General features: G+C 69.2%; 98 protein-coding genes, 1 tRNA gene and 1 other RNA gene (2 of these 100 running past the window's edge). 63 read left to right on the forward strand and 37 right to left on the reverse strand.

The window, feature by feature from the left end:
- From ACWD26_RS14400 to ACWD26_RS14420, 5 genes are all read left to right on the forward strand, one after another.
- Positions 1-1,329, forward strand: the 3' portion of a protein-coding gene (locus tag ACWD26_RS14400) for a protein kinase domain-containing protein (protein ID WP_451269735.1). 417 nt of this gene lie to the left of the window's left edge; 1,329 of the gene's 1,746 nt are visible here — the last part of the coding sequence; its start codon lies off the left edge, out of view; it ends in the stop codon at positions 1,327-1,329.
- A gap of 342 nt (positions 1,330-1,671) precedes the next feature.
- Complete coding sequence (locus tag ACWD26_RS14405) at positions 1,672-2,904, forward strand: serine/threonine-protein kinase (protein WP_451269737.1); 1,233 nt, start codon at positions 1,672-1,674, stop codon at positions 2,902-2,904.
- Positions 2,905-3,102: 198 nt separating this feature from the next.
- Positions 3,103-3,735, forward strand: coding sequence for a hypothetical protein (locus tag ACWD26_RS14410; protein ID WP_451269739.1), 633 nt, complete (start codon positions 3,103-3,105; stop codon positions 3,733-3,735).
- A 105-nt stretch (positions 3,736-3,840) separates the two neighbouring features.
- Positions 3,841-4,944, forward strand: coding sequence for a peptide chain release factor 2 (gene prfB, locus ACWD26_RS14415; protein WP_451269741.1), 1,104 nt, complete (start codon positions 3,841-3,843; stop codon positions 4,942-4,944).
- Between the two features lie 311 nt (positions 4,945-5,255).
- Positions 5,256-6,131, forward strand: coding sequence for a hypothetical protein (locus tag ACWD26_RS14420; protein WP_451269743.1), 876 nt, complete (start codon positions 5,256-5,258; stop codon positions 6,129-6,131).
- 75 nt (positions 6,132-6,206) lie between these two features.
- Here the strand turns inward: ACWD26_RS14420 and ACWD26_RS14425 are convergent, their stop codons facing one another.
- Positions 6,207-6,401, reverse strand: coding sequence for a hypothetical protein (locus ACWD26_RS14425; protein ID WP_451269745.1), 195 nt, complete (start codon positions 6,399-6,401; stop codon positions 6,207-6,209).
- A gap of 252 nt (positions 6,402-6,653) precedes the next feature.
- Between ACWD26_RS14425 and ftsE the strand changes: the two genes are divergently transcribed.
- The 5 genes from ftsE to ssrA all read left to right on the forward strand — a co-directional run bounded on the left by ftsE (position 6,654) and on the right by ssrA (position 10,696).
- Positions 6,654-7,343: a cell division ATP-binding protein FtsE gene (gene ftsE / locus ACWD26_RS14430; RefSeq protein ID WP_009320785.1), complete on the forward strand. Its 690-nt coding sequence runs from the start codon at positions 6,654-6,656 to the stop codon at positions 7,341-7,343.
- Positions 7,344-7,388: 45 nt separating this feature from the next.
- Positions 7,389-8,306 (forward strand): permease-like cell division protein FtsX, encoded by a 918-nt coding sequence (gene ftsX, locus ACWD26_RS14435; protein ID WP_451269747.1) that lies wholly within the window; start codon positions 7,389-7,391, stop codon positions 8,304-8,306.
- Positions 8,307-8,373: 67 nt separating this feature from the next.
- Positions 8,374-9,570, forward strand: a complete 1,197-nt coding sequence (locus ACWD26_RS14440) for a S41 family peptidase (RefSeq protein ID WP_451269749.1) — start codon at positions 8,374-8,376, stop codon at positions 9,568-9,570.
- Positions 9,571-9,667: 97 nt separating this feature from the next.
- On the forward strand, positions 9,668-10,210 hold the full coding sequence (smpB, locus tag ACWD26_RS14445) for an SsrA-binding protein SmpB (protein ID WP_451270097.1): 543 nt from the start codon (positions 9,668-9,670) through the stop codon (positions 10,208-10,210).
- Positions 10,211-10,309: 99 nt separating this feature from the next.
- Positions 10,310-10,696: a transfer-messenger RNA gene (ssrA, locus tag ACWD26_RS14450) on the forward strand.
- Positions 10,697-10,757: 61 nt separating this feature from the next.
- Here the strand turns inward: ssrA and ACWD26_RS14455 are convergent.
- The 6 genes from ACWD26_RS14455 to ACWD26_RS14480 form a co-directional block, all read right to left on the reverse strand.
- Entirely contained in the window at positions 10,758-11,771 is a 1,014-nt protein-coding gene (locus tag ACWD26_RS14455) for a LacI family DNA-binding transcriptional regulator (protein WP_451269751.1), read from the reverse strand.
- Positions 11,768-14,065 (reverse strand): alpha-xylosidase, encoded by a 2,298-nt coding sequence (gene yicI / locus ACWD26_RS14460; protein ID WP_451269753.1) that lies wholly within the window; start codon positions 14,063-14,065, stop codon positions 11,768-11,770. The genes ACWD26_RS14455 and yicI overlap by 4 nt, the downstream gene beginning before the upstream one ends.
- Before the next feature lie 27 nt (positions 14,066-14,092).
- On the reverse strand, positions 14,093-14,914 hold the full coding sequence (locus ACWD26_RS14465; RefSeq protein WP_451269755.1) for a carbohydrate ABC transporter permease: 822 nt from the start codon (positions 14,912-14,914) through the stop codon (positions 14,093-14,095).
- Positions 14,911-15,840: a carbohydrate ABC transporter permease gene (locus ACWD26_RS14470; protein WP_451269757.1), complete on the reverse strand. Its 930-nt coding sequence runs from the start codon at positions 15,838-15,840 to the stop codon at positions 14,911-14,913. Before ACWD26_RS14470 ends, ACWD26_RS14465 begins: the two co-directional genes overlap by 4 nt.
- On the reverse strand, positions 15,837-17,135 hold the full coding sequence (locus ACWD26_RS14475; protein WP_451269759.1) for an ABC transporter substrate-binding protein: 1,299 nt from the start codon (positions 17,133-17,135) through the stop codon (positions 15,837-15,839). The genes ACWD26_RS14470 and ACWD26_RS14475 overlap by 4 nt, the downstream gene beginning before the upstream one ends.
- A 108-nt stretch (positions 17,136-17,243) precedes the next feature.
- Positions 17,244-18,656: an MFS transporter gene (locus ACWD26_RS14480; protein WP_451269761.1), complete on the reverse strand. Its 1,413-nt coding sequence runs from the start codon at positions 18,654-18,656 to the stop codon at positions 17,244-17,246.
- Between the two features lie 84 nt (positions 18,657-18,740).
- On the opposite strand from ACWD26_RS14480, the gene ACWD26_RS14485 reads away from it, so the two are divergent.
- The 5 genes from ACWD26_RS14485 to ACWD26_RS14505 all read left to right on the forward strand — a co-directional run bounded on the left by ACWD26_RS14485 (position 18,741) and on the right by ACWD26_RS14505 (position 25,494).
- Positions 18,741-19,715, forward strand: coding sequence for a LysR family transcriptional regulator (locus ACWD26_RS14485; protein ID WP_451269763.1), 975 nt, complete (start codon positions 18,741-18,743; stop codon positions 19,713-19,715).
- A 160-nt stretch (positions 19,716-19,875) separates the two neighbouring features.
- Complete coding sequence (locus tag ACWD26_RS14490) at positions 19,876-20,940, forward strand: hypothetical protein (protein WP_451269765.1); 1,065 nt, start codon at positions 19,876-19,878, stop codon at positions 20,938-20,940.
- Between the two features lie 269 nt (positions 20,941-21,209).
- A complete protein-coding gene (locus ACWD26_RS14495; protein ID WP_451270099.1) occupies positions 21,210-23,312 on the forward strand; it encodes a glycosyltransferase in 2,103 nt (700 codons plus the stop codon).
- A complete protein-coding gene (locus tag ACWD26_RS14500; RefSeq protein ID WP_451269767.1) occupies positions 23,309-24,514 on the forward strand; it encodes an acyltransferase family protein in 1,206 nt (401 codons plus the stop codon). Before ACWD26_RS14495 ends, ACWD26_RS14500 begins: the two co-directional genes overlap by 4 nt.
- A gap of 164 nt (positions 24,515-24,678) precedes the next feature.
- Positions 24,679-25,494, forward strand: a complete 816-nt coding sequence (locus ACWD26_RS14505) for a hypothetical protein (RefSeq protein WP_451269769.1) — start codon at positions 24,679-24,681, stop codon at positions 25,492-25,494.
- Here ACWD26_RS14505 and ACWD26_RS14510 read toward each other — a convergent pair.
- Together ACWD26_RS14510 and ACWD26_RS14515 are read right to left on the reverse strand one after the other, a co-directional pair.
- Positions 25,470-25,685 carry a DUF397 domain-containing protein gene (locus ACWD26_RS14510; RefSeq protein ID WP_451269771.1) on the reverse strand — a complete coding sequence of 72 codons (216 nt, stop codon included), beginning with the start codon at positions 25,683-25,685 and terminating at the stop codon, positions 25,470-25,472. The two genes, ACWD26_RS14505 and ACWD26_RS14510, sit on opposite strands and share 25 nt — an antisense overlap.
- A 12-nt stretch (positions 25,686-25,697) precedes the next feature.
- The gene (locus tag ACWD26_RS14515) at positions 25,698-26,549 is read right to left on the reverse strand and encodes a helix-turn-helix domain-containing protein (RefSeq protein WP_451269773.1); all 852 of its coding nucleotides are present in this window, start codon (positions 26,547-26,549) and stop codon (positions 25,698-25,700) included.
- A 225-nt stretch (positions 26,550-26,774) separates the two neighbouring features.
- Here ACWD26_RS14515 and ACWD26_RS14520 point away from each other — a divergent pair, with 225 nt between their 5' ends.
- The 10 genes from ACWD26_RS14520 to ACWD26_RS14565 all read left to right on the forward strand — a co-directional run bounded on the left by ACWD26_RS14520 (position 26,775) and on the right by ACWD26_RS14565 (position 39,263).
- Entirely contained in the window at positions 26,775-27,266 is a 492-nt protein-coding gene (locus ACWD26_RS14520; RefSeq protein ID WP_451269775.1) for an ATP-binding protein, read from the forward strand.
- A gap of 147 nt (positions 27,267-27,413) precedes the next feature.
- Positions 27,414-28,808, forward strand: a complete 1,395-nt coding sequence (locus tag ACWD26_RS14525) for a serine hydrolase domain-containing protein (protein ID WP_451269777.1) — start codon at positions 27,414-27,416, stop codon at positions 28,806-28,808.
- A gap of 192 nt (positions 28,809-29,000) precedes the next feature.
- Positions 29,001-30,383 (forward strand): nitrate/nitrite transporter, encoded by a 1,383-nt coding sequence (locus tag ACWD26_RS14530; RefSeq protein ID WP_451269779.1) that lies wholly within the window; start codon positions 29,001-29,003, stop codon positions 30,381-30,383.
- Positions 30,384-30,621: 238 nt separating this feature from the next.
- Positions 30,622-31,779, forward strand: a complete 1,158-nt coding sequence (locus ACWD26_RS14535; protein ID WP_451269781.1) for a uroporphyrinogen-III synthase — start codon at positions 30,622-30,624, stop codon at positions 31,777-31,779.
- Positions 31,780-32,094: 315 nt separating this feature from the next.
- Positions 32,095-32,676 carry a CGNR zinc finger domain-containing protein gene (locus ACWD26_RS14540; RefSeq protein WP_451269783.1) on the forward strand — a complete coding sequence of 194 codons (582 nt, stop codon included), beginning with the start codon at positions 32,095-32,097 and terminating at the stop codon, positions 32,674-32,676.
- 341 nt (positions 32,677-33,017) lie between these two features.
- Complete coding sequence (locus tag ACWD26_RS14545) at positions 33,018-33,593, forward strand: sigma-70 family RNA polymerase sigma factor (protein ID WP_013003188.1); 576 nt, start codon at positions 33,018-33,020, stop codon at positions 33,591-33,593.
- Positions 33,594-33,622: 29 nt separating this feature from the next.
- Positions 33,623-34,411, forward strand: coding sequence for an anti-sigma factor family protein (locus tag ACWD26_RS14550; RefSeq protein ID WP_451269785.1), 789 nt, complete (start codon positions 33,623-33,625; stop codon positions 34,409-34,411).
- Between the two features lie 127 nt (positions 34,412-34,538).
- The gene (locus ACWD26_RS14555) at positions 34,539-36,836 is read left to right on the forward strand and encodes a HelD family protein (RefSeq protein WP_451269787.1); all 2,298 of its coding nucleotides are present in this window, start codon (positions 34,539-34,541) and stop codon (positions 36,834-36,836) included.
- Between the two features lie 411 nt (positions 36,837-37,247).
- The gene (locus ACWD26_RS14560) at positions 37,248-38,660 is read left to right on the forward strand and encodes a malic enzyme-like NAD(P)-binding protein (RefSeq protein ID WP_451269789.1); all 1,413 of its coding nucleotides are present in this window, start codon (positions 37,248-37,250) and stop codon (positions 38,658-38,660) included.
- Between the two features lie 321 nt (positions 38,661-38,981).
- Positions 38,982-39,263: an HU family DNA-binding protein gene (locus ACWD26_RS14565; protein ID WP_055512725.1), complete on the forward strand. Its 282-nt coding sequence runs from the start codon at positions 38,982-38,984 to the stop codon at positions 39,261-39,263.
- A 109-nt stretch (positions 39,264-39,372) separates the two neighbouring features.
- On the opposite strand, the gene murA is transcribed toward ACWD26_RS14565, so the two are convergent.
- Positions 39,373-40,719 carry a UDP-N-acetylglucosamine 1-carboxyvinyltransferase gene (murA, locus tag ACWD26_RS14570; RefSeq protein ID WP_451269792.1) on the reverse strand — a complete coding sequence of 449 codons (1,347 nt, stop codon included), beginning with the start codon at positions 40,717-40,719 and terminating at the stop codon, positions 39,373-39,375.
- Between the two features lie 310 nt (positions 40,720-41,029).
- Between murA and ACWD26_RS14575 the strand changes: the two genes are divergently transcribed.
- From ACWD26_RS14575 to ACWD26_RS14620, 10 genes are all read left to right on the forward strand, one after another.
- Positions 41,030-41,602: a YqgE/AlgH family protein gene (locus tag ACWD26_RS14575; protein WP_451269794.1), complete on the forward strand. Its 573-nt coding sequence runs from the start codon at positions 41,030-41,032 to the stop codon at positions 41,600-41,602.
- A gap of 29 nt (positions 41,603-41,631) precedes the next feature.
- Complete coding sequence (locus tag ACWD26_RS14580; RefSeq protein WP_451269796.1) at positions 41,632-41,919, forward strand: DUF3039 domain-containing protein; 288 nt, start codon at positions 41,632-41,634, stop codon at positions 41,917-41,919.
- A 344-nt stretch (positions 41,920-42,263) separates the two neighbouring features.
- Positions 42,264-43,565 (forward strand): extracellular solute-binding protein, encoded by a 1,302-nt coding sequence (locus ACWD26_RS14585; protein WP_451269798.1) that lies wholly within the window; start codon positions 42,264-42,266, stop codon positions 43,563-43,565.
- A complete protein-coding gene (locus ACWD26_RS14590; protein ID WP_451269800.1) occupies positions 43,543-44,523 on the forward strand; it encodes a carbohydrate ABC transporter permease in 981 nt (326 codons plus the stop codon). Before ACWD26_RS14585 ends, ACWD26_RS14590 begins: the two co-directional genes overlap by 23 nt.
- On the forward strand, positions 44,520-45,362 hold the full coding sequence (locus ACWD26_RS14595) for a carbohydrate ABC transporter permease (protein ID WP_451269802.1): 843 nt from the start codon (positions 44,520-44,522) through the stop codon (positions 45,360-45,362). The genes ACWD26_RS14590 and ACWD26_RS14595 overlap by 4 nt, the downstream gene beginning before the upstream one ends.
- Positions 45,363-45,377: 15 nt before the next feature.
- Positions 45,378-46,988 (forward strand): beta-N-acetylhexosaminidase, encoded by a 1,611-nt coding sequence (locus tag ACWD26_RS14600; protein ID WP_451269804.1) that lies wholly within the window; start codon positions 45,378-45,380, stop codon positions 46,986-46,988.
- A 288-nt stretch (positions 46,989-47,276) separates the two neighbouring features.
- Positions 47,277-48,170: an FAD binding domain-containing protein gene (locus ACWD26_RS14605; protein WP_257564779.1), complete on the forward strand. Its 894-nt coding sequence runs from the start codon at positions 47,277-47,279 to the stop codon at positions 48,168-48,170.
- Entirely contained in the window at positions 48,167-50,035 is a 1,869-nt protein-coding gene (locus tag ACWD26_RS14610; protein WP_451269806.1) for a 2Fe-2S iron-sulfur cluster-binding protein, read from the forward strand. Before ACWD26_RS14605 ends, ACWD26_RS14610 begins: the two co-directional genes overlap by 4 nt.
- Positions 50,032-52,347 (forward strand): xanthine dehydrogenase family protein molybdopterin-binding subunit, encoded by a 2,316-nt coding sequence (locus tag ACWD26_RS14615; RefSeq protein WP_451269808.1) that lies wholly within the window; start codon positions 50,032-50,034, stop codon positions 52,345-52,347. The genes ACWD26_RS14610 and ACWD26_RS14615 overlap by 4 nt, the downstream gene beginning before the upstream one ends.
- A 159-nt stretch (positions 52,348-52,506) precedes the next feature.
- A complete protein-coding gene (locus ACWD26_RS14620) occupies positions 52,507-53,142 on the forward strand; it encodes an SUKH-4 family immunity protein (RefSeq protein ID WP_451269810.1) in 636 nt (211 codons plus the stop codon).
- Here ACWD26_RS14620 and ACWD26_RS14625 read toward each other — a convergent pair.
- A tRNA-OTHER gene (locus tag ACWD26_RS14625) sits at positions 53,114-53,211 on the reverse strand. The two genes, ACWD26_RS14620 and ACWD26_RS14625, sit on opposite strands and share 29 nt — an antisense overlap.
- Before the next feature lie 212 nt (positions 53,212-53,423).
- Between ACWD26_RS14625 and ACWD26_RS14630 the strand changes: the two genes are divergently transcribed.
- The 5 genes from ACWD26_RS14630 to ACWD26_RS14650 all read left to right on the forward strand — a co-directional run bounded on the left by ACWD26_RS14630 (position 53,424) and on the right by ACWD26_RS14650 (position 58,521).
- Positions 53,424-54,959, forward strand: a complete 1,536-nt coding sequence (locus ACWD26_RS14630; protein ID WP_451269812.1) for an MFS transporter — start codon at positions 53,424-53,426, stop codon at positions 54,957-54,959.
- A 46-nt stretch (positions 54,960-55,005) separates the two neighbouring features.
- Positions 55,006-55,206 (forward strand): ribbon-helix-helix protein, CopG family, encoded by a 201-nt coding sequence (locus tag ACWD26_RS14635; protein WP_048821776.1) that lies wholly within the window; start codon positions 55,006-55,008, stop codon positions 55,204-55,206.
- A complete protein-coding gene (locus tag ACWD26_RS14640) occupies positions 55,203-55,583 on the forward strand; it encodes a type II toxin-antitoxin system death-on-curing family toxin (RefSeq protein ID WP_451269814.1) in 381 nt (126 codons plus the stop codon). The genes ACWD26_RS14635 and ACWD26_RS14640 overlap by 4 nt, the downstream gene beginning before the upstream one ends.
- A gap of 165 nt (positions 55,584-55,748) precedes the next feature.
- Positions 55,749-57,545, forward strand: a complete 1,797-nt coding sequence (locus tag ACWD26_RS14645; protein ID WP_451269815.1) for a DEAD/DEAH box helicase — start codon at positions 55,749-55,751, stop codon at positions 57,543-57,545.
- A gap of 334 nt (positions 57,546-57,879) precedes the next feature.
- A complete protein-coding gene (locus tag ACWD26_RS14650; protein ID WP_451269817.1) occupies positions 57,880-58,521 on the forward strand; it encodes an IclR family transcriptional regulator in 642 nt (213 codons plus the stop codon).
- Between the two features lie 69 nt (positions 58,522-58,590).
- Here the strand turns inward: ACWD26_RS14650 and ACWD26_RS14655 are convergent, their stop codons facing one another.
- The gene (locus ACWD26_RS14655; protein ID WP_451269819.1) at positions 58,591-59,421 is read right to left on the reverse strand and encodes an alpha/beta fold hydrolase; all 831 of its coding nucleotides are present in this window, start codon (positions 59,419-59,421) and stop codon (positions 58,591-58,593) included.
- Between the two features lie 93 nt (positions 59,422-59,514).
- Between ACWD26_RS14655 and ACWD26_RS14660 the strand changes: the two genes are divergently transcribed.
- Together ACWD26_RS14660 and ACWD26_RS14665 are read left to right on the forward strand one after the other, a co-directional pair.
- Positions 59,515-59,991 (forward strand): MarR family winged helix-turn-helix transcriptional regulator, encoded by a 477-nt coding sequence (locus ACWD26_RS14660; RefSeq protein WP_451269821.1) that lies wholly within the window; start codon positions 59,515-59,517, stop codon positions 59,989-59,991.
- Positions 59,992-60,202: 211 nt separating this feature from the next.
- A complete protein-coding gene (locus ACWD26_RS14665) occupies positions 60,203-61,003 on the forward strand; it encodes a S16 family serine protease (RefSeq protein ID WP_451269823.1) in 801 nt (266 codons plus the stop codon).
- Between the two features lie 45 nt (positions 61,004-61,048).
- Here the strand turns inward: ACWD26_RS14665 and ACWD26_RS14670 are convergent, their stop codons facing one another.
- Positions 61,049-61,537, reverse strand: a complete 489-nt coding sequence (locus ACWD26_RS14670; protein WP_451269825.1) for an Lrp/AsnC family transcriptional regulator — start codon at positions 61,535-61,537, stop codon at positions 61,049-61,051.
- A gap of 122 nt (positions 61,538-61,659) precedes the next feature.
- Here ACWD26_RS14670 and hppD point away from each other — a divergent pair, with 122 nt between their 5' ends.
- Complete coding sequence (gene hppD, locus ACWD26_RS14675; protein ID WP_451269827.1) at positions 61,660-62,805, forward strand: 4-hydroxyphenylpyruvate dioxygenase; 1,146 nt, start codon at positions 61,660-61,662, stop codon at positions 62,803-62,805.
- 188 nt (positions 62,806-62,993) lie between these two features.
- Here the strand turns inward: hppD and ACWD26_RS14680 are convergent, their stop codons facing one another.
- A complete protein-coding gene (locus tag ACWD26_RS14680; RefSeq protein ID WP_451269829.1) occupies positions 62,994-64,424 on the reverse strand; it encodes a tetratricopeptide repeat protein in 1,431 nt (476 codons plus the stop codon).
- 96 nt (positions 64,425-64,520) lie between these two features.
- Here ACWD26_RS14680 and ACWD26_RS14685 point away from each other — a divergent pair, with 96 nt between their 5' ends.
- On the forward strand, positions 64,521-65,921 hold the full coding sequence (locus tag ACWD26_RS14685; RefSeq protein ID WP_451269831.1) for an FAD-binding oxidoreductase: 1,401 nt from the start codon (positions 64,521-64,523) through the stop codon (positions 65,919-65,921).
- Positions 65,922-65,931: 10 nt separating this feature from the next.
- Here the strand turns inward: ACWD26_RS14685 and ACWD26_RS14690 are convergent, their stop codons facing one another.
- Positions 65,932-66,345: an SsgA family sporulation/cell division regulator gene (locus ACWD26_RS14690; RefSeq protein ID WP_451269833.1), complete on the reverse strand. Its 414-nt coding sequence runs from the start codon at positions 66,343-66,345 to the stop codon at positions 65,932-65,934.
- A gap of 266 nt (positions 66,346-66,611) precedes the next feature.
- Here ACWD26_RS14690 and ACWD26_RS14695 point away from each other — a divergent pair, with 266 nt between their 5' ends.
- Entirely contained in the window at positions 66,612-68,351 is a 1,740-nt protein-coding gene (locus ACWD26_RS14695) for an RDD family protein (protein ID WP_451269835.1), read from the forward strand.
- Positions 68,352-68,472: 121 nt separating this feature from the next.
- On the forward strand, positions 68,473-69,153 hold the full coding sequence (locus ACWD26_RS14700) for an RDD family protein (RefSeq protein WP_451269836.1): 681 nt from the start codon (positions 68,473-68,475) through the stop codon (positions 69,151-69,153).
- Positions 69,154-69,223: 70 nt separating this feature from the next.
- On the opposite strand, the gene ACWD26_RS14705 is transcribed toward ACWD26_RS14700, so the two are convergent.
- Positions 69,224-69,484 (reverse strand): hypothetical protein, encoded by a 261-nt coding sequence (locus tag ACWD26_RS14705; protein WP_451269838.1) that lies wholly within the window; start codon positions 69,482-69,484, stop codon positions 69,224-69,226.
- A gap of 468 nt (positions 69,485-69,952) precedes the next feature.
- Between ACWD26_RS14705 and ACWD26_RS14710 the strand changes: the two genes are divergently transcribed.
- Together ACWD26_RS14710 and ACWD26_RS14715 are read left to right on the forward strand one after the other, a co-directional pair.
- Complete coding sequence (locus ACWD26_RS14710; protein WP_451269840.1) at positions 69,953-72,304, forward strand: immune inhibitor A domain-containing protein; 2,352 nt, start codon at positions 69,953-69,955, stop codon at positions 72,302-72,304.
- Positions 72,305-72,427: 123 nt separating this feature from the next.
- Positions 72,428-72,895, forward strand: coding sequence for a hypothetical protein (locus tag ACWD26_RS14715; protein ID WP_451269842.1), 468 nt, complete (start codon positions 72,428-72,430; stop codon positions 72,893-72,895).
- A gap of 23 nt (positions 72,896-72,918) precedes the next feature.
- Here the strand turns inward: ACWD26_RS14715 and ACWD26_RS14720 are convergent, their stop codons facing one another.
- On the reverse strand, positions 72,919-73,506 hold the full coding sequence (locus ACWD26_RS14720; protein ID WP_451269844.1) for an isochorismatase family protein: 588 nt from the start codon (positions 73,504-73,506) through the stop codon (positions 72,919-72,921).
- A gap of 294 nt (positions 73,507-73,800) precedes the next feature.
- On the reverse strand, positions 73,801-75,129 hold the full coding sequence (locus ACWD26_RS14725) for a nicotinate phosphoribosyltransferase (protein WP_451269846.1): 1,329 nt from the start codon (positions 75,127-75,129) through the stop codon (positions 73,801-73,803).
- 109 nt (positions 75,130-75,238) lie between these two features.
- On the opposite strand from ACWD26_RS14725, the gene clpS reads away from it, so the two are divergent.
- The 8 genes from clpS (at position 75,239) to ACWD26_RS14765 (ending at position 81,252) form a co-directional block, all read left to right on the forward strand.
- A complete protein-coding gene (gene clpS, locus ACWD26_RS14730) occupies positions 75,239-75,556 on the forward strand; it encodes an ATP-dependent Clp protease adapter ClpS (protein ID WP_220648502.1) in 318 nt (105 codons plus the stop codon).
- 11 nt (positions 75,557-75,567) lie between these two features.
- Complete coding sequence (locus ACWD26_RS14735; protein WP_451269848.1) at positions 75,568-76,170, forward strand: DUF2017 domain-containing protein; 603 nt, start codon at positions 75,568-75,570, stop codon at positions 76,168-76,170.
- 365 nt (positions 76,171-76,535) lie between these two features.
- A complete protein-coding gene (locus ACWD26_RS14740; protein WP_451269850.1) occupies positions 76,536-77,981 on the forward strand; it encodes an amino acid permease in 1,446 nt (481 codons plus the stop codon).
- A 75-nt stretch (positions 77,982-78,056) separates the two neighbouring features.
- The gene (locus ACWD26_RS14745) at positions 78,057-78,479 is read left to right on the forward strand and encodes a Mov34/MPN/PAD-1 family protein (RefSeq protein ID WP_451269852.1); all 423 of its coding nucleotides are present in this window, start codon (positions 78,057-78,059) and stop codon (positions 78,477-78,479) included.
- Positions 78,480-78,617: 138 nt separating this feature from the next.
- A complete protein-coding gene (locus tag ACWD26_RS14750; protein ID WP_451269854.1) occupies positions 78,618-79,682 on the forward strand; it encodes a LacI family DNA-binding transcriptional regulator in 1,065 nt (354 codons plus the stop codon).
- Positions 79,683-79,807: 125 nt separating this feature from the next.
- On the forward strand, positions 79,808-79,903 hold the full coding sequence (locus ACWD26_RS14755; RefSeq protein ID WP_451269856.1) for a putative leader peptide: 96 nt from the start codon (positions 79,808-79,810) through the stop codon (positions 79,901-79,903).
- Between the two features lie 113 nt (positions 79,904-80,016).
- Positions 80,017-80,295, forward strand: coding sequence for a MoaD/ThiS family protein (locus tag ACWD26_RS14760; protein ID WP_451269858.1), 279 nt, complete (start codon positions 80,017-80,019; stop codon positions 80,293-80,295).
- A gap of 6 nt (positions 80,296-80,301) precedes the next feature.
- Positions 80,302-81,252 carry a PLP-dependent cysteine synthase family protein gene (locus tag ACWD26_RS14765; RefSeq protein WP_451269860.1) on the forward strand — a complete coding sequence of 317 codons (951 nt, stop codon included), beginning with the start codon at positions 80,302-80,304 and terminating at the stop codon, positions 81,250-81,252.
- Between the two features lie 221 nt (positions 81,253-81,473).
- Here the strand turns inward: ACWD26_RS14765 and ACWD26_RS14770 are convergent, their stop codons facing one another.
- A complete protein-coding gene (locus tag ACWD26_RS14770) occupies positions 81,474-81,950 on the reverse strand; it encodes a type II toxin-antitoxin system PemK/MazF family toxin (protein WP_451269862.1) in 477 nt (158 codons plus the stop codon).
- A gap of 334 nt (positions 81,951-82,284) precedes the next feature.
- On the opposite strand from ACWD26_RS14770, the gene ACWD26_RS14775 reads away from it, so the two are divergent.
- Positions 82,285-82,476, forward strand: coding sequence for a hypothetical protein (locus tag ACWD26_RS14775; RefSeq protein WP_451269864.1), 192 nt, complete (start codon positions 82,285-82,287; stop codon positions 82,474-82,476).
- Positions 82,477-82,693: 217 nt separating this feature from the next.
- Here ACWD26_RS14775 and ACWD26_RS14780 read toward each other — a convergent pair whose 3' ends face one another.
- Positions 82,694-83,959 (reverse strand): hypothetical protein, encoded by a 1,266-nt coding sequence (locus tag ACWD26_RS14780; RefSeq protein WP_451269866.1) that lies wholly within the window; start codon positions 83,957-83,959, stop codon positions 82,694-82,696.
- Positions 83,956-86,145: a sensor histidine kinase gene (locus tag ACWD26_RS14785; protein WP_451269868.1), complete on the reverse strand. Its 2,190-nt coding sequence runs from the start codon at positions 86,143-86,145 to the stop codon at positions 83,956-83,958. The genes ACWD26_RS14780 and ACWD26_RS14785 overlap by 4 nt, the downstream gene beginning before the upstream one ends.
- Before the next feature lie 490 nt (positions 86,146-86,635).
- Here ACWD26_RS14785 and ACWD26_RS14790 point away from each other — a divergent pair, with 490 nt between their 5' ends.
- Entirely contained in the window at positions 86,636-88,546 is a 1,911-nt protein-coding gene (locus tag ACWD26_RS14790; RefSeq protein ID WP_451269870.1) for a DNA cytosine methyltransferase, read from the forward strand.
- 19 nt (positions 88,547-88,565) lie between these two features.
- Here the strand turns inward: ACWD26_RS14790 and ACWD26_RS14795 are convergent, their stop codons facing one another.
- Positions 88,566-89,012 carry a very short patch repair endonuclease gene (locus ACWD26_RS14795; RefSeq protein WP_451270101.1) on the reverse strand — a complete coding sequence of 149 codons (447 nt, stop codon included), beginning with the start codon at positions 89,010-89,012 and terminating at the stop codon, positions 88,566-88,568.
- Positions 89,013-89,068: 56 nt separating this feature from the next.
- Here ACWD26_RS14795 and ACWD26_RS14800 point away from each other — a divergent pair, with 56 nt between their 5' ends.
- Complete coding sequence (locus ACWD26_RS14800; protein WP_451269872.1) at positions 89,069-89,257, forward strand: hypothetical protein; 189 nt, start codon at positions 89,069-89,071, stop codon at positions 89,255-89,257.
- Positions 89,258-89,379: 122 nt separating this feature from the next.
- On the opposite strand, the gene ACWD26_RS14805 is transcribed toward ACWD26_RS14800, so the two are convergent.
- The 5 genes from ACWD26_RS14805 to ACWD26_RS14825 form a co-directional block, all read right to left on the reverse strand.
- Positions 89,380-90,012: a hypothetical protein gene (locus tag ACWD26_RS14805; RefSeq protein WP_451269874.1), complete on the reverse strand. Its 633-nt coding sequence runs from the start codon at positions 90,010-90,012 to the stop codon at positions 89,380-89,382.
- Between the two features lie 65 nt (positions 90,013-90,077).
- Positions 90,078-92,087 (reverse strand): AIPR family protein, encoded by a 2,010-nt coding sequence (locus ACWD26_RS14810; protein ID WP_451269876.1) that lies wholly within the window; start codon positions 92,085-92,087, stop codon positions 90,078-90,080.
- Positions 92,080-93,090 (reverse strand): PD-(D/E)XK motif protein, encoded by a 1,011-nt coding sequence (locus ACWD26_RS14815; protein ID WP_451269878.1) that lies wholly within the window; start codon positions 93,088-93,090, stop codon positions 92,080-92,082. The genes ACWD26_RS14810 and ACWD26_RS14815 overlap by 8 nt, the downstream gene beginning before the upstream one ends.
- A complete protein-coding gene (locus tag ACWD26_RS14820) occupies positions 93,087-95,864 on the reverse strand; it encodes a Z1 domain-containing protein (protein WP_451269880.1) in 2,778 nt (925 codons plus the stop codon). Before ACWD26_RS14820 ends, ACWD26_RS14815 begins: the two co-directional genes overlap by 4 nt.
- Positions 95,865-95,934: 70 nt before the next feature.
- Positions 95,935-97,413 carry an ATP-binding protein gene (locus ACWD26_RS14825; RefSeq protein WP_451269882.1) on the reverse strand — a complete coding sequence of 493 codons (1,479 nt, stop codon included), beginning with the start codon at positions 97,411-97,413 and terminating at the stop codon, positions 95,935-95,937.
- Between the two features lie 801 nt (positions 97,414-98,214).
- Between ACWD26_RS14825 and drmA the strand changes: the two genes are divergently transcribed.
- Positions 98,215-102,123, forward strand: coding sequence for a DISARM system helicase DrmA (gene drmA, locus ACWD26_RS14830; RefSeq protein ID WP_451269884.1), 3,909 nt, complete (start codon positions 98,215-98,217; stop codon positions 102,121-102,123).
- 3 nt (positions 102,124-102,126) lie between these two features.
- Positions 102,127-103,863: a DrmB family protein gene (gene drmB / locus ACWD26_RS14835; protein WP_451269886.1), complete on the forward strand. Its 1,737-nt coding sequence runs from the start codon at positions 102,127-102,129 to the stop codon at positions 103,861-103,863.
- Positions 103,864-103,947: 84 nt separating this feature from the next.
- Here the strand turns inward: drmB and ACWD26_RS14840 are convergent, their stop codons facing one another.
- The 9 genes from ACWD26_RS14840 to ACWD26_RS14880 form a co-directional block, all read right to left on the reverse strand.
- A complete protein-coding gene (locus ACWD26_RS14840) occupies positions 103,948-105,708 on the reverse strand; it encodes a DEAD/DEAH box helicase (RefSeq protein WP_451269888.1) in 1,761 nt (586 codons plus the stop codon).
- Positions 105,709-106,084: 376 nt separating this feature from the next.
- Positions 106,085-107,059, reverse strand: coding sequence for a hypothetical protein (locus ACWD26_RS14845; RefSeq protein WP_451269890.1), 975 nt, complete (start codon positions 107,057-107,059; stop codon positions 106,085-106,087).
- Positions 107,060-107,079: 20 nt separating this feature from the next.
- Positions 107,080-108,102, reverse strand: a complete 1,023-nt coding sequence (locus tag ACWD26_RS14850) for a glycosyltransferase (protein ID WP_451269892.1) — start codon at positions 108,100-108,102, stop codon at positions 107,080-107,082.
- Positions 108,102-109,394 carry a serine--tRNA ligase gene (gene serS / locus ACWD26_RS14855; protein ID WP_451269894.1) on the reverse strand — a complete coding sequence of 431 codons (1,293 nt, stop codon included), beginning with the start codon at positions 109,392-109,394 and terminating at the stop codon, positions 108,102-108,104. Before serS ends, ACWD26_RS14850 begins: the two co-directional genes overlap by 1 nt.
- The gene (locus ACWD26_RS14860) at positions 109,387-110,103 is read right to left on the reverse strand and encodes a histidine phosphatase family protein (protein WP_451269896.1); all 717 of its coding nucleotides are present in this window, start codon (positions 110,101-110,103) and stop codon (positions 109,387-109,389) included. The genes serS and ACWD26_RS14860 overlap by 8 nt, the downstream gene beginning before the upstream one ends.
- Complete coding sequence (locus tag ACWD26_RS14865; protein WP_451269898.1) at positions 110,100-111,026, reverse strand: aminoglycoside phosphotransferase family protein; 927 nt, start codon at positions 111,024-111,026, stop codon at positions 110,100-110,102. Before ACWD26_RS14865 ends, ACWD26_RS14860 begins: the two co-directional genes overlap by 4 nt.
- Entirely contained in the window at positions 111,026-112,276 is a 1,251-nt protein-coding gene (locus tag ACWD26_RS14870; RefSeq protein WP_451269900.1) for a methionine adenosyltransferase, read from the reverse strand. The genes ACWD26_RS14865 and ACWD26_RS14870 overlap by 1 nt, the downstream gene beginning before the upstream one ends.
- A 73-nt stretch (positions 112,277-112,349) precedes the next feature.
- Positions 112,350-113,243, reverse strand: coding sequence for an aminoglycoside phosphotransferase family protein (locus ACWD26_RS14875; protein ID WP_451269902.1), 894 nt, complete (start codon positions 113,241-113,243; stop codon positions 112,350-112,352).
- Between the two features lie 62 nt (positions 113,244-113,305).
- Positions 113,306-113,503 carry a hypothetical protein gene (locus ACWD26_RS14880; protein WP_451269904.1) on the reverse strand — a complete coding sequence of 66 codons (198 nt, stop codon included), beginning with the start codon at positions 113,501-113,503 and terminating at the stop codon, positions 113,306-113,308.
- 210 nt (positions 113,504-113,713) lie between these two features.
- Here ACWD26_RS14880 and ACWD26_RS14885 point away from each other — a divergent pair, with 210 nt between their 5' ends.
- Positions 113,714-114,754 (forward strand): AAA family ATPase, encoded by a 1,041-nt coding sequence (locus ACWD26_RS14885; RefSeq protein ID WP_451269906.1) that lies wholly within the window; start codon positions 113,714-113,716, stop codon positions 114,752-114,754.
- Positions 114,751-115,311, forward strand: coding sequence for a guanylate kinase (locus ACWD26_RS14890; RefSeq protein ID WP_451269908.1), 561 nt, complete (start codon positions 114,751-114,753; stop codon positions 115,309-115,311). Before ACWD26_RS14885 ends, ACWD26_RS14890 begins: the two co-directional genes overlap by 4 nt.
- Before the next feature lie 12 nt (positions 115,312-115,323).
- Here ACWD26_RS14890 and ACWD26_RS14895 read toward each other — a convergent pair whose 3' ends face one another.
- Positions 115,324-115,343 carry the 3' end of a DUF1932 domain-containing protein gene (locus ACWD26_RS14895; protein ID WP_451269910.1) on the reverse strand. Its footprint extends 838 nt past the window's final position, so 20 of the gene's 858 nt are visible here — the last part of the coding sequence; its start codon lies off the right edge, out of view — the gene reads right to left on this strand; its stop codon occupies positions 115,324-115,326.

A 115,343-nucleotide genomic window follows, 5' to 3' on the forward strand; every position in this document is an offset into this window, starting at 1 on the left:
CACCGCGACCTGAAGCCCGCCAACGTGCTGCTGAAGCAGGACGGCGGCGAGATGCACCCGATGCTGACCGACTTCGGCATCGCCCGCCTCGCCGACTCCCCGGGCCTCACCCGGACCAGCGAGTTCGTCGGCACCCCGGCGTACGTCGCCCCCGAGTCCGCCGAGGGCCGGCCGCAGACCTCCGCCGTCGACATCTACGGCGCGGGCATCCTGATGTACGAACTGGTCACCGGGCGCCCGCCGTTCGCCGGCCAGTCCGCGCTCGAAGTGCTGCACCAGCACCTGAGCGCCGAGCCGCGCCGCCCGTCCACCGTCCCCGACCCGCTGTGGACGGTCATCGAGCGCTGTCTGCGCAAGAACCCGGACGAACGGCCCAGCGCCGTCAACCTCGCCCGCGCGCTGCGCATCGTCGCCGAGGGCGTCGGCGTGCACGCGAACTCCATGCAGATCGCCGCCGCCGACGGCGTGGGCCACATCCTCGCCCCCGACCCGGCGCCCGCCCAGGTGCCGGGCGCCCCCGAGCCGTTCGGTTCGGCCGACCCCACGCAGGTGCTGCCGCAGGGCGCCGGCTCGTACGACCCGAACGCCGCGACCAGCGTGCTCCCGCACACCTCCGGTCCCGCGGGCGCGGCCGACCCCACCGCCGTGCTTCCGCACACCAGCGGCTCCGACCCGACGTCCGTCATGCCGCCGGTGCCGCCCCACGACCCCGGCGGCCAGCCGCCCGAGCAGCCCCACCCCTGGCAGAACCAGCTCCGCGCCGCGCGCGACCGCAACGAGCAGACCCAGGTCCAGTACCTCGACCCCAACGAGGACCCGCTGCGCCGCCGCCCCCAGCGGCAGGCCGGCCGCCCGCAGCAGCCGCCGCCCCAGCAGCCGCCGCGCCGGCAGCAGCGTCCGCCCCAGGGCGGCCCCGGCCCCGGCTACGGCCACCCGCAGCAGCAACAGCCGTACGCGCCCGCGCCTCCTGCCGCGCCGCAGCGTCAGCAGCCCCAGCGGTACGCCCCCGCGCCGCAGCCGCAGCAGCCGGCGCCCCGGCCCCAGCAGCCCGCGCCCCGGCCCCAGCGTGAGCCCCGGCCGCCGCGGGAGCCGCGTCAGCGCAGCGCCAACCCGATGAGGATTCCGGGTCTCGGCTGCCTCAAGGGCTGCCTCTTCATGATCGTCCTCCTCTTCGTCGGTGGCTGGCTCATCTGGGAGTTCACCCCGCTCCAGGAGTGGGTCGGCACGGGCAAGAGCTGGTGGGGCCAGCTCTCCGACTGGTTCGGCGAAGTGAGCAAGTGGATCGGCGAACTGGACAACGGGTCTGGTTCGGGGGGCTCGGGGCAGTAGAGCGCCTCATGGCTCGGGGGTGCGGGTGCGTCGGCGGGTGCGGCTCCGGTGGCGCTTCTCGCGCAGTTCCCCGCACCCCTTGGTAACCGGGCTCACCCCATGCTTGTAAGGGGCGCGGGGAACTGCGCGACCAGCCCCCACGCACCCGCACCCGCCGACGCACCCAAGCCCCCCACCCAAGCCCCCACCCCCATCCGCGTACCCCGCACCCCGGCGGAGCCTCACGCGGAGCCCTATGTTGGGGACTTGTCGACATCTGAGGGGTGATTTCCGCCTCGGCGGTGAAGGTTGGGTCTTGAGGCGCGTAGCTTTGTCGCCAACACGCGGCCTGTAGGAGCAGTCTTGGGACGGAAGATCGGAAGCCGGTACACCGCGAACCAGATTCTGGGGCGGGGCAGCGCCGGCACGGTGTGGCTGGGTGAGGGCCCGGAGGGCCCCGTCGCCATCAAGCTGCTGCGCGAGGACCTCTCCTCCGACCAGGAACTCGTCAGCCGTTTCGTCCAGGAGCGCACCGCGCTGCTGGGCCTCGACCACCCGAACGTCGTCTCCGTACGCGACCTCGTCGTCGACGGCAACGACCTCGCCCTCGTCATGGACCTCGTCCGGGGCACCGACCTGCGCACCCGTCTGGACCGGGAGCGGCGCATGGCCCCCGAGGCGGCGGTCGCCATAGTGGCCGACATCGCGGACGCCCTCGCGGCGGCACACGCGGCCGGAGTCGTCCACCGCGACGTCAAGCCGGAGAACATCCTGCTCGACATGCAGGGCCCGCTGGGCCCCGGCGGTTCGCACCCGGCCCTCCTGACCGACTTCGGCGTCGCCAAGCTGATCGATTCCCCCCGCCGCACCCGCGCGACGAAGATCATCGGTACGCCCGACTACCTCGCCCCCGAGATCGTGGAGGGCCTGCCCCCGCGCGCCGCCGTGGACATCTACGCGCTGGCGACCGTCCTGTACGAGCTGCTGGCCGGCTTCACCCCGTTCGGCGGCGGCCACCCCGGGGCCGTGCTGCGCCGCCATGTCACCGAGACCGTGGTCCCCCTCCCCGGCATCCCCGAGGAGCTGTGGCAGCTCCTCGTGCAGTGCCTGGCGAAGGCGCCGGCCTCGCGGCTGCGCGCCTCGGAGCTGGGGGCGCGGCTGCGGGAACAGTTGCCGCTGCTGGCCGGGATGCCGCCGCTGGACGTCGACGAGCCCGGCGCGGAGACGGCGGAGTCGGTCGAGGAGGAGGCCGTGCCGGTGGCGCCGAGGGAGCGGGTGCGGCGAGGCGCCGTACCGCTGGTGCCCGGCGCGAAGCCTGACTCCAACCGGGACACGCACACGTCGATGAGGGTGCCCGGGCCGGACGAGCTGGCGGGTGGGGCCCGGGGGACGGCGCGGGTGCCCCGGGCCTCGGGTGCGCCCCGGCCGGGCTCGGCGCGCCGTCGGGCCATGGCCCGACGGCGACGGATCACGCTCGGAGCCGCGGCGGTCGCGCTGGTGGTCGCGGCGGGTGTGGGTACCTGGGCGGCGACGTCCGGAGGCGAATCGGGGGGCGGGTCCAAGGACACGAACAACTCGACGCCGGCGTCGCCGTGAGGTGACCGCTGTCGTGCCTTGAACGACCCCGGCAGAAGGGGGACTTGAGAAGAAGGACGGCACCACGAAGTCCGTCACCCTCGCCCCGCTCACCGCTCCCGCCTCGGTATCGCCTCGATCACCGACAGCGAGCAGTACGGCGGACAGCCGCGCGAGGAGGTCTTCTGCAACGGCTCCACCCCCGTCACCCTCCACTCCATGGACCGCTATGACTTCAACAAGGGGATGAGCGACATCGAGACCGGAACCCCTGACGAGGTCAACGGCGGATTCGCCGTCCGGTGGAGGCCGCTGGTGGGAGCGCGGCCCGGCGCCGCGCTGAAGGGCGCACTCGTCGTCGCCGCGATCGTCTCGGTGGGCTCCTGCGGTTCCCCGGAACCGCAGGAGTCCGCCCCCGGGACGGACAGCGCCTCGGAGGGATGCGAGGTCCGTGACACCACCCAGCAGGTCGCCGACCGTTTCTCCAAGCTGGGCGAGGTCATCAGCACGCAATGGTGCGCGATGGACCTCACGGGCGGCTCGTCCCGCGCCCCCGGCCCGAGCGACATCAGAATGGTCGGCTACTTCGAGACCTCGGCCACGGATATCAAGGCCATCCTCGACGGCCCGGAACGAAAGTTCGAGCAGGCCGAGCCCGAGGACATCCCCGAGCCCCTCCGTGGTGCCATCAACGGGAAGACCGAGTGGGTGACCAGCCCCGAAGTGGACGAGGAGATCACGGGCGGCTTGTACACCGGGACGTTCTCTTTCGACCGCGATTCCCACCGGGTCCTCTTCGACACCGTCAACCCGGCTCGGGCCGAGGACGAGGGGGCAGTGGCCGGAGGCTGAGGGCCCAGGGAAGAAGCGGGGGCGCGGCTCCCCGCTTCTTCCCTCCCGGCCCGGGCCCGGGGGCACCCCACCATGGTCGCCCGGCGGAGCCGTTACGCTGGGGGCGTGGCAGTCGTCGATGTATCCGAAGAGCTGAAGTCCCTCTCCTCGACCATGGAGTCGATCGAGGCCGTTTTGGACCTCGACAAGCTGAGGGCAGACATCGCCGTGCTCGAGGAGCAGGCGGCCGCGCCGTCCCTGTGGGACAACCCGGACGAGGCGCAGAAGATCACCAGCAAGCTCTCCCACCTCCAGGCCGAGGTCAGGAAGGCGGAGACACTGCGCGGTCGTATCGACGACCTCGGTGTCCTCTTCGAGATGGCCGAGGAGGAGGACGACCCGGACACCCGCGCCGAGGCCGAGTCGGAGCTGGTCTCCGTCCGCAAGGCGCTGGACGAGATGGAGGTCCGCACCCTCCTGTCCGGCGAGTACGACTCCCGTGAGGCCCTCGTCAACATCCGCGCAGAGGCCGGTGGCGTCGACGCCGCCGACTTCGCCGAGAAGCTGCAGCGGATGTACCTGCGCTGGGCGGAGCAGAAGGGCTACAAGACCGAGGTGTACGAGACCTCGTACGCGGAAGAGGCCGGCATCAAGTCGACCACCTTCGCCGTCCAGGTCCCCTACGCCTACGGCACGCTCTCCGTGGAGCAGGGCACGCACCGGCTCGTCCGGATCTCGCCCTTCGACAACCAGGGGCGTCGCCAGACCTCCTTCGCCGGTGTCGAGGTGCTGCCCGTGGTCGAGCAGACGGACCACATCGAGATCGACGAGTCCGAGCTGCGCGTGGACGTCTACCGGTCCTCCGGCCCGGGCGGTCAGGGCGTCAACACCACCGACTCCGCGGTGCGGTTGACTCACCTCCCCACCGGCATCGTCGTCTCCTGCCAGAACGAGCGGTCGCAGATCCAGAACAAGGCCACCGCCATGAACGTTCTCCAGGCGAAGCTGCTGGAGCGGCAGCGCCAGGAGGAGCGGGCCAAGATGGACGCCCTCAAGGACGGCGGCAGTTCCTGGGGCAACCAGATGCGTTCGTACGTCCTGCACCCGTACCAGATGGTCAAGGACCTCCGCACCGACTACGAAGTCGGCAACCCCGAGGCCGTGTTCAATGGCGAGATCGAGGGCTTCCTGGAGGCCGGAATTCGCTGGCGCAAGCAGCAGGAGAAGTAGGGGCGCCGAATTCAGCGCTTTGTCGACAAGGCAACTGCCTTCCACCGGAAGGCAGTTGCCTTGTCTGTGTGGTGATGTCTGGGTCTTACATCACACTCACACGTCGTTGTCGCGGTCAAATGCGGTGAACGGGACATCGCGTACGCAACGACCTTGACGTTGTTGCGAAAACTGGGAAGGGTGGCGCGTGGCATGCGCATTACTGGGGTGCATGTGAACCGGGGGACTTCGAATCAACCGACTGCTCCCGTTGATCGCGGCCCCGGGCGCTCTGCTCCATTTACTGATGAGCTACTGGGGGTAGCAGCCATATGACGAAGAAGACGCGGATCCGCGTGGCGCGAATAGCCGCGGGTGCCGTGATCGCCGCCGGTGCCTCGCTGACCGCCGCGGGTGCCGCTTCCGCGCTGGACCTCGGCGTCGGCATCGGTGTGGGTACCGACAACGGTGGGTCCGTCGAGGCCGGTGTCTCGGTCCAGACCGGGAACGACACCGAGGGCAACACCAACGTCGGTGCGACCACCGGCGAGACCACTGGCGAGACCACCACGACCGGTACGACTGGCGAGACCGGCACGACCGGTACGACCGGCGAGACCAACACCACGGGCACGATCGGTACCACCGGCACGATCGGTACCACGGGCACGACCGGCGAGACCAACACCACCGGCACCACGGGTACCACCGGCACGACGGGTACCACTGGCACGACTGGTACGACCGGTACCACGGGCACGACGGGTACCACTGGTACGACCGGCACCACGGGTACCACCGGCACCACGGGTACCACGAGCACGACGGGTACCACGGGCACGACCGGTACCACGGGCACCACGGGTACCACCGGCACCACGGGCACGACCGGTGGCGACAGCTCCACCGGTGGTGACGACTCGACCGGCGGCGACGACTCCACCGGCGGTTCCACCGACGGCGGCTCCACCTCCGGTGGCGCCGACCCCGACGGCGGCAACGACGAGGTCGTTCAGCAGGAGGGCTCCTCGGCCCTCACGGACACCGGCTCGGAGACCGAGGCCCAGGGCGCCGGCAGCGGCGAGCTGGCCGAGACGGGTGCGGCGGAGACGACGTTCCTGCTGGTCGGCGCCGCCACGATGATCGCCGGCGGTATCGGCTTCCGTCTGCTGCCGCGCCTGATGGTCGGCCGCGGCGCCACCGCCTGACCCCTCGCGGACGGGCACAGCCACACATCACGACGAAGGCCCGGGGCAGCCAGCCCCGGGCCTTCGTCGTACGTCCTATGCCGCTGTCTGGTGAGCCAGCAGCGCCAGAGCCGTTATCAGGATCGCCAGCAGGGCGATCAGGGTCATCGGGCTCAGGCTCGCGAAGGGGTTCTCCTGCTGGAGCCGCTCGCGACTGGCCCGGCACACATGGCAGCGGCCCTCGGCGACGGGGGACGCGCAGTTCGCGCACACCAACCGGTCGTACGTCATGCGCCTCGCCCTCCTTGCAATGGCCTCACACATACCTCAACGCTTCGCGCAACCGGACCGTTCCTGTACTCCACTGTGCCAGGTTCCTCCGGAGGTTGCGCGGGGGCCTACGAAAGGGGCGGGTGCCGTTGTGGCGCGGCTACGGGTCCGACGTGGTCGCTCGCGCGGTTCCCCGCGCCCCTAATCGGGCTTGGCCCTCATACGGCGCGGTACAGTCTCGTCCATCCATTCCCGACGGCTTGTGGTGCATCCGTGATCCGATTCGACAATGTGTCCAAGGTCTACCCCAAGCAGACCCGTCCCGCACTCAGGGATGTGTCCCTGGAGGTCGAGAAGGGCGAGTTCGTGTTCCTCGTGGGGTCCTCCGGCTCCGGGAAATCGACCTTCCTGCGGCTGATCCTCCGGGAGGAGCGGTGCAGCCAGGGGCAGGTGCACGTTCTCGGCAAGGATCTCGCGCGCCTGTCCAACTGGAAGGTGCCGCAGATGCGCCGCCAGCTCGGGACGGTGTTCCAGGACTTCCGGCTGCTGCCGAACAAGACGGTCGGCGAGAACGTCGCCTTCGCCCAGGAGGTCATCGGCAAGTCGCGCGGTGAGATCCGCAAGTCCGTGCCGCAGGTGCTGGAGCTGGTCGGTCTCGGCGGCAAGGAGGAGCGGATGCCGGGCGAGCTGTCGGGTGGTGAGCAGCAGCGGGTGGCCATCGCGCGGGCCTTCGTGAACCGGCCCAAGCTGCTGATCGCGGACGAGCCCACCGGCAACCTCGACCCGCAGACCTCCGTCGGCATCATGAAGCTGCTCGACCGGATCAACCGGACGGGCACCACCGTGGTGATGGCGACCCACGACCAGAACATCGTGGACCAGATGCGCAAGCGCGTCATCGAGTTGGAGAAGGGCCGCCTCGTCCGCGACCAGGCACGCGGCGTCTACGGCTACCAGCACTGACCGCGTCTGATGACGACTGTCCACGGAAAGGTTTGACCAGACGCCATGCGCGCCCAGTTCGTTCTGTCCGAGATCGGTGTCGGTCTCCGCCGCAACCTCACGATGACCTTCGCGGTCATCGTCTCCGTCGCTCTCTCGCTCGCCCTGTTCGGCGGATCGCTGCTGATGAGCGACCAGGTCAGCCAGATGAAGGGCTACTGGTACGACAAGGTCAACGTGTCGGTCTTCCTCTGCAACAAGAGCGACGCGGAGTCCGACCCCAACTGCGCCAAGGGCGCGGTCACGACCGAGCAGAAGAACCAGATCAAGTCCGATCTGCAGAAGATGTCGGTCGTCGACAACGTCGCCTACGAGTCGCAGGACGAGGCGTACAAGCACTACAAGGAGCAGTTCGGCGACTCCCCGCTGGCCAGCAGCCTCACCCCGGACCAGATGCAGGAGTCGTACCGCATCAAGTTGAAGGACCCGGAGAAGTACCAGGTCATCGCGAGCGCCTTCAACGGCCGTGACGGGGTGCAGTCGGTGCAGGACCAGAAGGGCATCCTGGACAACCTGTTCCGGCTTCTCGGCTACCTGAACCTGGCGGCGCGCGGTGTGATGGCGGTCATGCTGGTCGTGGCGCTGCTGCTGATCGTCAACACGGTGCGGGTCTCGGCGTTCAGCCGTCGTCGTGAGATCGGGATCATGCGCCTCGTGGGCGCCTCGGGGTTCTACATCCAGGCGCCGTTCATCATGGAGGCGGCGGTCGCCGGTGTCATCGGCGGCGTGATCGCCTGCGCCTTCCTGGCGCTCGGCCAGTACTTCGTGATCGACAACGGAGTGGCGCTGTCCCAGAACCTGCCGCTCATCAACTTCGTCGGCTGGGACGCGGTCCTCATCAAGCTGCCGCTCATCCTCACGGTGAGCTTCCTGATGCCCGCTTTGGCCGCGTTCGTCGCGCTGCGCAAGTATCTGAAGGTGTGACGAACGCCCCTGGGGCCGTACCGGCAAGGGCCGGTGCGGCCCTTCGCCTTGTCCTAGACTCGCCGACATGTCAGGCCGCGACCTGTTCTCCCAGCCCCGCCGCATCGGCCGCGGGGCCGCCCTGACATTGGTCTTCGCGAGCGTGCTCGCCACGGGCGCCGCGACCGGATCCTTCGAGGGCCCCTACCGCGCGCCGGCCGCCGCCGACACCCCCCGCTCCGCCCCGGCCGGCAGGGAACAGGACGTCGCCGAGGCCGCAGCCGAGGCCATGGCCGAGGGCAAGTCCCCCGTGGAGGCCGCCGAGCGCGCGGTCAGCCGCAGCGGCGACCGGTGGGGCGCGGTCTACTCCGAGGGCGAGTACGAGCAGTTCGAGGAGGCCCTCGGCGGCGAGTACACCGGCGTCGGGCTCTGGGCCCGGCGGGGGCGCGACGGCCGTATCGAGGTGGCCCGGGTGCAGGACGGCTCGCCCGCCGCCGAGGCCGGGATCCGGGCGGGCGACCGGCTCGTCGGCGTCGACGGCGAGAAGGTCGACGGCCGCCCGGTCACCGAGGTCGTCTCCTTACTGCGCGGCGACGCGATCGACGGGGGGACGGAGGACTCCGGGACCCCCCAGAGCGCGGCCGCCGGTACGAAGGTGTCGCTGGAGCTGCGGCGCGGCACACAGACCTGGCGCGAGACCCTGCGCCGGGCCCGCCTGTCCACCGAGGACGTCACCGTCAGCCGTACGGCGGGCGGGGTGAGCGTCATCAAGGTCGACGCGTTCACCAAGGGCTCCGGCGATCTCGTACGGGCCGCCGTCGAGCAGGCCGGGGACGCCTCCGGCTTCGTCCTCGACCTGCGAGGCAACTCCGGCGGTCTCGTCGCCGAGGCCGTCACCGCCGCCTCCGCCTTCCTCGACGGCGGCCTCGTCGCCACGTACGACGTCAACGGCGAGCAGCAGGCCCTGCACGCCGAACCCGGCGGCGACACCACCAGACCCCTGGTCGCGCTCGTCGACGGCGGCACGATGAGCGCGGCCGAGCTGCTCACCGGGGCCCTCCAGGACCGCGGCCGCGCGGTGGTCGTGGGCTCCCGCACCTTCGGCAAGGGCTCGGTCCAGATGCCGAGCCGCCTCCCCGACGGCTCCGTCGCCGAACTGACCGTCGGCCACTACCGCACCCCCTCCGGCCGTGGCGTCGACGGCAGCGGCATCACCCCCGACCTCGAAGCGGACGAGGACGCCCTCCAGCGGGCCGAGACGGTACTGACCGGGCTCGGGCGGTGAGCCCCCGGCTCTTTCCCGCCTGATCGCCGCTCCCGTTAATCGGCTTCCCGCGGACCCCCTTCGTAGTGCGAAAATGGACGGCACTATGAGCAAGGGAATGTACGTACCGAAGGAGTCCCAGCCCAAGCAGGGCGGGGCGGCCGTCAAGGGCCGGGACGGCGAGAAGGGCGGCAAGCGCAAGATCGTCGCCCAGAACAAGAAGGCCCGGCACGACTACGCGATCATCGACACCTACGAGGCCGGGCTCGTCCTCACCGGCACCGAGGTCAAGTCGCTGCGCGAGGGACGGACCTCACTGACCGACGGCTTCGTCCACATCGACCGGGGTGAGGCGTGGCTGCACAACGCCCACATCCCCGAGTACCACCAGGGCAGCTGGACCAACCACTCCGCGCGCCGCAAGCGGAAGCTGCTGCTGCACCGCGAGGAGATCGACAAGCTGGAGTCCAAGGCGCAGGAGACGGGTCACACGATCGTGCCCCTCGCTCTGTACTTCAAGGACGGCCGGGCGAAGGCGGAGATCGCGCTCGCGCGAGGCAAGAAGGAGTACGACAAGCGGCAGACCCTGCGGGAGAAGCAGGACCGGCGGGAGTCGGACCGGGCGATCGCGGCGGCGAAGCGGAAGCAGCGGGGCCAGTAGGGCGAGGCCGCCGGAAATGCGGTGGCACCGGCGTGCGTCGGTCACGTACGATGGTGTCAACACCGGCCGCGGTCGGTGTGAGCGTTGAAAACAGAACATGGGGATGATCGGTTTCGACAGCGGCTGTTGAGGCAGGGGAAGCGTGTCGAGGAAGCGGCAATGATCTCGTTAACCATATGTCGCACCAAATAATCGCCAACACCAAGCGCGATTCCCAGACCTTCGCTCTCGCTGCCTGATAAGCAGTGAACGAAGGCCCTAATGGGTGTCAGCCCGGGAGTGTTCCCGGCCCGGATCCTGGCATAATCTAGGGAACTAAACCATTGAGCCCGGTCACGGGGCTCGATGGGAAACCAAACAGTGACTGGGCCCGTCGGCGACTTGTTCGCGTGATCGCCGGGGCCGAGAAAATCGCAGCGAACTGCACACGGAGAAGCCCTGGTTCCGCACCGTTGGACGCGGGTTCGATTCCCGCCATCTCCACAATTCCCATGTGATGCGAGCGAGTAGGGGCCCGGTGGTCATATCGACCACCGGGCCCCTTTCGTCATCCGGTGACCCGGCGGGCCGTGCTCGCCCGCACCGTCAGGCGGGGTGGGAGAAGGGTGGCTCGGGGTACGGCGACGCCGTCCAGCTTCTTCATCAGGAGGTCCACCGCCTGTTCGCCCACCTCCGCCGCCGGGATGGCGATCGCGGTGACGGGGACGCGCAGGGACTCGGCGAGGTCGTCGGGGCAGAGGGCGGTGACGGAGAGGTCGGCCGGGACGCGCAGGCCCAGGTGCTCGAAGGCGTCGAGCAGGGGGTCCAGGATCGCCTCGTTGTGGACGACCACGCCGGTGAGGGCGGGTTGTTCACGGAGGAGGCGTTCGGCCACCGCTCGGGCTGCCGCCGGGGTGGCCTCGCAGGGGTGGACCGTGGAGGACATGCCGTTGCGGGTGGCGGCGGCAGTGAAGCCCTGGACGACACGTTGGGCGAACGCGGTCTGGCGGACATAGACCTCCGGGGGTGAGCCGATGAGGCCCACCACGCGGTGGCCCAGACCGGCCAGGTGCTCCACGCACAGTTCGCCCGCCGCCTTGAAGTCCAGGTCTATACAGGTCAGGCCGGAGGGCTCGGCAGGGAAGCCGATCAGGACCGACGGCCGGTCCAGGGTGCGCAGCAACGGCAGCCTGGGGTCGTGGAGTTGGACGTCCATCACGATCAGCGCGTCCACCAGGGCCGAGTCCGCGACCCGGCGCAGACCCTCCTCGCCCTCCTCCTGCGTCAGCATCAGCACGTCGTGGTCGTGTGCGCGGGCCGTCGTGACCGCCGACACCGCGAACTGCATGACCACCGGCACGTTGATGCCGGCCCGTAACGGCACCACCATCGCCAGCACGTTGGACTTGCTGCTCGCCAGGGCGCGGGCGCCGGCGTGCGGGCGGTAGCCCAGCTCGCGGATGGACGCCTCGACCCGGGCCCGTGTCTCCGCCGAGATCGGCCGCTTGCCGCTCAGGGCGTACGAGACGGTGCTGGGGGAGACGCCCGCGTGCCGGGCCACATCAGTGATCTTCACCGTCACCGCGACCTCGTTCCTTCCGCGTCCGGATCCGCGTCCCGGTCCGGCTCCAGGTCCATCGTCAGAAAACCCGTGCCCGCCTCCGCCCGTACCTCCCGGTCGCCGGCCGCGAGCCCCCACGGCGCCCTCGGGTCGCCGCACGACGCCCGCAGCACGTTCCCCTCCCGTACGACGGTGAAGGTCACGTCGCCCACCGGCACCGTCACCTGGGCGCCGTGTGCGAGGCCGTACGCGCGCAGCGTGACCCCGTCGGCGTGGTCGTAGTCCGGGCGGTCCACCGCCGCGCCGACCGGGACGACCGCGCCGGGACGGACGAGCAGGGGCACGCTCAGGAAGTCGTGGCGTTCGCGGACCCAGCGGGGGCCGGTGACCGTCCCGCCGCCCGGGAAGCGGGTCCAGGTGCCCTCGGGGACGTAGTACGTGACATCGCCCTCGTCGCTGAAGACGGGCGCCACGAGGAGGTCGGGGCCGAGCATGTACTGGCGCTCCAGATGCGCGCAGCCGGGGTCGTCGGGGAACTCCAGCACCATCGCGCGCATCATGGGCACGCCCTCGGTGTGGGCGGTGCGCGCGGCCTCGTAGAGGTAGGGCATGAGGCTGAGCTTGAGCTCGGTGAACTTCCGTAGGACGTCCACCGATTCGTCGTCGAAGAGCCACGGGACGCGGTACGACGACGAGCCGTGCAGGCGGCTGTGGGAGGAGAGCAGGCCGAAGGCGATCCAGCGCTTGAACAGCGCGGGCGTCGGGGTGCCCTCGAAGCCGCCGATGTCGTGGCTCCAGAACCCGAAGCCCGACAGCCCCAGCGACAGCCCGCCCCGCAGCGACTCGGCCATCGCCTCGTACGTCGACTCGCAGTCGCCGCCCCAGTGGACGGGGAAGCGCTGGCTGCCGGTGGTCGCCGAGCGGGCGAAGAGGACCGCCTCGCCCTCGCCCCGGTGTTTGCGCAGGACGTCGAAGACGGTCCGGTTGTAGAGGTAGGTGTAGTAGTTGTGCATCCGCTCCGGGTCCGTGCCGTCGGACCAGGTCACGTCCACGGGCACGCGCTCGCCGAAGTCGGTCTTGAAGCAGTCGACGCCCTGGGAGAGCAGCGCCTCCAGCTTGGTCGCGTACCACTCGCGGGCCGCCGGGCTGGTGAAGTCGACGAGGGCCATGCCGGGCTGCCAGAGGTCCCACTGCCAGACACTGCCGTCGGGCCGGCGGAGGAGGTGACCGAGGGCCTTGCCCTCCGCGAAGAGCGGGGAGCGCTGGGCGATGTACGGGTTGATCCAGACGGAGATGCGCAGGCCACGCCGTTTGAGGCGGGCCAGCATGCCCTCCGGGTCCGGGAAGACGCGGGAGTCCCACTGGAAGTCGCACCACTGGAACTCGCGCATCCAGAAGCAGTCGAAGTGGAAGACGGACAGGGGCAGCCGGCGCTCCCGCATGCCCTCGATGAAGGAGGTGACCGTCTCCTCGTCGTAGGAGGTGGTGAAGGAGGTCGACAGCCACAGGCCGAACGACCAGGCGGGCGGCAGGGCCGGGCGGCCGGTGAGGGCCGTGTACTTGCGGAGGATGTCCTTCGGGGTCGGGCCGTAGATGACGTAGTACGTCAGCTGCTGGGTCTCCGCGCTGAACTGGACCCTCGACACGACCTCCGAGGCGACCTCGAACGACACCTTGCCGGGGTGGTCGACGAAGACGCCGTAACCCGCGTCGGTGAGGTAGAACGGCACGTTCTTGTAGGCCTGTTCGGTGGCCGTGCCGCCGTCGGCGTTCCAGATGTCGACGACCTGGCCGTTCTTGACGAGCGGGCCGAAGCGTTCGCCGAGGCCGTAGACGGAGGCGCCGACGCCGAGATTGAGCTGCTCGCGGAGATAGTGGGCGCCGGAGGCGTCGCGCATGATGCCCATCGACCTGGGGCCGCTGGTGGTGAGGGTGCGGCCGTGGGCGAGGAAGTCGACGTGCCAGGGGCCCGTGCGGGAGACGCGTACCGACAAGTCTCCGGCGGTGAGGGTGGCGTGCTCGTCGTCGTAGGAGGTGTGGGGGGTGAACTCCTGTGTGCTCAGCTCGAATCGGGGGCCGCGTGGCCGCTCGCCCTCGAAGTGGGTGAAGGTGACACCGATGACGTCGGGCATCGGGGCGTGGGCGCTGATCGTCACGACCGGTCCCTTCAGCAGGTCGCCGCGGTGGCGGATGGGCTGGGTCGGGGCGTGGACCTCCAGGGCGCCGCCGTCCGTGGCGGTGACGTCGAGGACCTCGACCGGATGGGCCGCGGTGACGCCCTCGCGGAGCAGCCAGTAGCCGTCGGTGAACTTCATGTGGGGGGAATCTCCTTACGTCACGGCCTACTTCACGGCTCCCACCGCGATGCCGCGGGTGAGCGTGCGCTGGAAGAGGAGGAAGAACACGAGGGCGGGGAGCAGGCCGAGCAGGGCCGCCGCGTTGGTCATCGTGGCGTCCATCAGACGCTGGCCCTGGAGGACGCCGAGGGCCACCGACACGGTCTGGTTGTCGTTGGAGATCAGCATGACCAGGGGCAGCAGGAACTCGTTCCAGGTCCAGATGAAGAAGAAGACCAGCAGCACGCTGAGGGTGGGGCGGCTGACGGGGACGACGATCCGCCACAGGATCTGCCACTTGTTCGCGCCGTCGATCCGGGCCGCCTCGACGATCTCGCGGGGGAACTGCCCGAGGACCGACGAGAGGAGGTAGGTGCCGAAGGCCGCCTGGATGACCGTGAAGACGATGACCACGCTCAGGCGGGTGTCGTAGAGGCCGGCCTCCTTGGAGAGGAAGTAGACCGGGTAGACCAGCGCCTCCTGCGGCAGCATGTTCGCCAGGACGAAGAAGGCCAGGATCCAGGTACGGCCGCGCAGCCGGCCGATGCCGATCGCGTACGCGTTGAGGACGGACAGGACGACGGCAAGCACCGCCACCGAGCCGCTGATCAGCACCGAGTTGAACAGCTTCCGGCCGTAGTCCACCCGCTCCCAGAAGTCCTTCAGGCCGTCCAGGTAGAGCCCCTCGGGCAGGCTCAGGGGGCCGTTCTGGGAGTACTCGGCCGGGGACTTGACCGCGTTCACGGTCACGATCAGAAACGGGACGATCATGAAGAGGGCGGCGACGCAGAGGGCCACGAGCACCGGGTAGCGGCGGACGGCGGTCATACGCGAGTCCCCTCCTCGGCGTCCTCGGCGCGCGTCTGGAGCTTGAGCCCGACCAGGGCCAGCGCGAGGATCAGCACGGTCAGGACCGTGGAGATCGCGGCGCCGTAGCCGACCTGGGTCTTCTCGAAGAACGTGGTGAAGGAGAAGTAGGACGGGACGTCGGTGGCGCCGCCCGGGCCGCCCTTCGTCAGGACGTACACCGCGCCGAACACCTTGAGCGCGGCGATCGTGCACCACAGCAGCACCACCTGGATCTCGGGCCGGATCTGCGGCAGCGTGATGTGCCGGAAGCGGCGCCACCAGCCCGCCCCGTCCAGCTCGGCCGCCTCGTACAGCGCCGGGTCGACGCGTTGCAGGCCCGCCATGAAGACCACCAGCGGGAAGCCGAGCTGCACCCACACCATCACGGCCATGACGGTGTAGAGGGCGAGGTCGGGGTCGCCGAGCCAGTCCTGCTGCCATCCGCCCAGCCCGACCGCCTTGAGCAGCTCGTTCAGGGAGCCGTTCTCGGGGGCGAGGATCCAGCTCCAGACGATGCCGGCGACCGCGACCGGCAGCACCTGGGGGAGGTAGAAGCAGGCACGCAGCACGGCGGTGACCCGGCCGCCGAAGTGCTTGCCGACGAAGTCGAACAGGGCGGCGGCCAGGACCAGTCCGAGCGCGGTCGGTACGACGGCCATCGCCACCACCATGAACAGGCTGTGCCGGAACGACGCCCAGAAGTCCGAGTCGCCCATCAGCTCCCGGTAGTTGGCGAGCCCCGACCACTCCGGGCTGCCGACCCCCTGCCAGTCGGTGAAGCTCACGCCCGTGTTCATCAGGAACGGGACGATGACGACGGCGAAGAAGGCGAGCGCGCCGGGGAGGAGGAACAGGACGTAGGAGTCGTGGCTGCGGCCCCGCACGGCTCCGGTACGGGCCGTCATCGCTTCGGTGCGTCCTTCTCGTACGCCTCCCCGATCGCGTCCAGGTACGCGTCCGGGTCCGCGCTGCCGGTGATCAGCTTCTGGGTCTCGGAGACGAGGACGTCGTAGAAGCCGGGGACGGGCCAGTCCGGGTAGAAGGCCAGGCCGTCCTTCTCGGAGAGGGTGTTGAAGTCGGCGATCAGGTCCTTGGCCCGGGGGTCCGTGATGGCGGCGGGGTCGGCGGCCACCGGGACTCCGCCCTTGTTGCCCAGCAGGTTCTGGATCTTCTCCGACATGGTGATGTCGATGAAGTCGTAGGCGAGCTCCTTGTTCTTCGCGCCCTTCGGGACGACCCAGAGATTTCCGCCGGAGCCGAGCGTGAGATTCGTGTCGGGCCACAGGAAGGTGCCCCAGTCGAAGGTGTTCTCCGCCTGGAACCGGCCGTACCACCAGCTTCCCGAGAACAGGATCGGCGCCTTGCCCTGGATGAAGGAGACGCCCGCGTCCTCGGACTTCAGCCCCGTCGACTTCTCGCTGATGTACCCCTTGTCGACCCAGTCGGCGAAGGTCCGCGCCCCGTACGTCCAGGCGGCGTCATGGAAGTCCGTCTTCCCCTCGTACAACTCGTACGAGTCCACCCAGGCGCGGTCCGCCTTGCTGAGCGCCAGTTGGTACAGGTACTGCTGCGCCATGTACTCGGCGCCCCCGTTGGCCAGCGGGGTGACACCGGCGTCGACGAACTCGTCCATGGCGGCGGTGAGTTCGGCGAGGGTGGTGGGTTCGGCGATGCCGTGCTTCTTGAAGAGGTCCTTGTTGTAGAAGACCATCGTGTACTCGGCGTAGTTCGGCACCCCGAACCACTTGCCGGAGCCCATGACCCCGTTGGCGTCGTACTGGCTGGTGGTCCGGACGCCCGCGCTGAGCTTCTTGTCCCAGCCGCGTTTCGTGACCTCGCCGGTGAGGTCCGTGAGGAGGCCCTGCCTGGACAGGAGTCCGGCGGTGGCGTTGCCCTTGTTGTACTCCATGAGGTCCGGCGCGTCGGAGGAGTTGAGGACCATCGGGGCCGTCTTCCGGATCTGTTCGAAACCCTTCTCCTCGAACTCGACCCTGACGCCGGGGTGGGTCTTCTCGAACTCCTCGATCGCCGCGCTCCAGGCGATGCCCATCGCGCTGTCGGGGCTCTCGTAGTGCCAGAGGCGGAGTGTTCCGCCGTCCTCCGCGCCGCCGCTGTCCGAGCCGCCGCAGGAGGTCAGGAGCAGGGCTCCGCAGAGAGCCGCCGCCGTGAACACCGTCATACGCCTTCGTGCCGTCAGCATCCCGCGCCTCCAGGGGAGTCGGATGGATCGTCGAACGGTGTGGTCGAATCGTTTCGATGTGTGACGTCGAAGCGCTTCGACGGAAGGTAAGGGCGGGCTGACGCTGCGTCAATGGCGCGGACGGGAATCCGTCAGCGGCTCGGTGGGTCGAACGGTGGGGTGTCGTCCGGTCGCGTGCTGGGCGGTGGCGATCAGGAGCGCCAGGGCCGCCGCGGCCACCGGTACCGCGAAGCCGGCCGTGCCGGTCCCGGCTCCGGTGCGCGGTGCGTGTTCCACCACCCAGCCGCCCAGCGCCGAGCCGCCCGCTATCCCGCCGAGCAGGCCGGTGACGGCGAGAGTCATGCCCTCGTTCAACTGGCCTTCGGGGGTGCGGTGTTGGACTAGGGACATGGCGGTGACCATGGTGGGGGCGGTGGCCATGCCCGCGAGGAGGAGGGACGGGGCGAGGAGCAGGAGGGAGCCGGTGGCGGTGGCGGTGAGCCAGGGGAGGGCCATCAGGGCCGTCATCGCCGCCAGGCACCACAGGAAGCGGCGTTCCGCCGGACCGGTCACCCGGCGGGCGCCGTAGGCGAGGCCCGCCGCGCAGGAACCGGCCGCCTGGAGGCCGAGGATCACGCCCGCCGCCGAGGGGCTGCCCTGGGCGTCCGCGTAGGCGATGGTGACGACCTCCAGGGAGCCGAAGACCGCGCCGGTGGCGAGGAAGACGGCGAGGAGGGGCGGGATGCCCGGGGCGCGGAGGGGGGACTTCGTGGTCGTACGGCCGGTCGGAGGCGGTTCCGTGGCGCGCTGGGCGGCGAAGAGCAGGACGCCGCTCATGCAGAGGAGACCGCCGACGAGGGTGCCGGCCTCGGGGAACAGGGTGGTACAGAGGAAGGCGGCGATGACCGGGCCGAGCATGAAGCAGAGTTCGTCGGCGGCCTGTTCGAAGGAGTTGGCGGTGTGGAGGGCGGCCGGGTCGTCCTTCAGGAGGTGGGCCCAGCGGGCGCGGGACATACCGCCGGTGTTGGGGGTGGTGGCGGTGGCCGCGTAGGAGGCGAAGAGGGTCCAGTCGGGGGCGTTCCAGTGGACGCAGGCGATCAGGGCGAGGCCGCCGAGGAGGGCGAGGGCGGTGGCGGGGACGGCGACCCTGGCCTGGCCGTGGCGGTCGACCAGGCGGGCGGTCCACGGGGCGACGAGGGCGGTGGCGGCGAGGCCGGTCGCCACGACGGCGCCGGCCAGGGCGTAGGAGCCTCGGGAGGCGGCGATCATGAGGATCGCGCTCACGCTGAACATGCCCATGGGGAGGCGGGCGAGGATGCCTGCGGCGGCGAAGCGGCGGGTGCCTTTGGCTTGGAAGAGGGCGCGGTAGGGGGTGGGGGTGCGTGTTCGGTGGCGGGTGCGGGTGGTTGGTGGTTGCTCGCGCCCACGCGGCGGAGCCGCATGTGTTGCAGCCTCGCGCCCCTTGGGTCGGCGGGGGTTGAAGTCGGCTGCTATCAGTTGATCGGCGGTTACGGTCAGCAGGGGTTTTGACGGTTGGGGCATGCAGGCAACCGTCGCCCCGTTCATGATCCACCGTCCAACACTTACTCTGTGGTGATTCACGCACCCCGGTTGTAAGTTCGCCGGATGTCTGTCGCCCCCTATGCCGTCGAGCCTCGGCTTCTTCGTGGGTTTCTCGCCGTCGCCGAGGAACTGCACTTCACCCGGGCCGCCGCCCGGCTCTTCGTCGCTCAGCAGGCGCTCAGCCGGGATGTCCGGCGGCTGGAGCGGGAGTTGGGGGTGGAGCTGTTCGTGCGCAGTACCCGGCAGGTGGTGTTGACGGCGGACGGGGAGCGGCTGGTGCCCTACGCGCGGCGGGTGCTGGCGGCGCAGGAGGAGTTGGTCGCCGCGTTCCGGCAGGTGCGGCCCCTGTTGGTGGATCTGAACTCGCCGGGACTGGCCACGGGCGTGCGGGTGCTGCGCCGGGCCCGTGAGCTCGCCCCGGAGCTGGAGTTGATGGCGCGGTACGAGAGCGGGCTGACGTATGCGGCGGCCGAGATCCTCGCCGGGCGGCTGGACGTGTCGTTCGGGAGGTTCGCGGGGCTCGATCCGGCGGTGCGGGGCCGGCTCGAACAGCAGCCGGTGCGGTACGAGCCGATGACGGTGATCCTGCCCGAGGGCCACCGGCTGGCCGCGCTGGAGGCCGTACCGCTGGCGGAACTCGCGGGCGAGAGCGTCTACGCGGGCGCCGGGAATCCCCGCACTCCGGAGTGGACGGAGCTGGCGGCGCGGCTGTTCGAGGGGCGGGGGATCGAGGTCGCGGCGCCCGCCCCGCTGGCCGTGGGGGAGGAGGAGTTCCAGCGGATCATGGCCAAGACGAGGAACCCGGTGCTGGCGGTGGTGGACTTCCCGCCCATGCCGGGCACGGTGTCGCGGCCGCTCGTCGATCCCGTGCCGCTGTCGCCCGTCTCGCTGGTGTGGCGCAAGGGGCTCGCGCACCCCGGACTCGACGCGTTGCGGCGGGCCGCCGCCGAGCTGGCGCGGGCGGAAGTATGGCTATCACATCCGGAGGACGGGTGGATTCCGGCCACAGATGCACTCATCATGATGACCTTCGCCTGACATCACACAACACCCATCTCTCCCACCTCTACATTTCGGGATCCGGGTGCGTGTGAGGGGCGGGGCGCCCCGGATCGGGTGGGGGCCCGGTCCGGTACAGGAAAGTGCGACCGCCCGGCATCGAACACGCACCCAAGAACGATCCCGTGGGGGGAAGTGCGTGCACGTCGACAACTGGCCCAAGGGCCCTCAGCCGCAGCGGAACGACGGCGAAGGCCTCGGCCGAGGCCGTGGTGGTATCGGCTCCGGAGACGAGGTGGTCTGGCCCGAGGCCGCCGCCAGAACGGGAGCCGTCTCTTGGGCGGAGCGGGACCACGGGGCCGGGATCTCCGGGCAGTCCGGCACGGGTGTCGGAGTGCCCCGGCAGCCGACCGCCTCCGGTGCTTCGGAAGCGTCGGGGCGTGAGGCGGGCCCGTCGGGTGGCGTACCGGCGCCCTGGGAGCAGCCCGACCAGCCCGGCCGCAACCACGACCCGCACGAGGTGACCGTCCAGCTCGACGGTCTGGGACGCGAAGTGGACGAGGGACCGGGCAGGCACGCCGGGAAGGACGGGTCGGCGGGCGCCGGTCAGGACTCCGACGGGCCGGTCTTCGTCGACGAGTCGGGGCGGCGCCGGAACCTCTACCGGCGCCTCGGTATCGCCGTCGGCACCGCCTGCGCGGCGTACGCCGTGGTCATCGTCGGCACGCTGGTCTCCGGCAACTCGGACGCGCCCTGGCTGCCGGTGCCGATGCAGAAGGACGACAAGCCGGCGGGCAAGGTGGACACACCGCCGGAGCCGGACGAGTCGGCCGACCGGTCCGACACGGCGGACGGCCTGGTCCCGGACTCGGCGCCGGGTGGAGGCCGTACGGGAGCGACGTCCTCGCCCGGCGGCAAGTCGCCGACCGGCTCGTCGGGCAAGGCCAAGAAGCCGAAGGCGCCCCCCAGCGCCAAGCCCTCGGCCGGGCCCAGCGCCAGCGTCGCGCCGCAGCCCAAGCCGAGCGTCAGCGTGAAGGACCCCGAGCCGTCCCCGTCGGTGTCCGTACCGCCGAAGGTCGACCCCAGCCCCTCGGTCACGCCCTCGCCCACGCCCTCGGCCTCCGGTTCCCCCGGCCCCGGCACCGACACCGTCGCCGACGGCCCGGCCTCCCCGGCGCCCGTCGAGCCGGCCTCGTCGACGTCGGAGAGCGGGCAGAGCCCGCAGGAGCCGCAGAGCCCGCAGAACCCGGAGAGCCCCGCCTGATGACCCGCTCCAAGCGCGGCGGCACACCTTCGCGTGCCGCCGCCTCCCGCCATACCCGCTCACCACGATCGACGGGGACCGCCGAGGACGGCACGGCCGAACACGCGCCTGACAGCTCGGCGAAGACCCCGGCGAAGGGCCCGGCCCACCGGACGGACGGCACCAAGGCGAAAGGCTCCGCCAAGCGCTCCCGCAAGAGCGCGCGGAAACGTTCGGGGCGGCGCCTGCCCCTGCGCTACCTGCTCCCCTGTGTGCTGCTCGTCGCGCTGATGGCGATGCTGATGCTGCGCGGCTACGTGCACAGCGAGATCCTCGCGGACCACCGGGTCCGGCCGCCCGTGTCGAACGACCGGGTGCCGAAGAAGATCCTGGAGGGCGGGCCGGTGATCGACACCCGCTCCGGGCGCGAGATCAGCCTCGACGTCCCCGACTACGAGCTGGTCCTGACCTTCGACGACGGGCCCGACCCCAAGTGGACGCCCAGGGTCCTGGACATGCTGAAGAAGCACGAGGCCAAGGCCGTCTTCTTCATCACCGGCACCATGGCCTCCCGCTACCCGGACCTGGTCCGGCGCATGGTCGACGAGGGCCACGAGATCGGCCTGCACACCTTCAACCACCCCGATCTCTCCCTCCAGACCAAGGACCGCATCGACTGGGAGCTGTCCCAGAACCAGCTCGCGCTCGCGGGCGCGGCGGGCATCCGCACCTCGCTGTTCCGGCCGCCGTACTCGTCGTTCTCCGAGCGCATGGACAACCGGACGTGGCCGGTGACGCAGTACATCGGCAGCCGTGGCTACATCACCGTCGTCAGCGACACCGACAGCCAGGACTGGAAGCGGCCGGGCGTCGACGAGATCATCCGCCGGTCCACGCCCGAGCGCGGCGAGGGCGCGGTCGTGCTGCTGCACGACTCCGGTGGCGACCGCTCGCAGACCGTCGCCGCCCTGGACCGGTACATCGCCGAACTCCAGGTCAGGGGCTACAAGTTCGACACCCTGACCGGCGCCCTGAAGGCGCCCAGCGCGCACACCCCGGTCGCGGGCCTCGGCCTGGTCAAGGGCAAGGTCTGGGTGACGCTGGTGCAGGCGTCGGAGAAGACGACCAGCATCCTCGTCGTCGCCCTCGCGGTCGTCGGCGTCCTCGTCCTCGCCCGCTTCGGCCTGATGCTGGTCCTGTCGATCGTCCACGCCCGCCGCGTCCGCCGCCGGAACTTCCGCTGGGGCCCGGACGGACCCGTCACCGAACCGGTGTCCGTCCTCGTGCCGGCGTACAACGAGGCCAAGTGCATCGAGAAGACGGTCCGTTCGCTGGTGGCGAGCGACCACCCCATCGAGGTGCTGGTCATCGACGACGGCTCCAGCGACGGCACGGCCGGCATCGTCGAGGAGCTGGGCAAGGACCTGCCGGGCGTCCGTGTCGTACGCCAGCTCAACGCGGGCAAGCCGGCCGCCCTCAACCGTGGCATCGCCAACGCGCGGCACGAACTGATCGTCATGATGGACGGCGACACGGTCTTCGAACCGTCCACCGTCCGCGAGCTGGTCCAGCCGTTCGCCGACCCCCGCGTCGGCGCGGTCGCGGGCAACGCCAAGGTCGGCAACCGGGACACCCTCATCGGCGCCTGGCAGCACATCGAGTACGTGATGGGGTTCAACCTCGACCGCAGGATGTACGACATCCTGCGCTGTATGCCGACGATCCCCGGCGCGGTCGGGGCGTTCCGGCGCACGGCGCTCGAACGGGTCGGCGGCATGAGCGAGGACACCCTCGCCGAGGACACCGACATCACCATGGCCATGCACCGCGACGGCTGGCACGTCGTGTACGCGGAGAAGGCGCGGGCCTGGACCGAGGCGCCGGAATCCGTCCAGCAGCTGTGGTCGCAGCGCTACCGCTGGTCGTACGGCACGATGCAGGCCATCTGGAAGCACCGGGGCTCGCTCTTCGACCGGGGCCCCTCCGGCCGCTTCGGACGCGTGGGCCTGCCGCTGGTGTCACTGTTCATGGTGGTGGCGCCCCTGCTGGCCCCGCTCATCGACGTGTTCCTGCTCTACGGGCTGGTGTTCGGGCCGACGGAGAAGACCATCGGCGCGTGGCTCGGTGTCCTGGCCGTCCAGGTGGTGTGCGCGGCGCTCGCGTTCCACCTCGACAAGGAGCGCATGACGCATCTGATCTCGCTGCCGCTCCAGCAACTCCTCTACCGCCAGCTCATGTACGTCGTCCTGCTGCAGTCCTGGATCACGGCGCTGACCGGCGGCCGGCTGCGCTGGCAGAAGCTGCGGCGGACGGGGGCCGTGGGGCTGCCGGGGGCGCCCGGTGAGGCGGCCGTGCCGCAGCAGCGGTCGGGGGAGCGGAGGCCGGTCGGATGAGCACGATCGCGCACGACTCCACCGACTCCACCTCGTACGACTCCACCGCGCAGATCCCGTCCGTTCCGCAAGTCCCCGGCCGGGACCGCTACTTCGACCTCCTGCGGGCCCTCGCCCTCTTCCGGGTGGTGCTCTACCACCTCACCGGCTGGGCCTGGCTGCCGCTCCTCTTCCCCTCCATGGGCGTGATGTTCGCGCTCGCCGGCAACCTCATGGCGCGCTCGCTGAAGCGCCCGGCGGTGGACGTCGTCCGGGGCCGGCTCCGCCGGCTGCTGCCGCCGGTGTGGCTGCTCGGGGTCGTGGGTGTGACCGGGATGGTCGCCCAGGGCTGGGGGCCGGACGCGGACGGGCACCCCGGCTGGTGGTGGTTCCACCTCACCTTCTGGGTCCTGCCGATCAGCGACCCGCCGTACGCCGAGGGCCTGCCCGGAGTGCACGGCTTCATCGGTGCCGACTGGGCCGTGGAGCTGGCCGGACCGCTCTGGTACGTGCGCGCCTACCTCTGGTTCGTGGTCCTCTCCCCGCTGCTGCTGCGCGCGGTGCGGGCCGTGCCGGTGGTGACGGTCCTCGCGCCGGTCGCGCTGGCCGGGGTGTTCCAGCTGGATCTGCTGGCCCTGCCCGGTGAGCGGTTCGCCTCGGGGCTGACGGACTTCAGCACGTTCGGCGCCTGCTGGATCCTCGGCATGGCCCACCAGGAGGGCATCCTCAAGCGACTCCCGCGCTACCTCGTCCCGTCGGTCGCCCCGGCGATCGCACTGGTCGGCCTCTGGTACGCCCTGAACAGCGACTTCCGCTCCGGCCACGACCTGGACAGCATGCCGTTCGCCCAGGCCCTGTGGTCCTTCGGCACGGTGGCGCTGCTGCTGCACATCAGCCCGTCGTGGTCCGAGTGGCCGGACCGGCTGCGCCGCTGGGACGGGGCCATCACCCTCCTCAACTCCCGTGCGGTGACGGTCTATCTCTGGCACAACACCTGCATCCTGATCGCCGTCACCCAGTGGGACCGGCTGTGGAGTGTGGTGTTCCTCGAACAGAACGTCCCCTGGCTGCTGGAGAGCGTCTGGCCCGTGCTCGTCGTGACCTGGCTGCTCATCGCCTGCTGTGTCGTCGCCTTCGGCTGGGCCGAGGATCTGGCGGCCGGGCGGAGGCCGAGGTTGTGGCCGAGGAGTGCGGATCGTGGGAAGGCCGGGGGAAGGTCCTGACGTGGCTGGCCGGTTGCGTGTGCTTGGTCATGTACTGACCCGGTAACCAACCGGGATACGCACTTGCGTACGGCTGAGCGGGTGGTGGATGTTGGGCTCGCTTGAGGCAGGTGTTCCTCGCACTTCGTGCCTCGCCGAAGCGACTCAAGGAGTGACACCCGCCGATGACCCAGCCTCCCGGCCAGCCGCCGTACGACGGTTACGGAGCCCAGCCGCCGCAGCAGCCGCAGCAGCCGCCGGCGTACCCGGGGCCGTACGGGCCTCCGCCGGGCCCCGGCGGTCAGGTCCCGGCCCAGCCGCCGAACCCGTACGCGACGGCTCCGCAGCAGCCGTACGGTGCCCCGGGGATGCCCGGGGCGCCCAACTACGGTGCCCCGTACGGGGGTTACCCGCCTCCGCCCCCGCCCTCCGGAGGCAGCGGCGGCAAGGTGGCGCTGATCATCGTGGCAGTCGTGGCGGCGCTCGCGGTCATCGGTGGCGGTGTCTTCCTCCTCACCGCCAGCGAGGGTGACGACACCACGGCCAAGCCCGAGCAGACCGTCTCGGCGACGGAGACCGACTCCGCGACGCCGACGGAGGAGCCCTCCGACGACGCCGCCGACGAGGGCACCGGGACGCCCGACGGCGGTCTGGACGACGGCGGCTCGACCACCGCGCCCGCCACGGGCGTCGAGGGTCAGTGGCAGGACGACGAGGCCAGGACCCTGACGATCGGTGCCGAGCAGACCACCGGGGAGGGCAAGGGCCAGCACCCCCTGTCCTACATCGACATGGTCGGCGGCAAGGGCATCATGACGGGCGTCGGCGCCTACCGCGACGACAACAACTTCCGCATGGCCCTCACCCCCATGGCGTCGAAGGACGTCGCCGACGAGGACATCACCTTCGGCACGGTCCGCCGCTCCGGCGACGACGTGGTCATCACGTGGGAGGGCGGCGGTACGGACACGCTCAGCTATGTGGGCGAGGCGTCGAGCTGACCGTTCTTTGCCTCCGCTCCCTTGAGGGTGTGTATGAGGGAGCGGAGGGGGGCGCGGGTGGTGGTGAGGATGGTGGCGGGGTTGTCGCTTTCGCGGAGGTGGATGGCGCCGCTGGTGGGGTTGGCGGCGACGTTGACGCAGTTGGAGCCATCAGGGCTGAAGCTGGACTTTCGCCATTGGTAGTCGGGCACGGTCGGTATCTCTCAAGTCGTCCGGATGAGGTGAAGGATGAGGTCTCGGGACTCGGCTGGTTTGAGTGCCTTGGCTTCCATTCGGTCCAGCACGGAGCGGTATTTCTCCAACTGGGCTGATGCGTCGAGGAACTCGCAGCCGTGGTGGGTGTCCAGTTGAACAGTGTCGAGCTTCCGGACTTCGCCCGCTAGATAGTCGATGGACTGCCCATTGCCGGGGAAGGAACCGCTTCCCATCGGGATGATCCGTACGGTGACGTGGTCCAGCTCGCTCATGTCCAGCAAGTGCTGGAGTTGGGCTCGGACAGTGGCAGGGCCGCCGTATCCCATGTGGAAGGCGCACTCGTGGATCACGGCTGTGTACGGGGGTGGGTTCTCCCGGTGGAGGATGCCCTGCCGCTTGATGCGATGGCTGATCCGGTACTCGATCTCGTATGGCAGCAACGGCGGTACCGCCTCGTTGAACAGGGCGCGGGCATGGTCCGTCGTCTGCAGCAGCGCGGGGATGTGGATGACCAGGGCAACGCGCAACTCGGTGGCGTAGTGCTCCAGTTCCGCGAGGTCGATCAGCCCGACGGGCAGGTGCTCCCTGTACTCGTCCCACCAGCCACGCGTGCGGCCCCCGGTCATCGCGGCCAGGGCGTCCACCAGCGCCGGATCGGCGCAGCTGTACGCACGGGCGAACGTGCGCACACGGTCGGCGCTGACGGCGTAGCGGCCCGACTCGATGCTGCTGATCTGCGCCTGCTTGAGGCCGAGCAGCGCCGCTGCGGCGCTCGACGTCAGCCCTGCGTGCTCCCTGAGCTTGCGTAGTTCGGCACCCAGGCGCTGCTGGCGCAGGGTGGGGGTTGCGCTGGGAGGCACTCGGCCCTCTTTCGTCTCTGCCGCTCCGCGTGGGTCACCCACACGAGGTAAATGCTAACTCTGATGCTTGGTTGATGTTAATTCTCACATCGCGATCCGCTACGGTGCTTCTCGTACCGCTCAACTGGCGCCGTCCGTAAGCCGGAAGCGCACCAACCCAGGCATTGCCACCGCAAGGCGCCGACGTCGAGCGAGTCCAAGTCCCCTTTCTCCCCGGCGGTGTTCATGGGCACCGTATCCCCGCCCGACTCCCGTTCGCCGGAAAGCTGGCAGTACTCCCTTCGTCTGCCGTACGACCCCAGAGCCCCCCGTATCGCGCGGGTGACCGTGCGGGCGATTCTGTCGAGCCATGGTCGTGACGACATCCTCGACGTCGTCGAACTACTGACGTCGGAGCTGGTCACCAACGCGTACCAGCACACGAAAGGGCCGGCCTCCGTACGGCTCGTCGCTCTCCTCGGCGGTCGCCTCAGGGTCTTCGTGTGGGACGGCAGCCCCCAGGTGCCGCCCCTGTTCGGCGACCCCGAGGCCGCACCGAACCCACCGCCGCCGTCGACGGACACCGACCACGGCCGCGGCCTGTTCCTCGTCCGGCAGTGCGCGGAGCGGTGGGGCTGCTGGCCGCTGGAGGGCGGGAACCTCGGGCGGGGAGGCGGGAAGCTCGTGTGGTTCGAGGTGGGTGGGGACGGGGCGGAGGGCCAATGCGTGGCCGCCTGATCGAGGCCTGCGGCGGCCGAGAGGGCTGGTTGCGAGGGGACGTCGTACGCCATTGCGCACAGCGTTCGCAGTGCGTACAGTGTTCCTTGTCGCCGCACAGCGTGCGGCAGGGAAACCCCAAGCCACCCGCCTTCCGAAGGACCCGCCATGTCTCAGCCCACCCGGACCGCCAACCCCGCCGCCACCCTCGACCTCGCTCACTGGCAGCGTCGCCTCGACGACCTCCGCGCCACCCATCACGTGCCCGGCGCGACCCTCGCCTTCCTCGTCGACGGCGAGGTCCACGAGCTGGCGAGCGGCGTTCTGAGCCGGGCGACCGGCGTCGAGACGACGACGGACTCCGTCTTCCAGCTGGGCTCGATCGCGAAGGTCTACACGGCCGCCCTCGTCATGCAGCTGGTGGAGTCCGGCGAACTCGACCTGGACGTCCCGGTGGTGAAGGTCCTGCCGGAGTTCGCGACGGTCGACCCGGCGGCCACCGAGGTCATCACACCCCGCATGCTGCTCTCCCACACCAGCGGCCTGACCTGCGACTTCCACATCGACACCGGGCGAGGCGACGACGCGATCGCCAGGTACGTCGAGGCCGCCAAGGGCGTGGCGATGGACTGCCCGCCGGGTACGGCGGTGTCGTACAGCGGGATCGGGTACGTCGTCCTCGGCCGGATCGTCGAGGTGCTGACCGGGCTCACCTGGGACCAGGCGCTCAAGGAGCGGGTGCTGGCGCCGCTCGGGCTGGCGCACACGATGACGCTGCCGGAGGAGGCGCTGCCGTTCCGCGCGGCCATGGGCCACATGGCGGGGGAGGATGGGACGCAGACGCCGGCGCCGGTCTGGGACATGATGCCGCGCGCGGCCGGCCCGGGCGCCCGGGTGCTCGCCACCGCCGGCGACGTCGTCCGGTACGCCAAGGCGCACCTCGACGGCGGCGCCGGGATCCTCCGCCCCGAGACCGTGACGGCCATGCAGGCCCGCGAGACCGACGTCCCCGACAAGTGGACGGTCAGCGCCGACGGCTGGGGCCTCGGCTGGACGCTGTACGACTGGGACGGCGTCCCGGGCTACGGCCACGACGGCGCCGCGACCGGCCAGTACGCCTTCCTCCGGGTGGTGCCGACCGAGGGCGTCGCCGTCGCGCTGCTCACCAACGGCGGCTCCTCCCGCCTCCTCTACGCCGACCTGCTGCGCGAACTGATGGCGGAGCTGGCCGGAATCACGATGCCCGCGCCGTTCGCCCCGGCCGCCCGGCCGCCCGCCGTCGACATCACGCCCTGGACCGGTACGTACAAGAGGGAGGGAGTCGTCATCACGGTCGGCGAGAGGAACGGCACACCGCACCTCACCTACGCCTTCGTGGACGGCATGATCGGCTACTCGCCGGACCTGGAGATGGAGCTCGTGCCCCTGTCGGAGACGGTCTTCGCCGGCGCGGGTGGCGGGGCCTCGTTCGCGGAGGACTGGATGCCTGTGGTCTTCGCCACGCTGAGCGACGGCACCCGGTGCGCCTACATTGGCATGCGGGCGGCGCCGAAGGTGGCGTGACCACCAGGTATCCACCGGGTATGACGCCCTGCTCACCGATTCCTCACCGGCCGGTCCGCGTATCCGTGAGAGCAAAGTTCCTTTCCGGTCACCCGGTGCCACAGGCAGGAAACGCGCTCTCCCTACCTTCGGGACTCATCACCCCTCATCACCGCACCGCACCACCCGAGCCCGGAGAACCGTGGAGGCGTCATGACAGCCCCGAGTACTGCCCCCGCATCTAGCAGGGGAGGCCGCTGGATCGAGCACTGGGATCCGGAGAACGAGACCTTCTGGAACGAGACAGGTGAGAAGGTCGCCCGCCGCAACCTCTTCTTCTCCGTGCTCTCGGAGCACATCGGCTTCTCCATCTGGACCGTCTGGTCGGTGATGGTGCTGTTCATGGGCCCCGAGTACGGGCTCACCCCGGCCGACAAGTTCTTCCTCGTCTCGATGGCCACGCTGGTCGGCGCCATCGTCCGCATCCCGTACACCTTCGCGGTGGCGATCTTCGGCGGACGCAACTGGACGGTCGTCTCCGCGAGCCTGCTGCTGATCCCGACCATCGCGGCCTTCGTCGTGATGGAGCCGGGGACCTCGTTCAACACGTTCCTGATCTGCGCGATGCTCGCCGGCATCGGCGGCGGCAACTTCGCCTCCTCCATGACGAACATCAACGCCTTCTTCCCGCTGCGGAAGAAGGGCTGGGCGCTCGGTCTCAACGCGGGCGGCGGCAACATCGGTGTCCCGGTCGTGCAGCTCATCGGTCTCGCCGTCATCGGCGCCTCCGGCGGTCCCCGCGTGCTGCTCGGGATCTACATCCCCTTCATCGTCATCGCCGCGGTCCTCGCCGCCGTCTACATGGACAACATCGCGTCCGTGAAGAACGACACCGGTGCCGCGAAGGACGCCGTGAAGGAAGCCCACACCTGGATCATGTCCTTCCTCTACATCGGCACCTTCGGCTCCTTCATCGGCTACAGCTTCGCCTTCGGCCTCGTCCTGCAGACCCAGTTCGGCCGTACCCCCCTGGAGTCCGCCTACGTCACCTTCATCGGCCCCCTGCTCGGCTCGCTGATCCGGCCCCTCGGCGGCGCGCTCGCCGACAAGTACGGCGGCGCCAAGATCACCCTGTGGAACTACGTCGCCATGGCCGCCGCCACCGGGATCATCGTCATCGCCTCCATGCAGAAGTCGCTGCCGCTCTTCACCACCGCGTTCATCGCGCTCTTCGTCCTGACCGGACTCGGTAACGGCTCCACCTTCAAGATGATCCCGGGCATCTTCCAGGCCAAGGCCCTCGCCAAGGGTCTGCAGGGCGAGGAGGCCGCGGCCTACGGACGCCGTCTCTCCGGCGCCTCCATGGGCATCATCGGCGCGGTGGGCGCCCTCGGCGGCCTCGGCATCAACCTGGCCTTCCGCCAGTCCTTCCTCTCCGTGGGCTCCGGCACCGGCGCCTTCGTCGCCTTCCTCGCCTTCTACGGACTCTGCTTCGCGGTCACCTGGGCCGTATACCTTCGCCGCTCGGCCTCGAACGCCTCTACGACGACGGCCGCGACGGAGGCGAAGCCGCAGCTCAGCTACGCCGAAGTGTGACATCGCCCATGCCGTGACACGTGCGACGTAACACCAGCGACATCAACCCGAACCGAGCCTGTCACGCACCGTTGACAGGCTCGTTCGGCATGTGGGCGCACCAATCGGTGTACCCGCACGGAGCTTCGACTGAGTGCAACGACTCGACTGCGGGACGAGAGCCATGTACGACGAACAGCAGCGACCCGAGCGATCAGATCGAGCCGATCGACCAGACAGGACGGTTCTGATGGATCGGATGGATCGGACGGATCGGACAGCGCAACCGGAACACGGGCCGCTCGCCGGGTTCACGGTGGGCGTCACCGCCGCCCGCCGGGCCGACGAACTCGGCGCGCTCCTGCAGCGCCGCGGAGCCGCGGTCCTCCACGCGCCCGCCCTGCGCATCGTGCCGCTCTCCGACGACAGCGAACTGCTCGCCGCGACCAAGGACCTGCTCGACCAGGCGCCCGACATCGTGGTGGCGACCACCGCGATCGGCTTCCGCGGCTGGGTCGAGGCGGCGGACGGCTGGGGCCTGGGCGACGCCCTGCTCGACCGGCTGCGAGGCGTCGAAGTCCTGGCCCGCGGACCGAAGGTGAAGGGCGCGATCCGCGCCGCCGGCCTCACGGAGGAGTGGTCCCCCTCCTCCGAATCCATGGCCGAGGTACTGGACCGCCTGCTGGAGCAAGGCGTCGAGGGCCGCCGTATCGCCGTCCAGCTCCACGGCGAACCCCTCCCGGGCTTCGTGGAGTCCCTGCGCGCCGGGGGAGCGGAGGTGGTGGGCGTCCCCGTCTACCGCTGGATGCCTCCCGAGGACATCACCCCCGTGGACCGCCTCCTCGACTCCACGATCGGCCGCGGCATCGACGCCCTGACCTTCACCAGCGCCCCGGCGGCGGCGTCGCTGCTGTCCCGCGCGGAAGAGCGGGACCTGCTCCCGGAGTTGCTCACCGCCCTCAGTCACGACGTGCTTCCCGCCTGCGTCGGCCCGGTCACGGCCCTCCCGCTCCAGGCCCACGGCGTGGACACGGTCCAGCCCGAGCGTTTCCGCCTCGGCCCCCTCGTCCAGCTCCTCTGCCAGGAACTCCCGGCCCGCGCCCGTACGTTCCCCATCGCCGGCCACCGCGTGGAGATCCGCGGCCACGCGGTCCTGGTCGACGGGGCCCTGCGCCCCGTGCCCCCGGCCGGCATGTCGCTGCTGCGCGCGCTGTGCCGTCGGCCGGGCTGGGTCGTCCCCCGCTCCGACCTCCTCCGCGCCCTGCCCGGCGCCGGCCGCGACGAACACGCCGTGGAAACCGCCATGGCCCGCCTCCGCACGGCCCTGGGCACGCCGAAACTGATCCAGACGGTCGTCAAACGGGGCTACCGGCTGGCGTTGGACCCGGTGGCGGACGCGAAGTACGGCGACGACTGAAGGTGCGCCGCCGGGCCGCCGGGCCGCCCGGCCGCCGGGTCGTCGTTCGGCTGCGGGTGGGTGGGGGCTGGTCGCGCAGTTCCCCGCGCCCCTGAAAGACCAGGCCCTGCGGGCCTGAAAGGCGACGGTCCTGCGGGCCGAAAAGCACGGGGCGCAGCCCCTGCTTTTCAGGGGCGCGGGGCTGTGTCGATATGCGGCTCCGCCGCGTGGGCGCGAGAAGCCCCACCCACCCGCACTCGCCAACGCACGCACCGCCCCGAGCTACAAGGCGCCCAACGCCTTCCCACGCCGGGTGCGCGCGGGCACCGTAAACACATGGCACAAGACCCCCGCTTCGACTGCGGCCACCTCTGCCTGGACTTCCTCGCCACGACCCACCCCGAGGAACAACTCGACTCGGCGGCCCGGTTGCGCACCTGGATCACCGCCGCCCGCCTGGTCCCCGACGGCACCCCGCTCGACCACATAGCCCCGCACTGGCTCATCGGCTTCCGGGAACTACGCGGACACATCGCCCAGTTGGTCCAGGCCGGCCCGGACCGCCGCACCCCCCACTCCCGCCCCTTCGACCTCTCCCTGGCGAGGATCAACGACCTGGCCCGCGCGGCGACCCCCGCTCCCCGGGCGGTCCGCACGGAAGACGGCACCCTCACCCGCGCCCTGGACGACGCCCCCGACTGCGCCGCCCTGCTCGCCGTGATCGCCCGCGACACCGTTGAGCTGCTCACCGACCCGGTCGCCTGGGCGAGCCTGCGCCAGTGCGCTGGCGACAACTGCCCCATCGTGTACGTCGACACCTCCCGAGGCCGGCGCCGCCGCTGGTGCTCCAGCGAGATCTGCGGCAACCGCGAACGCGTGGCCCGCCACCGCCGCCGAGCGGCCCTGACCCGCGCGTAGTCCGCTTCCCGGCATCCCCAACGGGGGCGGCCCGCGCCCCAGTTCCTCCCGTTGGCGCGGAAATGCCCATCTGCCGTACCCCACGCGCCAGTTGGTCAAACCCCATGCCCGCGTAAAGAAGCAGCAGTGCTGTTTTTCACATCATGGTTCGGGCGTCTTCACAATTCCCGTCCATGCGTGCCGGTTTAAGCCCGGATATGGCTGCACTTGTCCCCCACCTGCCTCATCTTTCCCGCGTTGAATCGAGAAAGTTGTGGCTCAACTCTGAACACACAACTGATTACCTACGTATCCCGATGTGAGCGACCGACTGGGGGAACCCCCGGACACCGGAGGTAGCCGTGCGCAAGGATTCCGCTGTGGCCGATGAACGCCCGCACAGGGCCCGACATCGCGCATCACAGCCCTCAGAGCCTGACGAGGAGCTGATGCGCGCGCTGTACCGCGAGCACGCTGGACCCTTGCTCGCGTACGTGCTGCGTCTGGTCGCGGGCGACCGCCAGCGTGCCGAGGACGTTGTGCAGGAAACTCTCATCAGGGCCTGGAAGAACGCCGGTCAGCTCAATCGAGCGACCGGATCGGTACGCCCCTGGCTGGTGACGGTCGCACGCCGCATCGTCATCGACGGCCACCGCAGCCGGCAGGCCCGGCCGCAGGAGGTCGACCCGTCGCCGCTGGAGGTCATCCCCGCGGAGGACGAGATCGACAAGGCGTTGTGGCTGATGACACTGTCGGACGCGCTGGACGACCTGACCCCTGCCCACAGGGAGGTCCTGGTCGAGACCTATTTCAAAGGGCGTACGGTCAATGAGGCGGCCGAGACGCTTGGCATCCCCAGTGGCACCGTCCGCTCCCGGGTGTTCTACGCCCTGCGGTCGATGAAGCTGGCTCTAGAGGAGCGCGGGGTGACGGCATGAGCAACATCTACGGGGGGTATGGACCGGGAATGCCCGGGTCTGTGCAAGGAGCCCAAGGTTCCGGCGACAACATCCACGAAACCGTCGGCGCGTACGCCCTCGGGATACTGGACGACGCCGAAGCCACACAGTTCGAAATGCATCTCGCCACGTGCGAGTGGTGCGGCCAGCAGCTCGACGAGCTGGCCGGTATGGAACCGATGCTGGCCGCGCTCGCGGACCTGCCCGCCGCCCAGGGCACGCCCGCGATCGGCGAGTCGCTGTCCGCGAAACCGACCACGGGACTCGCGGACCGGCTGGTCGGCGAGGTCGTCCAGCACCGCGCGAAGAAGAGCCGACGGAACTTCTTCATGCTGGCGGCGGGTGTCGCCATGATCGTCGGCGGCCCGACCGCGGTGTTCGCGACGGCGGGGGGCGGCGACGACCCGAACAACAAGCCGCTGATTGCCAGCCCGGCACAGGAGGCCTTCTCGCACATGAAGGCCAAGGACAAGGTCTCGGGCACCGACGCGTCCACCCAGGTCACCGCCACGGTCGGCATGGAGTCCAAGGCCTGGGGCACGCACGCCGTGCTGGAGCTGAAGAACGTCAAGGGCCCGGAGAAGTGCTCGCTCATCGCCGTCGGCAAGAACGGCGAGCGCGAGACGGTCACCTCCTGGTCCGTCCCGGAGTGGGGCTACGGCATCAAGAACGCCAAGACCGAGCAGGCCAGGAACCCGCTCTACGTCCACGGCGGCGCCGCCTTCACCCCGGACGAGATCGACCACTTCGAGATCCTGACCTTCAGCGGGAAGAAGCTCGTCTCGGTCAAGGCATAGCGCGTCGAGGCGACACCCGCACACTCGTCGCGGCAAGCAGCGGACGGACCCCGGTCGGGCGCATAGCCTGTCGGGGTCCTTTTCGCGTACGGTGGACGGCTGCCCAGCACGTCAGAAGGGGGCCCGGGTGGCCGCTCAGGTTCAGCAGGAAACGCTCGACTCCGCTCGCGACTCGGTGCGTGAGAAGGAGATCGGCGTCGAACAGGAACATCTGGACCGGGTCTACCGGCGCCTCGAGGAGAAGATCCACGAGGCCGAGTTCCTGATGAACGACGCGGCCAAGCGCGGTCAGGTCGGCACCCCCGGCGCGCTCGCCGAGCGGGACGCGCAAGTCTTCCGGGCGGGCATCCACCTGAACCGCCTGAACAACGAGTTCGAGGACTTCCTCTTCGGCCGTATCGACCTGCTGCTCGGCAAGGACGGCAAGAAGGGCCCGGACGGCGCGTACACCGCCGTCGAACCCGCCGAGGGCGCTGTCCGTCCCGACAACACCGCCGACATCGCCGAGACCCTCCACATCGGCCGCATCGGTGTCCTGGACTCCGAGTACGCGCCGCTGGTCATCGACTGGCGGGCCCCGGCGGCCGCCCCCTTCTACCGCTCGACCCCGGTCGACCCCGGCCGGGTCGTACGCCGCCGGGTCATCCGCTCCAAGGGCCGCAAGGTGCTCGGCGTCGAGGACGACCTGATGCGTCCCGAGCTGCGCGCCTTCCTCGACGGCGGCCAACTGCCCGTCATCGGCGACGGCGCCCTCATGGCCGCCCTCGGCCAGGCCCGCAGCCACACCATGCGCGACATCGTCGCCTCCATCCAGGCCGAACAGGACCTGGTCATCCGCGCCCCCGCCGCCTCCGTGACGTACGTCGAGGGCGGCCCGGGAACGGGGAAGACCGCCGTCGCCCTGCACCGCGCCGCGTACCTCCTCTACCAGGACCGGCGCCGGTACGCGGGCGGCATCCTGATCGTCTCCCCGACCCCGCTGCTGGTGGCGTACACCGAGGGCGTCCTCCCCTCCCTCGGTGAGGAGGGCCAGGTCGCCATCCGCGCGATCGGCTCCCTGGTCGACGGCGCCGAGGCCACCCTGTACGACTCCCCGGCCGTGGCCCGCGCCAAGGGTTCGTACCGCATGCTCAAGGTGCTGCGGAAGGCCGCCCGGGGCGCGCTGGAGTCGCACGACGCACCGAACCGCCTCCGCGTCGTCGCCTTCGGCCGCCGCCTCGAACTGGAGGCCGCCGATCTGGACCGCATCCGCCGCAACGCGCTCGGCGGCACGGCCCCGGTGAACCTGCTGCGTCCCCGCGCGCGCAAGCTGCTGCTGGACGCCCTCTGGGACCGGTCGGGCGCGGCCGGCCGGCACACCGACCCCGAACTGGCCGCCGAGCTGCGCTCCTCCTTCGACGAGGACATCACCACCGAGGACGCCTTCATCGCCTTCCTCGACGCCTGGTGGCCCGAGCTGACCCCGCGCGGCGTGCTCGCCGCCATGGCGGACGAGCGCCGCCTCGGCCGCTGGGCCCGCCGCATCCTCAACCCCGGTGAGGTCCGCCGCGTCGCCCGCTCGCTGAAGCGGGACGGCCTCTCGGTCCACGACGTCGCCATGCTGGACGAACTCCAGGCGATCCTCGGCCTCCCGGCCCGCCCGAGGAAGAAGCGCGACCTCGACCCCCTGGACCAGCTCACGGGCCTGGAGGAGCTCATGCCCGTACGCGAGGAGACCCAGCGGGAGCGGGCCGAGCGGCTGGCGCAGGAGCGGACCGAGTACGCGCACGTCATCGTCGACGAGGCGCAGGACCTGACGCCGATGCAGTGGCGGATGGTGGGCCGCCGGGGCCGCCACGCCACATGGACGGTCGTGGGAGACCCCGCCCAGTCGTCCTGGTCCGACCCGGACGAGGCGGCCGAGGCCCGCGACGAGGCCCTGGGCACGCGCCCGCGCCGCCGCTTCACCCTCACCGTCAACTACCGCAACCCCGCCGAGATCGCCGAACTGGCGGCGAAGGTGCTGGCGCTGGCCATGCCGGGCTCCGAGTCCCCCTCGGCGGTCCGCTCCACCGGCGTCGAGCCCCGCTTCGTCACGGCCGCCCGCGACACCCTCGCCCGCACGGTCCGCGCGGAGGCCGCGCGCCTGCTGGACCTCGTCGACGGCACGGTGGGCGTCGTCGTCGCCATGAACCGCCGGGACGAGGCGGCCCGCTGGCTGGCCGGCCTGGGCGACCGTGTCGTCGCCCTCGGCAGCCTGGAGGCGAAGGGGCTGGAGTACGACGCGACGGTGGTCGTCTCCCCGGCGGAGATCGCGGACGAGTCCCCGGCGGGGCTGAGGGTGTTGTACGTGGCGCTGACGCGGGCGACACAGCAGCTGACGGTCGTCTCGGCGGAGAGGGACGACCCGGACGCGGACGGGATCCCCGACCTGTTGCGGGACTGAGCGGGCAGTCGGTCGTCTGCGGGCGCGTGGGGCTTCAAGGGGCGCGGGGCTGTGTCGATGTGCGACTCCGCCGCGTAGGCGCGAGCAACCACGAATCACCCGCACCCGCCGACGCACCGTCAACTCCCCGAACGCCAACGCGCCTGTTAGCCTGGGTGGTGGCACCGGCTCGATCCAAGCCCCCGGGCCCAACCTTCGTCGCTCAGAGCGACCACTTGCCGCGAGGCGAGCATGGCGGGTCGGTGCCACTGAACGAGGAAGAGGTCCACGTCATCTGTGACGTGGACCTCTTCTTGTTGAGAACAAAACGTTCATAACCCCACGCGGCTAACGCCTACCCGGCGGTAGGTGCGACGATCGGACGGCAAAACGCAGCAAACGCAGTAGCAGCGAAAGCAGAGGAAGTCGGCCATGGCAACGGCGCCCAGCGTCTCCTACTCGATGACGGTCCGGCTGGAGGTGCCCGCGAGTGGAACCGCGGTCTCCCAGCTCACCGGGGCCGTCGAGTCCCACGGAGGCTCGGTGACCGGCCTCGACGTGACCGCCTCCGGCCACGAGAAGCTCCGCATCGACGTCACCATCGCCGCGACCTCCACGGCGCACGCCGACGAGATCGTCGAGCAGCTGCGCCACATCGAGGGCGTCACGCTCGGCAAGGTCTCCGACCGTACGTTCCTGATGCACCTCGGCGGCAAGATCGAGATGGCGTCGAAGCACCCCATCCGCAACCGTGACGACCTCTCGATGATCTACACGCCCGGCGTGGCCCGCGTCTGCATGGCGATCGCCGAGAACCCCGAGGACGCCCGCCGCCTCACCATCAAGCGCAACTCCGTTGCGGTCGTGACGGACGGCTCCGCCGTGCTGGGCCTCGGCAACATCGGCCCCAAGGCCGCGCTGCCCGTGATGGAGGGCAAGGCGGCGCTCTTCAAGCGGTTCGCCGGCATCGACGCCTGGCCGATCTGCCTGGACACCCAGGACACCGACGCCATCGTCGAGATCGTCAAGGCGATCGCCCCCGGCTTCGCGGGTATCAACCTGGAGGACATCTCCGCGCCCCGCTGCTTCGAGATCGAGGCCCGGCTGCGCGAGGCCCTCGACATCCCCGTCTTCCACGACGACCAGCACGGCACCGCGATCGTCGTCCTCGCCGCCCTCACCAACGCACTTCGCGTCGCCGGCAAGGCGATCGGTGACATCCGCGTCGTCATGTCGGGCGCGGGCGCGGCCGGCACGGCCATCCTCAAGCTGCTCATCGCCGCCGGTGTGAAGAACGCCGTCGTGGCCGACATCCACGGTGTCGTGCACTGCGACCGCGCCGACCTGGTGGACGCCGCCGCCGACTCGCCGCTGCGCTGGATCGCCGACAACACCAACCCCGAGGGCCTCACGGGCACGCTCAAGGAGGCCGTGCGCGGCGCCGACGTGTTCATCGGTGTCTCGGCCCCGAACGTCCTCGACGGCGACGACGTGGCCGGCATGGCCGACGACGCGATTGTGTTCGCGCTCGCGAACCCCGACCCCGAGGTCGACCCCGCGATCGCCCGGCAGACCGCGGCCGTCGTGGCCACCGGCCGCTCCGACTTCCCGAACCAGATCAACAACGTGCTGGTCTTCCCGGGTGTCTTCCGCGGTCTCCTCGACGCGCAGTCCCGGACCGTCAACACCGAGATGATGCTCGCCGCGGCGACCGCCCTCGCGGACGTCGTCACCGAGGACGAGCTGAACCCGAACTACATCATTCCGAGCGTCTTCAACGACAAGGTCGCGGGCGCGGTCGCCGGGGCCGTGCGCGAGGCCGCGAAGGCGGCGGCGTCGGCCTGAGGGCCGCCCACCGCTCCTCTGTGACGGTCGCCACGGCCCCGCGCCCCCGGCGCGTCGCGGGGCCGTGGTGCTTGTACGGCCCTTTAGTGTGGCGGCCAAGCTCAGGTCTGCCGGGCCCTGCGGTCCGCTCCGCGAGCGGACGACGCGCCACCGAAGGCGTGGTGGCGTGTTCCGTGTGACTCCCAAGGGTGTTCGTGTGACTCCCAGGGGTGCCGGATTGGCTTTCCCGCCGCAGGTGAGTGCAGGATGCGTCCCTGGGCGTTGGGTCTGACCACGGACCCGGGTCCGCCTCAACGGCAAGAAGAACACGGGAGTAACAACATGAACCGCAGTGAGCTGGTGGCCGCGCTGGCCGACCGCGCCGAGGTGACCCGCAAGGACGCCGACGCCGTGCTGGCCGCGTTCGCTGACGTCGTCGGCGACATCGTCTCCAAGGGCGACGAGAAGGTCACCATCCCCGGCTTCCTGACCTTCGAGCGCACCCACCGTGCCGCTCGCACCGCGCGCAACCCGCAGACCGGCGACCCGATCCAGATCCCGGCCGGCTACAGCGTGAAGGTCTCCGCGGGCAGCAAGCTCAAGGAAGCGGCCAAGGGCAAGTAACCTTGCCGTCCATCCCTCCGGGGATGGTGTAGCGCGCGTAGAACGCCTGATGGGGGCGGCACCCGATTTCCGGGTGCCGCCCCCGTCGTTGTTCGGGCGGGCCCTGGCCCTAGCCCAGCGCCTTGCCCGGCAGCTCCACCTTCGCGCCCAGCTCCACGAGCTTCTCCATGAAGTTCTCGTAGCCGCGGTTGATCAGTTCGATGCCGTGGACCCTGGACGTGCCCTGGGCCGCCAGCGCCGCGATGAGGTACGAGAAGCCGCCGCGCAGGTCGGGGATGACCAGGTCGGCGCCCTGGAGGCGGGTGGGGCCGGAGACGACCGCCGAGTGCAGGAAGTTGCGCTGGCCGAAGCGGCAGTGGGAGCCACCGAGGCACTCGCGGTAGAGCTGGATGTGCGCGCCCATCTGGTTCAGCGCGGAGGTGAAGCCCAGCCGGGACTCGTAGACCGTCTCGTGGACGATCGAGAGGCCCGTCGCCTGTGTCAGGGCCACCACCAGGGGCTGCTGCCAGTCGGTCTGGAAACCGGGGTGGACGTCCGTCTCCAGGGCGATCGACTTCAGCTGGCCGCCCGGGTGCCAGAAGCGGATGCCCTCGTCGTCGATCTCGAAGGCACCGCCCACCTTCCGGTAGGTGTTCAGGAACGTCATCATCGAGCGCTGCTGGGCGCCCCGGACGTAGATGTCGCCCTCGGTCGCCAGCGCCGCGGAAGCCCAGGAGGCGGCCTCCAGGCGGTCCGGGAGCGCCTTGTGGTTGTAGCCGCCGAGCGAGTCCACACCGGTGATGCGGATCGTGCGGTCGGTGTCCATCGCGATGATGGCGCCCATTTTCTGCAGGACGCAGATGAGGTCCTCGATCTCCGGCTCGATCGCCGCGTTCGAGAGCTCCGTCACACCCTCCGCGAGGACGGCGGTCAGCAGCACCTGCTCCGTCGCGCCGACGGACGGGTACGGCAGCTGGATCTTCGTACCGCGCAGCCGCCGCGGCGCCTCCAGGTACTGCCCGTCCTCCCGCTTCTCGATCTTCGCGCCGAACTGGCGCAGCACCTCGAAGTGGAAGTCGATCGGCCGGCCGCCGATGTCGCAGCCGCCGAGACCGGGGATGAAGGCGTGGCCGAGCCGGTGCAGCAGCGGACCGCAGAACAGGATCGGGATGCGCGACGAACCGGCGTGGGCGTCGATGTCGGCGACGTTCGCGCTCTCCACGTTCGTCGGGTCCATCACCAGCTCGCCCGGCTCGTCACCCGGGCGGACCGTTACGCCATGCAGCTGCAGCAGTCCGCGCACGACCCGCACGTCGCGGATGTCGGGGACGTTGCGCAGCCGGCTCGGACCGCTGCCGAGCAGCGCGGCGACCATGGCCTTGGGTACGAGGTTCTTCGCACCGCGGACACGGATCTCGCCACTGAGCGGGGTGCCGCCGTGTACAAGCAGTACGTCGTCAGAGCCGTTGACGGTCATGGATCTCGCGTTCCGTGGAGTTGGGCAGAGGTTTTCCGGCGTGGACGGACGGCCGGCGGACCCGGGGTACGGGGGCCGGCGCGGCGTGAGCCGGAGAGCTAGCGTAATCGCCGCCCACCCCCCTTCCGTAAGCCCGAGTACTTCTCAGCCACGTCATGGGTTCGCCACAACACGAACCGTTCACCACCGGCCACAGGGGGTCACCGTGACGGCCGTACGCCCCAGTCGCTTGCCTGCGCCGTGAGCTGCATTCACCTCGCTACCGGCATTGGCTCCCCGCGCGCGGGCAGGATGCGGGATCATGTCTGGCATGACCGAGGTGTCCTCGCTCACAGGGCGGCTGCTCGTGGCCACGCCCGCCCTGGCGGACCCGAACTTCGACCGCGCGGTGGTGCTGCTCCTCGACCACGACGAGGAGGGCTCGCTCGGGGTGGTCCTCAACCGCCCGACCCCGGTGGATGTCGGCGACATCCTGGAGGGCTGGGCGGAACTCGCCGGTGAACCCGGTGTCGTCTTCCAGGGCGGCCCGGTGCAGCTGGACGCGGCGCTCGGGGTCGCGGTGATACCCGGCGGCGGTTCCGTCGACCGGGCGCCGCTCGGCTGGAAGCGCGTCCACGGCGCGATCGGCCTCGTCGACCTGGAGGCCCCGCCGGAGCTGCTGGCCTCCGCGCTCGGCTCGCTGCGCATCTTCGCCGGGTACGCGGGCTGGGGTCCCGGCCAGTTGGAGGACGAACTGGTGGAGGGGGCCTGGTACGTCGTCGAGTCCGAACCCGGCGACGTCTCCTCGCCCAGCCCGGAGAGACTCTGGCGCGAGGTCCTGCGCCGCCAGCGCAGCGAACTCGCGATGGTGGCCACCTACCCGGACGACCCTTCGCTCAACTGATGTCCGTGAGCTTCAGTACCCTTGGCGTCATGAGCACTCTTGAGCCCGAGCGCGGTACTGGTACGGGGACCCTCGTCGAACCGACGCCGCAGACGTCGCACGGCGATGGTGACCACGAGCGCTTCGCCCACTACGTCCAGAAGGACAAGATCATGGCGAGCGCCCTCGACGGCACGCCCGTCGTGGCGTTGTGCGGCAAGGTGTGGGTCCCGGGCCGTGACCCGAAGAAGTACCCCGTGTGCCCCATGTGCAAGGAGATCTTCGAGTCCCTCGGCGCCGGCGGCGACCAGGGCGGCAAGGGCGACGGCAAGAAGTAACGGGGCGCCTCCGGCTCGGGGGTACGGGTACGTCGGCGAGTGCGGCGCGTGGGGGCTGGTCGCGCAGTTTCCCCGCGCCCCTTGAAAGCACGGGGCGCAGCCCCTGTCTTTTAGGGGCGTGGGGAACTGCGCGAACAACCACAGACCACCCGCACTCGCCGACGTACCTGTACCCCCGAGCTTTGTCGCGCCCCGTTGCACAGAACGCTTCCCCGGATCACAAGGTGGTTGAGACCTCTTGTGGTCATGTTCATGTACTCCATAGCCTCCGGTGTGTTGTGTAGAGCAGAACGTCCGTTGCAGAGAATGCAACGCTCCGCTCCCCCCTCCGGAGGATCCGTTCCATGAAGCTCGTCGCCCGACTCGCCGCGCCCGTAGCGGCCCTGGCCCTCGCGGGGCTGACCGCCTGCGCTCCTCAGACCTCCGAGAACTCCTCCTCCGGCGAGGACGAGCAGACCGGCACCCTCCGAGTCTGGCTCTTCCAGGAGGTGAGCAACGAGCCGAAGCAGAAGGTCGTCGACCAGGTGGTCGCGTCCTTCGAGAAGGCGCACGACGGCGCGAAGGTGAAGGTCGAGTACATCCCCGTCGAGACCCGCGCCCAGCGCATCAAGGCCGCCTTCAACGACCCGAAGAGCGCCCCGGACGTCATCGAGTACGGCAACACCGACACGGCCGGCTATGTGAAGGACGGCGGACTCGCCGACGTCACCACGGCGTTCAACGACTGGTCCGAGGCCAAGGACTCCGACCCGACCGCCAGGACCTCCGTGACGGTCGACGGCAAGATCTACGGCGCGCCCTTCTTCGTGGGCGTACGCGCCCTGTACTACCGCACCGACGTCTTCGACGAACTCGGCCTCGAAGCCCCGAAGACGATGGACGAGCTGGCCACCACCGCCAAGCAGATCCGTGCCGCCAAGCCGGACCTGTACGGCCTCGTCGTCGGCGGCGCCTACACGTACGGCGCCATGCCCTTCGTCTGGGCCAACGGCGGCGAGATAGCCGAGGGCAAGGGCGGCTCCTACGCCTCGACCATCGACAGCGCGGCCGCCCAGAAGGGCATCGAGGCGTACACCTCGCTCTTCGGCGACGACAACTGCCCCGCCGCCAAGTGCGCGAGCATGGGCGGCAACGACACGGTCACCGCGTTCGCCGCGGGCAAGGCGGGCATGGCGATCGGCGGCGACTTCAGCCACGCGGCCGTGGAGGCCGGCAAGGTCAAGGGCAAGTACGCGGTCGTACCGCTGCCGGGGGTGAAGTCCGGCTCGGTGGCGCCGGCGTTCGCGGGCGGCAACAACATCGGCGTACTGAAGAGCACCACGCACCGCACCCTCGCCGTCGACCTGATGAAGCGGCTGGCGTCCAAGGAGACCCAGGGCGAGCTCTTCGACGCGATGGGCTTCCTGCCGACGTACACGGACGTGCGGGCCGAGGCGGCCAAGGAGGAGCCGTTCATCGCCCCGTTCGTGAAGACGCTGTCGTCCGGGACGAAGTTCGTGCCCGTGTCGCCGGCGTGGGCGCAGATCGACGCGTCGCTGGTGCTGCCGACGATGTTCCAGGAGGTCGTCAGCGGCAAGAAGGACGTGGCCGAGGCGTCGAAGGACGCGGCGAAGCAGATGAACGATGCGTTCGGCTCCGCCGGTTGAGCGGGGGGTGCCTGAGGGGGTGGGGGGTGCTGAGCGTCGGCGGGTGCGGGTTCGTCGTGGCTCGTCGCGCGGTTCCCCGCGCCCCTGTCGGGGCGCCACCCCCTGGCTCTATCTCGCCCCCACGCTCGTCGTCCTCGGTGGGCTGCTCGTTTATCCGGTCTATCAGCTGGGCCTGATCTCGTTCTTCGAGTACACCCAGGCTCAGGTCAGTGGCGGGGAACCGACCACCTTCCAAGGGTTCGGGAACTACGCCGAACTGTTCGGGGACGCCGAGTTCTGGCGGGTGCTGCTCGCCACGGTCGTGTTCGCGGCGGCGTGCGTGGTGTCCACGCTCGCCGTCGGGTGCGCGCTCGCCGTGCTGCTGACACGAGTACGGGCCGTGCCCCGGCTCGCCCTGATGCTGGCCGCGCTCGGCGCGTGGGCGACCCCGGCGATCACCGGCTCCACGGTGTGGCTGCTGCTGTTCGACCCCGACTTCGGCCCGGTCAACCGGATCCTGGGCCTCGGCGATCACTCCTGGACGTACGGGCGTTACAGCGCCTTCTTCCTCGTCCTGCTCGAAGTGGTCTGGTGCTCCTTCCCGTTCGTGATGGTGACCGTCTACGCGGGCATCCGCGCCGTACCGTCGGAGGTACTGGAGGCCGCGGCCCTGGACGGTGCCTCGCAGTGGCGGATCTGGCGGTCGGTCCTCGCGCCGATCCTCCGCCCGATCCTCGTCGTCGTCACCATCCAGTCGATCATCTGGGACTTCAAGGTCTTCACCCAGATCTATGTGATGACGGGCGGCGGCGGTATCGCGGGCCAGAACCTCGTACTGAACGTGTACGCCTACCAGAAGGCCTTCGCGTCCTCCCAGTACAGCCTCGGCTCCGCGATCGGCGTGGTGATGCTGGTGATTCTGCTGGCGGTCACCCTGGTGTATTTGCGACTGCTGCGCAGACAAGGGGAGGAGCTGTGAATTCTCCGGGTTTCGTACGCCGGCCCTGGCGGCTCGCCGCGGAGGCATCCGCCCTGGTCATCGCGGCCGTGGTGGCGTTCCCCCTTTACTGGATGGCGCTGAGCGCCTTCAAGCCGGCGGGTGAGATCGAGTCGACCGAACCCCGGCCCTGGACGCTCGCGCCGACGCTGGATTCCTTCCGGCGGGTCTTCGGACAGCAGGAATTCGGCCGGTACTTCGTCAACAGCCTTGTCGTCGCCTGCACGGTGGTGGTGGCCTCCGCGCTGATCGCCTTTCTCGCGGCGACGGCGGTCACCCGATTCCGCTTCCGTTTCCGCACCACCTTGTTGATCATGTTCCTGGTGGCTCAGATGGTGCCCGTGGAGGCACTGACCATCCCCCTCTTCTTCCAGATGCGGGACTTCGGCCAACTCAACACCCTGGGTTCGCTGATCCTGCCCCATATCGCCTTCTCGCTGCCCTTCGCGATCTGGATGCTGCGGGGCTTCGTGAAGGCCGTACCGGAGGCCCTGGAGGAGGCCGCCTACCTCGACGGGGCGAGCCGTTCCCGATTCCTCTGGCAGATCCTTTTCCCGCTCGTCTTCCCGGGGCTGGTGGCCACCAGCGTCTTCTCCTTCATCTCGGCCTGGAACGACTTCCTGTTCGCCAAGTCGTTCATCATCAGCGACACGTCGCAGTCCACTCTGCCGATGGCCCTGCTCGTCTTCTACAAGCCGGACGAGCCCGACTGGGGCGGCGTGATGGCGGCCTCCACGGTGATGACGATTCCGGTGCTGATCTTCTTCGTACTCGTACAGCGGCGCCTGGTGTCCGGGCTCGGCGGCGCGGTCAAGGACTGAAAGGTCTGATCATTCATGGATCTCATTCCGGTACCTCACCAGATGGAGCGGGCCACGGGCTTCCTCGACATCGGCGACGGCTTCGGGATCGAGGCCGGGCCGGGCACCGAGGGCACCGCGCGCTGGCTGCGCTCGACGCTCGGCGCGGCGACCGGGCTCGCGCTGCCGCCCAAGAAGGGGGACGAGTACGACGTCCTCCATCTCTCCGTCCGGCCCGGACTCGACGCCGAGGCCTACCGCCTGGTCATCGCCCCCCACGGCGTCCACATCCAGGGCGGCTCGCCCGCCGGTGTCTTCTGGGGAGCCCAGACGCTGCGCCAGCTTCTCGGCCCCGACGCGTTCCGGCGGGCACCCCTTCCCGGCCGTACGTGGCGGCTGCCCCTGACGGAGATCCGGGACTCCCCCCGCTTCTCCTGGCGCGGCCTCATGCTCGACGTCGCCCGGCACTTTCTCCCCAAGGACCAGGTGCTGCGCCACCTGGACCTGATGGCCGCGCACAAACTCAACGTCCTCCACTTCCACCTGACGGACGACCAGGGCTGGCGGATCGAGATCGAGCGCTACCCGAGGCTGACGGAGGTCGGATCGTGGCGGGCCCGTACGAAATTCGGCCACCGGGCCTCGCCCCTCTGGGAGGAGAAGCCGCACGGGGGTTACTACACGCGCGACGACCTCCGCGAGATCGTCGCGTACGCCGCCGAGCGGCATATCACCGTGGTCCCCGAGATCGATATCCCCGGACACAGCCAGGCCGCCATCGCCGCGTATCCGGAACTGGGCAACACCGACGTCATCGACACGACCTCCCTCACCGTCTGGGACACCTGGGGCATCAGCGAGAACGTACTCGCCCCCACTGACAACACTTTGCGCTTCTACGAGGGGGTCCTGGAGGAAGTCCTGGACCTCTTTCCCTCGGCCTTCGTGCACATCGGCGGCGACGAGTGCCCCAAGGACCAGTGGAAGGAGTCGGCCACCGCGCAGGCGCGCATCCGGGAGCTGGGGCTCGCGGACGAGGACGAGTTGCAGTCCTGGTTCATCCGGCACTTCGACAACTGGCTGACCGCGCGCGGGCGTCGCCTGATCGGATGGGACGAGATCCTGCAGGGCGGCCTGGCGCCGGGGGCGGCCGTGTCGTCCTGGCGGGGCTACGCGGGCGGCATCACGGCGGCCCGCGCGGGACACGACGTGGTCATGTGCCCCGAGCAGCAGGTGTACCTGGACCACCGTCAGGACGGCGGCCCCAACGAGCCGGTGCCCATCGGCTACGTACGCACCCTGGAGGACGTCTTCCGGTTCGAGCCGGTTCCACCGGAGTTGACGCCCGAGGAGGCACGGCACGTGCTGGGCACCCAGGCCAACGTGTGGACCGAGGTCATGGAGGACCCCGCGCGCGTGGACTACCAGACGTTCCCGCGCCTGGCGGCCTTCGCCGAAGTGGCCTGGAGCCGGCTGCCGGCGCCCGCCGAGCGTGACTTCGCGGACTTCGAACGCCGGATGAGGGCCCATTACCGGCGACTTGACGCCCTGGGGGTCGGTTATCGGCCGCCTTCGGGCCCGCGCCCGTGGCAGCGGCGACCCGGGGTGCTCGGACGCCCGATCGAGGGAACGCCCCCGAACGTGTGAGACGACCGCGAAGCCGTAGGACGGAAAGCGCGTGCCCTGCGACGGTGGCCGCATGGTGAACGAGAGGTGCAAGAGGCGCAAGAGTCACCGGAGGGTGTCAATTCACGCCTATTGGTGAAGGCGTGGCAAAACGGACCCTCTCTCGGGTGAGGTGGGCGAATGCCTCCTGGCGGACCCCCGCGTTCGGGCCTCGCGAGAATGTGCCAGAGTTGCCACGTCCGCCCTGTCAGCACGTACGGTACGGCAACACAGGCGGACCAGGTGGGGCAGCGGGAAGGGGCAGCCGGTTTGACCACGCACGCACCGCAGGCGGCGCAGGCCGTGACCCTGCCCGGCTCGCTGGACGAGGCCGTGGCGGCCCTCGCCGCCATGCCCTGGGCGGTTCCGGTGGCGGGCGGCACGGACCTCATGGCCGCGGTCAACTCCGGGCAGCTCAGGCCGGCCGCACTCGTCGGCCTCGGCAAGATCAGCGAGATCCGCGGCTGGCAGTACCAGGACGGACACGCCCTGCTCGGCGCCGGACTGACGCACGCCCGGATGGGGCGCCCGGACTTCGCGGCGCTCATCCCGGCGCTCGCGGCGGCCGCGCGCGCCGCCGGACCACCGCAGATCCGCAACGCCGGCACCCTCGGCGGCAACATCGCGACGGCCGCCCCCACCGGGGACGCGCTGCCCGTGCTGGCCGCCCTGGAGGCGACGCTGATCATCGCGGGCCCGGGCGGGGCCCGCCGTGAGATGCCCGTCTCCCATCTGCTGGCCGGCATGGAGATGCTGCGCCCCGGTGAACTCATCGGGTTCGTGCGCGTGCCGCTGCTGCACGCGCCCCAGGTCTTCCTGAAGGCCACCGGCCGCACCGGCCCCGGCCGCGCGGTCGCCTCCGTCGCCCTCGTCCTCGATCCCGCCCGGCGCGGGGTGCGGTGCGCCGTCGGCGCCATAGCGCCGATGCCGCTGCGCCCGCTGGACGCCGAGGCGTGGGTCGGTCAGCTGATCGACTGGGACGGCGAGCGCACCCTCGTGCCCGAGGCGCTCCAGGCCTTCGGCGAGTACGTCGCCGCCGCCTGCATCCCGGACCCGGCCCCCGAAGTCGACGGCTCCGTACCACCGCTTCCGCCCGCCGTACTGCACCTGCGGCGCACCGTCGCCGCGCTGGCCCGACGAGCACTGGGGAGGGCACTGTCGTGACCGACGACCAGCACGGAGAGGGCACCCCGCAGCAGGGGGGCCAGGGCGGCTGGGAGCGGCTGCCGCAGGGCGACTACGACGACGGCGCCACCACCTTCGTCCAGCTCCCCGAAGGGGGCATCGACGCGCTCCTCGCCGCCGACAGCCCGCTCGCCGCGCCCGGCCACGGCTATGTGCCGCCGCCCATAGCGGCCAACCCGGCCACCACCGCCGGAACCGACCCGTCCGCCCCGGGCGAGTGGGGGATGCCGGCCGGGGGCGCCGAGTGGCACGACCCGAACGCCGGGCAGCCGCAGCCCCCGGCGCAGGACGGGTTCACATACAACCCGGGCTCGACCGGACAGTGGACGTTCGAGGAGCCGGCCGCCCAGGAAGGCGCCGCTCCCGGTCATGACGTGACCGGCGAGTGGTCGATTCCGGTCGCCGGGGGTGATCTTCCGGACGAATCCGGGGAGTTCAGCACCTCCGCGCTCGTCGAGCAGTGGGGCGGCACCCCGCCCGCCACCCTCCCCGGCGGCGCCCCCGCGCCCTGGGCGACCGAGCAGATCGGCACGGCGTGGACCGCGCCGCCGCCTCCGGCCCGGACCGAGGAGCACGAGGCCGGGGAGCGGCCGGCCGGGGACACCGCGCCGGGCGGGACGGCGGAGGCCCGTGAGGAGCCCTCCGCGGCCCCTGGAGAGGCGTACGGCGATCCGGGCCCCGAGACCGCCGAGGAGGCCCCCGAGGCCGCCCACGAGCCCGCTGAGGCGGTCGGTGAGGCCACCGCGGAGGCCGCGGGCCCGCCGGACTCGGACGCGGCCCCCGAAACGTCCGTCGCCGACGACGCGTCCGACACCCCCGAGGCCGCCGAGACCGAGGCCGGGACCGACGGCGAGCCCGCCCCGGCCGACGAGCCCGCCCCGACCGCGCCCCCGCAGGACGACCACCCCCTCGCCTCGTACGTCCTGCGCGTCAACGGCACCGAACGGCCCGTCACCGACGCCTGGATCGGCGAGTCCCTGCTCTACGTGCTGCGGGAGCGGCTCGGCCTCGCGGGCGCCAAGGACGGCTGCTCCCAGGGCGAGTGCGGCGCCTGCAACGTGCAGGTCGACGGCAGGCTCGTCGCCTCCTGCCTGGTCCCCTCCGTCACCGCCGCGGGCAGCGAGGTGCGCACCGTCGAGGGCCTCGCCGCCGACGGCCGGCCCTCGGACGTGCAGCGGGCCCTCGCCCGGTGCGGTGCCGTGCAGTGCGGTTTCTGCGTGCCCGGCATGGCGATGACCGTGCACGACCTGCTGGAGGGCAACCCCGCGCCCACCGACCTGGAGACCCGCCAGGCGCTCTGCGGCAACCTCTGCCGCTGCTCCGGCTACCGGGGCGTCCTGTCGGCCGTCCGCGAGGTCGTCGCCGAACGCGAGGCGCACGCCGCCGCCGAGAACGAGGCCGGCGCGGACACCGACGAGGCACGCATCCCGCACCAGGCGGGCCCCGGCGCGGGCGGCGTCAACACGGCGGCGTACGAAGCCCAGGGAGCGCCCCCGACAGCACCGCACGACCCCGACCGGTCCTACGGCGGCCAGGGCCTGTCGTTCCCGGGTCAGGACGACTCGTACGGCGGGCAGGGCCAGTCCTTCGGCAGGCAGGGTGACACCTACGGCAGTCAGGGGCAGTCCTTCGGCGCCCAGGACGACTCGTACGGCGGTCAGGGCCAGTCCTTCGGCGGTCAGGGCGACACGTACGGCGGCCAGGGCCAGTCCTTCGGCGGTCAGGGCGACACGTACGGCGGTCAGGGGCAGTCCTTCGGCGCCCAGGACGACTCGTACGGCGGTCAGGACGACTCGTACGGCGGTCAGGGCCGGTCGTTCGGCCAGGACGGAGGCCAGGCGTGAGCAACGAAACCATCATCGCGACGCCGGCGGGCCCCGGGGAGGCCGCGCCCGCGTCCGAGCAACTGCCGCACGGCCTGGGCGCGTCGCTGCCGTCCGCCGACGCGCGCGCCAAGTCGGAGGGCACCTTCCCGTACGCGGCCGACCTGTGGGCCGAGGGCCTGCTGTGGGCCGCCGTGCTCCGCTCGCCGCACCCGCACGCGCGCATCGTGTCCATCGACACGTCCCACGCGCGCGAGATGCCCGGCGTACGGGCCGTCGTCACCCACGAGGACGTGCCGGGCGCCGCCCTGCACGGCCGCGGCAAGGCCGACCGGCCGCTGTTCGCCTCCGAGGTCGTGCGCCACCACGGCGAGCCCCTCGCGGCCGTCGCCGCCGACCACCCGGACACCGCGCGGATGGCCGCCGCCGCCGTCATCGTCGAGTACGAGGTGCTCGACCCGGTGATCGACCCGGAGCAGGCCTTCGAGGCCGAGCCCCTGCACCCCGACGGCAACCTGATCCGCCACATCCCGCTGCGCCACGGCGACCCGAACGCGGCCGGCGAGATCGTCGTCGAGGGCCAGTACCGCATCGGCCGCGCCGACCCGGCCCCCATCGGCGCCGAGGCCGGCCTCGCCGTGCCCCGCCCCGACGGCGGAGTCGAGCTGTACGTCGCCTCCACCGACCCGCACACCGACCGCGCCGCCGCCGCCGCCTGCTACGGCCTGGCCCCCGACCGCGTCAAGATCGTCGTCACCGGTGTCCCCGGCGCCACCGCCGACCGCGAGGACCAGGGCTTCCAACTCCCGCTCGGCCTGCTCGCCCTGAAGACCGGCTGCCCGGTCAAGCTGACGGCCACGCGCGAGGAGTCCTTCCTGGGCCACGCCCACCGCCACCCCACCCTGCTGCGCTACCGCCACCACGCGGACGCCGAGGGCAGGCTGGTCAAGGTCGAGGCACAGATCCTGCTGGACGCGGGCGCGTACGCCGACACCTCCTCGGAGGCGCTGGCCGCCGCCGTCTCCTTCGCCTGCGGCCCGTACGTCGTCCCGAACGCCTTCATCGAGGGCTGGGCCGTACGCACCAACAACCCGCCGTCGGGCCATGTGCGCGGCGAGGGCGCGATGCAGGTGTGCGCCGCGTACGAGGCCCAGATGGACAAGCTGGCGAAGAAGCTGGGCATCGAGCCGGCGGAACTGCGCATGCGTAACGTGATGTCCACGGGCGACGTGCTGCCGACGGGCCAGTCGGTGACCTGCCCGGCGCCGGTCGCCGAACTCCTCCAGGCCGTCCGGGAGTTCCCGCTGCCGGACCTCCCCAAGGACACCCCCGAGGAGGAGTGGCTGCTGCCCGGCGGCCCCGAGGGCGCGGGCGAGCCGGGTGCCGTCCGCCGTGGTGTCGGCTACGGCCTCGGCATGGTCCACATGCTCGGCGCCGAGGGCGCGGACGAGGTCTCCACCGCCACCGTGAAGGTCCACGACGGCATCGCGACCGTCCTGTGCGCCGCCGTCGACACCGGCCAGGGTTTCTCCACCCTCGCCCGGCAGATCGTCCAGGAGACCCTCGGCATCGACGAGGTCCACATCGCCCAGGTCGACACCGACCAGCCCCCGGCGGGCCCGAGCTGCCGAGGCCGCCACACCTGGGTCTCCGGCGGCGCGGTGGAACGCGCGGCCAAGATGGTCCGCACCCAACTGCTGCAACCGCTCGCGCACAAGTTCGGCATGTCCACGGAGCTGCTGCAGATCACCGACGGCAAGATCACGTCGTACGACGGCGTCCTGTCGACCACGGTCGCGGAGGCGCTGGACGGCAAGGAGCTCTGGGCCACCGCCCAGTGCCGCCCCCACCCCACCGAGCCGCTGGACGGCGCCGGCCAGGGGGACGCGTTCGTGGGCATGGCCTTCTGCGCGATCCGGGCCGTGGTGGACGTCGACATCGAACTCGGCTCGGTACGGGTCGTGGAGCTGGCCGTCGCCCAGGACGTCGGCCGGATCCTCAACCCGGCGCAGCTCACCGCGCGGATCGAGGCGGGCGTCACCCAGGGCGTCGGCATCGCGCTCACCGAGAACCTGCGCACCCCCCGCGGTCTGATCCGCCACCCCGACCTGACGGGCTACGCCCTGCCCACCGCCCTAGACACCCCCGACATCCAGATCGTCAAACTGGTGGAGGAACGGGACGTCGTGGCCCCCTTCGGCGCGAAGGCGGCCAGCGCGGTGCCGGTCGTCACCTCTCCGGCGGCCATCGCGGCGGCGGTACGGGCGGCCACGGGCCGTCCCGTGAACCGCCTCCCGATCCGGCCGCAGGCGGCGGTGGTGACGGGGGCGTAGACCGCCCCCGCGTAGCCCCTGAGGTGCGTGTTCGTCCGTACGTCGGGCGTTGTCAGTGGGGCGGCGTATGGTTCTTGGCAGTGGGGACGACAACCGTTCGGCGGCTCTGGGGGTCCTCACTGGGGGAAGCACGCTGCGGACCATGTGCCGGGGGGAGCCATGAGCACTATGACGATGGGGACAATGGGCCTGACGGACCTGAACGACCTGAACAACCTGAACAACCTGCACCACTTGAACGACCTGGCGGTGCTGACCGGGGGCCCGGTCACCCGGTCGGGGCTGGCGCTGGACCTGCCCGCCCTCCTCCTCGACGAGGAGTTCGGCCAGAGCAAGGTGTGGCGCTTCGAGGACTTCGACTTCCCGGCCACGCTCACCCACGAGCCGACCCGCCGCTTCCTGCGGGACATGGGCCTGCCCGAGGACCACGGCTTCTTCCAGCTCGACACGGACATCCCCCTGCCGACCCTCGCCGAGTACCACGCGAACGAGCGCCCGGGTGAGTTCACCCCCGAGCGACTCCCCGCCAGGGCGGCCCACTTGATACGCCTCGGCCACTTCGTCGAGGGCAACAGCCTCGTCGTCGACGGCACCACCGGCGCGATTCTCAACTGGAGCGAGCCCGAGTCGGCCCTGACGCCGCTCGACGCGGACATCTCCACCCTCGCCTTCACCCTGTGGCTGCTGCACCGCGAGAAGCGGGAGAAGACGGCGACGGGTTGCTGGGTGGAGCGCCTGCGGAACGAGGCCTGCGCGGCCCTGCCGGAGACCGTGGCGGGAATCGAACCCGCGTAAGTCCCCGCGAGCGGAGCTCGCTGATGGATGTGGCGCAGGCGACCCCCTGAACCACTCGGGCACACGGTCGTGTCGGGAGCGTTGGGCGGGTGATGCCTTCGCGCTCCGAACTCGATGTGTCGACCGTAGGCGGGGCTCGGGCGGCGCCTCAAGGGCGGTGGGCGCGCTGCAACGGGACTGCCATACGCCGTTCATGAACGGCGGGCCTACGACGAAGGTCCCAGGCGGCGGAGACCTCAGGACAGGGGCGAACGGCGTTGACGCCCCTTACGCTGGCGGGCATGGCTGCCTTGGAACCGCGTGACACGGGCGTCGCGCAGACGCCTCCCGACCCGTCCGTCACCGCCGAGGACGAGGAGGGGGTGCTGGGCCGCTCCTACCGGGCGCTCAGTGTCGGCATCGTCTCCGTCGTGCTGTTGATCGCGTTCGAGGCGATGGCGGTCGGAACGGCGATGCCGGTCGCGGCGCGGGAGTTGGACGGCATCTCGGCGTACGGCTTCGCGTTCTCGGCGTACTTCACGACGAGTCTGTTCGGGATGGTGCTGGCGGGGCAGTGGGCGGACCGGCGGGGGCCGCTCGGAGCGGTGTCGGCGGGGATCGCCGCCTTCGGGGCCGGGTTGGTGCTGTCGGGGACCGCCGGGGCGATGTGGCTCTTCGTTCTCGGTCGGGCCGTGCAGGGGCTCGGTGGCGGGCTGGTGGTCGTCGCGCTGTACGTGGTGGTCGGGCGGGCGTACCCGGAGCGGCTGCGACCGTCGATCATGGCGGCCTTCGCGGCGAGTTGGGTCGTCCCGTCCGTCGTCGGCCCCCTTGCCGCCGGCACGGTCACGGAACACCTGGGCTGGCGCTGGGTGTTCGTGGGGATCCCCGTGCTGGTCGTACTGCCGTTGGGCCTGGCGCTGCCGCAGATACGGCGGAGGGCGTCGGGGCCGGTGGAAGGGGCGGCCACGACACAGGCTTCGCCGTCCTCGTCCTCGTCCGTCCCGGCCGACTCCGCCCCGGCCGATTCCGCTCCGGCTGAGGCTGCCGCCTTCGACGGGCGGCGTATCCGGCTCGCCCTCGCGGTCGCGCTCGGCGCCGGGCTGTTGCAGTACGCGGCTCAGGATCTGCGGTGGCTGTCGCTCGTGCCGGCGGTGGCGGGAGCGGCGCTGCTGGTGCCGGCGGTGCTGGGGCTGTTGCCGCGGGGGACGTACCGGGCGGTGCGGGGGCTGCCGTCCGTGGTGCTGCTGCGCGGGGTGGCGGCGGGATCGTTCGTCGCGGCCGAGTCGTTCGTGCCGCTGATGCTGGTGACGCAGCGGGGGCTGTCGCCGACGCTCGCCGGGTTCTCGCTCGCGGCGGGTGGCGGGGCCTGGGCGGTGGGCTCGTGGGTGCAGGCGCGGGCGGCGGTGGAGCCGTACCGGGAGCGGCTGATGACGTGGGGGATGGTGCTGGTCGCGGCGGCGATCGCCTCGCTGCCGAGTGTGCTGGTCGAGTCCGTCCCGGTGTGGATCGTGGCCGTCGCATGGGGCTTCGGCTGCTTCGGGATGGGTCTCGTCATCTCCTCCACCAGCGTCCTGTTGCTCCACCTCTCCGCCCCCGAAGAGGCCGGCGCCAACTCCGCCGCCCTCCAGATGTCCGACGGCCTCTCCAACGCGCTCCTCCTCGCGGCGGGCGGCGCCGCCTTCGCCGCGCTCGGCGGTGGCGCGGTCGGCCACACGTCCACCACGGCCACCGGCGCCGCGTCCCACCCGGCCGCCTTCGTCGTGGTGTTCCTGCCGATGGCGGGGGTGGCGCTGGTGGGGGCTTGGGTGAGTACGCGGTTGAGGGAGCCCACACCCTAGCTGCCTTTGGTACCAATCTGACCCCAGCTGGTGGTACCGTTTTGGTATGGCTATGAACCTGCGTCTCCGTGACGACCAGACGGAAGCTCTGAAGCTGCGCGCCGAGGAGGAGGGCACGAGCATGCATGCCATATTGCTGCGGGCCGTGGATGACTACCTGGCCAGGACGGCGCACGAGGCGCTGGTGCGCAAGGCCGCCAAGGAGCAGACCGCCAAGTGGGCCGAGCTGCTGGAGCGGCTGAAGTGACCCATGTCTATCTGTCGGCCGAGGACGTCCTGGCCATCGCCGAACAAGCGGTCGATGACCAGGGCGTAGTCGTGCGCGATGCCGGCCTGCTCGAATCAGCCGTGCATCGCCCCTCTGCTTCGATGCTCGGGCAGGAGGCGTACACCGACCTGTTCGACAAGGCGGCCGCACTCCTGCAGTCGCTGGCGATCAACCACCCTTTCATCGACGGGAACAAACGCACGGCCTGGGTGTCCTGCGTCGTCTTCCTGGCGATGAACGAGGTGCAGTTGCGGCCGGACATCGACGCGGCGGAGCGCCTGGTCATCGCCGTTTCGACCGGCGCTCTCGACGAGGTCAAGGCCATTTCCGAGGCGCTGCGAGACCTGGCCGAGTAGCGATGTGACCTCGGTCCCATCCCCGGACGCCCCGGCCTAGTTCGCGTATTGGCAGGGCCGGGCCGCCGGTAGGGTGGCCCGGTTGTCATACGTAGCCGAGGTGTCCGCGTCGCTGCGCGAGCCACCCCGGCTGCCCGCCGAGCCGCTCGACCCCCACCGGAGACCGTGACTACCACCGCCACCTCCTCCTCGAACCACCACCTCTCGCCCGCCTTCCCGGGCCGTGCCCCCTGGGGTACCGCCAGCAAGCTGCGTGCCTGGCAGCAGGCGGCGATGGAGAAGTACATCCAGGAGCAGCCGCGGGACTTCCTCGCGGTCGCGACCCCGGGCGCCGGGAAGACGACCTTCGCGCTGACGCTCGCGTCCTGGCTGCTGCACCACCATGTCGTGCAGCAGGTGACGGTCGTGGCACCCACCGAGCATCTGAAGAAGCAGTGGGCGGAGGCCGCGGCGCGGATAGGGATCAAGCTGGACCCGGAGTACAGCGCGGGGCCGCTCAGCAAGGAGTACGACGGGGTCGCGGTCACCTACGCGGGTGTGGGCGTGCGGCCCATGCTGCACCGCAACCGCAGTGAGCAGCGCAAGACCCTCGTCATCCTCGACGAGATCCACCACGCCGGTGACAGCAAGTCCTGGGGCGAGGCGTGCCTGGAGGCCTTCGAGCCCGCCACCCGCCGGCTCGCGCTCACCGGTACGCCCTTCCGGTCCGACACCAACCCCATCCCCTTCGTCACCTACGAGGAGGGGACGGACGGCATCCGGCGGTCCTCCGCCGACTACACCTACGGCTACGGCAACGCCCTCGCCGACAACGTCGTGCGGCCCGTCATCTTCCTCTCCTACAGCGGCAACATGCGCTGGCGGACCAAGGCGGGCGACGAGATCGCCGCGCGCCTCGGCGAGCCCATGACCAAGGACGCGATCAGCCAGGCCTGGCGTACCGCGCTCGATCCGCGCGGCGAGTGGATGCCGAGCGTGCTGCGCGCCGCCGACCAGCGGCTCACCGAGGTCAGGAAGGCCATCCCGGACGCCGGCGCCCTCGTCATCGCCACCGACCAGGACTCCGCGCGCGCCTACGCCAAGCTGATCCGGGAGATCACGGGCACGAGCGCGACGCTCGTGCTGTCGGACGACGCGGGGGCGTCGGACCGTATCGACGAGTTCAGTCACAGCACCGACCGGTGGATGGTCGCGGTGCGGATGGTGTCCGAGGGCGTCGACGTGCCCCGGCTGGCTGTGGGCGTCTACGCCACCACCATTTCGACTCCGCTGTTCTTCGCGCAGGCCGTCGGGCGTTTCGTACGGTCCCGGCGGCGCGGCGAGACCGCGTCCGTGTTCCTGCCGACCGTGCCCGACCTGCTCACCTTCGCCAACGAGATGGAGGTGGAGCGGGACCACGCCCTCGACAAGCCGAAGAAGGAGGGCGAGGAGGACCCGTACGCCGAGGAGGAGAGGCTCCTCCAGGAGGCGGAGAAGCAGCAGGACGAGGACACCGGCGAGCAGGACATGCTGCCGTTCGAGGCGCTCGAGTCCGATGCCGTGTTCGACCGGGTCATGTACAACGGCGCCGAGTTCGGCATGCAGGCCCACCCGGGGAGCGAGGAGGAGCAGGACTACCTCGGGATTCCCGGGCTGCTGGAGCCCGACCAGGTGCAGTTGCTGCTGCAGAAGCGGCAGGCGCGGCAGATCGCGCACAGCCGCAAGAAGCCGGACGCCGAGGCCGATCTGGTGGAACTTCCGGCCGACCGGCGGCCCGTCGTCACCCACAAGGAGCTGCTTGAGCTGCGTAAACAGCTCAACGGTATGGTCGGCGCGTACTCCCATCAGAGCGGCAAGCCGCACGGTGTCATCCACACCGAGGTGCGGCGGGTGTGCGGTGGACCGCCGAGTGCCGAGGCCACGGCGGGGCAACTGCGGCAGCGGATCGCCAAGGTGCAGGAGTGGGCGACCCGGATGAAGTGACTCCGGGGGAGCGCGCTCTGGGGTTGCGTGAGGGTGAGCTCGGGGGTGTGCCGCGTGTCGCGCGCCCGCATATATCGCGACAAAGCGAAGTAGTCCGTACCGGACACTGCCCGGATTCTGGACGGAGTCTTCCGCTCAGCGAACCCGCTCGTCTACTGTCCCGCTACGCACACGCCCCGTGGCAGCGCCGCCGCGGAGCGCAGCCGTGAAGCGACTCCGCCCGGATCAACCGGGTTCAGCCGATCGGCGGCCTCTGTAGCGCGTCGCCGAACGGGACCGGTGACGCATCAGCCGTGACAGAGGTCGCCGCCCTCACCAAGAAGGAGTGGGCGTCGTGACCGCGGAGACCTCTCAAACCCTCGATCGGGGACTACGCGTCCTCAAGCTCCTCGCCGACACCGATCACGGGCTGACCGTCACCGAGCTGTCCAACAAGCTCGGAGTCAACCGGACGGTGGTGTACCGCCTGCTCGCCACCCTGGAGCAGCACTGCCTCGTACGGCGTGACCTGGGTGGACGTGCCCGGGTCGGGCTCGGGGTGCTGCGGCTCGGGCGGCAGGTGCATCCGTTGGTACGGGAGGCCGCGTTGCCGGCGTTGCGGTCCTTGGCCGAGGACATCGGGGCCACGGCGCATCTCACGCTCGTCGATGGCACCGAGGCGTTGGCCGTGGCTGTCGTCGAACCGACGTGGACGGATTACCACGTCGCGTACCGGGCCGGGTTTCGGCACGCGTTGGACCGGGGGGCCGCGGGGAGGGCGATTCTGTCGGGGCGGCAGCAGCCGGGGGACTGGCCCGGGTACGCGCTGACGCACGGGGAGTTGGAGGCGGGGGCCAGCGGGGCCGCGGCGCCGCTGCTCGGCGTGACCGGGGTCGAGGGCAGTGTCGGCGTGGTGATGCTGGCGGACGCGGTGCCGGAGCGGGTGGGGCCGCGGGTGATGGACGCGGCGCGGGAGGTGGCGGACGCGCTTCGGTGACGCCGGGAGTGACTCCGGGAGTGACTCCGGGTCGCGCTCACCGGCGCCACGGCTGCCCGCGCCGTACGCCTAGTCGTCCAGCGTGTTCAGCCACTCCAGTAGGTGCTTGTTGAAGGTGTCCGGCTGTTCCATGTTCACGTAGTGGGCCGTGCCCTCGATCGATACGGCGTGGCCCGGGGCGGCGACCGTCGTGGTCAGGCGTTCGGCCATGGTGACGAGGTCGGGGGCGTCGAGGGCGCCGTTGACGGCGAGGGTGGGGGCGGTGATCGTGGCGGCGCGGGCCCAGGTGTCGGTGACCGGGACGTGCCAGTCGGTCTCGCCGACGGTGTGCTTGAGGGCGGTGGCGAGGCTCATCTCCCGCACGCGCCGCACGACGTCGGGGTCCACGTCGTCGACCGCCCGGTACGGTCCGGCGACCACCTCGCCGACGATGTCGAGCCAGCCTTCGAGGTCGCCGGACATCAGCGCGCCGTAGTACCGGGCGGTGCTGTCCTTGGTCCACGGGTCCGTGTACTCGGGCTCGCTGGTGCCGACGCCGCTGACGACGAGGGCCCGTACCAGCTCGGGGTGCTCCAGTGCCGTGTCGACGGCGATGCCCCCGCCCATCGACGTACCGATCAGGACCGCCGGGCCCGTGTCCAGGTGGCGCAGCAGCGCGGCGAGGTCGTCGGTGAAGCGGAACGGCTTGCTCGCGTTGGCGGAGGACCCGTGCCCTCGGGCGTCCGGTGCGATGACGCGGTGGCCGGCCGCCAGGGCGGGGACCAGGTCACGCCACATGCGGTGGTCCGTGAGGCCGCCGTGCAGCAGCACGAGCGGCGTGCCCGAACCGACGTCCTGATAGGCGAGCGGACCGTCGTCGGACTGAAACGTGTGCGTGAGGACCTGCGAGGTATCGGTCATGACACCTAAGGTGTCATGTTGCCCGAGATATGACAACCCAGTTGTCACTCTGTTCCGCAGTGGAGGGTGGAGGACGTGGAAGACAATGAGTGCGTGACAGAGAACGATGAGCCGCTGCCGCCCGACGTGCTCGCCGGGCGGTTGTCCGAGGTGTTCGCCGTCCTGGGGCCGCTCTATCGGCGGACGACCCGCGCGCTGGAGCTGAAGGAGTCGAAGGAGGGTTTCCCCGTCGGCGTACGCGCGGTCCTGGAGCTCCTGAACATGGCCGGGCGGCCGATGACCGTGCCGCAGATGGGGCGCACACTGGCGCTGAGCAGGCAGTTCGTGCAGCGGATGGTCAACGAGGCGGCGGGGCGGGATCTCGTCGAGGCCATCCCGAACCCCGCGCACCAGCGGTCCTCCCTGATCCGGCTGACCGACACCGGCCGTACGACCATCGACGCGCTGGTCGCCCGGGAGAGCGTGCTGCTGAAGCGGGCCGGCGGGGACCTGACGGCGGCCGACGTCGACGCCTGTGTGCGGGTGCTGACACATCTCCTCGACCTCTTCGAGGACGTGGACGTCAACTGAGGCGCCGCCGTCTCCGGCCGGGCCACGCACGCCGGCACGCTGCCTCGACCCCGAGCCCGAGCCCGACCCCGAGCCCGAGCCCGACCCTGAGCCCGAGCCCGACCCTGAGCCCGAGCCCGACCCTGAGCCCGACCCTGAGCCCGAGCCCGAGCCGGACCCGTCCCAGGTGGCCGCCCCTGGCGGGAACCACCCCTCACGTTAGATTGATCCCGTGCTCTCTCGTCTCGCCAGCCTTTCGCGTCCCGTGGCCGTAGCCGTCTGTGCCCTGCCCGTCGTGGGGCTGCTCGCCACGGCGGCCTTCGCGCCGTTGCCGTTCTCCGTGGCGCAGCCGGGAATGACGGCGAACGTGCTGGGCGAGAACAAGGGGGAGCCGGTGATCACGATCACCGGCGCGGAGGCCCGGCGGACGAGCGGCCAGTTGCGGATGACGACGATCGAGGCGACGGGCCCGGACGCCCGCGTCGGCCTGGGCGATGTGCTCGACGGCTGGTTCCGTACGGACCAGGCGGTCATGCCGCGCGACGCGGTCTACCCCAGCGGGGACACCACCGAGGAGATCCAGGAGTACAACGAGGCCGAGATGAAGCAGTCCCAGGACACGGCCACCGAGGCGGCCCTCACCTACCTCGGCGAGGACTCCGACGGCATCACGGTCACCCTGCGCCTCGCGGACGTCGGCGGCCCCAGCGCGGGCCTGCTCTTCTCGCTCGGCATCATCGACAAGCTCGACGGCGACGGCAGCGGCGGCGACCTCACGGGCGGCCGCGTCATCGCCGGTACGGGGACCATCGACCCGGCGGGCAAGGTCGGCGCGGTCGGCGGGGTCACCCTCAAGACCCAGGCCGCCCACCGCGACGGCGCCACCGTCTTCCTCGTCCCCAAGGCCGAGTGCGCGGACGCGAAGGCCGAACTGCCCAAGGGGATGCGGCTGATCCCGGTGACGACCCTGAAGGGCGCGGTCGGCTCCCTGGTGGCGCTGGAGTCGGGCAAGGGCAAGGTCCCCAGCTGCTGACCGACCCCCCTCACGCCTCGCGCGGCACGCACCCCCGGGGTCGGGCTAGGCCGTCGTCTCCCGGTCTCCTTCGATCGCCGCCTGCTCCACCAGCGGGATGATCCGCAGCGGAACGGGGTTCTCCATGACGATCGCCGTGGCGGCCCGGACGATGCCGTCGAAACCGACGACACGGTCGATCACCCGCTGGAGATCAGCGTTCGAACGGGCCACGAGCCGGCACAGCATGTCCCCGCTGCCGGTGGTCGTGTGCAGCTCCAGCACCTCCGGCACGGTCGCCAAGTGCGCCCGTACGTCCGCCCCTTGCCCCTGCCTGATCTGCAGCGTCGCGAAGGCCGTCACCGGGTAGCCGAGCGCGGCCGGGTCCACCTGGGGCCCGAACCCGCGGATGACCCCGTTCGACTGAAGCCGGTCGAGACGGGCCTGCACCGTGCCCCGCGCGACCCCCAGCCGCCGTGACATCTCCAGCACGCCGATCCGCGGCTCGCGGGCGAGCAGGACGATCAGCCGCCCGTCCAGATGATCGATCGCCATGAGGTCGCTCCCGGTGGTCACCCTGTACAGAACACCTGCGATTATCCGAGTCTGGCTATGCAAAATGTCCAGGGGAAACGCGAACTGTTGCGCACCTTGCAGCGGCGGAGCAGTCTGCGACCATGACGCAGACCACACACCAGGTTCCCGACGCCGCACGGCAGGCAGACCCCTTCCCGGTCAAGGGAATGGACGCTGTCGTCTTCGCCGTGGGCAACGCCAAGCAGGCCGCCCACTACTACTCCACCGCGTTCGGCATGCGCCTCGTCGCCTACGCCGGCCCCGAGACCGGCAGCCGCGAGACGGCGAGCTACGTCCTGGAGAACGGCTCGGCCCGCTTCGTGTTCACCTCGGTGGTCAAGGCCGCCACCACCTGGGGCCACTTCCTCGCCGAGCACGTCGCCGAGCACGGCGACGGCGTCATCGACCTCGCCATCGAGGTCCCGGACGCCCGACGCGCGTACGCCTACGCCATCGAACACGGCGCCCGTTCCGTCGCCGAGCCGTACGAGATGAAGGACGAGCACGGCACGGTCGTCCTGGCCTCCATCGCCACGTACGGCACGACCCGCCACACCCTCGTCGAGCGCACCGGCTACGACGGCCCCTACCTCCCCGGTTACGTCGCCGCCGACCCCATCGTCGAGCCGCCCGCCCAGCGCACCTTCCAGGCCATCGACCACTGCGTCGGCAACGTCGAGCTCGGGCGCATGAACGAGTGGGTCGAGTTCTACCACCGGGTCATGGGCTTCACGAACATGAAGGAGTTCGTGGGCGACGACATCGCCACCGAGTACAGCGCGCTGATGTCGAAGGTGGTGGCGGACGGGACCCTGAAGGTCAAGTTCCCCATCAACGAGCCCGCCATCGCCAAGAAGAAGTCGCAGATCGACGAGTACCTGGAGTTCTACCGCGGCGCGGGCGTCCAGCACATCGCGCTCAACACGAACGACATCGTGCGGACGGTGCGGACGATGCGGGCGGCCGGGGTCGAGTTCCTCAACACGCCGGACTCGTACTACGACACGCTGGGGGAGTGGGTCGGGGACACGCGCGTCCCCCTCGACACGCTCCGCGAACTGAAGATCCTCGCGGACCGGGACGAGGACGGGTATCTGCTGCAGATCTTCACCAAGCCGGTCCAGGACCGGCCGACGGTCTTCTTCGAGATCATCGAGCGGCACGGGTCGATGGGGTTCGGCAAGGGCAACTTCAAGGCGCTGTTCGAGGCGATCGAGAGGGAGCAGGAGATGCGCGGCAATCTCTGAGGGCGCCTGATAGTACGGGGGTGCGGGTTCGTCGGCGGGTGCGGGTGGTGTGTGGTTGCTCGCGCAGTTCCCCGCGCCCCTTGACGGCATGGGGCGCGCCCGGGGTTCTTAGGGGCGCGGGGAACCGCGCGACCAGCCCCCACTCACCCGCACCCGCCAACGCACCGCACCACCCCCCTCCCGAGCCCTCACGCGAAAATCCCCCCGCGCCCCAAGAGATACGGGTTCAGACGCCGCGCCTCCGCCAGATGCCGCCGCGCCGGGGCCGCCAGGCCCAAGGCCTGCTCGATCCGCCCCCGGTGATACGCGTAAACCGCACTGCGCACCTGCCCACCCCGCTCCCTGTCGGTCGCCCGCCGCGCGAACCCCAGCGCCTCCTCGTCCTCCCCGGCCCGGTGCAACGCCCACCCCAACGCGTCCGCCACCCGCAGACCCGGCTGTCGTCTCCACTCCGCACGGAGCACCCGCACCGCCACCTCCGGATCACCGTGGTCCGCCTCGAGCGCCCCGAGGACGAGCGAGTCGTTCACCCCGGCCGCGGCGGACCGCGCCACCAGCGCCCGCACCACGCCGTACTGCTCCCGCGCCTCCCTCACCCGCCCCAGCGACTCGTACAACTCCCCCAACCGCAGCGCGACGTGAGCCGACGGCCGCCGCGACAGCGCCACCCGGTACGCCCGCACCCCCTCCGCCGTCCGTCCCAGCGCGGCCAGCGCCCGCCCCCGGCACGCGTCGGCGTCGGGCTCGCCCCCGGCGGCCGACCGCCCCGCGGCCTCGCAGTACCGCAACGACTCCTCCGGCTCCCCCCGCTCCCAGGCCAGCTCCCCGGCCCACGCCCACCACGCGGCCCCCGCGGCCGACGGCCCCGCCGCCGACGTCTCCGAAGCCGCCGCGTCCGCGAGCGCCACGGCCGCGTCCTCCCGCCGGCCCTGGTCCCAGTGGACCCGCGCGGCCCGCGCCCGCGCCGCCGGCCCGGAGTCCACGGCCAGCATCCTCGCCAGGGTGCCGCGCACCGCCTTGTACCGGCCGAGCCCGTCGTACGCGTCGAGGAGCAGCGCATACGAGGTCCAGCGCCCCGGCGCCACCCGTACGGCCTCCTCGCCCCACCATGCCGCCGTCCGGAAGTCGCGGCGGGCGTTCGCGAGCGCGGTCAGCCCGTCGAGGGCGTCGGCGTTGCCGTGCGGACGCAGCCGCAGCGACGTGTGCAGCGCACGTTCGGCCCTCGGGTAGTCGGCGACGACGCCGGTCCACCGGGCCCGCTCGGTGTACGCGGCCCCCAGCACGGCCCAGGAGGCGTGGTCACGCGGACGGGCCCGCACCCGGGCCTCGTGTTCCCGGACGGCCGCGGCCAGATCGGGCAGTGCGCCGGGCACCCCGGCCCTGACCGCCGTCCCCGCCCCCGCCCGCTTCTGCGGCCCCGCCGCGCCCACCACCCGAGCCTGTGGCGCACTGCCGTCCCCGTCCGACGGCACCACCATCAGCAGACCCCCGAGCACCACACACCCGAGCACCGCACCGGCCGTCTTCCGCCCCCGCGCCGACCGCTTCCCCTGCCCCGGCACCCGCCCCCACCGAGCCACCCACCGCCGCGCCGCCCGCTCCTCGTTCTCCACAGACATGCCGCTCACTGTGCGTCAATACGACGACCACATCCCGCACCCGAACGCTCGCGCCGACGGGTTCACACCGATGGCCGCGAGTGTGAAGCTTGGATCATGAGCCGTATCGAAGCCCCGCGTGACGAGACGACCGGCAACCTCGTCGACCGTCTGCTGAGCGGCCTGCCGCCGGAGGCGGTCCTCGCCGATCCGGACGTCACGGCCTCGTACGCGAACGACATGGCGAGCTTCTGCGAGGCGGGTGTCCCGGCGGTCGTCGTGCTGCCCCGGACCGTCGAACAGGTGCAGCACGTCATGCGCGTCGCCACGGAACTGCGCGTCCCGGTGGTCCCGCAGGGCGCCCGCACGGGCCTGTCCGGCGGCGCCAACGCCTCCGAGGGCTGCGTCGTGCTGTCGCTGACGAAAATGGACCGGATCCTCGAGATCAACCCCGTCGACCGCATCGCCGTCGTCGAACCCGGCGTCATCAACGCGACGCTCTCCCGCGCGGTCAACGAGCACGGCCTCTCCTACCCGCCGGACCCCTCCAGCTGGGAGATGTGCACCATCGGCGGCAACATCGGCACGGCCTCCGGCGGCCTGTGCTGTGTGAAGTACGGGGTGACCGCCGAGTACGTCCTCGGCCTGGACGTCGTGCTCGCCGACGGCCGGCTGATGTCCACCGGAAGGCGCACCGCGAAGGGCGTCGCCGGCTACGACCTCACCCGGCTCTTCGTCGGCTCGGAGGGCTCGCTCGGCATCGTCGTCCGCGCGGTCCTCGCCCTCAAGCCGCAGCCGCCCCGGCAGCTGGTGCTCGCCGCGGAGTTCGCGTCGGCGGCCGCCGCCTGCGACGCGGTGTGCCGGATCATGACCGGCGGACACGTCCCGTCACTGCTCGAACTGATGGACCGTACGACGGTGAAGGCCGTCAACGACCTGGCCCACATGGGTCTTCCGGAGACGACCGAGGCGCTGCTGCTCGCCGCCTTCGACACCCCCGACCCGGCCGCCGACCTCGCCGCCGTCGCCGAGCTGTGCGAGGCCGCGGGCGCCACCCAGGTCGTCCCGGCGGACGACGCGGCGGAGTCCGAACTGCTGCTGCAGGCGCGGCGGTTGTCGCTCACCGCCCTGGAGGCGGTGCGGGGTGTGACGATGATCGACGACGTGTGCGTGCCCCGGTCCAGGCTCGGCGACCTCATCGAGGGCGTCGAGCGGATCGCCGAGAAGCGACAGCTCACCATCGGGGTCGTCGCGCACGCGGGAGACGGCAACACGCACCCCACCGTCTGCTTCGACGCGGCGGACCCCGACGAGTCCCGGCGCGCCCGCGAGTCCTTCGACGAGATCATGGCCCTCGGCCTGGAACTCGGCGGCACGATCACCGGCGAGCACGGCGTGGGCATCCTCAAGAAGGAGTGGCTGGCGCGGGAGATCGGCCCGGTGGGCATGGAGATGCAGCGGGCGGTGAAGTCCGCCTTCGACCCGCTGGGCATCCTCAACCCGGGCAAGCTGTTCTGATCCGCGCCGCTCACTGGGCGAGGAGTTCCGCCAGGCCGTCGTCGATGCGCAGCATGTCGAACTCGGCGCCCGGCGGCACCACCCGCAGCGTCCGCTCCAGCCAGGCCGACACGGCGGCGGCCGGCGCTTCGAGCAGCGCGTCCCCGTCCGGCGCGCTGAGCGCCATCAGGACGACGCCCCGGCCCGCCACCTTCGTCGGCCACACCCGCACATCCCCGTGCCCGCACGGCCGGAACACCCCCTCGACCAGCAGTTCCCGCGCGAACGTCCAGTGCACCGGGCGGTCGGAGTTGACGTGGAAGGTGATGTGGACGGCGTACGGGTCGTCGCTGCGGTAGCCCAGCTTGGCCGGCACGGGGACGCTGCGCTCGGGCGACAGGACCAGTTTGAGCTCCAGTTCGCGTTCCACGACGGTGTGCCGCATGGTGATCGTTCCTCTCTCCGTGGAGGGCCCGGTGAGCGGGCCCGTACGAGTGAGAGCGGCGCGTGGCCCGAAGCATTACGCGGGTTCGGGAAACTTTTTTCCGGCGAGTTCACCGACCGGCCTCCGGCGCCCGGTGACCCTCTTCTCCCGTAGCAGATCCGTGCGCGAAAGGGGTGGGTCCGGCGGCAGCGGTCATGGGACTTGTCGGCGTCTGGTAGATGTGGATGCCCCCAACCCGACCCACGAGCAGATACGGGACGACGGACATGAGCGCCCCAACCCCGGCCCCCGGCGACGACAGGCCCCGCGAAGGGTATTACCCGGACCCGTCCATTCCTGGATATGTCCGGTACTGGAACGGCGCCTCCTGGGTGCCGGGTACGAGCCGTCCAGCGCCCTCCGACGGCGAACCGCTCGCCCCGCCGCCCGGCTCCGGCTCGGCCGGCGGCGTCGAGGAGACCGGCCCGCACTTCTTCGACGAGGACCCCGCGCCCGCCGGCGAACCGGCCCGCCCGGCCGCCGACAACGCCCTGCACGGCTCCCGCCCCGAGCCCGCCTCCGCGTGGGGCGCCGACCGCTCCCGCCAGACCGGCTTCGGCGGCGACAAGGACCGCCGGGTCTCCTGGGGCTCGGCCCCCGGCGCCGACCCCCGGCTCTCCCTCACGGCCGACACGGGCGACGACGCCGGTGACTCCGGCGACCCCGGGCGTACGGCGAGCACGGACGGTATGGCGACGATCGCGCCGGCGGACGCCGTCGACGACGCCGGGGCCCCGCAGGGCACGGTCGTCTTCCGCCGCCCGGACACCTCCGGGAGCCCCCGGGCGGCCGAGGGCGCGGAACCGGTGCGGTCCGACGGCACCATGACGTTCCGTCCGTCCTCCTCGCGCGCGGGGCAGCAGGGCCAGGACGAGGGCGCGGCCCCCGGCGTCTTCGGCGCGCCGCTGACCAGCGCCCAGGCCGCCGCCCAGCAGGCCCTGGGGCTCGCTCCGCAGTCCTCCTCACCCGCCACGGCACCGTCCGGACCCCAGCAGGGCCCGCAGAACCCGCAGAATCCGCAGAGCCCACAGAGCCCACAGAGCCCACAGAGCGCACAGGGTCCGCAGCAGGGCCCGCAGTCGGGCGGCCCCGCCCCGGCGGCGGCCGCGTCGGCGGTCGCTCCGCCCGCCCCCGCCGCTCCCGTCCCTCCCGCGACCCCGGTCACCCCGAGCGCCCCGGCCCAGCGGCAACCGCAGCCGCCGCAGTCCCCGTTCGGCGGCGCCTTCCCGCAGCAGGCCGTACAGACCCCGCAGCCCGCCCCGGCCGCGCCCGCCCCGCAGACCCCGCAGCCCGCGCCGGGAGTGCCCCAGCAGGCCGCCCGGCAGTCGGCCGACACCCCCATGGCCGTCGGCCCCGGTGGCGGGCAGCACTCCTGGGCCCAGCAGGTGCACCGGCTCGCCGGGGGTGAGGAGGAGCAGCCGGTCGCACCGTGGAAGCCGGTGGTGGAGGACCCGTTCCAGGCGGCGGCGCGGCGGCAGGCGGAGGCCCGGCCCGCGGGGCTCGGCAGACGGCTCGCCGCCCGGCTCGTGGACAGCCTGGTCGTGGGCGCCGTCACGGCCGGGGCCGCCGTACCGTTCGGCACCAAGGCGATCGACCACATCAACGAGAAGATCGACGCCGCCAAGCTCTCCGGCGAGAAGGTCACCGTCTGGCTGGTCGACGACACGACCTCGGTCTACTTCGGCATCATCCTCGGTGTGCTGTTCCTCGTCAGCGCCCTCTACGAGGTGCTGCCCACCGCCAAGTGGGGCCGCACCCTCGGCAAGAAGCTGTTCGGCATCGACGTCCGGGACATCGAGGGCCATGAGCCCCCGTCGTTCGGCGGCTCCCTGCGCCGCTGGCTCGTCCACACGGTCTCCGGGCTGCTCGGCATCGGAGTCATCGGCGTCCTGTGGTGCCTGTTCGACAAGCCGTGGCGCCAGTGCTGGCACGACAAGGCGGCGCACACGTTCGTGGCGGGCAAGTAGCGGTACGGGCCGGACGGGGGCGTACGGGAACCGCGTACCCCGTCCCCCAGCCCTCGTCCCCCGTACTCCGGACGGCCCCGTGCCGGATGCGGAGCCGGGGGGTTCGCGGTCGACTCGGGCCATGAGCACCGAACCGCCGCCCTTCGGCTCCGGTCAGTCCCCGGACGACGACCCGTTCAAGAAGCAGCAGCCCCCGCCGCACCAGGGCGGCGGCTCCCCGTACGACCCCCCGCCGCAGCAGCCGCCGCACGGCGGCCAGCCGCCGCCCTACGCCGGTGGCCCCTACGGTGGCGGCGGCCCCTACGGCGGCGACCCGTACAGCGGCGGGCAGTACCCCAACGACCCGCTCTCCGGGATGCCGCCGCTCGCCGACAGCGGGAAGCGGGTGCTCGCGCGCATCATCGACATGATCCTGGTGGGGATCGTGGTGGGGCTGCTGGCGTGGGCGTTCAGGATCAGTCAGTACACGGTGGACTCGGCCGACTTCGAGTTCGGCAAGTCCCTGGCGCAGGAGGCGCTCGCGGCGGTCCTCTACATCGCCTACGACACCGTCCTCACCGTCAAGAACGGCCAGACCCTCGGCAAGCGGCTGATGAAGCTGCGGGTGGCGAACCTCAACGACGGTTCCACGCCCTCCACGCAGACCGCTCTGACGCGCGCGGCCGTGCTGTGGATCCCCTTCGCCTTCTGCTGCGCCTGCGTCTGGACGGCGATCGCGGGCGGCTGGAGCTTCTTCGACAAGCCCTACAAGCAGGGGCTGCACGACAAGGCGGCCAAGACGGTGGTGGTCAGCACCGGCTGAGCTGCCGGGGCTTAGCGAAAGACGGCGGGTCCATGGAGCGCGGGCCCGCCGTCACATGTGAGCAAGGGGGTCAGGAACCCGCCGACTCGTGCACCGGCTGCCGTACAGCCTCCGGTTCCCTGGCGGCCGGGGCCGGAGTCGGGCGCGCGGCGGCGGCCGGCTTGGGCAGCGGCACGGTCAGTGAGACGAGCAGGCCGAGGGCGAGGGCGGAAAGGGCGATCACCGCGATGCCCGCGCCGGAACTCGTCTGTGACAGCAGCAGCATGGCGAGGGTGGACAAGATCACGGTGCAGGAGCCGTAGGCGAGCTGTGCGGTCGTCGGACGAGGCATGGCAATCGTGTCCTCGGGTGGGGTCCTCCCCGTGCCTCTCACGATGATGGGGAGGTTGCGGATACGAATCAAAGGTGAAGCCGTGTCGTCGGCTTGGCTTTCGCAGACTTCCGGCGCTCCGCCAATCGACTCTATTCGCCAGGGTGCCCGAGTGGAACGACGGGTAAGCGTGACCTGACACACGGTGCCGGGTGCACGGGGGGCGCACGGATTCATGGGGTCCAGCAAGTGGACGCATATGCGCGCCGGTTCGGGTGGCGGCCGAGGGGCGCATAACGTCCGCATAACGAACAAGCGCTTCCTGTAGACGCCGATAATGCACTTGACCTGTGCAAGTCAAGATCTGTTTTTTATCTCGAAACTCCGGTCGAATGACGCCACTTGACTACACGCGTATACCGCGCGCGGACTCCTCCACGACCGGGGCCATCCCCCTTCCGCGCGAACGGACGCGGGGGAGGAACTCAAGTGACCAGTAGACCCTGGACGTTCAGAGCGACGGCGATCGGCGTCGCACTCGCCACGGCGGCGGCGACGATGTCGGCCCTCACCGTGGCACAGGCCGCGGACACCGCACCGGCGGCGTCCGTCGACCGGCACGACCCGGCGGACCACGAGCACGCCGAGCACGACCTCGAAGGTCCCCTGAGCAAGACGCAGGAGGCCCAGCGTGAGGAGGCCCTTCAGCAGGTCATATCCGGCGACGCCACGGTCAGGGACCGTGACGGCTCGCAGGTCGTGCAGCTGAAGAGCAAGAAGGGCAAGAGCAAGTACGTCGAGCTCGGCCGCGAGAAGACCGACAAGATCTTCACGATCCTGGTCGAGTTCGGCGACGAGATCGACAGCCGCTACGGCGGCACGCCCGGCCCACTGCACAACCGGATAGCCGAGCCGGACCGCACCCAGGACAACTCCACGGCCTGGCAGGCGGACTACGACCGGAAGCACTTCCAGGACCTGTACTTCGGCACCGGCAAGAAGACCGAGTCGATGAAGAAGTACTACGAGAAGCAGTCCTCGGGCCGCTACTCGATCGAGGGCGAGGTCTCGGACTGGGTGAAGGTCCCCTACAACGAGGCCCGCTACGGCAACAACAAGTGCGGTCAGACCAACTGCTCCAGCGTGTGGAACGTGGTCAGCGACGGTCTCACGTCATGGGTCGCCCAGCAGAAGGCAGCGGGGCGCACCGACGCGGAGATCAAGGCGGACGTGGCCGAGTTCGACCAGTGGGACCGCTACGACTTCGACGGTGACGGCGACTTCAACGAGTCCGACGGCTACATCGACCACTTCCAGATCGTGCACGCCGGTGAGGACGAGTCCGCTGGCGGCGGCGCGCAGGGCGAGGACGCCATCTGGGCCCACCGCTGGTACGCGTTCGGCACCGACGCCGGCGCGACCGGCCCCGAGGGCAACAAGCTCGGCGGCGCCAGGATCGGCGACACCGGCATCTGGGTCGGCGACTACACCATCCAGCCGGAGAACGGCGGCCTCGGTGTCTTCGCCCACGAGTACGGCCACGACCTCGGTCTGCCGGACCACTACGACACCCAGGGCGGCGACAACTCCACCGGTTTCTGGACTCTCATGTCCTCCGGTTCCTGGCTCGGCACCGGCAAGGAAGCCATCGGCGACCTGCCCGGTGACATGACCGCCTGGGACAAGCTGCAGCTCGGCTGGCTGAACTACGACACGGCGAAGGCCGCGACGAAGTCGAAGCACAAGCTCGGTGTGGCGGAGTACAACACCAAGGACAAGCAGGCCCTAGTGGTCGAGCTGCCGAAGAAGAAGGTCACCACCGAGATCGTCGAGCCCGCGCAGGGGTCGAACCAGTGGTGGAGCGGCAGCGGTGACAACCTCTCCAACACCCTGACCCGTTCCGTGGACCTCACGGGCAAGTCCTCGGCCGCGCTCACCCTCGACGGCTGGTACGACATCGAGGCCGAGTTCGACTACCTCTACACCGAGGTGTCGACCGACGGCGGCGCCAACTGGACCGCCGTCGACGGCACGGTGGACGGCGCGGCGATCCCGCGCGACGCCAGCGGCAAGCCCGCGCTGACCGGTTCCTCCGCCGCGTACAAGAAGCTGTCGTACCCCCTGGACGCCTACGCGGGCCAGAAGTTCGACCTCCGCTTCCGCTACCAGACGGACGGCGGCGTGGCCCCGAAGGGCTTCGCGGCCGACTCGATCACCGTGACCGCCGACGGTTCCGCCCTGTTCTCGGACGACGCGGAGAGCGCGGACGCGGCCTGGACCGCCAAGGGTTTCTCCCGCATCGGCGCGTCGATCACGGACGACTACGCCCAGTACTACATCGCCGAGAACCGTCAGTACGTGTCGTACGACAAGACGCTGAAGGTCGGCCCGTACAACTTCGGCTTCTCGACGACGCGTCCGGCCTGGGTGGAGCACTTCGCCTACCAGAACGGTCTGTTGATCTGGAAGTGGGACACCTCGCAGGCGGACAACAACACCAGCGTCCACCCGGGTTCGGGTCTGGTCCTCCCCGTCGACTCGCGCCCGACGGCGCTGAAGTGGGCCGACGGCACGGTGATGCGCAGCCGGATCCAGTCCTACGACTCGCCGTTCAGCCTGTACCGCACGGACGGTCTGAAGCTGCACAAGGCGGACGTGCTGACGAGGATCCCGTCGTCGAAGGGTGTGTCGACGTTCAACGACCACACCAGCACCTACTACGACGAGGCGACCCCGCTGGCCGGTGTCAAGATCACTGACACCAACACCAAGATCAAGATCGTCAAGGAGGCCAAGGACGGCTCCACGATCTCGGTCCAGGTGGGCCCCGCGGTGAAGTAAACAGCGTTTTCGCAGGTCAAAGCATGTTCGGCCGTGGCCCTCTTGGCGGGTCGCGGCCGGACGTGTTTAGGTGCGGGGTGTGGCCTTCTTATTGACACTGACGCGCACGGGGGTGTGACCTGCATGGCCGCAGGAGGTTTCTGCAAACTGCCGGACGGCAATGTCGTCGTCGCGCTCAACCTGCCGGGGACGACGGCCGGGGCTCCACGGGGAGCCCTGTCGCCGACCGGGTCCGGGGGTGTCTTCGCGACGCTGCCCAGGGCCGCGTCCGGGGCCCCGCAGGGGGCTCCGCCCGCGGGTGGGGCCGCTGCGGGGGCTGCCGCCGGGGCCGTGCCCGGCGACGGTTCCGTACGGGTCCTCGTCCTGGCCGCGAACCGTGCCCGTGCGCTGACCCGGCTGCGCAACCTGGGCATGCGCGCGATCTACCTCCGCGGCAACGCGGCGCCCCCGACGCCGGACGAGATCACCGCCGTCCTCCACCACCCGGACGGCCTCATATGGCGCAGGTCACCCACCTCCCCGCCCTCCACGACCCCGGAACTCTGGCATCCGATCAGGGCGCTCCTGAGGCGCCCGACGGTACGGGTGTGAGCCGGGGCGGGGGGGCTGCACGGCTACACCACCGGCTTGCCGGACAGCTCGACGCCCGCCTCCCGCAGCTCCTCCAGGGCGCGCTCGGTCGTCTCCTCGGCCACCCCGGCGGTCAGGTCCAGGAGGACCTGGGTACGGAAGCCCTCCCGCGCGGCGTCCAGGGCGGTCGCGCGCACGCAGTGGTCCGTGGCGATGCCGACGACGTCGATCTCGGTGATGTCGCGGGCGCGGAGCCAGTCCGCGAGGGGGACCCCGTTCTCGTCGGCACCCTCGAACCCGCTGTACGCCGCCGCGTACGCCCCCTTGTCGAAGACGGCGTCGACCGCGCCGGAGGCGATCGCGGGGGCGAAGTTCGGGTGGAAACCGACCCCCTCCGTACCGGCGACACAGTGGGCCGGCCAGGAGTGCACGTAGTCGGGGTTGTCGGCGAAGTGGCCGCCCGGCGCGATGTGGTGGTCGCGTGTGGCCACCACGTGCTGGTACCCGGGCCCGGCCGCCTGGCCGATCAGGTCGGTGATGGCGGCGGCCACATCGGCACCGCCGGCCACCGCGAGGCTGCCTCCCTCGCAGAAGTCGTTCTGCACGTCAACGACGATCAAGGCGCGGCGCATGGTGTCGGTGTCCTTCGACTCTTCGGTTCTCGGGTGTGGGTGGCAGGACTTCGTCGTTTCGAAACTACGAACTTCCGAGCCTAGAGACTTCGGGGGCCGTGCGGGAGGGGGCATCCGGCGCTCGGCCGTTGCGCGGACCGGAGCACGGGCCGAATGTGCGGGGCGCGTGGGGGGCTCGCGGCGGAGCGCGCCGGACACGTTCACTCCGGCCCACCCCCAGCGTGCCCCCGCCGCCCCAGCCCCGCATCCGCACGTACCGGCGCGGCCTCAGCGGTCACAGCGGCCCCGGCGGCCTCAGACGTACTCCGTCGGAAGGACCGCTTCCCCGCGCGACAGCTGCGTCGCCGACAGCGGCAGGTTCGCCCGCGCGGCCGTGTGCCGTTCGCGTACGGCGTCCAGGGGTTCCCGGGCGAGGACCCGGCCGTCCTTGATCAGCTGGACGAGGAGCTGGCGCTCCTGGAGATCGTCGGGCACGGGCCCGGTGCCGATCACCTCGGCCTCCGCGACGCCGTGCTCGTCCAGCCGCCGGGCCGCCCACTTGCGGCCCCCGATGGACGTCTTGCCGCCGCTGGACTTCTTCGCCACGGGGACGAGCGGGTCCGTGAAGTCCGCGGACTCCGCCCGGGCGACCAGCTTGTAGACCATCGAGCACGTGGGGTGGCCGGAGCCGGTCACCAGCTGCGTACCGACGCCGTACGCGTCCACCGGCGCCGCCGCCAGCGAGGCGATGGCGTACTCGTCGAGGTCCGAGGTCACGATGATCCGCGTGTCCCTCGCGCCCAGCTCGTCCAGCTGCTGCCGCACCCGGTGGGCGACGAGGAGCAGATCGCCGGAGTCGATGCGCACGGCGCCGAGCTCGGGCCCGGCGATCTCCACCGCGGTCCGTACGGCCTCGGTGACGTCGTAGGTGTCGACGAGCAGCGTGGTGTTCCGGCCCAGCGAGTCCACCTGGGCCTGGAAGGCGTCTCGCTCGCGGTCGTGCAGCAGGGTGAAGGCGTGGGCGCTGGTGCCGACGGTCGGGATGCCGTAGCGGAAGCCGGCGGCCAGGTCCGAGGTGGAGGTGAAGCCGCCGACGTACGCGGCGCGCGAGGCGGCCACGGCGGCCAGCTCGTGGGTGCGCCGGGCGCCCATCTCGATCAGCGGGCGCTCCCCGGCGGCGCTGGACATCCGGGAGGCGGCGGCCGCGATGGCCGAGTCGTGGTTCAGGATGGAGAGGATCACGGTCTCCAGGAGGACGCACTCGGCGAAGGTGCCCTCGACCCGCATGATCGGCGAGCCCGGGAAGTACACCTCGCCCTCCTGGTAGCCCCAGACGTCGCCGCTGAAGCGGTAGCCGGCGAGCCAGTCGAGGGTCTCCGCGTTGATGATGGAGCGCTCCCGCAGGAAGCCGAGGACGCCCGGGTCGAAACGGAAGTTCTCCACGGCGTCCAGCACGCGTCCGGTGCCGGCGACCACGCCGTACCGGCGTCCCTCCGGCAACCGCCGTGTGAAGACCTCGAACACCGAACGCCGCTCGGCCGTGCCCGCCTTCAACGCGGCCTGCAGCATCGTGAGTTCGTAGTGGTCCGTGAAGAGCGCGGTCGAGGGGACGTCGACCGGCAAACCAAGGTCCGCTGTGTTCATGGCAAGAGATCGTACTCCCATTTCGTCAGTCTGACGATTTCCGGGATCGTTTTCCGGGACCCCTGGTCACGGGGCCGCATTTGTGCGGGCACCCCCCTGTGGTGGCAGCATGGGCCGTGTGACGGCAGCCGTACCCATGGAGATCGAGAAGACCGAGTCGGCGGAGGAGGTCTTCGCCGTACCCGAGCCGGACGTCCCGTGGGTCACGATCGTCCACAACGACCCGGTGAACCTCATGAGCTATGTGACGTATGTCTTCCAGACGTACTTCGGGTACTCGAAGGACAAGGCCACCAAACTCATGCTCGACGTCCACCACAAGGGCCGCGCGGTCGTCTCCAGCGGAACACGCGAGGAGATGGAACGCGACGTACAGGCCATGCACGGCTACGGTCTGTGGGCCACCCTCCAGCAGGACCGGAAGTAGCGACGCACCTGATGCCAGGACAATTCGAATCGCTCCCCGGCGGCGGCGCGGCCGTCGCCCTCGACGAGGTCGAGATCTCCATCATCCGCTCGCTGGCGGTGCAGCTCCTGGAGCTGATCGGCCCGGGCCCCGCCGAGGACGCCGGCGACGACCCCCTCGCCGAGCTCTTCGCCGAGGGCCCGAGCGAGCCGCCCAAGGATCCCGTCCTGCTCCGGCTGTTCCCGGACGCCTACAGCGACCCCGAGGGCACCCCGACCGCCCGGGAGGCCGAGGAGCAGCGGGCCTACTCCTCGGAGTTCCGCCGCTTCACCGAGAACGACCTGCGGGCCGGCAAGCGCGACAACGCCCTCGCGGTGATCCACTCCCTGGACGCGCTCGCCGCGACCGGTGAGGGCGGGGCCGTGCTGAAGCTGTCGGCGGACGACTCCCGGCAGTGGCTCGGCTGCCTCAACGACCTGCGCCTCGCCATCGGCTCCCGGCTGGACATCGTCGACGAGGAGGACAGCGACCTCCTCTACCGGCTCCCCGACGAGGACCCCCGCAAGCCGATGGTGATGGCCTACCTGTGGCTCGGCGGTCTCCAGGACTCCCTCGTCATCACGCTGATGTCCTGACGTTCCCTTTCGGGACCTTCCGGGTTCGTCCTGTGTTCGCTCAGAGGACACTCAAATCCGGATAACGATCCTGTCACCACGCCCGCGAGGGATGCCCTCGCGGGTGTTCTTTGTCCGCTTCTCCCTGTGTTGTACGCCACAAAACGCCCAATCGATCAATATGGCGGCCGTGATAGATCTTCACGACCGCCCGACGGACGCCACCCATGTCCGCTCGGGTGCGCCACCGAGTCGGCCATCGCCGACCAGGCACGAGCGGGCTTGCGAGAGCCCGCTCAGCTCCATCACATCCGGGGGGATCGGAACCCGATCCCGGGTCGACGAACGGCTCGGATCGGCTCAGCGTGGAGAAAGGCGCACCACACATGACCTCCGCTCAGGTCAGCAAGAACGGCGACGAAGCCGTGCGCGGCGACGCACCCGAAGAGGGGTACGAGCGCGGGCTCGGCAGCCGTCAGGTCCAGATGATCGCGATCGGCGGCGCCATCGGCGTCGGCCTCTTCCTCAACGCCGGGGCGAACATCGCCAAGGCGGGACCGAGCCTCATCCTGATGTACGCCCTCGCCGGCGTCATCATCTTCTTCATCATGCGGGCGCTCGGCGAGCTGCTGCTCTACCGCCCCGTCTCCGGCTCCTTCGCGGAGTACTCCCGCGAGTTCCTCGGCCCGTTCTTCGGCTACTTCACCGGCTGGACGTACTGGCTGCTCTGGGTCGTCACCGGCATGGCCGAACTGACCGCCGCCGCGATCTACATCAACTACTGGTTCCCCGACATCCCGCAGTGGGTCTCGGCGCTGGTCTTCCTGGTCGTCCTCTTCGTGGCGAACCTGATCTCGGTGAAGCTGTTCGGCGAGATCGAGTTCTGGTTCTCGATGATCAAGGTCACCGCGATCATCGGCATGATCGTGATCGGCCTCGGTGTCCTCACCTTCGGCTTCAGCGCCGCCGGTGACACCGCCGCCGTCTCCAACCTCTGGGCCTACGACGGCTTCTTCCCCAAGGGCATCGGCTCCTCCCTGATGACCCTCCAGGGCGTGATGTTCGCCTACCTCGCCGTCGAGCTGGTCGGTGTCACGGCCGGTGAGTCCGAGAACCCGGAGAAGACCCTCCCCAAGGCCATCAACACCCTGCCCTGGCGGATCGCCCTCTTCTACGTCGGCGCGCTCACCGTCATCCTCTGCGTCGTGAAGTGGACCGAGTTCGCGCCCGGCGTCAGCCCCTTCGTCGCCGCCTTCGCGAAGATCGGCATCCCGGCGGGCGCCGCGATCGTCAACTTCGTGGTCCTGACCGCCGCCCTGTCCTCCTGCAACTCCGGCATGTACTCCACGGGCCGCATGCTGCGCACCCTGGCCGACAGCGGCGAGGCGCCCGGCGCGTTCAACAAGCTCTCCGCCACCAAGACGCCCGCGCTCGCCATCGGCGTCTCCGTGCTCTTCATGGGCATCGGCGTGGTCCTGAACTACGTCGTCCCGGACAAGGCCTTCGAGTACGTCGTCTCCGTCGCCACCGGCGCCGGCATCTGGACCTGGCTGATGATCCTGATCAGCCACGTCCGCTACCGCCGCGCGGTCGACGCCGGCCGACTGCCCGCCTCCTCCTTCCCGGCGCCGGGCGGCGCGGTGGGCAGCTGGATCGCCATCGTGTTCCTGCTCTTCGTCACCTGCCTGATCGCCTACGACCACGAGGCCCGCGTCAGCCTCTACGTCATGGCCGGCTGGGCGGCGGCCCTCGCCATCGGCTGGGCCGTGCTGAAGACCCGCAACCCGGAGATCACCGAGCGCCGCGAGACCGACCTCGAGAAGGTCGGCTGACCGTCCAGCTCAGCATGTGGGCCGCCCCGTACCACCCCTCGGTACAGGGCGGCCCTTCTGCTTATCCTGACGACCATGCTGACCATCACCCAGGCCCTCGTCGACCAGATCGTCGCCCACGCGCGCAAGGACCACCCCGACGAGGCGTGCGGCGTCGTCGCCGGCCCGGCGGGCTCGGACCGCCCCGAGCGCTTCATCGCGATGCTGAACGCGGCCATGTCGCCCACGTTCTACGAGTTCGACTCGGGCGACCTGCTCAAGCTCTACCGCGAGATGGACGACCGCGACGAGGAGCCGGTGGTCATCTACCACTCCCACACGGCCACCGAGGCCTACCCCTCCCGCACCGACATCTCCTACGCCAACGAGCCGGGCGCCCACTACGTCCTCGTCTCCACCGCCGACACCGACGGCCTCGGCGACTTCCAGTTCCGCTCGTACCGGATCGTCGAGGGCGAGGTGACCGAGGAGGAGGTGCGGATCGTGGAGGCGTACTGACCCGCACCGACCCGCACCGACCCGCGCTGACTGTTACCGACCCGCGCTGACTCGTACCGACCCGTCGGTGGGCGGGAATCGCGGATACGGTGTCCGTACGCACGCGCACGCACACAACTGCCCGCGACGGAGACGGTGTTGACACAGCAGACGCGACGACTGCCCGGCCGGCGTCCCACCCTCGACGACGTCGCACGCGGCTCGGGAGTGTCGAAGTCCACCGTGTCGCGGGTGATCAACGGCGAGGACAGGGTACGCGCGGAGGTCGTCGAGCGGGTCCGTGAGGTGATCGCCGACCTGGGCTACGTACCGAACTCCGCCGCCCGCCAGCTGGTCACCCGCCGCAACAACGCCATCGCCGTCGTGGCGAGCCAGCCGCAGAACCGCCTCTTCATCGACCCCTTCTTCGACCTCCACCTCCGCGGCATCCGCAAGGAACTGGTGGCCCACGGCGCGCAGCCCGTCCTCCTCTTCCTGGAGGAGCCCGAGGAGTACCCGCGCGTCGGCGACTTCCTGGGCGGCGGCCATGTCGACGGCGCCCTGCTCTTCTCCTTACGCGCCGACGACCCGCTGCCCGGCATGATCGAACGGCTCGGCCTGCCCGCCGTCTTCGGCGGCCGGCCGCTGGTCCGCGAGGGCGAACGCGCACGCGAGTGCGTGTACGTCGACGCCGACAACCGGGGCGGGGCCCGCGAGGCCGTCCGGCATCTGCTCTCGCTCGGCCGGGAACGCGTCGCGACGATCACCGGCCCGTGCGACCAGGAGGCGTCCGCCGTGGACCGCCTGGACGGCTACCGGGACGTCGTCCGCGATGCCTCGCCCGATCTCGTCGCCCACGCCGATTACACCCGGCAGGGCGGCGCCGCCGCCATGACCGCCCTCCTCGACCGCCGCCCCGACCTGGACGCCGTCTTCGTCGCCTCCGACCTCATGGCCTCCGGCGCCCTCCAGGTGCTGCGCGAGCGCGGGCGCCGGGTGCCGGAGGACGTGGCCGTCGTCGGCTTCGACGACCTCGCGCCCATCGCCGAGCACACCGACCCGCCGCTGACCACCGTCCACCAGGACATCGAGGGGATGGGCCGGCTGATGGCCCGGCTGCTGTTCAGCCGCACGGAGGGGCCGGTGACGGGCGTGGCGACGGAGGCGGGGCCGCTGTCCTCGGTGGTCACCCCGACGCGGCTGGTGGTGCGGGCGTCGGCCTGAGCGTCCGCCCGGCCATCCGCCCGAATCGGGCCGCTGACGTGCCCGGTCTCACGCACCGACACCCATCCGTCCGGCATGTGGGATCACATTCCGGGACCCGGACCGGGAATCGATACGATGAGCGCATGGTTTTTGACGACGTGAGCGAGAAGACGCCGGGCGTACTGCTCGTGGCGCGGCTGCACGTCGACCTGTGCAGGCTTGCCAGCGCCATCTGTTGACGCCGACCCCTGCCGCCGTACGGCCGTGAGCCGCGGCGCCGACACCTGTGTGACCACGCACCTCGCGCTGCCGCGCGCCACCGACCCACCACTCCCGACAGGAGCCGCACACCATGGCCATCGAGGTCCGCATCCCCACCATCCTCCGCCAGTACACCGACGGTCAGAAGGCGGTGGAGGGAGCCGGTGACACCCTCGCCGACCTGTTCACCGACCTCGAAAGCCGCCACACGGGCATCCACGCCCGCATCGTGGACGGCGGTGAGCTGCGCCGTTTCGTCAACGTCTACCTCAACGACGAGGACGTCCGCTTCCTGGACGGCATCAACACCAAGCTGTCCGACGGCGACAACGTGACCATCCTGCCGGCGGTGGCCGGCGGCATGGCCTGATCACCCATGCGCTACGACTCCCCGCTGGCCGCGGTGGGCAACACCCCTCTGGTGCGCCTGCCGCGGCTCTCGCCGTCCGCCGACGTCCGTATCTGGGCGAAGCTGGAGGACCGCAACCCGACCGGTTCGGTCAAGGACCGCCCCGCCCTGCACATGATCGAACAGGCGGAGAAGGACGGGCGGCTGACACCCGGCTGCACGATCCTGGAGCCGACGAGCGGCAACACCGGCATCTCGCTCGCCATGGCGGCCAAGCTCAAGGGCTACCGCATCGTCTGCGTCATGCCCGAGAACACGTCCCAGGAGCGGCGCGATCTGCTCGGCATGTGGGGCGCCGAGATCATCTCCTCGCCGGCGGCCGGCGGCTCCAACACGGCCGTACGGGTGGCGAAGGAACTCTCCGCCCAGCACCCCGACTGGGTGATGCTCTACCAGTACGGCAACCCTGACAACGCGGGCGCCCACTACGCCACGACGGGGCCGGAGATCCTGGCGGACCTCCCCTCCATCACCCACTTCGTGGCGGGCCTCGGCACCACCGGCACCCTGATGGGCGTGGGCCGCTTCCTGCGCGAGCAGAAGCCGGACGTCAAGATCGTCGCCGCCGAGCCCCGCTACGACGACCTCGTGTACGGCCTGCGCAACCTCGACGAGGGCTTCGTCCCCGAGCTCTACGACGCGTCGGTGCTGACGACGCGTTTCTCGGTCGGCTCGGCCGACGCCGTCACCCGCACGCGTGAGCTGCTGCAGCAGGAGGGCATCTTCGCGGGCGTCTCCACGGGGGCCGCGCTGCACGCCGCGATCGGTGTCGGCAACAAGGCGGTGAAGTCCGGCGAGCCGGCCGACATCGTCTTCGTCGTGGCCGACGGCGGCTGGAAGTACCTCTCGACGGGCGTCTACACCGCCGCGACGACCGAGGAGGCCATTGAGACGCTCCAGGGCCAGCTCTGGGCGTAGGGGTGTATGTGGGGGCGCCTCTTGGGGCGGGGGTACGGGTTCGTCGGCGGCTGCGGGTGGTGAGTGGTTGCTCGCGCAGTTCCCCGCGCCCCTGAAGACGGCGGCCCCGCGGGCCGAAAAGCAAGGGGCGCAGCCCCTGCTTTTCAGGGGCGCGGGGAACTGCGCGGCCAGCCCCCACTCACCCGCAGACGACCAACCACCCCTGGAGCGGGCCCCTCCGGTCAGTTCGACAGGTGGCGGACCTGGTCCCACAGGACCGGGTCGGCCACGCCGGCCTTACGGCGGAAGTCCCGGACCGGCACCTCCCGCAGCTCGCCGGTCTCCAGGAAGCTGGGCCGCCCCCGAGCGTCGCCGACCGTCCCCGGCGGCAACGGAATCACCCCGGCCCGCTCATCGCGGTACCGACTGGTGATCTTGGCCACACGCGCCCGATCCCCCCGAACGGCCAGCACGAGACACGGCCGGTCCTTACCCCCGGGCCCGTCCTCGAACGGCACACTCGCCCACCAGATCTCCGCGGGCCGAGGCCGCGGCACCGGCCCCCGCGTCCGCTCGGGACGCCCCGGCGGCCGCGTACGCCCACCAGGCCGCCCGGACCGCCGCGGTGGCCGCCGCGACCGCCCCCACCCGTCGACGACCGTCGCGACGAGCGCGAGCAACACCACCGCCGCGAGCGCCAACCACCAGGACGTGTCCATAGTCACGACGGTACCGGCGCGCACCACCCCACGCCCGCCCTGTCGCACACTCCCGCGCCCTTCGGCGCCACCTCACCCCGGCCCACGCGCGCCTCAACGGCCCCGCCACCAGCCGAACCGGTGACACCACAGGTGAGTTCGCCCACAACTGATTCGAACACCTCTGTGAGCTGGGTGGATGTCAGGGGAGGGTCGCTGACGTGCGAAAACGCATCTCAGCAGTTCTCACGGTTTCGCGGCGATTCCCGTACCGATGTGCCCTCAGATGTGCCCTCGGCTGGATGCCGGGAGCGGGGCGCACACTGGAATCACAACCCCGAGGAAGCTGATCACGATGACTCTCCGCACCATCGCCCGTCACCTCGGTCTGCCTGTCCGGCGCGACCCGCAGGAGGTCGCGAAGATCATCGAGGGACTCCGCCCCACTCTGGACGAGCTTCCTGACGACAGGCGGGAGCGGCTCGCCGCCGAGTGGACCAAGGTCCTCAGCGAACGCCACTGGCACCGGCCCTACCTCCGGGACTGAGCGCAGCGTCCGCTGAGCGAAGGAGTGATCACCATGGCCAGCGAAGACGAAGCAATCGCGTCGCAGAAGAGATCGATCCCGAGTTGGCGAAGATCCTCACCGACATCCGTGACGACTGTGAGAGCCTGCCGCCCGAGGAGGCTCTCGATCTCGACAAGTGCAGGAGGGTCGTGGCGCTCTACCGCGATCTCTGGCAACTGGACGGCGGCGCGGCCGATCAGGCGGGAGGGAGCGCCGAAGGACGCGGGTCGTGCGACTGACCGACGATGTATGTCACTCCTGCAGGACCGACCTGATCCGCGACTCGTGCAGGGGGAACCGGCTTCTGTTTCGCTGGCTGCTTCTTTTTCGTGAGGCCCAGCTCTTCCTTGAGCTGGTCGAAGACGAGGTCCGGTGTGCCGATGCGCCCCACGGTGTGGCTGTGGGCGGTCAGCATCGATTCGGCGAAGGGACTGTCGAGGGTGGCGACGCGTTCCCAGGCCCTTGCGTCGGCCAGGCGAACGGACTTCACGTACTCGAAGTCCAACAAGAGGTGAGGGATGTCAAGATACTGCGGCAGTACTCGGAACCTGTTGTCGTCCGGCCGGAACGCCCTCAGAGCGGCATCACGGCTCTTGCTCGTCCCCTCCTCCCGCCACTTAGCCACGAGCGCCGACTCGTGCACGGGAACCGCCTTGACGACCCGCACGTACTCGGCTTTGGCCCGCCGTCCCCCGGATGCCGGAGGGTCCTCGTACAAGTCACAGGCCGGGGTGAGCACCAGCCACCACTGTCCTTTGTCATCACGAAGGAGATCAGCGGCTGTGAGATGCGTGGTGACGGGCGGCTTCAGGTACGTTCTTGCAGCTGACGCGTGGTCGACCACCGCCTGCTCAGCGCCGTCGAGCGCGCCAGCCAGCTCCCGGATCGCGTTCTCCTTGAGCCAGGCCGCGAGCCGATGCACGAGAACGGGCGCGATCTGTTGCTGGTCGGCCTCGGCCATGTCGGACCAGCTCGGTGCGATGACCTTCCTCAGGAAGTCCCGGATCTCGCGGTCCACGAGTTCACCGAGACGCCGCGTGAGCGACGGAACCCCGGATTCCAGACCGACGCGCACGGCGTTCAAGACCTCATCCAGTCTGTGCTTCGCGACGACCTGGACGAGAGGGGGCGTTGCCAGGTCCTGTACCTGTCCCGGGGCGTTGGTGCAGAAGACGACCGGAACCCAACGGGAACTGGTGATCCTCTCGTACAGATCCCGCCCCCGTCGCTCCAGACCTGGAACTATCCCTGGCCCTTGCGATGAGTCCCTGACGTCGAGAACGACCAAGTCGATCTGCTCGTTCTGAAGCATCTGTTCGGCGGCGTCGAAGTCCTGCTCCGTCTCGATGGAGACGGAGCCCAGGTCGTCGAGTTCCTCCCGCAGCATGCTCCGGAGGTCCCCCGCGATGTCCTCCTCATCGTCGACGATGAGTATCCGGAACATCGCATCCCCGTCTGTCACCCAACTCTCCTTCGAAGGCGTGCCCTGAAACATGCTCCGGCGAGCGGCCCTGGAGAGATCAGGTACAGATCACCGTCGTAGAAGTCCTTGACGACGCTGCCGGCGATGCTCAGTCCGAGGCCGATCCCGTCGGGCTTGTCGCTGAAGTAGGTGTCGAAAATCAAGTCCCTGATCTCCTCCCTGACTCCGGGCCCGCTGTCGCTCACGTCGATGTCGACCTCGCCGTCGGGCGTGCGCGCCGTCTCGATGAGGATCGAACGCTCGACGCCCTCGGGGAGGGTCGACAGCCAGTAGATCGAGTTGCCGACGAGGTTGAGAATCACCTGGGCGACGTCGCTCGGCTCGACCGTCACGGTCACGTCTTCGCCACCGACGGTGACCGTGATGCCCTTTTTCTTGAGGTCCGCCTCGTGTACGGACACTGCCTCGTCGATGATCTCGTGGAGCGAGACGGACTTGGGCCTGCCACGGCGGCGGCCGCTGAGGGGCTCCACTCTGGTGAACAGCCGGTCGAGGGCTCGTTCCTGAGCGGTGAAGTCGGTGTGGACCTTGCCGAGAGTCGCCGAGAGCCCCGGATCCTGGTCATGTGTTCGCGCCACGAGTTTGTTCAGCCTTCGCAGCACGTACGCGATACGCGTCAGGGCAGCCCGGCCGTCGTGCAGTATCACGTCCACGAGTGTTCCGAGCGTGGCGAGTCGGGAGAATTGCGAGAGGATCTCCTGTACCTTCTGCACACTCTCGTTGATGACCTCGGTGGCCTCGTCGAGCGCGCGGCCGAGTTCCACGTCGTCCGGATAGCGCTGGTTGACCACGGCGCGGAGTGGGTCCAGGGTGAAGTTCTGGAACACTCCGTGTCCGCCCCCCTGCGCTGTCGGCGCCAGGGGTTCACCTGCAGGCTTGGGAGGATCTGGCCGCCGCAGCGCGTAACGCCATGTCTCAAGCCTGCTCACGGCTTGGATCATGACGCTCTTGAGGTCCTCGTACTCCGCGGAGTCAATGAGCCCTTCGCGGTGGGAGCGGTCTCGTAGCCCCGGATTCTCGTCAGCGGAGATGTAGACGAACCCTGCGACCTGGTTGTTCGAGAACCGCATGGTGGGGTTGTTGACGCGACGCTGGTCGAACCCCAGCCAGTCGTAGTCGCTTTCGCCGAAGGGTTGGACCCGGAACCCGTCTCGATACAGGGCGACGCCGCTGTTGCCGCGGATGAGTCTCCGGACATCGCTGATGTTCCGGGCACTGATGTCGATCTTGAGTAGCTGGCGCAGAGAGCCGCTGTCGAGGTCCCAGGTCCGGACGTCGAGCTTGATCGGTCCGCAGGTGGGGCGCTTCCCTCCTGGGAGGAGGTCGTCGTCGATGACGACCTTCTCGTCGATCCCAGCCGCCGTCATCGTCAGGTGAGCGTGGCCATGGGCGTCCATGGTGCCGACGAGCCGGTAGAGGGGATGCGCCAGAGTCTCGCTCGCGCTCACGAAGCCCGCGAGGTGCTTCAGCTCACCGGGCGGGGTATCGAGGTAGATGGAGAACTCCGGTTGGTCCGGCACGGCCAGCTCCGCCGGGGGCGGGGGCGGGAGAAGCCGCGAAAGCGAACGCTTCAGCGTCTCCACTGATTCTGTGTCCCAGCGTTGGCGCAGTCCCTCGAGACGCACCACCGTCCCGTGCGGCCCCTTGTTGTTCTCGGGGGCGCCGTCCGTCCTGAAGTCCTTGGTGAGGCTGTCGAACAACCGCTGGGCCTCGCCACCAGCGGAGAACACGTCCGGAGGCCGGACGGACCAGTTGACCGGAACCTGGTCCAAGTAGGCGTCGTCGTTCGAGAAGTCCCCCCAGTCGAGCCGCAGGGTGACCTCGTCCTGGCCGTCACCGCGACAGGTGGTCAGTGAGGTCACGTGCGCCAAGCGGGCGGCGGAGAACCTTCCGATGCCCTTCGCTCCGAGAACGCGTCGCCCGAGCCCCTCACTGTGGTGGCTTCGGTGACGGTGAGGAGTGGCGATTTCCATCCAGGTGCCCCGGACGGTGTCTGGTGACATGCCGTGTCCGTCGTCCCACACCTCGATGGACCCTGCCCCCTCCTCGAGAGGGGCATTGAACCTGATGAGGACCAGACTCGCGTCGGCGTCGTACGCGTTCTTCACCAGCTCGGTGAGGGCAACCCGCTCGTTGCTGATCAGCTCTTCACCGAGGGTGGTCATCAGTCGTGCGCGCGGCCGGAGGTACGCCTCCGTCTCCTCGGATTTCACCCGCGTCCCCGCTCCTGATGACTGTCAGCTGCCGCACTGCTCCCTGCTGTGCGGGGAGATTCTACAAACAGTTCAGCCGTGAACCGTGGGACTCGTTGTCTCCAAGTGTCCGATACTTTGCGACACTTGGAAGCCCTTCGAACGTGTCTTCACCCCCCGCGAAGTCGTTAGGCAGGCCGCACGGAAGTGCGGACGGCTTCGGAGCGGGTCCCGGTCGCGGCCTTGTCAGTGCCGTCCATTACGATCGATCACATCAGAATGCACCAGAACACTGATTCGAAGCCGTGACCTGGGAGTCCTCCGGACTCACGGCGAGCACCTGGGAGAACACCGCCGTAACCCCAGGTCGTTGCGGTGATCAACGGGCCGGAAACCTTGCTTCCACCAGCCCGTCTGTGATCTCCTGGTGCTCGTTTACGTCACATATACGAAGGGGTGTGCTGTGGAGAAGGGGCACTATGGCGTCCCGCTTGAGCGGAGCGACTGTCTGCCCCTCGCCCCGCACGAGAACAGCTGCACTCGCGAGGGCTTCCAAGAGTGGCTGAAAGGCTTCGGTAAGGAAAAGCGGCTGGCGGTCGACCTCTTCTCGGGTGCCGGCGGTCTCAGCTTCGGCGTCGAGCGGGCGGGCTGGACGATCGCCGCCTCCGTGGACTCCGACGAACGCGCACTGGAGACGCACGCGGCGAACTTCTCGGGTATGAGTCTGCGCGTGGACCTGGGCGATCCGGACGAGCGCGCCCAGCTGATAAATCTCCTCAAAGTGGCAGATATCGACCTGATCGCAGGTGGCCCCCCGTGCCAGCCCTTCAGTCGAGCCGGGCGAAGCAAGATCCGCGATCTGGTGATCAACCACAATCGGGATCCACTCGACCTCCGCAAGGAGCTGTGGCGTGCCTACCTCCACGTCGTTGAGGAGCTTCGGCCTCGCGCGGTTCTCATGGAGAACGTTCCGGACATGGGGCTCGGTGACGACTTCCGCGTGGTGCGCATCATCGAGGACAGACTGGAGAGCATCGGGTACGCGACGCAGGTCCGACTGGTGGACGCCTGGAACTACGGTGTTCCGCAGCACCGAAAGCGGCTGATCCTGCTCGCCCGGAACGACATCGAGCGCTTTGACTGGCCGCCGAAGCAGGACGGCTTCACCACCCTCCGCCAAGCCATCGGAGATCTTCCCTTCCTCGAGGTGAAGGCCCGGGAGCGTGTGGGGGAGAGGGAAATGCCGTACTCCCCGCAGTCCGAACTCTCCGCGTTCGCAGATCAGATGCGTGAGGGGGCCCCGGACGATCTAGTCTGGGACCACATGACGCGCAGGGTCCGCGCCGACGACTTGGAGATCTTCTCCGAGCACATGGACTCCAAGACCCTGTACTCCCATCTCCCGGAGAACCTACGGCGCTACAAGGCGGACCACTTCACGGACAAGTACAAGAAGCTGGACTGGCGTGAGCGCAGCCGGTCGATCACGGCGCACATCGCCAAGGACGGGTACTGGTACATCCACCCGGAGCAGCCCCGCACTCTCACCGTGCGTGAGGCAGCCCGAGTCCAGACCTTCCCTGACAGGTTCCGGTTCGCCGGCACACGTAGCGACGCCTTTCGTCAGATCGGCAACGCCGTACCCCCGTTGCTCGGCCAGGCCGCTGCCGAGGCCCTCGCACCGGTGGACGGCGTTCGTGCTCCGAAGGGTGGTCTGCAGGCCCACTGGCGTGGCGTCCGAGAGGTCCTCACCCAGTGGGCCGAGGAGCGGCGTGAAGGCCGCGACTGGTACCACCTGCCCGGTGGCCGTATGGCCTCCTTGCACGCCGCCGTGGTGGCCGTACTGTCGGGTGCCAAGCTGAAGCCTGCCCAACTGGACGAGATGTTGGAGGTCGTGGCGCGGCGCAAGACCCTTACCCAAGTGGCGTTCCAGGCGCTGGTGGCCGTCGCACCCACCGAGCCCGTCAGGACGCGACTTGGTCGTCTCGCCCCGCTCGTGGGCGACAAGTACGCGTGGGATTGGAAGAAGCGCCAGGAGGTACCGGAGCGTCTGGAGTTCAAGCCGGCCGAGGCGTCCCTGTACCGCCTGCTGATCGACGACGACCTGTTGTGGGTCGGCCAGAGTGCCCTGCGTGTCGCTGCTCGCCTGAACGACAGTGATGCAGACCAGAAGAACAAGCTCAGCGATGGTCGGCTCAATCTCGTCAGGCTCGTCGGTGCAGGTGATCAGGCGCCGCTCCGTATGGCGGCACTGCGCCTGATCGGTAACACCGTGTGTCGCTCACAGCAGCCTGTGTGCTCCGACTGTCCGCTGAGCAAGCACTGCCCTCGGAAGTCCGACCTCCTCCCGGATGGCTCGGACGAGGGAGAGTAGAGCGACGCGCGCCGGTCGGTCATTCCGGTCGGCGCCCGCACTCTGCGGCCACCTTGAGCGCGGCTTCTTCCACAGCTGTACGAACCTCGCACTCCCAGATGCGAACCACCTTCCAGCCCGATGCCTCCGCAGCCTCCGTGTTGCGTCTGTCCCGCGCTCTGTTCGCCTCGATCTTGTCCGTCCATCGTTCGGCGTTCGGTCCTCGGAACGCCTTGGGACCGTGGGCCGGGCACCCGTGCCAGAAGCAGCCGTCGACGAAGACCGCCACCTGGTACCTGGGAAGCACGAAGTCGGCCGTGCACCGGGGCGCGACCCTCTGTTGGAGGCGGAACCTGAGGCCCAGCCGGTGTACCGCCTTCCTCAGCGCCACCTCGGGCTTGGTGTCCCTCACCCGCCGACCGCGAAGGTGCTCGCCCTCCGCAGTGGCCACCCACTGCCGGTCCGGCGTCCTGCCACCTCCGGCCATGCTCACAGCCCCAGCCTGTCGACGTTCTCCGAGGGGGAGAGTGCCACACTCTCCTCATGATCCGAGAACCAGCCGAAATTCATGTCGATGACCAGGGACGTGTAGAGCTGCCGCTCGGCCTGCTCGCAGAAGCCGGCATCACGCCTGGTACTGGTCTCGTTGCTTTCAGTGATGGTGACGGGCGTATCGTGCTCAAGAGGGCTGAGGACGCGATCAAGGACCTGATCGAGAAGGGAACACTCTGAGTGGTGGCTTCGCCGCTGAGGCACGAATCCACGGCCAGAACGGCCCACGTCCGGGATCTTGCTGCTCCGGTTCGAGACTGTCGACCAACGGGCCAGGTGCCGCGGCCAGGCCATCGGCTGCTTTAATCGCCAGCCAATTCCTCGAGCAACTCAGAGAGCCCTTCGGTCCACGCTGGCTGGGGCAGCGCATCGAAGGCATCGCGCGCAAGTAGGACCGCCCTACCGAGAACATGCATGTCTTTGATGGAGCGCCCGTAGATGTACCAACGCCCGTACTTCTGACCGACGCCGCAACCGTGCGTCTCGATCAGCCGGACGAGCAGACCGGCGCGCTCAGGATCGGGCACAGCACCCACCATCGGATGGTCGGCGCGATGATGCTCGTCGAGCCCGCTCGAGCAGGAGTAGAAGGTGGCAATCCGGGCGGCGCTGAGCGCCAAAGTGAGACCTGCTACCCCGACATCGTTCCAGCGGAACGTGTACGCCATCAGTTCGGCGTAGCCGATGTCGTCGGCGTCCCGCAACTCGTCAAGGATCGCCTCCATCCCGTCGGGCGCGTCAGACTTTCCCGCCCGTTCGAGGAAGGCAGCCTCCTCCGTCAGACACTCTGCGGCCTCCTCCCAGCTCGGGAGCCCTAGGCATTCGTACTCCTGGTGTTCCGTGAACCCTCTGGCCACGTCTTCTGCGCTCAGGCCAGTGAGTAGCGTTTTGAGGTCGTAGTCGCGACGGATGTCCACATCGAACTCGGGAATCATGGCTCTATCCTGACGAACTGCCTTCTGACATGTGGGTGGTTCTCGCATGATGTGCGAACCACCGGCTACGGCTGGGGCGTGAATCCCAGCCGCAGTGCCTCGGTACGAGCGTGCAGGGCTTGGACGGCCTGCGTTTCGGGAACTTCCTGCTCCAGTTCGAGGCGCCTGCCGACGAACTGGGCCAGCTGTCGCTGCCAGGGTTCGAGGTTGCGGGTCTCCTTGGCCCATCGCTCGATCGCGAACCACTCGTCGGAGGGGATCAGTGCTACCGCCTCGGCCGCCCCCTCGTGATCACCGTCGCCGCCGGCGAGTGCTGCCTCGTCCAGCGAATGGTCCAACAACTCCGACACCAGAGCACGAGGAACCGTCCAGGGCACCCTCGACACAGCGTCCCAGCAAGCCGCCTTCTTGGCCCACTCGCCCACGTGGTTTCCCTCAAGCGGCGTGGTCACCGCCTGCATGACGCGAGGGCAGAGATCGTGGATCGCGGCTTCCAGCACTGGTGAGACGCACTGCTCTCGCCAGATCCGGTCGAGATCGATCCTTCGGTCCGTCGCCAGGGACAGGCGAGCCACGGTGTAGGTGGTGATCATGCTCTTGTGGCTGCCGGCTCTGTGGATGGTGGCGATCCGGTCCACTGCCTTGAACAGGATGGCCATTGCGATCACTCTCTGGCAGTACTGGACGTCGACGCGGGGCGGCGCTTCGTCGAGGTTGACCATGAACTCGACGAAGTTCTTCTGTGCTCCGCGGCTCACGTGGTACGGCAGTTGGTTCCAGGAGTGGACGAACTTGGCGAGGTCCGCCTTCGTGAACTTCTGCTTCGTCGGGTTCAGTTTCTTGAACTGCCGTTGCCTGGCGGGGGTGCGGGCCTTCGCCAGCTCGTCCGTGTACTGGCCGCGCGCCCTCTCGTAGAACCAGTGGGTCTCCTGGCCGCTGCCGTCCATCGCGGGAGCCCACAGGGAGCGGGTGATGCGCTGCATGTCCACGTGGTAGTCGTGGTTGGAACTGAAGTCGACCTGGGTCACCCGGTTCTGCGTGTTGGAGAACTCCGAGATTTTCGGAACGATCTCCGCGAGCCGCTGGGGCGCCACCTCCGTCAGCTTCATCTGGACCCGCACGTGGGACAGATCGGCCTTGTCGCGGCTCCGCGCGTAGTGAAGTGAGGCTGTTGTCTGACCTCCGTTCACGATCTGGAGCCCGTGTACTCCGGAGATGTGGGTCGGCTCGCCGTCCGGTCCCCTCACAAAGTCGACCTGCGACGCGGTCGCGGTGATCCCGTTGTTGTAGGCCAGGAATCTGCCTGGTGCGTGCAACAGGGTTTCCCGAATACCCCGGTTGACCGCTCCGCGGGTCTGGAGGAAGGAGCGGACGTTGAGTTCGAGGAGCCGGGTGCCGTACTCCGCGTACAACTCGGCGAGCAACTCGCCGGGTATGACCGCCAGGACCACGGAGTGGTCCTCTTCGGAACTGGGCGCGGAGACACAGGAAAGCGGGGGGCTGAAAGGCACCATGATGGGCTCGCCGAGGGCGCCCGACGTCGCGTGACGGTGCAGACGTGCCAGGTCCCATACCTCGTGGGTCACCGGCAGGCCATCGAAGTGCGAGACCGGGACCTCGGTCGAGGTGCTCACCCGGTTGCTGAGCAGGAAGAGCCTGATCCGCTGCACCTCGGTGAGAGCCTTCTCGACCGCCGCACACATGTCGTACACGTCGAAGGACTCGTCGATGTGTTGCTGCAGACCGTCCCGGCAACGCTGGACGAACGCCAGAAGCCGTCTGAAGGACGTCTCGGTCTGCGATTTCGTGAGCTTGGTCTCCAGCGGTGCCAGCTGGAAGTCGGTCACGAACAGGTCCAGGGACTCGCCCGATTCGCCGATGCCGTAGCCGTGAACCTCGTGCCCGTGCATCTTGTGATAGGCGGTAAAGGTGTTGGACACGACGCCGGCCTGCTCCAGGTCTTCGAAGACCCGGCGAGTGAACGCCTCTGGGGTGGTCGTCCCCTCGGCGTCAGCGGTCGCCTGGACGTCGGCGACAAGGCTCCGCGAGAACTCGGCCAGGTCGAGCTCAGCCATGGGATCCCCCGATCAGTTCCCTCACCACGTCGGCCGTCGCGCGGTAGGCGTCCAGACCCGAGGTGCTCACGTTGTATGTGCAGTCGCCGACTCCCTCGGGGAGGTCCGACTCGACCAGCCTGGGGAAGCCTTCCCGTACATGCCAGAACCGAAGCTCGCGGAGGGTGTACCGGGGTTCTTCGTAGAGGTCATGGTGTCCGGGGAGGTAGCCGACCTGGATGAGCAGACCGTCGAACCGGGCCCGAGCGGCGGGGCTCGTGAGCCGCTGTCGTATGCCCTCCACCCTTCTGTTCAGGCTCTCTCCCGAACCACCACGTCGTTCGTCGAGCTGCGCGAGGGCGAGAAGCAGAGCAGGAGTGCCTGTTCCGTCCAGTTGCCGCTCGCTGGCGATCTGTATGCTCCGAGGGCGCTTCGCGACACTGGCCTTGGTCTCGATGGCCACCCCGGGCAGCTGGAAGTCCTGGTTGGCCCCTGCCGGACCGGTCCACGCCTCGACGGCCTCGGACTGGGCCAGGGACACCAGAAGGACGTCGCCCAGCACTAGGAGTTCGCCGTAGAGTCCCCGACGTGCCTCGGCGCTCAACCCGTCTGTGCTGACGGCGCGCAGGAGGTCCTGCCACCTCCCGAACCTGTCTACTGCGGCAGCCAGGGCCTCTTCGGCGGTCGGAGCGGCCTTGGCGGTCTCGGCGACGTCGGTGACGAGCGGGTTGAACACTTCACGGAGTTCGTTCGCTGTCAGGATCACTTGGAGCTCGTACTCCACCCGCGACACCGCACTCAGATTCATCTCGATCCCGGCAGCCTTGGGGAGACGACCCACCGACCGCACGATCGGGTCTGCGGAGCGGGCGTCCGCCCGGAGCACCAACATGCGCTGTCGGCCAGGGTGGGAGACGGAGAGGAAGATGTCGAGCGGGGACTCCGGGTGCAGACGGAGGCTTGACCGCCCCGGTGCGTCCTGGGGGCTCTCCAGTTCGCGCCACTCGTCCTCGGTGACGGTCACGCCTCGTCCTCCTCGTCGATGGTGTAGATGTCCTCCTGGAGCCAGACGGTGTTGGCGATGTACTCGGTCTTGGATTGGTACTCGGAGTGCGGGAAGCTCACTTGGAAGCCCACGAGTGGTGTCGTCGACTCGCCGTCGTCGGACTCCGGCAGCTCGATGGGGTAGATCAGCAGGAGGCCCTGGTCGGTCCGCCGCTGCCTCCGGATGTGCGGGCCCGCCGGCGTCTTCGGGGTCGACGCCTTCTCCTTCTGCTCCGCTGCCTTCCTCGCTGCCTCGCGCGCCGCGGCTTCCTGTACCTCGTCGAGGCCGATCAGCTCGTCCGGCGGGCTGAGCACCCGGCGGATCGTGTACCTTCCCTCGGCCCTGAAGCCGTCGTTGAGCGCCTTGCGGGTCACGAGGCCGACCGTGTGCCCGGCGATGTCCCGTGGTGTCTTCGACGTCGTGCTACCGACCAGGCACACCGTCCAGTTGCCGAGCTCACCCACCTTGACGCACTGCTCCACGTACTTCGCGATGAGCCTAGGGCGTACCCGCTGAGCCATGCGGTCGGTCTCGTAGGAAGAGAGGAACTCGGCGACGACCTCAGGGGGCACTCCTCCCCACTGCACGTTGCCCCCTGCAGCTCCGACGACGGGTTCTGCGACGTCGCCCAGCCGACGGACGAGGGTCTCGAGCGCCTTGAAGTTGTTTTCGACGGTCCTGCCGGCGAGCTTGAAGATCACCGTCTCCGGGCCCTCCCCGGAATAGCTGAGCAGGATTTTCGTGCTCTGCCGCATCTTGTTGGCCGCGGTCACCGTGAGCCCCAGAGAGGAGGACCGGACCTTCAGCCCGAACTCCTTCGGAGTGAGGCTGAGCGCCGCCATCTCCTCCACCTCCCTGCGCAGTTCATCCGTCGCGGCGGTGACCTCCACGTAGGCGTCCTCAAGCGCGGGCGTCGTGTACAGACGGCACACGTCCTCGTAGCCGGGGCGGTATCCGAACCACCGGCCCATCTGGAGAAGGGTGTCGTACGTCTTCGACACGCGCAGGTAGTAGCTGACGGTCAGGCCGTCCAGGGTGAGCCCGCGGGAGAGCTTCTGGCCTCCGATGGCGATCACGGACAGGCCGTTCCTTCGGTTCGCGGGCTCGTAGTAGTCGAGCGCGTCCTTGGAAGTGCCGTTGACCGTCTTGACCTGGATCTTCCTGAGGGCAGGAAGGAGCTGTTCGGAGACCTGCTCCCAGGTCAGGCGTTCCGCCTCGTCAGCCGGGAACTTCTCCGTGGTGGGGACGAAGTCCCGCTCCCAGAGGGCCCGGAGTTCGGAACGGAGCTCAGGGCCCTTTCCGTACCGGTCTCGGATCATGTCCACGATGAGCCGCAGGTGGTCGTCGACCTGGTCGCGTACGAGGGTCTGCACCGCGGTGAAGCGGGTGACGTGCACCAGCATCGAGTTGTGGACCTTCGTCTGGCCCCGCGCCCGGCGAGCCGCGCAGGCGAGCACAAACGAGAAGATCGCGTCACGCAGGGACTGCGGAAGCTCTTCGCCCGGGCTGTCACCGGACTTGTGCTTGCTGGGGAGCCAGGCGTCCGCGTCGTCCACGTGGCGCACGAGCGGCAGCGGTTCCACGTCCTCCTCGTCCTCGTCGTCGACCTGGAGCCCGAAGACCCGCTCAGGGCCCAGGTAGTTCGACGGCGAAGGAAGACTGCGGATGAAGCTGTAGGGGAAGAGGTCCTCCCCAGCCACGTCGTGGTCCACTTCCGGGTCTATGTAGATGTTGGCGAAGGGAGTGGCCGTGTACCCGACGTACGCGGCCTTGTGGAAGCTCTTCATGAGCTTGCGGATCGCGGCGTTGGTCTTGGTCGGGTCTGCCTCAGGGTCACGGACCGTGTTGATCGAGGCGTTGTCGGCCTCGTCATCGATGACGAACAGAGGGAGGTCCTTGACGACCTTCTCGCCGTTCTCGTCCTCGGTCCCGTGGACGTCTATCACCCAGTTACGCAGGTACTCGAGGATCTTGTAGTGCTTCTTGACGACGAGGACGACGGGAAAGCTGCCGAGTGGGAAGTTGATGGCCTTGGCTGTGGCGAGGCCGAAGTCCCCCTTCTCAGCGCTGCTCGTCGGCGACGCGATGTCGAGCTTCTTGGCGAGGGGCATGGCTCCCGCACCGATCGCGCGTGAACGACCGTCCTCGTTCGACCGGTTCTGGTGCTGGGTGTCGAAACCCAGGAGCCCTTCGTCGATCCGCAGCTGTGTCTGACTGCGGAGGTCGTTGTGGATGCCGGCAAGGACCACGATGAACCGATATCCGGCGTCCACGGCCTTCGCCGCGAGCCCGATGTACTGGCCGGTCTTGCCCGACTGCACTTGGCCGATCACGAGACCCTGCCGACGCCAGGGGCCGGCGCGGCGAGGGTCCTCCAGCTGGCTCAGCACCTCGTCCGAACTCTGGTCGAGACGCCTCACGACCCACGGCGGAAGGTTCACAACGTCTTCGAGGTACCGCCGGTAGCGCTCCCAGAAGTCCCAGGCACGGTCGTTCTTCGCCTCGGGCAGCCACGGTTCGTGCCCCTTGGGGTCGACGAGTGCCAGGGACCGCTCCTGGAACACAGCGGTCATCGCCTCGATCTCCTTGGCCAGCTGGTCCCGGTCAAGGTTCTCCCCCTGCGCGGCCAGCATCCCGAAGATGGCGTTGACCGCGTTCTGCACCTCCTCCGGCTTCGGCTGACGGTCCTGTGGCAGGAATCCGAGAACCAGGCGTGTGGCCTTGGCCATGGGTTCGTCGGGAACGGTGCTCACGTGGGACCTCCAGCGGAACTTGGAACGGTATCGAGCAGAGTAGGGGCGACCACTGACAACGGCTCAGAACTCATCCGCTCCAGAAGCCCTGCAGTTGGTCGAAGGGAGGCATAGTCCGCAACCTCTCGCGCGCGGCTGCCGGCGAGCGGCCGCCTGAGACGAGCGACTCGTAGATGCGCTGTGCGACCTCGGTTGCCCCCTCATCGGCTGGCCCCGGTCCACCAAACGGTTCCGGGTCGTCGCTGGCGTCCGTCTCGTGCATCACGCGGAGGGCGGCGACGGGCACCGTTTCCTCCAAGAGCCGGATCAACGCGCGTACGTCCGCAGTACTGTTGCCGCCAGGTCTCAGGGCAGCCTGGACCAGTGGGTGGCTGCGGTTGATCTTGCAGGTGACCCTGCCGTCCGGTCGGCGCACGTTCCACGCGTACGACAGAGGATCACCGTGGGTACGCGCAGCAACCTGCCCGCGGTGCCGCAGCACGTCCGCTGCCCTGGCCCGGGCCTGCCGTGCGATTCGGTGGAGGTGCGGACGCAGACCGACGGGCGGCACGACGCTCGACTTCCTCACGTCGACGCCCCACTCGGCGTCCGTCTCGGTCGGGATGTCGACGGCGATGCGCGCCAGGTTGTACTTCTCCTCGCGGCGCATGCCTCTCTGCCCCAGCCAGTCGCCCGCCAGGATCAGGCGGTTACGGCGGTAGACGTAGAAACCCTGTTGGTCGAGCCACCCCTGTGGTCCTGCGGCTCTGCCGTACTCCTCCGGAGTGAGCCTGTGCGCGCTCGGGAGGATGAACGCCTCTACTCGTACAGAACTGCCACCGAGAGGGAGTTCCTCGGTGGGGAGCCGCTGGACCGAAGGGTGGTTGCCCATGAAGGGATCCCAGGGTTCCACCGGGGTCCCGGACACTCGCAGATTCCGGCGCCGACTCCCGGTGAGGAAGCGGGCGAAGACCATTCCGAGGTGCGATTCCGTGCGGGCAGCCTCGGCGTAGAACTGCTTCTGGGTGCGCTCGTCGTCCTCGCTGACGTCACCGCCGTGGTAGCCGTTGAGCCGTCGCCAGAGCACGATCGTGCCGTGGCCGTTGTCGCTCCGGACCCTGTCCAGCAGGGCTGTCGTGTCGTCGTCGGCTCCATGGAGCAGTCGCCACTCGCCGGTCTCCTCGACCACATCGAGGTCCCAGGTGCGCGTGTGCCATTCACCCTCGGCCTTGGCGGTGGCCACAGTGAGTTGCCTCGACTGTGAGAACGAGGCCGACTTCAGGCCGACGCCGAAGCGGCCCAAGTCCGTGGAGGAGCGCGACGTCGCAGGCCCCCGAGCAGCCACGGTCATCGCCGTGATGAGCTCCTCAGCGGTCATGCCCCATCCGTCATCGACCACCGCGATCCATGAGTCCCGTCCTGCCCAGGCGAACTCGACGTCGATGTTCCGGGCTTCTACCGAGATGCTGTTGTCCACGAGATCCGCGATGGCCGCCGGCAGGGAGTACCCCAGGGAGCTGAGCGAAGCCACCATTCCCGCGGGCTCAGGAGCCGCGATGTCGTACGTCATGGGTGGATCCAGCCCTGCTTCCCCGTTACGAGCATTCCTTGGAGTGCAGTCGTCCCGGAGATCCAGCGGAACCGAGCGGCGAGCACCTCAGATTCGGGGGACGCCCCACCGCGTACTCGGTCTGTCGCACACGACAGGCCCCCACCCAAAGCCCGATAGTACTGGAGCCATTGGGCATATCACGTGACCACGAACCTCACCACGGCGTAGCCTGCGGGCGTGCTCACGAAGTCACCAGGGAAGGTGGGCTGGGCTTGTGCCACGCCGTCCTCCCGGTCCTGCTCCGCCCGGTTACCACGCCCCGCCGGTCGTCGCCCTCGACCGAACATGCTGATTGACCTTCAACAGCACGGGCCACGCTCGCGAATAACGAGCCTTCGTTGCAGGCCCATCGGCGCTCAATGCTTTCCTCACCTGCGACCGGCTTCACCTGGAGCGTACGAGGCTCGCCGGGCCACCGATGGCCCTGCTTTCACCCAGGGCTCCGATCACCGGCCTCCTTGCCTCTCGAGTCCAGCCGTTCTCCGGGGGGAACGCGCGGAATCGACGGATGTCCGTGCAGCAGTTGGTTACTCCCCGCCCCGAACATGGCCAAGTGGGGCGGGCTCCTCTCCGTCCTGGGGTGGAACTCGGGGGTATGGCCAACACCGTCAGGTACGTCCGCGGGGACAATTCGGCGCTGAAACTCGTCCTCTACAACCTGTGGAACTCGTGTGGCTGCTCGTGCCACAGGCCTAAGGACTTCAACGACGTTGAGATCGAGTTCCCCCACGAGGAACAAAAGCGATAAGGAGCACCCCGATGAGTGAACGAGACCACCTCGTCGAGGATCTCGTAGCTGAGGTCCTCGGTCCCCGAGAAGGGCCGATGGAGAGGCTCGGGGGTGACGAGGACCCGCTTGACGAGTACATAGTCGGTGTCCTGGCTCCGTTCTCATCCCCATCGGTCGAGGTCGACTCGGACCAGGAGCTCGTCGGCGACGAGCTCCGGGACGGTGACGACGACCTCGATCCAGGCGACTCCGTCTCAGGACATCAGCCTGTCGGCGCCGGCCTTCCGCCCCTGGTTATCGACCCCCGCGCCAGACCGTCATCGATGGGCGTGTCCCTGGCTGTCAGCGCCCCTGAGGGGCCACGCCTCGACATCTGCGGAACCTGGGCCAGGTACCGCAATGAGGCGAACGGGGAATGGCGCAGGGAGCCACATGGGGATGTCTGGCGCGACGTGGACTGTTCCGTCGACACCTCGCTGAGCGACCCCGCGGATCCAGGGGTCGTGGTGAGGGTCCGAAGCCGAAGGGATTCCCACGGCATTTGGAAGATCTCGGTGTTCGTGGTCAACCAGAGCACCGTGGAATCAGACCACCCCTCGCCGTCGGACCACGTGTTCCAGCCGCAGGTACGTCTGCGCTGTCAGAGCGGAGTTGAGCTGGTTCCACTGGAACACCAGCATTTGGCGCAGGATGAGGAGGACGAAAGCCTGGCGCTTCTTTACGAGGGCCGCCCCGTCCTTGCGCGGGGCCATCTATGCTCCGCCGTCTGGCGGCAGGTCGATCCGGAGCGCCCACATCCGGGAGGGCTGGAAGGAACTCGGCCCCCGTTCAGGTGGTCCGATGGGCGTCACCTGTTCGACGACGGGACGGTGGCCGAGTTCGAGCCGGCCGACGTCCGGTCCGAGTTCGTTCCTGTGGTTCCCGTCAACGCCCCGGACAAGGGTTGGCCATCCGACGCGGGGGATCCACCCGAGCTGGACCCGACGGAACTGGCCGAAATCACGGATGGTGCCGTAGTCCGCCAAAGACTGGAGCCGCTCGCGGACGCATACGAACGCTGGATCGAGGGCCAGGTCCGCGGGGTGGGAGACCATGCGCCAGGTACGGCGGCCCATCGACACCTCTCCGGGTGCCGACGCGCGCTCGATCGGATCCGAGACGGCATAGAGCTGTTGGCAGGCGACCGCGACGCCCTCCTCGCGTTCTGCTTCGCCAACCGTGCGATCGCCCTTCAGTCGCAGTGGACCAAGGGGAAGGCCAACCGCTGGTGGCCCTTCCAGCTCGCGTTCCAGCTGGTCAACCTACGGGGGATCGTCGACGACACCCATGAGGACCGCGAGGTGTGTGACCTGCTGTGGTTCCCGACCGGCGGAGGCAAGACCGAGGCATACCTCGGACTTGCTGGATTCACTCTCGCGTTTCGGCGGCTCCGTGCCCAGCACGAGCAGGAGCCCGGGGGAGGAGCAGGAGTGACCGTCCTCTCCCGGTACACACTGCGGCTCCTCACGATCCAGCAGTACCGGAGGGCGCTCGCGATGGTGACCGCGTGCGAGTACCTCAGGGTCAGTGGCTCGGCCGGGCAGCGTGGCTGGCGGCCCTCCGGGTGGGAGGATCTCGGTGACGTGCCGTGGGGCTCCACCAGGTTCTCGGTCGGGCTGTGGGTGGGTGGCAACGTGACCCCGAACAACCTGCAGGACTTCGAATACCGCGACGCGAACAACAGGATCGTCAAGAGGCACGGAGCCATCTCGATTCTGGAGGGGGCGGAGGGCGAGGGCGATCCGGCCCAAATCCTGAACTGTCCGGCCTGCAGGTCTACGTTGGCCCTTCCCCCGGAGGGCCTGCGCGAAGGCGACACGGGTGTGCTGCACCTCGTGGTGGGCGACCCTGATCCCGCTCTGGGCCCGGACGTGGCACCGCAGCTGTCGGAAGAACCGTTCGACGTGACCGCGGTCACGGTCACCCGTCATCCGGACCCGTCGTTCGTGACCGTGTCCGTTCGGTTCCGCGCCACTGCGGACGTGTCTGACCAGAGCATCGACAAGTGGTTCGACGGGCATGTGCGTCGTCTACTCGGTTCCAGATCCTGGCTCGTCTCAGCACGTGCGAGCCGACCGGGGTACTTCGTGCGGACAGTCGAGTGGGGCAAGCGACGAAGCGAGAAGCCCGTCGAGTTCGAGATCTTCTGTCCGCACCCGGAGTGTCCACTCAACTCCGACCTGGCCTGGTCCGAGACGACCGAGGTCGGTGCCTGGCCTGTGCCGCCGGCTTTCGACCGGGGTGACGGTTCCTCGACGCACTGCCCTGTCCCGGCGTGGACGGTGGACGAGCAGGTCTATGCCAGGTGCCCGTCGATGGTGGTGGCGACGGTGGACAAGTTCGCCCGTCTGGCGTTCGAACCGAGAGCCGGCGCTCTGTTCGGTAACGTCGACAGGCTCAACGAGCACTTGGGCTACTACCGGGCCTGGGCACCTCCGCTGGGGCCGGCGACCCTCCCACCAAACGCCCGTGAGGAGGTGACAGCCGGAAAGAACGTTCCGGTCAGTGGATTCCGCCCACCCGACCTCGTGCTGCAGGACGAACTGCATCTCATCGAAGGTCCTCTGGGCAGTATGGTCGGCCTCTACGAGGCTGGCATCGACCTCCTCTCCACAGTGCACGACGGCGAGAACACCGTCCGGCCCAAGTACGTCGCCTCCACCGCGACCGTCCGGAGGGCGGAGGAACAGGTCCGTTCGCTGTTCGACCGGAGCCTGCAGGTTTTCCCTCCGCAGGGACTTCGCGCAGAGGAGACGTTCTTCTCCTCGACCGGCTCCTCCCATCCACTCGACGCACAGGGGGCGGGCCGTCTGCACGTCGGAGTGATCGGCCCCGGCCGCGGAGCGCAGACACCCATCGTCAGGATGTGGTCGCGTCTACTCCAGGCACCCCGCGACCGACTCGACGCCGGCGTCGCGCGGGACGAGCTGGATCCGTTCTGGACGCTCGTGGGCTACTTCAACGCCATCCGCGAACTCGCCGGAGCCGTTGCGCTGGCCCGTCAGGACATTCCCCAACGTCTGGGGAGCGTTGCCGCGTCGCCTCGTACTCTGGACGAGCAGGAACCGATGGAGCTGTCCAGCCGTACCAGTTCCCTACGGCTCCCGGGCATGCTCGAGGAGCTGGGGGTCCGGCTGGCGCCTGGCCGGGAACCTGCGAACGCGGTCGTCGCCACCTCGATGTTCGGCACGGGTGTCGACGTGGACAGACTTGGACTCATGGTCGTACACGGGCAGCCGAAGACCACCTCCTCCTACATCCAGGCCACCGGTCGTGTTGGCCGTGGTGTCGGCGGTCTCGTCGTCACCTTCTACCGGGCCTCGCGCCCTCGGGACCTCAGCCACTACGAGTACTTCACCGGATACCACACCACGCTCTACCGCCACGTTGAGCCCGTCACGGTCAACCCCTTCGCGCCCCGGGCAAGGGACAGGGCGCTCGGCCCGGTCATGGTGAGTGTCCTCCGTCAGGCAGCGAGCGTTCCGACCACGACGGGTTCCGTGGAAGTAGACCAGCGGTGGCGGATCCAACAGCGGCTCAGCAACGGGGGCTGGTTCTGCCGTGCCCACGAGATGAGCAATGCTCACCTGGACCCCGAGGTGGACGTTCTCCCCGGAATCCTCGAGGAACGTGCCGCCCATCAGCCTGCCCTCCGCCGCCCACCGACCTCGGATACGGAGAACCACGCCCGCTCGGAGTTGGAACGTTGGCGACAGGTTGCTGATCGCGTAGGTAGTGCCTTGCTGTACAACGAGCCAACGGTCACGCGTTCGGCCTCTCGGCCGGTCGTCCTCGGTGACCTCGCGCACCTCGTTGCGAACACCGGTGAGGCCTACGAGAACGCACCGAACTCGCTGCGTGAGGTGGAGGCCACCACCACTGTCAAGGGAAGGGGATGAATCGTGAGCCGTCCCTACCAGGAGATCCGCCCGTCCCAGTTCGTCATCACCCTCGGCCCTGGAAGCATTCTCGAGACCGGATCCGGGCCGGTCGTACTGAAGACGGTTGACACACTCTTCAACGAGATCGGCCGTCAGCCCCAGGACTTCGAGATCGTCGACGAACGGCTCTCACGCCTCGAGCTGGACGGTGCGCGTATCGCTCGTGTGCCCACCAACGCCGAACTCGGACTTCCCTCTGACAGAACGATCTACCCCACTCACGCGTTTCCTTTCTGGTCCCTGTGCACGCAGCACCGACCGCACCAAGTGCTGTATGCGGCCGATAGCGGCTGCCCCGAGTGCCCGTCTGTGTCGCCGCAGCAGCGTCGGGAGAAGGCGGGGCGTGAGGCGATCCGTTTCGTACAGGCTTGCGAAAACGGTCACTTGGACGAGGTCCATTGGCACGGACTCGTACACGAGGGTGGAGGATGTGACACGAAGCACTATCTGTGGCACGGGGGTGGCCGCGCCCTCCGGCTCGTCCGCATTGAGTGTCCCCGTTGCCATGCGACCGCCAACTTCGGCCAGGCGTACGCCAAGTCCTGGCGGTGTAGTGGCCGCATCGTGGAGCACGGGGGGCGCCCGGCGACGGCACGGTGTGTGAAGAAAGCCCGTATCGTCCAGCGAGGGGCTGCCAACCTGCGGCTCAGCCTGCTCCAGAGCGCGCTGACGATCGTGGATATGCCGACCAGGCTTCATGACATCCTCAGCGATCGATCCCTTATGGGGGCAGTCGGTGCACTGCATCCCCTTGGTCTCCTCGACCAGGTGGCACTCATGGCTGGGGCTGAACGGGCCGGGCTTCCCCCGGACGCGATCGAGTACCTGAAACAGACACCTTGGTCTGAGATCAGCAAGGCGGTTGACCAACTACTGGAGGTTGGCAACGCGGCCTCGTCGTCACTACGTGACGACGAACTCGACCGCCTACGCCAGGCAGCGACCTGTGGTGTTCCGGCAGTGCCCCACCCGCATCCGGGCTCTCCTCCTCTGTTCGAGGTCCGCCAAGACGACGTGCGCCTCGTACAGGGGCCCGATCACCGTCACAGGCTGCGAGTAGCACCCGTCAGCCGTCTCCGCATGGTCATGGTCCAGACCGGTTACCAGCGGTTGGACCCGCAGAAGGCTGAGAAGGTGTCGACCGCCTTCGACTGGAACGGCACCGCCTGGTACCCAGGCATCGAGCTCTTCGGTGAGGGCGTCTTCATTGATCTTGCGGGCCACTCGCTCACCCTGGGAGGCAGCAGGGCCAACCAGTGGAACGAACGGTTCAGGAGTGATCCACACGGTGATCTGTCACTTCACCCCGCACACGTCTGGTGGCACACCCTCTCCCACCGCCTTCTCCGGGCGCTGTCAGTGGACTCCGGATACTCGTCCGCAGCGATCCGTGAGCGGGTCTATCTCAGCGTGCAGGACGGCAGCGTCACGGGCAGTGGACTTCTCCTCTACACGGTTCAACCTGGTGGAGACGGCACCCTTGGAGGACTGGTCGCCCTCGTCAACCGGTTCGAGCACGTTCTTTCGCACGCGCTGCGAGACGTCGACAGCTGCTCGAACGACCCGCTGTGTCAGGAAGCGCCGTCGGTGGGGGCAGAGGGAGTTGCATGCTACTCGTGTCTCCTGGCGTCGGAGACCTCGTGTGAACATCGCAACCAGGGGTTGGACCGCCTTCTCCTCGCTGAGAACCTGCCGTGACCTGCTGATCGGCTGGGGCCGGTGTCACCTGACCGCTTCTGCTTGGCTGACGGACAGCCGACGCAGAAGCGGTATGCGGTCGGGCTATGTGCGGCTCTGGGTGCTTGACCAGTAGCGGGAGTACTGCTTGTACGCGAGTTGTCCGCTGAACCGGATGTTGTCCTCGACGTCCACAACCAGGCAGTTCTCTGTTCCACCGAACCGTTGTCCGCGCATGCCCCGACCGATCATCTGCTCGTACAGAACCGGACTGGTCGTGGGGCGACCGACCACAAGGGCTCGCACCGCCGGAGCGTCGAAACCGGTCGTGAGCACACCGTAGTTACAGAGGACGGACAAGTGTTTGTCGCGGAACTGTTCAATGAGTGCGCGCCGCGTCGCAGTGCGTGTGTTGGACGTGACGACCTCCGCAGCTCGGCCGGCCCGCCGCAGTAGGACAGCCATTGCTATGGCGTGTTCCACTGTGCAGCCGAAGAACAGCGTCGGCCAGTCCGGCGGCAGTTCCAACAGTTGCTTCAGCAGGGCACGGTTCCTCGCGTCGGATTCGCTGACCTGCTGGAGAAAGTCAGGGTGAAAGTCCTCGAACTGAGCGAAGTAAGCTCGGTATTTTTCGACGTCCTCCATCGGAAACGCAGGACTGGCATAGGAGAGCACCTTGTGCTCAGGCCGTGACAGGACATCTCTCCGACGGAGCTCGGACACGATGTCGTCTCCCAGGGAGCGGGAACTGAGAAGCTTGCTGTGGAACCTCGCCGCCAGCTGGCGAGTCTCGGCGTCGACCCTGCGAAAGGGTGTGGCTGTCAGCCCGATGAGGGGCACCGGGGCCTTCTGCCCGAGTTCGATCCCAAGGAAACGCAGGATTCTGCTGTAGCTGGGAGCCAGCATTCGGTGCGCCTCGTCCACAACCACCGCGCCCAGGGTCTCGCGTAGCAGCTCGAGTTCCTGTCGCACGTCGTCGTTGGTACTTCCAAGAACCGCGTCAAGCTTCTGGATGCTGGCCACCACGACGTCGGGGTCGCTCGGAAGCGAGCGGCTCCCCCACAGTCGGGCAATCTCCATGGTGTGCCGTACCTGGTCATTACGGTGCCCGAGGTCTGTCCACACCTCACGGAACGCCTGGACGGCCTGCTCGCACAGCTCTTCACTCTGGGCGATCCATAGAACGGTCTGACGGCCTTGCTGGGAGATGCGCCACTCGATGAGGCTCTCCACCGCAGTCCTGGTCTTGCCAGCTCCGGTCGGTAGGGTCAGAACACCACGGTTGGCGCCCGGTGCCCCTGAGAGCACCTCGATCATCTGCTCCTTGAGGTCCTCTTGGAAATCCTCCAAGTCTCGGAGAGGTACAAAGGGAGCAACTTCCAGGGTGTCCGGCTCCCGTGTACTCCCCGGCAGGCCGGCAAAGGCAGGCGGAATATCCAGGACTCGCACGAAGTGGCGAGGCCAGCTCTTACCCGGCCTCCACGTGCGCTCCGCGATCTTCTTGGCTTTCGCTCTGCTCCCGCCACGGCTGCGTTCGCCACCTCGGTAGTCGTGCAGCTTCTCCAGCTCGTCCTCTGATGCGGAAAGCGCAAGCCGTTCCCGTAGCATCCTGGACTCGAGAAGACCGAAGCCCGACCTGTCCACCAGGAACTCGGCAAGCTCGTCGTCGGGAAGCCTTGACCGCAGTCTTCCGGAATGGGTCTCGACCGCCGCGATGATCCCCTCCACCGACTTATTGGAGCGAGATCTTCCTCCGCTCTCAAGGTCCTTGATCACCGCCCGCAGATCCCGTGGGTCGAGACGCCGACTCAGTACTTGGATTGCCTGGGAGCGGTCCTGCGCGCTCAACTGGCCGAAGGCTTCCACCGAACGCTGTCTCCTGGAACCAACTCGGAGCCGACTGTGCTGGTCGTTCACAGACGGTCAATCGGGGCAGTGGGGGGTGTGTAAGTCTCTCACGGTCAGACCGTTCTTTCCTCCGGGCGCACGTCTCTTGACCACATGTCAAGCCACCCTGGCGGATTTGTTCGTCACCGAGCCATTTTCAACCTCGCCGAGCGCGCCAGACGGGCCGACCGTCACCATGGAGCCATGCATGAGGCACCAACAGACCACTCGGACGCGGACGCGCCCCATGCTCAGGCGGCTTGCTGCCAGAGGCCGAAGGGCCGAGCCTATTCCGCAAAGTCGCGGCACTCCGTGGCCCGCCTCATGCGGTTCATGATGCGGGCTGGGGAACTTCTCACGCACGGCGGAGGCCATGACGTATCTCTTCCTCGATAGCGCGAGCGATCTCTGGCCACGGTGCGCGCAGGACGCTGACGAGCGACCAGTAGCTGTGCATCTCCCGGACCAGGGCTCCGACGCCAAGGCGTGCGGCGTCTCGGTCGATTGCGCCTATGACCCGCCGGGTGACTCCCCCTGCGCCTCGGGCAGCTGGGATGATCCCGTGCCCGAGCAGGAGCGTGGCCGTACGGATGGCATCCAACATGGTCGGCGGCGCAGCATCGGCGAAGCTGCCGTAGATCAGTTGGTGCCAACGTTCCTGGGTGCGAGCCCACGCCAGACGCTCCAGTCCGCTGCCGAGGTCTATCGCCATGCGGCCTGGGTGTTCGGTGTTCCACAGGAGGACGATGTCGCCAAGGGTGCGGTCCAAGTGGTGGAAGCGCAGCGTGATGCCCTCGACCTGCCTCCGGTGCCACGGGGACAATTTGCCCTTGATGCTCAGGTGCCGGGCATGGAAGCCGAGTTGGGAGAGGACCGTCAGCCATCCGTCGAGAATGGCGCCGTACTCGTCCAGGCTGCCTATCCGTTGGACCCGGGAGACGTTGACAAAGGAGGTCAGAAAACCGTCCTTCAAGTGGCCGATGGCGTCGCGCTGCCCCGTGAAGCGGACGACTGGTTGGGGAAGAAACCCGCTTCGGTACGTGCGAAGTTGGCCATCCTTGAGGAGTGGGTCGAGTGCCTGGACCGCGGAGATGGTCAGTTCGGTCTCCCGGCCCCAGCGGAGGGGAAGGCAGGCGTCTCGTGCGGCTCCGTCCTGCGCGAAGCCACTCTCCAGGGAGCCGAGGAGTTCTCTCCATGAGGGCCGCCTACGCGGTGGTCTGTAGGGGGTAACGCGGTTCGGGTGGCGGACCTCGATGTGGCGGCCGTCGGCCGTGAACTCCCAGTGCGGGCCTAACGCAGCACGCAGCACACCCGGTATCTGCTGGGCCAAGTCGTCCCCGACCGTGCGGGTTAGCACGGCCGGGTCGCCATCATCTGGAAATGGCGGATCGGGTCGAAGCGCTGCATCCCGACAGCCTGGACCCGGCGGTAGTCGAGGTCTTCCGCCTGCTGAATCGAGTCGGCGAGCCTCCGCGCCGCCGTCTCATCGTCCTCCCGCGGGTCGACAACGGTGACCGCGCCGGTCTCGTTGCACAGTGCTGCCTGGGCGCATGTCCCTTTCCGCCAGGTGAGAGCGGCCATGGGAGTGCCAGCGCGAAGCGATTCACCGAAGACGGCGGCACCGGCCTCCACGTATGCACGGGCGTACGTATAGACGAAGACCGACGCCTCGGCGATCGCGGCGGTCTTGGCGGTGCCGCCGAGTTCCCCGACCCACTCCACGTGTTCGGCGCCAAGGAGGTGCTCGTGGAGTCGCACGTACTCCTTGTCGAAGACCGGGCCGACGATTCGGATCCGGCGGCCGAGGATCTGTGCCGCCCGCACGGCGATGTGCGGGGCCTTGTCCTCGTCGATTCGGCCGAGCCAGACGAGGTCGGTACCGGCAGTGGCTGGAGGCTCTTCCTCTTGGAGGCCGAGGTGAACGGCGAGCTCGGGGATCGGTCGGTGGTCGGCGTAGCGCTCGATCATCTCGGGCGAGTAGCAGTAGAGCCGCGACCGCCGGCCGTCGAAGGCAGTGTCCGTGTGTTGGAAGACCGGCGAGTGCTGGAACGTGGCGACGTCGCAGTCCAGCTCACTCCACATGCGGGTCCAGGCCGGAAGCGACGGGTATTCGTGGCCCACGACCAGGAGGTCGTACCCGCTGTCGCGCAGCTCGCGCTCGGCGAGCGTTCCGGGGTTGATGTCCTCCAGGCGGACCGGCTTGCGGACCCAATCATGCTCCAGGTCCGCGAGCCAGCCCGGCCCGACGAGGTGTACGTCGGCGCCTGCGGCACGGGCGCCTGTGGCGACCGCCCACAGCCATCGTTCGATTCCACCGTAGCCGGCGGGTGGAAAGGCGTAGCTACCAGGGAAGTCGCAGACGCCGACGAGCACTATGCCTCCGGTGTTCCGTCCGCCGAGATCCGGCGGAAGCCGAGGTACGGGACGAGGGATTCGGGCAGGAGGATGGAGCCGTCCTGCTGCTGGCACTGCTCAAGGAGAGCGGCCAGGGTGCGGCCGATGGGCAGGCCGGAGCCGTTGAGCGTGGCGGCGAGCTTGGGCTTGCCGCCCTCACCGCGGGTCCGGATGTTCGCCCGACGGGCCTGGAAGATGCCGAAGTTGGAGACCGAGGAAATCTCGCGGTACGTGTTCTGGCTCGGGATCCAGACTTCGATGTCGTAGGTGAGCTGGGCGGAGAAGCCCGTGTCACCGGCGGCCAGCTTGATGACGCGGTAGGCGAGGCCGAGTTCCTTCAGGCACGCCTCGGCGTGGCCGATCATCTTCTCCAGTTCGGCGTCGGCGTCGGCCGGGTCGACGATGCGGACGATCTCGACCTTGGCGAACTGGTGCTGGCGGATCAGGCCGCGGGTGTCGCGGCCGTACGAGCCCGCCTCGGACCGGAAGCACGGGGTGTGTGCGGTGAGCGCCAGCGGCAGCTCCGCCGGGGGGATGATCTCGTCGGCGTAGAGGTTGGTCAGCGGGACCTCGGCCGTCGGGATGAGGAACAGGTCCCGGTCGGCGACGCCGGTCTTGAACAGGTCCTCCTCGAACTTAGGGAGCTGGCCGGTACCGGTCATGGTCTTGCGGGTGACCAGGTAGGGAACCGAGTACTCGACGTACCCGTGCCGACGGGTGTGGAGGTCGAGGAAGAGCGTGGCCAGGGCCCGTTCCAGGGCGGCGCCGGCACCGCGGGAGACTGCGAAGCGCGGGCCGGACAGCTTCGTGGCCCTGCCGAAGTCGAGGATGCCGGTGGCCTCGCCGAGATCGACGTGGTCCTTCGGCTCGAACGGGAACGCGGGGGGCGTGCCGACACGCCGGATCTCGATGGCGAACTCCTCGGAGTCGCCGTCGGGGGCTGAGTCGTCCGGCAGGTTCGGGATGCTCAGGAGCAGATCGCGGAGCTGGGTCTCGACCTCTTCCTGGCCGGCCTCGATCTCGCGGATTTGCTCCTTCAACTCGCGGGCGCGCTCCTTGAGCTTGGTGATGTCACCGCCCTGCTTCGCGGTCTGCTGGACCTCGCTCGCCACTCGCTTGGACTCTGCCCGCAGCTCGTCGGCCGAGCGGATGTTCTGGTTGCGCCGAGAGTGGAGGGACTCCAGCTCGGACAGGTCCAGGGTGTAGCCGCGACGAGCGAGCCGACGAACCGCTTCGGCACCCATGTCGATCAGGGCGCGGGCATCATGCATGAGGAAGATCCTTCTGATCCTGCGAGTGGGATGGGGATGCGGAGTCGACGGTAGCAACCGCCGAGCCGTCCCTGTTCCGGAATACCCTCGCGCCGCTGTTGTCGAAGGCACGGCGTTCAGCGTCGACTTCAAGATCGCTCATCAGCGTCCCGATGAATTCCGGCAGCTCCTCGTCAGGGATGGCGATGGGCTCGACGTACGGGGCCTCGGAGAAGAACAGGGGTATGGCCGGGTTCGGAGTCCGTGCGCGGTGCCACAGGAGTACGGAGACCAGCAGTCCGTGAGCCACGAGGACGCGAGGGCCTGGGTGGTCCAGAGCGGCGAGGACCCCCGTGAGCATCCTGCGGATTCCCTCGCTCTGCGACTCGGTGCTGCCGGGCGGTCGCTCGTCGGCGCCGTGCCCATCGAGCCAGGCGGCGTATTCGAGGAACGGACCTCCTTCGAATTTCCCGTAGTCCAATTCGTTCAGCCGCGGTTCGGTGATCAGTTCCGGTCCAGGAACTCCCATCAACAGGTTCGCGGTCTGCTGGGCGCGGGGAAAATCGCTGGCCACCCACGTACTCACGCTATGGAGAGGCAAGCTGTTCCACCCCTTGGTCAGCGCCCGCCGGCCGTCATCATTCAGGTGGATGGGTTTGGCCGGGTCACCGTTGACCAGGTAGCGCCGGCTGTAGTCGGTTGGTCCGTGGCGAAGGACGTAAGTCGTCATAGTCGGTTCCCTGGGGTCGGCGCCGACAACCGCGTGAGGACGTCGGCCATCCGTGGTGCGCGTGGATCAGCGGTTTCGAGGTAGTAGAGGAGACCGTCCACTGCCAGGGCTCGGCACCACGGTGCGAGCACGGAGACGGGGATACGGCTAATCCGGGCGGCTGTGGCCAGGCGAGCGTCCGTGCCGTGCCCGAGCTCGTAGTACACGCTCCAGAAGGCCCAGTCGAAGGCAGCATCGCCCACCATCGGAAGGGGATCGATGAACCGCGGGTGCCCCAGCCAGTCGAAGAGCACGTTCTCGCGGTAGAGGTCCGTGTGCAGGACCGTCGCACGGCCGTGGTCTTCCTCCAAGGCCAGGACCTCGGGGAGGATCGCGTTGGCGAGGTCGTGCCATGGGCCCAGCTCGACCGCTTCCAGCCTGCGCCGCACCCGTGGGCGTATTTCTTGGTCCAGGTATGTGGCCAACCGTGTGAGGTCACGCGGTCGGCTACGGCGACGGCCTGAGGTGTGGAGGCCGTTGAGGGCGGCAGCCACTGTCTGCAGTTCCCGTGACGGCCGTTCGCCGCCGCCCGGCTGGCCGCCGATCATCTCCAGGGCCGCCGCGGCGAGATCATCCGCCACCTCGACAACGTCCGCCGTGGGACCCCCCGCCCAAAGCCGCAGAGCGGTCACCTCGTTGCGGAACCGGGTGGGATCCGCCCACACCTTGAGGAGCAGCGGACGCCCGTCGAGGGTGCCGGCCGTGGCGACCACGGAAGCGTGTCCGGCGTCGTGGTACGCGCCGAGCGTGAGCTTCCAGCGATCAGCCGCCTGGTCCAGCAGAGTGGGCACGATGTCGAGCCACCCGGAAATCTCGGGACCGTAGTGGGTGATCAGGCGCTCCCGGCACTCCGTGGTGACCTCTCCAAGCGTCCGCTGCACCATCAGCTCAGCACGATCCCGTCGGAGATCAACTCGTCAGTGAGGGTGGGGAACTCTCCGAGCGCTTCCTCTACCAGCGCCAGGACCTTGTCTACCTCGGCGTCTGGAGACGACAGACGGACAAGGACGCGCCACGGCTGGTCTAGGCGCTGTCCGGTAGCGCTCACCAGGTGGACCTCGGCGTGCTCACCGGTCGCCTCGTGCAGCCGCTCGGCGAGCCGTCGCGCGGCGATGTTGTAAAGCTTGCCCACGTGGTACACCGGGTTCTTGCCGTTGGCGCCCTCCAGGTTCATCGGCCGCAGCGGCGTGATGAGCCCGTTGACCCGGTTGCCGCGGCCGACGACGCCTTCGTCGCCGGATTCGATCGAGCTGCCGGTGTACGTGAGGTACAGCTCGTCCTTCTCCGGGACGTCACGCGCGTTGAGTCGGAACCGCGCCCCGGCATCGGGGAGCCGAAGGCCCGCGAGCCTGTGGCACTCGGCGAGCACGCTCTCCGTGTTCCGCTCGTACTCGGCCCGGCTGGCGACGAACCGCGACTTCTGCGGGACGCAGAGCACGACATCGGCCTGATCCCCGTCCCAGTAGCCCATGAGCTTGACGTCCGACCCGCACCAGGCGTGGGTGCGGGTGAACTCGCTGTCCCCGGAGAAGTGGTTCACCAGCTCGCGAACGAACGACTCGAAAATGTTCTCCGGTGCCCAACCGGTTCCCAGTGACGTGTCGTTGGACAGCCGCACCCGCCGCTCCCGCAGGTCCTCGATCGACCGCGGGTTGAACCAACGCGTCCGGTCGGGCACCTCGTCACTCGTGAGAACGGCACCCGGGCTCGAATTGCTGGTGATATTGAAGATGATGTCGAGATGGTCCGAGACCTCGGGGAGCCGCTGGTCGAAGAACGCCCGCACCTCAGCCTCCATAATCTCCTGGACAGGAATCCGCTCCCCGCCACACATGGGCGCGGCACGGCCGTTGACGAGCACCCTGACCGGGGCGGTCATCCGGCCGGCGCCATACCGCACCTCGCTGGCGCCGCCAAGGAGGGCGAGCTTGTCGAAGTTGTGATGCAGCACAGCACCGAAGCGCTCGACGGTGTGATGGCTGTAGGCGCGGGAAAGCCGCTCGGCGAGGTGGTCTGCCAGGGTGTCCGGGTGACCGAGGCCCTTCCGTTCGACGATGGTCGTCGCGTCCGGTCTGGCCATGGCGGTGTCAATGACGAGGTGACTCTTGCCGATGGTCGTGCTGGTACGAGGCATGACGAACTCCCGTTTGGGCGAAAGGTGGATGAGTGCAGGCGTCGACGCGCCTGCGCGAGCAGGGAGCGACGATTCAGCGCGGGACGCCGGCGGCGCGCATGGCTGAGACAGCCCGAGCCAGCAACGCGTAGGCAGCTGGAGCGTGGTCCTCGGCGGCAAGCAGGTGGACATCGCGCGCCGGGATGAGGTCGATGTCCTGAGGGCGACGGCGATCAAGCCAGAGCAATAGGCGCCAAGCCAGAACAGGACCGCTGAACGGCAGCCGATTCATGAGATCGATCGGGACACGGCCGGTTTTCATGCCCGTGTACAGCAAGTCACGTACGAGGTGGAACACCACGTCGGCGTAGTCGACGACGGCAGGCCCGCGGGCACTGGCCTCCCAGTCAACGACGCTCAGCTGGTGGTCGTCGACCATGAGGTGCTCGGGCTTGAGATCACCGTGGAGGTAGACGACGGGATGGGATTCAAGCGGTTGGAGGGCCTCGGCCAGCGCTGCCCACCACGGCCGTTCCCGGCAGCGAGGGGAGAGCTGGTCGAGCAGGAATTGGTACTGCGTCGCAGGGCTCCCTCGTTCATCGCTCCAGCCGGAGCCAGGTGCGAGATCGGGCGAAGATCGGTGAAGCCTGCCCGTCAGTCCAAGGACGTGATCGATGTACTCCTCGATCGCCCGGTCCGTGCTCACGCCGCATGGCACGCCCGGCACCATGCGGAACACCGACCAAGATCCAGCGTCACACCTGCCTGTGGCCAGGACTTCCGGCACCGAAAGACCCCAGTGAGCCGCACGCCGAACCGCATCCGCCTCACGGTGCCGCCGGCCCTCGGGATCAACCCCCGCGTAGACCTTGAGTAGAGAACCGCCGTCGACTGCCCGCTGCATCATGGCGTACGGCTTGACAGACGCACGGTCGAACGGACCGTACAAGGTCTCGGCCTCACGTACCGTCACGTTGCCATCGAGCACAGGTTGCCTCCTTTCCGTGGAGTCGTTCCAAGAGCTGGACGAGTGCGGAGTTATCGACGAGCTCACAGCCTCAGCCCCGACAGCAGGTTCGCGATCGACGCCGTGACGTCCTTCACGAAAGGCCCGACGTTGTGGGTCCCGGCGAGGTAGAGGCCGAAGACCGCACACACCACGGCGTGACCAGCCTTGAGCCCACCTCCCCGGCACAAGAAGACGACCACGATGCCGAGGATCAGCAGGACAGCAACTTCGACAGCCACCGCGGAGCCCCTCCGATCTCGTTCGGATATTGGAAACCGAGGCGGGTATGCGACGACCACGTCGGTGTGACCATGACAGCGGCTCGGAGGTGTGCGGAGTATCACAAGCTGTTGCCGAAGCTGCTCATCAGCAGCTCATGGCCGGTTGGTCTGACTTTTCAACATCCGCTTACACACGGGTTCATGACAGGCAGACTTAGCCTCCGGATCATGACCAGGGATGGACAGGCGGTAGGCGCGGTGGGCAAGAGTCGCCCGGGGTGGCGCCCGGACAAGCTGAGGCAGCAACGCGAAGCCCACGGCCTGACGCTGGAAGGTGCGGGCGAGCAGCTGCGCGAGGTGGCCCGGGCTGCGGGGCTCACGGTGCCGGCCGCCAACTTTCAGACGCTGTGGCAGCACGAGCAGGGTGAGGTCTATCCCGGACCGCACTACCGTCGCGCGTACTGCCTGCTGTACCGCGCGACCGAGCCGGAGCTGGGCTTCCGTAGCGCCCTGCCCGACGAGGCCAGGAAGCTCAAGTTCACAGAGTCGAGCGAATCGCACAGCGGCGCACACGTGCTGGCTGTGGAGCGCGCGTTGCTCCAGCTCGCGCCCGGTACGGAAGACACCGACGGAAGGGGCGTACAGCAGCGAATCCTCGACGCCTGGAAGCGCCGTCACACCGGGGGTGACCCGAACAAGCCGACGCTGATGATGGTCGGTGGCTACGCAGGCAGCGGGAAATCGGAGTTCGCCCGCTTCATATCTCAGCTCACCGGCTGGCCCGTCCTCGACAAGGACCCGATCACACGCCCCCTCGTTGAGCGCCTCCTCGTAGAGATGGGCAGCGAGCCGAATGACCGGCACACCGACCTCTACCGGGAGAAGGTCCGCCCGCTGGAGTACCAGTGCCTGCTGGAGACCGCGTACGCGAACGTCGACTGCGCGATCAGCACCGTACTCAGCGCACCCTTCATCGCCGAGGCCACCGATCCTCGGTGGATGCGGCGCCTGATCAACCGCTGCGAAGCGCGTGGCGTAACTGTGGCCGTCGTCTGGATTCAGTGCGACCTCGACACGATGCACGAGTACATCAGCTTCCGGTCCGCCGCCCGGGACAGCTGGAAACTCCAGAACTGGGACACGTACGCCGCCGGGATCGATCTGGAGCTGCGGCCCGTGGTGCCGCACTTGGTTGTCGACAACCGGCTTGGCTCCGCGATCTCGCTCACGGATCAAGTGCGACAGGTCTTCGGGACGGTGTTCCAGTGAGGCAGGGCATCCTTCTGTACGGGCCGCCGGCGGCAGGCAAGGACACGATCACGGCCGCGCTCAAGGAACTCGATGCGCGATATGTGCCGTTCACCCGCCTGAAGATCGGGAGCGGGAAGACCAAGGGCTACCGTATGGGCACGCCGGAGCAGCTGGCTGGCCTAGAGGCACGCGGCGATGTCATCTACCGCAACGACCGGTACGGCAACATCTACGTAGTCGACCGGGCCGGCCTCGACCAGGCCATGGAGGGCGGCAGGATTCCCGTCGTCCACCTCGGTCAGATGGTGGGGATGGAGCAGGTGACCGCCCTCTACCCAGCGCGCTGGGTGCGCGTTCTGCTGTGGTGCTCCAAGGAGACCACCGCCCGACGCTCACCGCAGCGGGGCGACACCGACACGGCTGCCCGGCTGGCCGTGTGGGACGCCACCCAAGCCGATCTTGCGGCTCATCCGCAGGCTCAGTGGGAGTTGCGCGTGGATACGGATGTGACGGCAGCCCGTGATGCCGCAGAGCGGATCGACGACTGCATCCGCGCCAGGTCACCGCGGTCCTGACAGGCCAGGACGTCAGCTCGGGTCGTTCGGGT

This window comes from Streptomyces sp. NPDC002787 (genome assembly GCF_053592095.1).

Coding starts and splice junctions, on each gene's coding strand:
- ACWD26_RS14410 (WP_451269739.1), top strand. CDS start 3,103: ATGGACCGCTATGACTTCAACAAGGGGATGAGCGACATCGAGACCGGA.
- ACWD26_RS14420 (WP_451269743.1), top strand. CDS start 5,256: ATGACGAAGAAGACGCGGATCCGCGTGGCGCGAATAGCCGCGGGTGCC.
- ACWD26_RS14425 (WP_451269745.1), bottom strand. CDS start 6,401: ATGACGTACGACCGGTTGGTGTGCGCGAACTGCGCGTCCCCCGTCGCC.
- ftsX (WP_451269747.1), top strand. CDS start 7,389: ATGCGCGCCCAGTTCGTTCTGTCCGAGATCGGTGTCGGTCTCCGCCGC.
- ACWD26_RS14440 (WP_451269749.1), top strand. CDS start 8,374: ATGTCAGGCCGCGACCTGTTCTCCCAGCCCCGCCGCATCGGCCGCGGG.
- smpB (WP_451270097.1), top strand. CDS start 9,668: ATGTACGTACCGAAGGAGTCCCAGCCCAAGCAGGGCGGGGCGGCCGTC.
- yicI (WP_451269753.1), bottom strand. CDS start 14,065: ATGAAGTTCACCGACGGCTACTGGCTGCTCCGCGAGGGCGTCACCGCG.
- ACWD26_RS14465 (WP_451269755.1), bottom strand. CDS start 14,914: ATGACCGCCGTCCGCCGCTACCCGGTGCTCGTGGCCCTCTGCGTCGCC.
- ACWD26_RS14470 (WP_451269757.1), bottom strand. CDS start 15,840: ATGACGGCCCGTACCGGAGCCGTGCGGGGCCGCAGCCACGACTCCTAC.
- ACWD26_RS14475 (WP_451269759.1), bottom strand. CDS start 17,135: ATGCTGACGGCACGAAGGCGTATGACGGTGTTCACGGCGGCGGCTCTC.
- ACWD26_RS14480 (WP_451269761.1), bottom strand. CDS start 18,656: ATGCCCCAACCGTCAAAACCCCTGCTGACCGTAACCGCCGATCAACTG.
- ACWD26_RS14485 (WP_451269763.1), top strand. CDS start 18,741: ATGTCTGTCGCCCCCTATGCCGTCGAGCCTCGGCTTCTTCGTGGGTTT.
- ACWD26_RS14495 (WP_451270099.1), top strand. CDS start 21,210: ATGGCGATGCTGATGCTGCGCGGCTACGTGCACAGCGAGATCCTCGCG.
- ACWD26_RS14500 (WP_451269767.1), top strand. CDS start 23,309: ATGAGCACGATCGCGCACGACTCCACCGACTCCACCTCGTACGACTCC.
- ACWD26_RS14505 (WP_451269769.1), top strand. CDS start 24,679: ATGACCCAGCCTCCCGGCCAGCCGCCGTACGACGGTTACGGAGCCCAG.
- ACWD26_RS14520 (WP_451269775.1), top strand. CDS start 26,775: ATGGGCACCGTATCCCCGCCCGACTCCCGTTCGCCGGAAAGCTGGCAG.
- ACWD26_RS14525 (WP_451269777.1), top strand. CDS start 27,414: ATGTCTCAGCCCACCCGGACCGCCAACCCCGCCGCCACCCTCGACCTC.
- ACWD26_RS14530 (WP_451269779.1), top strand. CDS start 29,001: ATGACAGCCCCGAGTACTGCCCCCGCATCTAGCAGGGGAGGCCGCTGG.
- ACWD26_RS14535 (WP_451269781.1), top strand. CDS start 30,622: ATGGATCGGACGGATCGGACAGCGCAACCGGAACACGGGCCGCTCGCC.
- ACWD26_RS14540 (WP_451269783.1), top strand. CDS start 32,095: ATGGCACAAGACCCCCGCTTCGACTGCGGCCACCTCTGCCTGGACTTC.
- ACWD26_RS14550 (WP_451269785.1), top strand. CDS start 33,623: ATGCCCGGGTCTGTGCAAGGAGCCCAAGGTTCCGGCGACAACATCCAC.
- ACWD26_RS14560 (WP_451269789.1), top strand. CDS start 37,248: ATGGCAACGGCGCCCAGCGTCTCCTACTCGATGACGGTCCGGCTGGAG.
- ACWD26_RS14565 (WP_055512725.1), top strand. CDS start 38,982: ATGAACCGCAGTGAGCTGGTGGCCGCGCTGGCCGACCGCGCCGAGGTG.
- murA (WP_451269792.1), bottom strand. CDS start 40,719: ATGACCGTCAACGGCTCTGACGACGTACTGCTTGTACACGGCGGCACC.
- ACWD26_RS14575 (WP_451269794.1), top strand. CDS start 41,030: ATGACCGAGGTGTCCTCGCTCACAGGGCGGCTGCTCGTGGCCACGCCC.
- ACWD26_RS14580 (WP_451269796.1), top strand. CDS start 41,632: ATGAGCACTCTTGAGCCCGAGCGCGGTACTGGTACGGGGACCCTCGTC.
- ACWD26_RS14585 (WP_451269798.1), top strand. CDS start 42,264: ATGAAGCTCGTCGCCCGACTCGCCGCGCCCGTAGCGGCCCTGGCCCTC.
- ACWD26_RS14590 (WP_451269800.1), top strand. CDS start 43,543: ATGCGTTCGGCTCCGCCGGTTGAGCGGGGGGTGCCTGAGGGGGTGGGG.
- ACWD26_RS14600 (WP_451269804.1), top strand. CDS start 45,378: ATGGATCTCATTCCGGTACCTCACCAGATGGAGCGGGCCACGGGCTTC.
- ACWD26_RS14620 (WP_451269810.1), top strand. CDS start 52,507: ATGAGCACTATGACGATGGGGACAATGGGCCTGACGGACCTGAACGAC.
- ACWD26_RS14630 (WP_451269812.1), top strand. CDS start 53,424: ATGGCTGCCTTGGAACCGCGTGACACGGGCGTCGCGCAGACGCCTCCC.
- ACWD26_RS14635 (WP_048821776.1), top strand. CDS start 55,006: ATGGCTATGAACCTGCGTCTCCGTGACGACCAGACGGAAGCTCTGAAG.
- ACWD26_RS14655 (WP_451269819.1), bottom strand. CDS start 59,421: ATGACCGATACCTCGCAGGTCCTCACGCACACGTTTCAGTCCGACGAC.
- ACWD26_RS14670 (WP_451269825.1), bottom strand. CDS start 61,537: ATGGCGATCGATCATCTGGACGGGCGGCTGATCGTCCTGCTCGCCCGC.
- hppD (WP_451269827.1), top strand. CDS start 61,660: ATGACGCAGACCACACACCAGGTTCCCGACGCCGCACGGCAGGCAGAC.
- ACWD26_RS14680 (WP_451269829.1), bottom strand. CDS start 64,424: ATGTCTGTGGAGAACGAGGAGCGGGCGGCGCGGCGGTGGGTGGCTCGG.
- ACWD26_RS14685 (WP_451269831.1), top strand. CDS start 64,521: ATGAGCCGTATCGAAGCCCCGCGTGACGAGACGACCGGCAACCTCGTC.
- ACWD26_RS14690 (WP_451269833.1), bottom strand. CDS start 66,345: ATGCGGCACACCGTCGTGGAACGCGAACTGGAGCTCAAACTGGTCCTG.
- ACWD26_RS14695 (WP_451269835.1), top strand. CDS start 66,612: ATGAGCGCCCCAACCCCGGCCCCCGGCGACGACAGGCCCCGCGAAGGG.
- ACWD26_RS14700 (WP_451269836.1), top strand. CDS start 68,473: ATGAGCACCGAACCGCCGCCCTTCGGCTCCGGTCAGTCCCCGGACGAC.
- ACWD26_RS14705 (WP_451269838.1), bottom strand. CDS start 69,484: ATGCCTCGTCCGACGACCGCACAGCTCGCCTACGGCTCCTGCACCGTG.
- ACWD26_RS14715 (WP_451269842.1), top strand. CDS start 72,428: ATGGCCGCAGGAGGTTTCTGCAAACTGCCGGACGGCAATGTCGTCGTC.
- ACWD26_RS14720 (WP_451269844.1), bottom strand. CDS start 73,506: ATGCGCCGCGCCTTGATCGTCGTTGACGTGCAGAACGACTTCTGCGAG.
- ACWD26_RS14725 (WP_451269846.1), bottom strand. CDS start 75,129: ATGAACACAGCGGACCTTGGTTTGCCGGTCGACGTCCCCTCGACCGCG.
- clpS (WP_220648502.1), top strand. CDS start 75,239: ATGGGCCGTGTGACGGCAGCCGTACCCATGGAGATCGAGAAGACCGAG.
- ACWD26_RS14735 (WP_451269848.1), top strand. CDS start 75,568: ATGCCAGGACAATTCGAATCGCTCCCCGGCGGCGGCGCGGCCGTCGCC.
- ACWD26_RS14740 (WP_451269850.1), top strand. CDS start 76,536: ATGACCTCCGCTCAGGTCAGCAAGAACGGCGACGAAGCCGTGCGCGGC.
- ACWD26_RS14745 (WP_451269852.1), top strand. CDS start 78,057: ATGCTGACCATCACCCAGGCCCTCGTCGACCAGATCGTCGCCCACGCG.
- ACWD26_RS14755 (WP_451269856.1), top strand. CDS start 79,808: ATGGTTTTTGACGACGTGAGCGAGAAGACGCCGGGCGTACTGCTCGTG.
- ACWD26_RS14760 (WP_451269858.1), top strand. CDS start 80,017: ATGGCCATCGAGGTCCGCATCCCCACCATCCTCCGCCAGTACACCGAC.
- ACWD26_RS14765 (WP_451269860.1), top strand. CDS start 80,302: ATGCGCTACGACTCCCCGCTGGCCGCGGTGGGCAACACCCCTCTGGTG.
- ACWD26_RS14770 (WP_451269862.1), bottom strand. CDS start 81,950: ATGGACACGTCCTGGTGGTTGGCGCTCGCGGCGGTGGTGTTGCTCGCG.
- ACWD26_RS14775 (WP_451269864.1), top strand. CDS start 82,285: ATGACTCTCCGCACCATCGCCCGTCACCTCGGTCTGCCTGTCCGGCGC.
- ACWD26_RS14785 (WP_451269868.1), bottom strand. CDS start 86,145: ATGACCACCCTCGGTGAAGAGCTGATCAGCAACGAGCGGGTTGCCCTC.
- ACWD26_RS14795 (WP_451270101.1), bottom strand. CDS start 89,012: ATGGCCGGAGGTGGCAGGACGCCGGACCGGCAGTGGGTGGCCACTGCG.
- ACWD26_RS14800 (WP_451269872.1), top strand. CDS start 89,069: ATGATCCGAGAACCAGCCGAAATTCATGTCGATGACCAGGGACGTGTA.
- ACWD26_RS14805 (WP_451269874.1), bottom strand. CDS start 90,012: ATGATTCCCGAGTTCGATGTGGACATCCGTCGCGACTACGACCTCAAA.
- ACWD26_RS14810 (WP_451269876.1), bottom strand. CDS start 92,087: ATGGCTGAGCTCGACCTGGCCGAGTTCTCGCGGAGCCTTGTCGCCGAC.
- ACWD26_RS14825 (WP_451269882.1), bottom strand. CDS start 97,413: ATGACGTACGACATCGCGGCTCCTGAGCCCGCGGGAATGGTGGCTTCG.
- drmA (WP_451269884.1), top strand. CDS start 98,215: ATGAGTGAACGAGACCACCTCGTCGAGGATCTCGTAGCTGAGGTCCTC.
- serS (WP_451269894.1), bottom strand. CDS start 109,394: ATGCATGATGCCCGCGCCCTGATCGACATGGGTGCCGAAGCGGTTCGT.
- ACWD26_RS14860 (WP_451269896.1), bottom strand. CDS start 110,103: ATGACGACTTACGTCCTTCGCCACGGACCAACCGACTACAGCCGGCGC.
- ACWD26_RS14865 (WP_451269898.1), bottom strand. CDS start 111,026: ATGGTGCAGCGGACGCTTGGAGAGGTCACCACGGAGTGCCGGGAGCGC.
- ACWD26_RS14870 (WP_451269900.1), bottom strand. CDS start 112,276: ATGCCTCGTACCAGCACGACCATCGGCAAGAGTCACCTCGTCATTGAC.
- ACWD26_RS14885 (WP_451269906.1), top strand. CDS start 113,714: ATGACCAGGGATGGACAGGCGGTAGGCGCGGTGGGCAAGAGTCGCCCG.